The organism is Alteromonas sp. IB21, from assembly GCF_016405965.1.
Taxonomy (GTDB): Bacteria; Pseudomonadota; Gammaproteobacteria; order Enterobacterales; family Alteromonadaceae; genus Alteromonas.
Genome location: NZ_JAEFCD010000002.1, coordinates 1 through 115,343, shown reverse-complemented (window position 1 = coordinate 115,343; position 115,343 = coordinate 1). Strand labels below are relative to the sequence as shown.

Here is a 115,343-nt window from a genome sequence, read left to right as displayed (position 1 = left end):
ATGCGCTTAGGCGGAAGCCTAGTAAAAGACTCGCGTAACTACGGTGAGTTAACTTTAGAAGAAATTATTCAGCATTCATCGAATATGGGTACGTCCAAACTGGCGCTGTCTGTACCTAAGCAGTTCTTGCTAGATACCTATTACAACATGGGGCTGATGAGTGACACGGGCCTTAACATGGCCGGGGAAAGCAGCGGAATTTTCCACGAGCGTAGTCGTTGGTCTGAATTTGAACTTGCCACACTTTCATTCGGTTACGGTATTTCAGTGACAACGGCCCAGTTAGGACGCCTCTATGCCACATTGGCAAATGGTGGAATCAAAACGCCGCTTAAGATCATCAAAACACCAGAGCAACCCTCGTGGCACGCACAATCTGAGCGCGTTATAAGTGAAGAAAACGCAAACGCCATCGTCCAGATGATGGAGAGCGTTACGCTGCGCGGCGGCACTGCAACAAAGGCTGCCGTGCCCGGTTATCGAGTTGCAGGAAAAACAGGAACAAGCCGAAAGGCGGTAGCAGGCGGGTACGGTGAAGAGTACGTCAACATCTTCGCCGGTATTGCACCTGTGTCCGACCCAAGATTAGTGACTATTGTATTGATCAACGAACCCGGCGGCGATTTGTATCACGCGGGGGATACGGCTGCACCGGTCTTTTCGTCGATTATGGGGGGCGCGTTACACATGCTAAACGTTACGCCAGACGATAAGCAGGTTACTTCTAGCAGCTTATTGAAAGGAGGCCAAAGTGGTAGTTAATGCCTTTATTCAAAGCACCAAAGCGCTGCTAGCGAAATTCGGCGTAGAGGCGCCAGACATTCGTATTGAAGGTCTTACGTTAGACAGCCGAGAGGTAAACACCCGTTTGGCGTTCTTAGCTATTAAAGGGCACGAACGAGATGGTCGGGATTTTATCCCGCAGGCAATTAGTTTAGGGGCCCGTGTAATTCTGGCGCAAACTGACGACAGTGAAGCCCATGGTCAAATGGAAATGCGTGACCACAGCGTGATCATTTCGCTGTATGAATTACCGCAAATGCTTTCATCATTGGCTGCCGCATTCTATGACTATCCTGCGCAAAAAATGACGACCGTTGCAGTAACAGGAACAAATGGAAAAACCTCTACAGTTCAGTTGCTTACGCAGCTTAAAGATGTCTTAGGTACGCGCAGTGCAAGCATAGGTACCTTGGGCAGTAGCGTATTTGAAGGTGATGAAACGCAGTGGGCTAACACGCCGGCGGCAAACACAACGCCCGACGCAATACGTATGCAATATTTGTTGGCAGACTTTGTGCAAAGCGAAGTTCGCCATACGGCTTTTGAAGCAAGTTCTCACGCGTTGGTTCAAGGGCGTCTTGGTAAGGTTAAAACCGATATTGCGATTTTCACAAACCTTACGCGGGATCACCTCGATTATCACGGCACGATGGAAGAGTATGGCAAAGCCAAGCGCTTGCTGCTTCAACAGCCGGGTTTGAAAACCGTAGTGTTAAACGCGAACGATGATGAAAGTACAAAGTGGGACGGTGCCGCAGATAGCGCCATCATGCGAGTGTGGACGGGTATTGATGATAGCAAAGATGCTGCGCTGTTAAGCGCCTACAACAATCCTCAACATCGCCATTGTTTCGCCACAAATGCTTTTTATCATGCGGGTGGATGTAGCTTTGAGTTGGTGAGTTCTTGGGGCAGTGCTGCTATAGCTTTGCCACTTTTCGGTAAGTTCAACATCAGTAACGTGCTAAGTGCCATCGCGACCTTATTGGCTGAGGACGAGCGTTTTGATGAAGTGGTTAAAGCCGTGAATGCTATTACTCCTGTACCTGGCAGAATGGAAGTGTTTCCTGTCACAGGCGCCGCCAATTTAGTGGTGGACTACGCGCATACGCCAGATGCACTCGAGAAGGTACTACTTAGCGCAAAATTTCATACTTCAGGCAAAGTGTGGTGCGTATTTGGTTGCGGTGGTGACCGAGACAAAGGTAAGCGGCCTTTAATGGGGCAGGCGGCAGAGTCAGGTGCTGACGCCATCGTTATCACAACCGACAACAGTCGCAGTGAAAGTCCAGAGTCTATAGCAAAAGATATTATCGCTGGCTTGAAGAATCGCGAACTGGCCGTGTCTATTGCAGACCGCGAAGACGCTATTCGCTACTGCCTTGAGCATGCACAGGAGAGCGACATCATCATTGTGGCCGGAAAAGGCCATGAAGATTACCAAATTATCGGTGACAAGAAGACTAACTATAACGAACGTGCAGTTGTGGCGCGACTGCAACAGGAGTACAGCAAATGATAACAACAACGCTGTCGTGGATAGCCGAAAAGGTTAACGGAAAATTAGTAGGGACTGCCGCGGACACCGAAGTGTGTTCGGTAAGTACCGACACGCGCACGCTGGAAGCGGGCGCGGTATATCTAGCACTCAAAGGCCCAAATTTTAACGGTCATGACTTTGTCGAGACCGCTGAAAAAGCAGGGGCGAGTGCCGTTATTGCCAGTGAAGAGGTAGTGACATCGCTACCTGTAATTTTGGTGAAAGACACCAAAGAGGCACTGGGCGCATTAGGAGCAGCGGTGAAGGCACAGGTTGCACCAAAAACTATTGCGATCACAGGAAGTAGCGGTAAAACCACGGTGAAAGAAATGTGTGCAGCAATTTTAGCCCGTAGAGGTAATGTGCTCGCCACTAAAGGAAATTTTAATAACGATATTGGTGTACCGCTTACTTTGCTTCGCCTAGAGCCTCAGCATGAATACGCAGTAATGGAACTAGGGGCCAATCACTTAGGTGAAATTGCTTATACTACCAGCCTCGTGAAGCCCGATGTTGCAACGATAGTAAACGCCGCAGCTTCGCATTTAGAAGGTTTTGGCAGCTTGTTGGGCGTAGCACGAGCAAAAAGCGAAATATTTAAAGGGTTGGGAAGCGACGGTGTGGCCGTTGTGAACATCGACAGTCAGTTTGCAGAGTTTTGGCAAGGTAAACTTAAACAGACTAAAACGCTGACGTTTTCCCCTCAGCAAAAAAATGACGCCGACTTCAAAGCGCAAGATATCACTATCGGATTAGATGGATGCGCTGCGTTTCAACTAGTTTGTCTCCAGGGCGAAATAGCCATCCAGCTCACTATTCCCGGTATTCATAACGTGGGTAATGCGTTGGTCGCTGCGGCGTTAACGTTGCAAGTGGGTGCAACTATTGAGAACGTGCGTGATGGACTGCTAGCAATGAAGCAGGTTAGCGGCCGCTTGAACGTAAAACAGCTTACCGAACAAGTTCGATTATTAGACGATACCTACAATGCCAACGTAGCTTCTGTGAACGCAGCAATTGACACGCTCAGTAGCTTTTCGGGCATACGAGTGCTTGTGCTCGGAGACATGAAAGAATTGGGCGAACAGGCGCGCTTTTATCATGAGCAGGTAGGTGAATACGCAAAGCAAAAAGGTATTCATTATCTCTACACTATGGGTGTTTTGAGTCAGTCAGCCATTGCTGTGTTTAATGAAAATGGTGGTCATTTCAGCGATGTTGAAAGTTTGTTGGCCGCAATGGAGGATGATTTGTTAGTGCAGCAGCGCGATATTTCTATTTTAGTAAAGGGTTCACGCAGTTCTAAGATGGAACGCGTGGTAGAGGCGATCGAGGCCTCTGCGCTGGGAAAGCTCGATAGCCGTCGGGAGCGAATAGCATGTTAATTTGGCTCGCCGACTGGCTGACACAATTCGATTCAGGGTTTAACGTATTTTCATACCTTACCCTTCGCGCAATTTTAAGTACGCTGACCGCGTTACTTATTGCCATTCTTATTGGCCCTAAAATGATCCGTTATTTGCAGCGTATGCAAATAGGTCAAACCGTGCGCGACGATGGCCCGCAAAGCCATTTATCAAAATCGGGCACGCCCACAATGGGCGGGCTACTCATCCTAGCGGCAATCGTGGTAAGCGGCCTGCTGTGGGCAGACCTCACAAACCGTTACGTGTTAGTAACCCTAACCGTGGTAGTGGCCTACGGCATTATCGGGTTTGTTGACGATTATAGAAAAGTCATTCGCAAAGACTCAAAGGGGCTAATCGCGCGCTGGAAGTATTTCTGGCAATCGGTTGTGGCTTTAGGTGTAGCGTTTTATTTGTATAGCAGTGCCACGATAAGCGCTGAAACCTCGCTTTTAGTACCTTTCTTTAAAGAAGTGTTCCCGCAGTTAGGTGCCTTTTTCATCATCATTACTTACTTTGCCATTGTGGGAACCAGTAACGCGGTAAACCTTACTGATGGCCTAGATGGCCTGGCAATAGTGCCAACCATTTTGGTGGCAGGCGCGTTTGCTATTTTTGCCTATGTGACAGGTAACGCAAACTTTGCTGAGTACTTAAATATTCCGCATATCCCCCTTACCAGTGAACTGGTGATTGTGTGTACCGCTATGGTCGGCGCTGGCTTGGGCTTTTTATGGTTTAACACCTATCCAGCACAAGTCTTTATGGGTGATGTTGGCTCACTAGCGCTAGGCGGAACGTTAGGTGTACTTGCCGTGCTGGTGCGTCAAGAATTGGTTCTCATCATAATGGGCGGTGTGTTTGTCATCGAGACCTTGTCAGTGATCCTGCAAGTGGGTTCTTACAAACTACGCGGTCAGCGTATATTTCGGATGGCACCCATTCATCACCACTATGAATTAAAGGGCTGGCCAGAGCCGCGCGTAATTGTGCGTTTTTGGATCATTTCTATCATTTTGGTATTGGTGGGGCTTGCTACCCTCAAACTCAGATAAGCGCTGAAGAGATAAATAGTAATGTCGTATAACGTACGTGAGCATAGTTATGTAGTCGGTGGCCTAGGTGTGACGGGTCAGGCTTGCGTGCGCTTTTTGTTGCAGAAACAGGCAAGGGTTAAAGCGTTTGATACACGCGCTAATTTCACTGCACCTGACAATCTAGAACCAGACATGCTAGCTTTCATGGCTGAAAAGGTCACGTGTAACGCGCTTAGCGCAGATTTCTTTGATGGCGTGGACACCTTAGTGTTGAGCCCAGGTCTTGCGCTTGACATTGAACAAGTTAGCCTAGCGAAAACACGCGGCGTTGAAGTGATTGGCGACGTAGAACTATTTGCCCGCTTAAACACCTCAAACAGCAGCAACACGCCTGCTAAGCGTGTGGTGGGCATAACAGGCTCAAACGGCAAAACCACTGTCACTCTGCTGGTCAATCACTTACTCAACGCCTGTGGCGTGAAAAGCATTGAAGCGGGTAATGTAGGCCGACCTGTATTGGAAGCGTTGGAAAGCGATGCTGATGTAGTAGTAATGGAATTGTCGAGCTTTCAACTTGAAACAACGTCAAGCCTAGTGCTTGCGGCTGCCACGATACTGAATATCACCGACGATCACCTAGACCGTCACGGAACGCTAGAGGCGTATATTGATGCTAAGCATCGCATTTTTGATAATGCGAAATCAGCGATTGTCTGGCGAGACGGTGAGTTTGTAGCACCAGATGAACACCTCCTAGTTGAGTATGATGAAGGTGTAAGCGCTGTTGCGGACGTAAATTCTAGCGAAACGACACACCCAGAAACGCAAGCTTCCCAACATATCGTAGAGTATGGGTTAGGTGAGTCTTCTACCGGGTTTTCCATCGCGAACTTTGACGACGATGGCAAACTTTGTATCGCGTTTAACGGCGAAAAGCTTATTGCTTTAAGCGACATTCATTTAGCGGGCATGCATAACGTGCTAAATATTATGGCAGCACTCGGCATCTGCTTTAAACTCGGCGTGTCGCCTCAAGCGGCGGCTAAACATTTACATAGTTTTACATCTGCGCCTCATCGCTGCGTTGAAATAGCCAGTGTAAATAATGTTCGCTATATCGACGATTCAAAAGCAACGAATATTGGCGCTACTATCGCCGCACTTGAGGGAATTGGCCCAACCATAAATGGCAAGCTTATTCTCATCGCAGGAGGCGATGCCAAAGGTGCTGATATGGCAAGTCTTGCGCCCTATTTAAACCAGCATGTTTTCCATGTGTTTGCTTTGGGCAAAGATGCACATTTGTTCGAAAAGCACTTTGCGCATACTACCCGTGTAGCCACCATGAAAGATGCGGTGAAAGCGGCGATTAGACTTGCTACTCCCGGCGATACCGTGTTGCTTTCACCAGCGTGTGCAAGCTTAGATATGTATAAAAACTATATGCACCGCGGCGATACCTTCAAACAGGACGTTTACGACCTACACAATATAAGTTTGGAGGCGGCATTATGATGACGGCCCCAACGAAACTTAGTGCATTGTTTGCCGCAAAATACGATGGAAAAGCGCCAGCGCAACATCCTTATGACGTTACGCTTATTTTAATAGCGCTAGCACTGATGAGCATCGGCGTTATAATCGTCACGTCGGCATCTATGCCGGTGGCAGACAGACTGCACGATAATCCTTTCTACTTTGCTATTCGCCACGGCATTTACATTGTTGGGGCGATTGTCGCGGCCATGGTTGTGCTGAATCTTCCCATGCAGTTTTGGCGCATGACCAACCCTTATTTACTTCTCGCTGCAATCGGGCTTCTACTCGCTGTGCTAGTAGTGGGAAGAACCGTAAACGGAAGTACTCGCTGGTTGGCGATAGGCCCCATTACCATTCAAGCGGCAGAGCCGGCTAAGCTCTTCTTCTTCGCTTATCTGGCGGGCTATTTAGTGCGCCGATATGAAGAAGTGACAGAAAACTTAAAAGGGTTCATCAAACCGCTAGCTGTGTTTTTTGTTTTGGCGATGTTGTTACTGCTTCAACCGGACTTGGGCACAGTGGTGGTAATGTTCGCCACCACGATCGGCCTGTTATTTCTAGCAGGTGCACGACTATGGCAGTTTTTCGCATTAGTGTTTGCAGGCATATTGGCGGTGGTAGCACTTATCGTATTTGAAGAATACCGCCTCAAACGGGTGACCTCATTTTTAGATCCGTGGGCAGACCCCTTCGGCGCAGGTTATCAGTTAACGCAATCTTTGATGGCTTATGGCCGGGGTAACTGGTTTGGTCAAGGTCTAGGCAACAGCCTGCAAAAACTGGAATTCTTACCCGAAGCTCACACAGATTTTGTTATGGCCATCTTGGCAGAAGAGTTGGGCTTTGTTGGCGTACTGGCTGTCCTTGCGCTTATTTTATGGATGGTGTTGCGTGCGCTGAGCATTGGCAACAAGGCACTTGAAAAAGGACGGGCGTTTGATGGCTATCTGGCTTACAGCATCGGCATCTGGTTTAGTTTCCAAACGGCGGTAAATATTGGCGCAAGTGCAGGTATCCTGCCAACCAAAGGATTAACGTTACCGTTAGTTAGCTATGGCGGTTCGTCACTCATTATTATGGCTGTGGCTGTGGCTATATTACTTCGTATCGACTTCGAGTTGCGGGTTGATGGCGTACAGGCAATTGGCCGAGGCGATGGTAAAGACGGCAGGAAAAACCCGCGTAGGAAAAAGCCTATTAATTCAAGCATAGCTAAATCCCCGGTTAAACCAGAGACGAATGCTGATGATGAGGCATTTTCAACATCTAAGGTTGAAACTAAGCCAGTGGCCAAAAATTCAAGCGCGGAAGATGAAGGTAAAGCCGGCATTAAAGCCATACTCGCGCGCGTCGCGCAGGAGGCGGACAATGGCTAAACGCTGTTTAATCATGGCCGGCGGTACAGGCGGGCATGTTTTTCCGGGTCTCGCGGTAGCCAATGCGCTTCGTAGCGAGGGCTGGGATATTCATTGGCTGGGTACCGCCGAGCGAATGGAAGCGCAGGTTGTACCTAAGCACAACATTCCCATTCATTTTATTCCGGTAAAAGGGCTACGTGGTAAAGGAATATCGGCACGTTTTCAGGGCGCTATTGCCCTAGTAAAAAGTTTATTCTCAGCAAGACGAATCATCAAACGCCTAAAGCCTGATGTTGTTGTCGGGTTTGGCGGCTATGCGAGTGGTCCCGGCGGGGTTGCAGCAAAAAGCTTAGGTATTCCCGTTATTGTGCATGAGCAAAATGCCGCGGCAGGCATGACCAATAAGCTACTCAGTAAATTGGCGAGCCGAGTGCTTCTTGGCTTTGACGATGCTAAAGAACAATTCTCAGGTGTTGCTGACAAAGTGCATACTGTGGGTAACCCCGTTCGCGAAGAGATTTGGCAGGTTCAGCCCAAACCTGTAGACATTAGCGTAGATGCTCGCCAAGGCGAGCGGGGGCATAAGCAAGGCTTAAATATGCTTGTGGTAGGCGGCAGTTTAGGCGCACAAATTCTTAATGAAACTGTGCCACAGACATGCGGTGCACTTGGTGGTCTATTTATAAAACATCAGTGTGGTAAAGGTAACAGTGGATATGTGGCCGAGGCATATGAGTCGGCAGGCGCTGACATGTCGAACATTGATGTTAGCGATTTTATCGAAGACATGGCCGCAGCTTATGAATGGGCAGACTTTATTGTCTGTAGAGCCGGTGCGCTTACGGTAAGTGAAGTCGCAGCAGCCGGACGCGCGGCGATTTTCGTACCGCTACCTTTTGCGGTTGACGATCACCAAACAAAAAATGCGCAGTCGCTAGTGAGGCAAAATGCGGCACTGATGATTGCTCAATCTGTATTGAAAGAAAATTTAGGGCAGGCGGTGCGTCAGTGGGTACAACACCCTGAAGGCTGCTTAAAGATGGGTGCTGTTGCGAAAACATGTGCAAGCACTCATGCCACGGAAAATGTAGTAAGCCACGTTAAAAGCGTGGTAGGAGTAGGGGACTAATGGTTTTTAAAACCCCATTTGAAAGCCCGCAAATGCGCAGGGTGAAAAATATATTCTTTATTGGTATCGGCGGTGCCGGTATGGGTGGTATTGCCGAAGTATTACTGAACGAAGGTTATGCTATTGCTGGCTCTGACATTCAAGAAGGGCCAATGACACAGCGCTTAAGCGAGTTAGGTGCCGAAGTAAAAATTGGTCATCGCGCTGAAAATGTCGAAGGCATGGATGTTATCGTTGTGTCTAGCGCAATTAACGAGCAAAACCCAGAAATTATCGTTGCTCGTGAAAAACGCATCCCTATTATTCGTCGTGCAGAAATGCTGGCGGAGCTGATGCGATTCCGTCACGGAATTGCGATAGCGGGAACGCACGGCAAAACGACCACAACTAGTTTAATTTCTACCATATTTGCAGAAGCCGACTACGATCCTACGTTTGTGATTGGTGGCTTGTTAAACAGTGCTGGCACTAACGCCCGATTAGGAAAAAGTCGTTATCTCATTGCCGAGGCTGATGAGAGCGATGCATCTTTCCTTCACCTTCAGCCAATGGTATCGGTAGTTACGAACATTGAAGCGGACCATATGGATACCTATGGCGGCGATTTCTCAAAGGTGAAAGATACCTTCGTAGATTTTCTGTCTAACTTGCCATTTTACGGTCAGGCCATTGTCTGCGGCGACGACGCCAATATTCAAGAGATTCGCCCGCGTATTGGTCGTAGCATCATTACTTACGGTTTTGAACCGCACAACGACTATCGCGCTGAAAATATTACTTTGTCATTTGGCAAAGCAAATTTTACCGTTATTCGTCCCGATCACGAACCGCTAGACATTACGTTAAACCTAACTGGCAACCATAACGTTTTGAACGCCCTCGCTGCCATTGCGGTAGCAACTGATGAAGGGGTGGAAGACAACGCCATTATGCGTGCTTTAGCCAGTTTTGGAGGCATTGGACGTCGATTTGAACAGCTAGGTACATTTAACACGAGTAAAGGTGAAGTGTGCTTGGTGGATGATTACGGCCATCATCCTACAGAAGTAAGAGCCACTATTGCTGCAGCTCGCGCAAACTGGCCAGATAAACGTTTGGTCATGGTTTACCAGCCCCATCGGTTTACGCGAACTCGTGACCTGTACGAAGATTTTGTTGAGGTGTTGTCGAGCGTTGACGCACTATTGCTTCTGGATGTTTATGCTGCCAGTGAACAGCCTATCGAAGGTGCTGACAGTAAAGCCCTGTGCCGTTCAATTCGTCAGCGGGGACAGATAGAGCCGGTATATGTAGGCGATAAAGACGCCTTGCCTGCAATTTTGGCGAATATCATGCAAGACGGCGACATTGTGATGACCCAAGGTGCGGGTAATATCGGACAAATCGCGAAGCTGTTAGCGCGTTGTGAGTTAGAGCCTGCAACGCTTACAAAGGAAGGAGAATAAGATGTCTACACCTTTAGTAAGTATTCACTCACAAAAAACACATTTGCCAAGCGAGTACGGCAAAGTTGCTGTGCTGCTTGGGGGCGATTCCGCTGAACGGGAAGTATCGCTAAATTCAGGCAACGCGGTGTTAAATGCATTGTTAAGACAAGGTGTAGATGCTTTTGCGTTTGACCCTGCTAAGCGCCCGTTAACCGACCTTCTTGAACTAAACGTAGACCGAGCGCTCATTATGCTGCACGGTCGAGGTGGTGAAGATGGCTCTATGCAAGGTGCCCTTCAGCTTCTAAAAATACCCTACACGGGAAGTCGAGTTTTAGGCTCAGCGTTGGCAATGGACAAAATTCACACTAAGCAAGTGTGGCAAAGTTTAGGCTTACCTACAGCGAAATATGAAATTGCTGATAAAAGGCACTTTGAAGCTGGTAAGTGCAGCGCTATAATGGATAAATTGGGGAATGAAGTCATGGTAAAACCGGCCAGAGAAGGGTCGAGTATTGGCATGGCAAGAGTGACAAGCGCTAAACAGCTCGAAACTGCCGTTCAGGACGCCTTTAAATATGATAATCAAGTCCTGTTAGAGCAGTACATAGACGGTCCCGAATTCACTGTTTCTGTGTTGCAGGGACAGGCGTTGCCGTCCATTCGCATGTCTACTCCACATACATTCTATGATTATGCTGCGAAATATCAGGATAATACAACCGAATATTATTGCCCAAGCGGCTTGTCTGAAGAGCAAGAAGCACAGCTAGCAAAACTAGCATCCCGTGCGTTTGACGCTATTTCTGGCAGCGGTTGGGGCCGAATAGACGTTATGCAGGACAATCAACGGCAGTTTTATTTGCTCGAGGCAAATACAGTGCCTGGCATGACAGAAAAAAGTTTGGTGCCAAAGGCCGCCAAAGTTGCGGGCTTAACGTTTGATCAACTGGTACTGAGTATTCTTTCTACTAGTTTTGACGACGTTGCAAATAAGGCGTAGACGTGACTAACACGAATACTAGTCAAGACAAGCGCGCGACTGAAAAGGGCGACAATAGCAAAACGGCAGTGTGGGGCGGCGTCGCTTTCTTAGTGTTGGTTATTGCTGGGTTAGTATTTGGTGGGTTGAAAGCGAACCAGTATTTGCAAGACGAACAGCAAATGCCGGTACAGGTTATCGATTTTTCTGGTGATTATCAGCATATCGATATTACAAAGCTAGAGCGGTTAATACGCAAAGCGCAGCCTGGAAGTTTTTTTGCGCTTGACGTTAATGAGGTATTTGAGCTTGTTGAAGCGCAGCCTTGGGTTTATCGCGCTTCAGTAAGAAAGAAGTGGCCAAATACGTTAAAAATCTATCTGGTTGAGCAGCAGCCGGTCGCTCAATGGAATGAAGATTTGTTGTTAAACCCTTATGGGGATACGTTTAACGATGAAGGGGTAGTGCTCGATTTACCTCGTTTATATGGCCCCGGCGGTAGCGAAAAAACCGCGTTAGAGGGTTACAACGCGATGCATGCGCTCATTTCAACGACAGACATGACGTTGTCTGAGTTGTCATTAAGCGAACGGTTTGCATGGCAAGTGCAGTTGAAAAACGGCATAAAATTGAATTTAGGACGTCAGGAGTTTATCGATAGGCTGCAGCGCTTTATTGATGTATACCCACTGTTGGCGCAACAAGAGAAGGCGGTGAAATACGTCGACCTTCGCTATGACACGGGTGTTGCCGTTGGCTGGAAAGACGACAACACCACAGATGAAGAGAGTTAAGGAAACCATGTCAAAACCTGCTGAACGCAATTTGATTGTAGGACTAGATATCGGCACCAGCCAAGTAAAGGCTGTGGTGGGTGAATTGCTAGAAGACGATCAAATCAGTATCGTTGGCGTGGGCACCCATGCATCAAAGGGCATGGATAAGGGCGGCGTTAACGATTTAAATCTGGTGGTTAAATCGGTTCAGCGTGCGGTAAACGAGATGGAGTTAATGGCGGATTGCCGTGTATCTTCAGTTTTCATGTCTATCTCGGGACGCCACGTGAAGTGCCAAAATGAAAATGGCATGGTACCGATTAACAACCAAGAAGTAACACAAGAAGATGTAGACAACGTTATTCATGCAGCGCGCAGCGTACCTATTGCGGCTGAACGTCGTTTGCTTCATGTGTTGCCCCAAGAATTTACTATCGACGTGCAGGAAGGGATCAAGAACCCGATAGGCATGTCAGGCGTGCGAATGGAAGCAGATGCGCACATCATCACTTGCGCAGACGATATGGCGAAGAACATGGTGAAGTGCGTTGAGCGTTGTGAGCTGAACGCTGATCAACTTATTTTCTCAGCGTTGGCTTCAAGCTACGCGGTATTAACTGATGACGAGCGCGAGTTAGGTGTATGCGTAGTAGACATTGGTGGCGGTACTATGGATATCGTAATTTTCACCGATGGTGCCATTCGCCACACTGCCGTTATACCGGTTGCGGGTAATCAAATTACCAGTGATATTGCGAAAATTTTTAGAACACCAATCAGTAATGCAGAGGAAATAAAGGTGAATTACGCCTGTGCATTAAAAGATATGGTGAGTATGGAAGACAGTATTGAAGTACCCAGTGTGGGTGGTCGCCCAGCTAGAGTAATGTCTCGTCATACGTTAGCTGAGGTTATTGAACCTCGCTATCAGGAACTTTTTGAGCTGGTACATGATGAAATTCGTGCCAGCGGTCTGGAAGAGCAAATCGCAGCGGGTCTTGTACTTACTGGTGGTACCGCTAAGATGGAAGGTGCTGTGGAATTTGCCGAAGAACTTTTCCAGATGCCCGTGCGCGTGGGCAAGCCCATCAACGTAAAAGGTTTATCTGAATACGTTGATGATGCTGGATTTGCGACAGTCGTAGGGCTGCTGCAATATGGCAAAGTACAATCTGATAATAAGAAGTCCAGTACGCAAAAAAACGGTGAAAGTTTATTTCAGCGTGTGCAAAGCTGGTTTAAAGGTGAATTTTAAATTTTTTTTGGGGGCGCTATAGCTACGGCATTAAGGCTAGCAGGAAGCAATTAGCCTAAGGGAATGACCTGGCGTAGTGTTTAAAAGACGTACAACCGGAGAGTAAGTATGTTCGAATTAATGGATAGTCACGGCGAAGAAGCCGTAATCAAAGTCATCGGTGTCGGTGGTGGCGGTGGCAATGCAGTTGAGCACATGGTGTCTCAAAGCATTGAAGGCGTAGAATTTATTGCAGTAAATACAGATGCACAGGTGCTTCGTAGTTCAAATGCAAATGTTACGCTTCAAATTGGCTCAAGCGTAACAAAAGGCTTGGGTGCAGGTGCTGATCCGAATATCGGTCGTGAAGCAGCGCAGGAAGACAGAGAAACTATTCGTCAAGCATTAGACGGTGCGGATATGGTGTTTATCACAGCCGGTATGGGCGGTGGTACGGGTACTGGTGCAGCGCCAGAAGTGGCAAAGATTGCCCGTGAAATGGGTATTCTTACAGTAGCAGTTGTTACTAAGCCATTCCCATTTGAAGGTAAAAAGCGTACCTCTTTTGCTGAGCAAGGCATTATAGAGCTTGCGAACAATGTTGACTCGTTGATTACTATTCCTAACGAGAAACTACTGAAAGTAATGGGTCCAGGCACGCCATTGCTTCAAGCATTTAGCGCGGCGAATGACGTGCTACGCGGCGCAGTTCAAGGCATTGCTGAGCTAATCACTCGTCCTGGTTTGATCAACGTTGACTTTGCAGACGTACGAACTGTTATGTCTGAAATGGGTAAAGCCATGATGGGCAGTGGCGCAGCAAGCGGTCCTGACCGTGCTGAAGAAGCTGCGGAATCTGCCATTGCGAGCCCGCTTCTTGAAGACATCGACTTGTCAGGTGCGCGCGGCATTCTTGTGAACATAACAGCGGGCCCAGACTTCGCTATCGATGAGTTTGAGACTGTGGGTAATGCTGTAAAAGCATTCGCCTCAGAAAACGCGACTGTGGTTGTGGGTACGGTAATCGATATGGAAATGACGGATGAACTTCGCGTTACGGTTGTAGCAACCGGTATTGGCGCAGAGCGCAAGCCTGATATTTCGTTAGTAAGCTCTGAGGGCTCTCGCCTTACGGCGCCAGCAAGAGAATACGGTAATACACATTCAAGTGAACCGCGTTCGGCAGTAGGTGGTACGGAAGGTAATCAAGCGCTTAAAGCCGACGACAGTGCGCAGCCAGACAACGACTTGGAGTATTTAGATATTCCAGCGTTTCTTCGTAAACAGGCAGACTAATTTAGCTGCCTGAAAACGAAGGGAATTATTTCACGTTTGTGATGTCTCACTAATTAGGTGAAGATTCACAGCGTGAAAAATGCGCGTTGAACAGTTGATTAAATACGCAATCTGGCGGGTTAATTTCCGTCGGAAAGGGTGTTTTTTGACATGTGAGTAATAACTCACTATAATTCGCGCCCGCTTTTTTAATAGGTAAAAGCTTAAGCAGATGATTAGACAACGTACAATCAAGCAATCGGTACAAGAGACCGGAATTGGGCTTCATAAAGGGGAAAAGGTCACAATGACTCTCCGACCTGCGCCAGCAAACACGGGTATCGTGTTTAGGCGTGTTGACCTTGAACCACATGTTGACATACCTTCGCGTGCGAACGCGGTAGGTAATACCATGCTGTGTACGTGCCTAAATAACGAAGACGGTGTAACTATCCAAACGGTAGAGCATTTAGCATCTGCGCTTGCAGGATTAGGTATCGACAATATCATTGTTGAGGTAGACAGTAACGAGCTGCCAATTATGGACGGAAGTGCTAGCCCGTTCGTATTTCTACTTCAATCTGCGGGTATTGAAGAGCTAAACGCGCCTAAGCAATTTATCCGAATTAAAAAGCCTGTTCGAGTTGAAGATGGCGACAAGTGGGCAGAATTAGTGCCATATGACGGTTTTCGCGTTGATTTCCAAATCGACTTTGATCACCCAGTGATCAGTCAAACTCGTCAACATATGGTAATGGATTTTGATTCATGTTCATATGTCAATGAGGTAAGTCGAGCACGTACGTTTGGTTTTATGCGCGACCTTGAATACATGAACGCTAACAACCTAGCGTTAGGTGGCAGCATGGAAAATGCGGTTGCGTTAGACGAGTTTCGCGTACTTAACCCTGAAGGGTTGCGCTACGATGATGAGTTTTTGAAGCACAAGGTTTTGGACGCTATTGGTGATTTGTACCTTGGCGGCCACAGTTTAATCGGCGAGTTGCGTGCATACAAAACCGGTCACGGTTTAAACAATAAGCTGTTAAATGCAGTGTTAGTGCAACGCGAGTGTTGGGAGTTTGTGACTTACGAATCTCAAGAGACAGCGCCAATTCGGTACGCTCAACCTGTGTTGGCTTAAGATTTTCAAAAAGCCGCCTAATAGGCGGCTTTTTTTCATATGGCAATTACTGAAATAAATGATACAGTAGCCGAATAACTAATATAAATTTCACCCATGTGCCAGAAATCAATAATCAAAGGCGATTGTTGTTTATTTTCGTCAAAGCACAGGCGTGAAACAGCAATAATCTTCGTGGTATGAAACTAACTATTACATTAGCAGGCAAAAATAAACGTTACAGACACAGTATCAGTGTCCGCACGCTTGTTAGTGCCACCGTGCTATCGTCTATTTTTATGTTGGTATCCAGCCGCTCAACCGAATCGGTGTCCGAAGATATTGCGCGTGTGCGTTTAGCCCAAACAGAAGTCAATGAACAACGAAAAGATGTTGAGGCGCTAAAGCAACAAACCTCCGTTAAGATAAAAGCCTTACTTTCTCATGTCGCTGAACTATCAGCGCAAGCTACGTTGCTTGATGAGAAAGGTAAGCAAATAGCAACAGAATTAGGTATGTCAGCGGCTGACCTGGACGCTTTCGTACCGGTATCGATACCGGATAACCTCCAAGACGACCCCATTCTTCACGAAATAGCAAAGCTTGAGCAATCACTTGATTTGAAGTCTCAACAGTTATCTATGCTTGAAAGTTTGGTAAGGGGTCACCATATAAACGAACAGAGCCAATTATCTGGTCGTCCGATTGAGTCAGGGTGGTTGTCTTCTTATTATGGTATGCGGGCCGATCCGTTTACAGGTAAACCAACCATGCATAAAGGGTTGGATTTCGCTGGTAAAGCAGGAGAAAACGTCGTCGCCACTGCAGCAGGTATTGTAACCTGGGCGGGGGAGCGCTACGGTTATGGCCAGCTAGTAGAGATTGATCACGGTGATGGTTTTGTTACCCGATACGGGCACAACGATGAGTTAACCGTATCAATCGGCGATGTTGTCACCAAAGGTGAAGCTATCGCTAAAATGGGCAACACCGGGCGTTCAACCGGCGTTCACGTTCACTACGAAGTAATAAGAAACGGAAAACAAGTCGATCCTCTGCCTTTCGTCTACAAAAAGTAGACTAGGGCAGCAGCCAGGTATATTCCTGTTATCAGGGCTTTTTAAAAATGGCGCTGATAGCGGTGAAACACAATTTTAGAAAATCGCAAAGCACCCGAACTAACCGGTTGTGTTTTTTACGTTTAATTTAGCTGTGCACAATGTGCGGCGTCTCGACAAGTAGTGGAATAAAAAAGCTAATGTTTTCAAGCATCCTTCGAAAAGTATTCGGTAGCAGAAATGACCGACTATTAAAAAAATTACGCAAAAACGTAGATGCCGTCAATGCACTGGAAGCAGAATTTGAAAAGCTTTCCGATGAGGCGCTAAAGGCTAAAACCGACGAATTTAAAGCCCGCATCGAAAAGGGAGAAACCCTTGACGATATCCTCATTGAGGCGTTTGCGACGGTGCGTGAAGCAAGTAAACGTGTATATGGTATGCGTCACTTCGACGTTCAGATGCTAGGTGGCCAAGTACTGCACGAAGGTAAAATTTCAGAAATGCGTACCGGTGAAGGTAAAACCTTGACCGCTACTTTGCCGACGTATCTTAATGCGCTTTCAGGCAAGGGTGTACATGTCGTTACCGTGAACGACTACCTAGCGCGTCGCGATGCCGAGTGGAGTAATAAGTTATTTAACTTCCTGGGAATGCGCGTGGGCTGTAATGTACCTGGTATGTCGCCACAGCAAAAGCGTGAAGCGTATCAGGCGGACGTTACCTACGGTACCAATAACGAATTTGGCTTTGACTATCTTCGCGATAATATGGCATTCAGCCCGCAAGATCGCGTTCAGCGCCCACTCAACTATGCAGTAGTGGATGAGGTCGACTCAATCCTTATCGACGAGGCACGTACGCCCCTTATTATTTCTGGGCAGGCAGAAGACAGCTCAGAGCTATATCGCCGAATTAACATTATTATCCCTAAGCTAGTTCAGCAAGAAAAAGAAGATGAGGAAGGCCAAGAAGGTGACGGTGATTACACTATCGACCTTAAAGCTAAACAAATTCATCTGACAGAGCGCGGTCAAATTCACGTCGAAGAGATTCTTCATGAAGAAGGCCTATTGCCAGAAGGCGAGTCGTTGTTTGATGCGGGCAATATTTCTTTGCTCCACCACATAAACTCCGCACTTCGCGCGCACAAACTGTTCGCCAAAGACGTAGACTACATTGTTAAAGAAGACCAAATTGTTATTGTTGATGAGCATACTGGCCGAACTATGGAAGGCCGTCGTTGGTCTGAAGGTTTGCACCAAGCGATAGAGGCGAAAGAAGGGGTTCGTATTCAAAACGAAAACCAAACGCTAGCGTCAATTACTTTCCAGAACTATTTCCGCTTGTATAACAAGCTCGCAGGTATGACGGGTACTGCCGATACAGAAGCATTTGAGTTTAATCATATCTACGGCTTGGAAACGGTGGTCATTCCAACTAACCGCCCTATGCAGCGTAAAGATATGCCTGATCTTATCTACCTGACGGCGGAAGAGAAGTACGAAGCCATTGTTGAAGACATTAAAGAATGTGTTAAGCGCGGACAGCCGACCCTTGTAGGCACGGTCTCTATCGAGAACTCAGAGCTTATTTCTCGCATTCTTAAGAAATCGAAAATTCCTCATAAGGTACTAAACGCTAAATTCCACGAACACGAAGCCGATATTGTTGCTCAGGCAGGTAAACCGGGCGCTGTCACTATTGCGACCAACATGGCCGGCCGTGGTACCGATATTGTGTTAGGTGGTAACTGGCAGGCGGAAGTCGAGAAAATAGAAAATCCAACGGAAGCACAAATTGAAAAGATCAAAGCGGCGTGGAAAGAAAGCCACGATGCTGTACTTGCTTCAGGCGGTCTACATATTATTGGTACAGAGCGTCACGAATCTCGTCGTATTGATAACCAGCTTCGCGGTCGTTCAGGCCGTCAAGGTGATCCGGGTTCAAGCCGTTTCTACCTATCATTAGACGATGCGCTAATGCGTATCTTTGCCTCTGAAAAAATGGGCAACATGATGAAGCGCCTTGGTATGGAACGCGGCGAAGCAATTGAACACCCTTGGGTAACGCGGGCCATCGAAAATGCACAGCGCAAGGTAGAAGGGCGTAACTTCGATATTCGTAAGCAGTTACTTGAATACGACGATGTGGCCAACGACCAGCGTAAAGTCATTTACGAACAGCGTAATGAGCTTCTTGATGAAGGCGATATTAGCGAGACGATTGCTGCTATTCGTGAGGATGTTATTTCAAGCGTTGTTGACGAATACATTCCGCCACAATCGCTAGAAGAGATGTGGGACGTCAGCGGCCTAGAAGAGCGCATGCGCGCCGATTTCGCTGTGGACCTGCCAATTAAAACATGGCTAGAAAATGACGATAAGCTTTATGAAGAAAAGCTTCGCGAGCGCATTTTAAATGAAGTCGTCGATGCGTATAAACAGAAAGAAGCGGTGGTAGGTGAACAGGTGCTGCGTCAGTTCGAAAAAGCGGTAATGCTACAAAACCTGGACAGCCACTGGAAAGAGCATTTGGCGGCTATGGACCACCTACGTCAAGGTATTCACTTACGTGGCTATGCACAGAAAAACCCTAAGCAAGAATACAAGCGTGAATCGTTTGCCTTGTTTTCTCAAATGCTAGAAGCGCTTAAGGTTGAAGTGATCACCATTCTTGCTCGTGTGAAAGTACAAGCGGAAGAAGACGTGGAAAAGGTTGAAGAACAACGTCGCCAAGCTGACGATGTGCCTAAGAACTTTGAACACGAAGAAGCTAGCGCAGCGCCAGAGGCAGCTAGCGACAAAGTACGTACCCAAGTTCGCGAAGGCGCGAAAGTAGGCCGTAACGACCCGTGCCCCTGTGGTTCAGGTAAAAAGTACAAGCAGTGTCACGGTAAATTGAAGTAATGAAAGTAGTACATGTTGCTGTGGGCGTTATCGCCCGCGGCGATGAAATATTTATTACCCTTCGCCCAGATAATGTCCATCAGGGCGGGAAATGGGAGTTTCCTGGCGGTAAAGTGGAAGCAGGCGAAACCGTGCTTCAGGCATTAAAGCGAGAGCTTGCTGAAGAAGTAGGAATTAGCGTGAACCACAGTGAGCCTGTGATTGTTACTACACATGACTACGGCGACAAGCAAGTTAAGCTAGACGTTCATCGCGTTTATGACTTTACCGGTGAGCCCCATGGTAAAGAAGGTCAAGCATCTCGATGGGTAAACGTTAATGCGCTTAACCCAGAAGATTTTCCTGAGGCAAACGTGCCAATTATTAGCGTATTGCAATGACAGCGCTTAACATAATGAAAAATCAAAGCGGCTAATAGCCGCTTTTTTCTTATACCTAAGTATAATTGAATCGTTTCCAACTGTTTTTTCTTCAAAAAATTTAACTCCACAGTTTGCCCCCTTAGACTTTTGTACGTTGACAAAGTTGCGCTTTTCATCGTTGGCTAAAGTACATACATAAACTCTTGTTTTAATACAATGTACGTAAAATTGTGTTTTTTACGACATTTACGTCTTTCTGCGGCTGAAACGTGTGAAAGCGAGGGAATAGTGTTTATCGTTATATAAAAGTATATGAATTTATACTTAAATAAACCATTTTTTAAACGATATTTAATACGTGCATTAACAGCCATTTAAATGTCGAGGTTAACTATGGCGCTCAAAAAATCATCTGATCAAGCAGTCGCACCTACCGTTCGCGTAGACGCAAAAATGAGGAAAGAAGCGGAAGAGGAGCGCCGCAAAGCGAGAACACTAGCAAGGCAGCAGCAAGCAGCGGAGCGTATTGCGTCGGCAACCGCTGAGCTAGCTAGCGGTATAAACCAATCATCAAGCGCTACCGACCAGTTATCTACCGCTGTAAACGAGATTGCAGCAGGTGCAGAGGAGTCAAGCAGTGCAAGCCAAGAAAGCCTGGCGGCAGTGACACAAATATCCGGGGGGCTGGTAGCACAACTCGAGCTTGCTGGCTCCACTATGAATAAAACCAATGAATTACAAATATTCTTAGAGCGAGTGGTAGCTGATTTAGGCACTATGATGACCAGCGTAAAAACCGCGTCTGAGCATCAATCTCGTTCGGTCGTGATGATGAGCGAGCTAGAACAGCAAGCTTCAAACATTGGTGAAGCTGTCAAGCAGGTGACTCGAATAGCAGATCAAACCAATTTGCTGGCGCTTAATGCTGCAATAGAGGCTGGTCGAGCTGGCAAGCACGGTAAAGGGTTTGCAGTCGTCGCTGACACTGTCCGAGCGCTTGCCGAGGTTTCAGATAAAAGCGCAGCGGATATTGCGAAGCAAATAGAGCTAATTCAAGAGCAGTCAAATCGTGTTTCTGATGCGGTTAAATCTTCTTCTGAGGCTGCGCTAGAAGAAGTGACAAAGGGTGAGGCCGTTACCGAACAACTCACCATTATTAAAGCAGATATGCAAAGTATTGCTGATGGCGCTGAAGAATTACAGGCGCTAGTTAATTCAATGGATGCTGCTGCCAAAGAAATCCAAGCTGGCTCAGAAATTATATCATGCGCTGCCGACGAACAATCCACTGCAGCTCAAGAAGTCTCGTCAAATGTGTCGGAGCAAAGTGCAGCCTTGTCACAGGCTGAGCAGGCTGCGCAATCATTAGAAATAATCACTGAAGAGCTCAAAAATAGTACAGACATTAATAAAAGCGCTGAAGAAGTTGCATCATCAGCAGAGGAATTGTCGGCAAGTTTGGAAGAAATTAACCGTTCATCGAGCGAGATAATGACTGCACTTACCCAAGTTAATAACGGGGCGCAGCAAGCAGCAAGTTCTGTAGATCAAGCTGTGGGTAATATTGATCTGTTACGAGAGGGCGTTGAAAAAGCAGCAGCGAGCAGTGATTTAGCGCTAGAGAAAGGAAGTTCTATCGCAGCATTACTTAAAGATAGCCGCGTGGCAATTGAAGAAATGGTGGGCGGTATCAATACGGCGCTTGAAACTAGCAAGGTAAATGTAAGCGCTATAAGCGAAATGGAAGTTATGACCCGTCAGATCGATAAGGTTATTGACACTATTACAACTGTTTCGGTTAAAACCAGCATGCTCGCGGTAAACGGCGCGGTAGAAGCAGCAAGGGCCGGTGAGTATGGTAAAGGCTTTGCTGTGGTATCGGCTGATATTCAAAGCTTAGCTGATGAAGCTGCCGAAAACGTAGAGCAAATAAAAGATCTTATCAAAGCTATTCAGGATCAAACAGTTAGCGTTAAGACCGACCTCACGAACGTCGCTGAAAGCGCATATAGAGAAGTGATGAAAGCCAAGCAAACCACCCGAGATGTAGAACAAATTTCTACAGATATTAATGATGTTGTTGAATACAACAAAGCAATGAAAGTTCGGGGTGAAGAAATAGCTGCGGGAGTGACACAAGCTCAGCGTGGTTTAGAGCAAATCGCGACGGCCAATGAGGAGGCAAGCAGTAACTGCCAGCAGGCGCTGAGTGCCGCTGAGCAGCAAAGTAAAGGTATGGAGATGTTGGCCAAGTCTATTGAAGAAATTGCTTCGGTGGCAGACGAAATGCAAAACGGCTAATCCATCGCGCTAGACTGTAAAGAGGAGCTTGCCTCATGAGCAACGGCAATACATTCGATGAAACTGAAAGCAACACGGATCAAGCGACTGACGGCGAACAACAGTTCGTTTCTTTCTTGGTCAACCAAGAGCGCTTTACCTTTCCTATGCTATCGGTGGGCGAAATCATTCGCGTACCCACCATGGTCTCGGTGCCGCTTGGGCCACCGCAGATGATTGGTTTAGCTAACCTGCGCGGAAATGTACTTCCCGTTTATGACTTAAGCGCCATTTTGTTAGGTACCCATGCAGAGGCGAGCGATGTTACTCGCGTTATTGTAGTGGAATCTGAGCTTGGCAGCATAGGCTTTTTAGTCGACAGAGTGCTTCGGGTATACAGTGCGACAAACGACGTCGTTATTGAAAAAGCATCAATGACGGAATCTATCGCCTATGAGTATATGCTCGGAATAATTAAGCAAAGCGACCATCCTGTAGAGCAAATCCTTGATGTTTCTTCACTTGCCAGAGCGCAAGCTGTAACAAAGCAAGACGGCAATGCCATGCAATTATCGGGGATGAGACGCATTGACAGCGATGAAGTGGGTGACGCAAACGAAAATGATAGTCTTCAACAGTTGGTGTGTTTCTCTCTAGAAGACCAAGAATTTGCCTTTCACCTCCAAGACGTAGAAGAGATTGTTCGGGTGCCCGCAGATATATCCCAGCTACCAGACAGTGCACCAGCTGTCCTCGGTTTGGTTAACCTACGCGGCCGTATCATTCCTATTGTCGACTTATCGAACGCCATCGGCATGATGTCCACCGAGATCAATGAAGCCTCGCGCATTGTAGTTACACAAAACAGTGAGTTTGGCAGCATAGGCTTTGTCGTAGCCAAGGTCAGTAACGTGGTGTCTATATCAGAATCAGAGTTAGAAAGCGTGCCATCAGTATGTAACGACGGTGCGGAATCGGGGCTTCTAGAAGCCGTATACCGTAGCGATGGTGGCAAGCGATTGGTGTCCATTATTAACCTTTCTAACGTATACGGGCGCGCGTTGATGAGTGTACTTAGCAGTATTGAAGACGATATCAAGCAGGAGTCGCAAATGAGTGAAGGTAATGATGTGGTGATTGACGAAGATGATTGCGAGCAATACGTGATTTTCTGGATTAACGGGCAAGAGTATGGCGTGAGCATCGACGACACCCAAGAAATCACGCGAGTACCTGAGAAGCTGGAAAGTGTGCCGAGTACGCCAGACTACCTAAAAGGTATCGTAAATCTTCGGGGCACAGTTCTGCCAGTTATTGATTTGCGTAGTCGCCTGGGAATGCCCAGTAGCGAAACCTCAGAGCGCCAGCGTATTGTTGTTCTTACCAAAGATAAGCAGCGTACGGGGTTCATTGTAGATGGCGTAGCCGAAGTTAAAACAGTGGTGAGACAGACCATTGAAAATGCCCCATCACTCTCTGATATGCAGTCTGAATTTCTAAATCGATTGATAAAACTCAACGACGAAAAGCGCATCATCCAAATTATCGAACCCAATGTGTTGCTTAACGACAACGCCGTTGCAACGGCTCAAGAGCAATGCTAACTAACGTTTGAGGTTATGTATGACAGTGAAAGTACTTATCGTCGATGACTCAGCGTTAATGCGTAAGTTGTTTACGGAGCTTTTTGAGAAAGAGGGCTTTAACGTTCGGATAGCGCGTAACGGCGAAGAAGCGTTATCAAAAGCGATAGAGTTTGAGCCCGACTGCATAACGTTAGATATCAATATGCCGGTAATGGACGGCATGACATGCTTAGCCATGCTGAAAAAGCTTTATTCATGTCCCATCATCATGGTGTCTTCGTTAACACAAAAAGGCGCAACCATTACGCTAGAGGCGCTGGCGCTTGGTGCCAGTGACTTTGTTCTAAAGACTGGGGGCACTGTTTCACGGGATATCTCAGATTTAGAAGTCCCGCTTATTAATAAAATCCATGCGTTAGCGAAAACCGGTAAACCCCAGCGTCCCATCATAAAAACACCGCCTGTCGTTAATCAAAAAGTGATTCGAAGTAACAAGAGTGCACCCTTTGAAGTGGTGCTAGTAGGCGTTTCAACGGGGGGGCCTAAGAAGCTGGAACACCTAGTATCAAATCTAAGCCCGACGTTCCCGGTACCCGTTGTCATTTCTCAGCATATGCCAGCGTCTTTCACCTGTGCACTGGCGAAGCGGTTAGATGGTTTAAGTTCGCTTAATGTTGTTGAAGTCGACAGTAAGATGCCAATAAAACCAGGCACCGTCTACTTAGCGAAAGGCGATGCAGATCTCTCTTTTTCGAAAGTAGGAAGCGATGTTTTCGCGCGGCCTGTGCCGTCCAGCCCCAGCTTTCTATGGCACCCCAGCGTAGATCGGATGGTAGACAGCGCGCTTACCTGCTACAAACCGCTGTCTATGCTATGCGTTCAACTAACGGGTATGGGGTGTGATGGCGTTGCGGCAATGAGTAAAGCATTTAAAGAAGGAGCGACAACTATCGCGGAGAGCGAAGCTACCTCGGTCGTATTTGGTATGCCCAAAGAGCTTATCGAAGCAGGCTGTGCCAGTTTTGTCCTAGACAGTCCAAAAGTTGCATCGAAACTCAATGTGCTTTGTCGTTAACAGGAGAAGTCAAAATGGGTTTAAAAAAGAAAGCGGAGCCTATTGCAAACCATGGCGATGAGTTTGATGAGAAACGCCACCACCCGCGAACCACAGAACAACTTGTTAACGACCTTAGCTCAAACGACAGAGACGTGCGTCGATGGGCGATAAGAGATCTAAGTGGTCAGCAAGACGCACATGATGCGTTTATTGATCGACTGCCTCTTGAAGACGACCCTACCGTTATCGAAGCGCTATTTAGTGCACTTGAGCACGATATGTCAGACAGTCACGCATCACAAGTGCTCACCATGCTTAAAAGCGAACACGTGCAGCTTCGAAACGGCGCCATAGAACTTATGCAGCAAAACCCAGACGTGTTTGCGGCCAACGTTAACCTTCTTATGAAAGACAACGACCCAGACACGCGCATTTTCTGTGTAGATATCATTGGCGCCGTAGCACATATTGAAGCCTTAAATTGGCTGCACCAGTTTGCATTAACAGATGATAATGAAAATGTTGTCGGCACAGCGCTCGATAAACTCGCAGAGATTGCCGATACCTCGACACTCGATATTTTGCAAACAGTAGAAAGCCGCTTCCCAAATCACAGCTATATCCAATTTGTCATATCACTGATACGAAATCAGGTAAGGGGCGCTGATGAGTAGCGCAGCATTAGATAAAATAGATGCTGCCGACTTCGAACGGTTCCGCTCTATGTTTTACCGGAAAACGGGAATTCACTTTGAAGACTCGAAGCGCTACTTCGTTGATAAGCGTCTTCATGAGCGAATGAAAGCCACCGGCCATTCGAGCTTCAAAGGCTACTTTACCTATATGCGATTTCAGGCTTCTGGCGAAGAGTTCCAAAACTTAGTGAATTCGATGACGGTTAATGAAACCTATTTCTTTCGAGAAGAATATCAGTTCGAAGCCATGACTCGAGATATTATGGACGAGCTCGATAGTTACCGTCCGCCCGGGGAGGACTTGAGAATTTGGTCTGTACCTTCAAGCACGGGTGAAGAACCATATTCAATTGCTATCTACCTTATTGAGTATTGGAAAGGTTTAGCTCACAGAGATGTGGAACTGATTTCTTCCGATATCGACAGTAATGTATTAGCATCAGCGAAAAAAGGGCTCTATTCAAAACGCTCCGTGCAAAATATCCCGTTGCCGTTGGTAAAAAAATACTTCAAAGAGGCAAATGGGCAATACCAGCTAAGCGAAGATATTCGCGAGTCGGTGTCATTTACCCTCGCCAATATATTGTCGGGCACCAATATGAAACAGTTTCGGCACTTTGACCTGATTTTTTGTCGCAATCTACTCATTTACTTCGACGATGAATCACGCAAAAAGGCGGCGCATGTTCTTTACGACGCCATGAAGCCAGGCGGCTATATCTTTTTGGGGCATAGTGAGTCGATGAGTCGCATTTCTTCTATGTTTAAGGTACGCAAGTTTGGCGATGTGATTGCCTATCAGAAGCCACTTGCAGGAGAGGCATAAGATGAAAACAGTAATGATTGTTGATGATGCCACTACGGTCAGGATGTTCCACAAAAAGCTAGTGTCCACGCCGGATAGGATTATTGAAGAAGCGGAAAACGGAGTAGAAGCGCTTGAAAAAGCCATTGGTACACAGGTTGATTTGTTTTTAGTTGATGTGAATATGCCAAAAATGGATGGCTACCGACTGTGCAAAGAAATTCGTCGCAACGAGGCGTTGCGCGCGGTCCCCGTAATCATGATAAGCACCGAGTCGGCTAATCAAGATGCCGAACGTGCGTACCAATGCGGCGCAAATTACTACATGACCAAGCCTGTTGATGCAGACATGCTTAAATCGGTTGTAAGTGCAGTGATTGGAGGAGGCGCCAATGAGTGAGTTACTTGACGTATTCATCGGAGAGTCGCGAGAAAATCTAGAGTCGGCGAGCCAAGAATTACTAGAAATTCAATCGTCGGGATCATCGTCAGAACGTGTAGATAAGATATTTCGCGATTTGCACACCATAAAGGGGTCATCTGACTTATTTGATATAAAACCCTTAACTCGGTTAGCGCATGCTGCAGAAGACTTACTCGATAGTGTAAGAGCTAACGAAGTAGCTTTCAGCGACGATATCGGCGAATTGCTGCTAGAGGCTTTAGACCAAATTTCGATTTGGTTTGACGAGTTAGAAGTGGGCTCACAAGACCTTGAACAGTGGCAACCCATATCGACTAACCTAGGTGCGAAGCTCCGGTACTTTATCGATCCTGACGCATCAGATGGCGCAGGCATTAAAAATGAAGCTTCACCGACTAGCACAGTATCACTAGATGATAAATTCCTAACTGACGAGCAAATAGACCTTTTAGCAAGCTTTAGCGAAAACGCAGATATTAAACTCTTGTGTCAGGTCGAGGGACCATACTGTTATCTAGTGAGATATACACCCGATGAAGGTTGTTTCTTTCGCGGCGAGGACCCTATTAATGTTTTGCTAGCCTTACCGGGGCTCAAAGCGTTCAATATTGACATGCCCGAACTTAACCATGATGCCGATATTTATAACTGCGTGACCAGTATTGAGGCGCTCGGTTGTGCAGATGAAGATGCAATCAAGCAGCACATGGCGTATTACGAAGGACAATATACCGTTACTGTATTTTCTAGCCAGGCGTTAAGAGCAAGTTGCGTTAGCAAAATTATAGATAACGTTGCCCAAATCGCTGACCAGACATTATCAGATGCGCTAGCAGACAATAACCTTGAGCAGGTTAACGCCAGTGCAGGGCTACTACTTGCTTCTCAAGATATTGGTGATGCGCACTGTGATGATGCCAAGCGCGCTACTTTACAATTTTTATCAGCAGCAAGTGAGCTAGATTTTCTTCGTGGGCCTGAGTCAAGCAGTGTTGCGGAAACAGCAGAAAGCGCCAACGAAAGCATAGGCCAAAGCAATGACGCGGTTGTCGGTACTGATGATACTGCAAATGTCAGTGTATTGGGAAACGCAGATGAAGACGCTCCCCTTGAATCTAATGCCAAGCCATCAGACATTTCAGCGCGCCCCGAAAAAATTCTAGCTCCTCATGAAAAGGCAATTCTTACTCAGCAACTTACGCTTTTGAATTCAGATAACTATAAGTCGGAGTTTATGTTTCCCTCTATATCAGGGCTTGTAGGGAACATCTTAGGTGAAACCTTTAGCGATGAAGGTACCTTGGCGTTGGCTATTTGCAATGCGTTAGATGACGAAACAATCAATGAGCAAGCTGATGAAACACTAAAGCAGCAAAGCGCAGAAGATATGTCAGCGGTGGCTACGCAGACGACGGATACACCAGAGAAAGCAGGAAATAACACAGAGAGTAATGCCTTAAACAGTACCAACGAAAGTGCACAGCCCGTAAAAGCCGAGCGTCAGGCGGTTAAGATGCTAAAGGTCGATCAAGCCAAGATCGACTACTTAATGGACATTGTGGGCGAGCTAACGGTGGCCAAAAACTCTTTACCCTATCTTGCTAAACAAGCCGAGGAAGAGGGGGGAAGTAGAAAGCTTAGCAAGCAAATTAAAGCCCATTTTTCTATTGTTAATCGCCTCACTGAATCACTTCAAAGCGCGGTATTGCAAATACGTATGGTACCCGTTTCTCATGTATTCCAACGCTACCCTCGTTTAGTGAGGGACTTAGCTAGAAAGCTCGATAAAAAAATTGAGCTTTTTCTGCAGGGTGAAGACACTGAGTTTGATAAAAACTTAATTGAATCACTTTCAGAGCCGCTCATTCATTTATTGAGAAACAGCATTGATCACGGTATTGAATCGCCAGCAGAACGGCTTGCGGCTGGCAAGTCAGAAATGGGCCGTATTGACCTTATTGCCACGCCCCTTGATGACAGCGTAATTATTGAAATTCGCGATGATGGAAAAGGTATAGACCCCACTAAAATTAAGCTGCTGGCCTTTCAAAAAGGGGTAATTAGTGAAGCACAACTTGAGAGCTTAGACGATAACGAAGCGCTACAGCTTGTTTTTGCCGCGGGTTTTTCGACCAGTGAACAAGTGTCGGATCTTTCCGGTCGTGGCGTGGGCATGGATGCGGTTAAAACCATGGTCAGTCAAGCGGGCGGCACTATCGAAATGCACAGCGAAGTGGGCGTGGGTACGACCTTTAAGCTGCTGTTACCTCAAACCATGTCGGTTAATCGCGTGATGATGTTTGAAGTGAGCGACCAAATGTTTGGCGTGGGGATGGATGCGGTGGTTGAGACCGTTAAAGTCCCTACTTCTGATATTCAACGTATCCGCAACGAACATGTTCTTGTTATCCGAGAAAAGCTTATTCCACTGTGTAATTTGCGTGATGCACTGGGTTTCGACGAGGCCGAGGAAAAAGAAGAACACTCAATTCTGGTTGTTTCGGCACCGCAGGGAGAGTTTGGGTTAATCATCGATAAGTTTCATGAAGGCATCGATGTCATTCAAAAACCCCTCGAAGGAGTGCTTGCGGGATACGCGCAGTTTTCAGGAACAGCGCTGCTTGGCGACGGGCGTGTGCTGTTGATCATCAATGTACAAGAGGTGTTAGCCAAATGCCTATAGCGTTCAAAAAGAAAGTGGCGGTGATGACCGGACACTGCGAAATTGAAGAAGCGGAAAGCCTGTTTACCTGGCTAAATGAAGAGGCCTCTCGCCAAGTTAACTTAAAGGTCTTAACCAGTGCACACACAGCGGTGTACCAGGTGTTGCTCGCTAATAAGCCAAAAGTCAGCGTGTGGCCAGAATCTGAAAGGCTGTTTTGGTTAACGAAGATGATGAACAACCAAAGCAACGTGTGGTGCGAATGAAAGTAATCACGGTAGCTAATCGCAAAGGAGGTACGGCCAAAACGACAACTGTCGTAAACCTTGCCTATGGGTTTGCACAGGCAGGCAAGCGAGTAATGGTGATAGACCTTGATAATCAAGGCCACGTGATGCATGGCTTAAAAGCACTTGGATGTGCACCACAAAACGATATTGCCGAATTACCAATTAGCCATTTCTTCACGTCAATTGTGAAGTGTACAGAAAATATCTACGCCACGAATGTGGATACGAACAAGGCCAACACGAACGATAGCATCACGTTAGATACATTGCGCACTTGGTGTGACTCAGATTGCGTGACAACGCTTTTTGACATTGTACTTATAGATACGCCACCAACGCTAAGCCCGCAACTGATGGCCGCGCTATCAGCCGCTACCGATATTATTATTCCCGCCACACCTTTGCCGCTTGCCAGTGACGGTGTGCAGAAATTATTAACGGCCTGTAGAAACGCTATGGCGGAAAAAAAATTCAGAGCGACCAAGCTGACTATTTTGCCCGTCATGGTCGAACAAAATCTAAAGCTTCATCGTCAGGAATTAAGTGTCTGGTACGAGCGGTACGGGCGCAGCAAGGTACTGATTCCTATAAGAAAGAGCATCAAATTAGCCGAGGCATTTGCACAAAACAAACCGGTTTTTGCCTATGCGCCTAACAGTCGTGGCGCACACGACTATACTGAATTATGTAAACAATTAATCGGCTAGAAACAAGAGGTAATGCAATGAGCGCAATACACTTAGTAGATGATTCAGCAACCATGCTAATGAGTATGGAAATGCTGCTAAAACGAGCAGGGTATACTGTTACAAAATCAGAAAGTGCTGAAGCGGCTATGACAGCACTTGAATCAATATCGCCCAAGTTGATTATTACGGATTTAAACATGCCAGGTATGAATGGCATCGAGTTAATAAAAACATTAAAGCAGCAATCCAAATTTAGATTTACCCCCATGTTGATGTTAACAACGGAATCGCAGCAAAGTCGTCGACAAGAAGCGAAAGCGGCAGGCGCTACAGGATGGCTCGTCAAACCCGTTGAGCCAGAGCAATTGTTAGGTGTAGTAAAGCAGTTGGTGCCAACTGCATAAGGTAAAAAAATGAAAGTACTTGAAAAAGCAAAGCAGTATTACGAAACCATGCTCGCTGAAAAAATAAAAGTGCTTAGGGAAAAGACTAGTAGCATGAAGGACTCGCTTTTACTTTGGGTTGGGCTGTTAACCGTGGCATTAGTGGGGATCATGGTGTCGCTAAGTATACCTATAGAGATAATGGGTGTGCATGCGGGCGTCTTTGTCACTATTTTAGGAATGATCAGCTTTATGCTTTGGTATCAAAGCAGACAAAACCGCGTGTTTGCCGCCAAGCTAAGCAGCCAAGAGAATTATTTGCAGGAAACCTCGTCGCAGTTAAGTGAAACCCATTCTCAGGTTAACGATTACGTAGCCATATTAAAAGGCCAGATGGACGGCATAAGTGCGATAACTGAAGATGCCTCGATGGAACTAATGAAGGCGTTATACGAAATTGAAAGCAGTATTCAAGACAGTATAGATAACGTCGAAATAGGTCATAAAAATGCCCTTAATTGTAAAGAAAAGAGTGCCGATGAATTTGAATTGGCCGCACAGCGCTTGTCTAATATAAAAGAGATGATAAACACGCAACGCGAGCAACAAATAGAAGATAGCGAGGCAATTCAAGGGGTAATGCGTGAGGTTGAAAATCTCAAGGAACTCACCGAACTGGTTAAAAATATTGCCTCACAAACCAACTTATTAGCGCTTAATGCGGCAATTGAAGCTGCGCGTGCCGGCGAATATGGCCGCGGGTTTGCCGTAGTAGCCGAACAGGTACGAATTTTATCGTCTCAGTCTTCAGAGGCGGCAGAAAAAATTGAAAGCGGTATCAAATCAGCCCTCGATGCGGCGCACGTTCAAGGCGAAAAAATGCTCAGTTCAACAAGGGCAAATGATACGTGTGAATTACTAACCGGTTTTTCTGAATCCCTGGAAAATATAACGTCTCATTATCGCGTGCTAGAAGACCTTAACCCTAATATGCTGGCGTGCTTTTCTCAAAGTGCAACCGAGGTTGCATTTAAAGTAAGTGGTGCTATCGCGAAAATTCAATTCCAAGATATCATTCGTCAGCGCACCGAACATGTGAAACTAGAGCAAGATGCTATTGTTAGTTTGTTCGGGCAGTTCTCGTCATACATTAATAACCGAGAACATTTTGATGACTCGTTTAACTTGAGCACCAAAGAAATGTTTGAAAAGTATGTGATGGAAGACCAGCGCAAAATCCATTTCGATATTAATGAGTCATCGACAGAAGAAAAAAATGAGTTTGAAGAAGCCCGCGAGCCTAAGATAGAGCTTTTTTAACACGCTCTGGCTAAGACGCTGTTTATCTTGATTACTTTAAGGTGAGCGGGCCATAAAAGTAAGTAAGACGTGCTGGAGAGCCTGCCCTATAACAAAATATGCCAGTCAATTTTTGACTGGCGCTTGTTGATTTAATCCTTAACGCATTTTCGCTCTGTTGATGATATCGCCAGTTGGTTAATTCGTTAGCTTTTGAAAGTAGCCGGGAAATAAACCTATATGGTCTACAGGGTAATACGTTCAGACGTGGCAAACGCAACGTCCAGTTTGAAATAGGCGGCTTCATTAATGAAGTGAGGGTAGGTTTCTTTATCGCCATCCCACAGGATATCTTTGCCGTCAAAAGTTCTGAACATGGGCATGCCAGGCATGAGTGGCTCAAAGTCGTTGTCTTGCAGTGCATGGTGGATCATAGCGGTGCGCTTACCATTGTCATCCAAAGGGAAACCGACATTTTCACCTAAGCGAAATGCTTCACAGGCTGGCAAGGCGTCTGTTTTTATCTCTTGATTGTTATAAGCAACACAAAAATCTAAAATGGCTTCTGCCATGGTTTGCGTTAAAAGGTAAACATCTTCTCTTAACACGCCTTGAGGCTGCCCGCCCACTTCAATCATCACGCCTTTTTTACCCGTAGTACACAAGTAACCGTGTTCAAGGTAAGGCTTCTCGTCTTCCACCAAAATATTCGCATCTGGCATCCGCTGTTTAACGAATCTCGCTAGCTGAGTGTGAAACTCATCGGCTTCTAGAATAATCAGCGTGGCACCCATTTCGCTGGTGGTGTTGTGAATGTCGATCACAAAGTCGGTATTTGACTTGCCTTTAGGCCCAAACTTCTCATTAAGCGATTTAGCAAGCACCGCCTCTTTCGCTGGGTTTTCAGCAGCTAATCGCTCCATAGTGAATTGTCGATTTAAATCTTCTTCTACGAATCGCACGTTTGCTTCAAGTGCTGCTTCATTAGCAATTGTCAAAGAAACATTTAATGCATCAAATCGCGACGGTAAGCCGAACTGTTGCCAGTTGCGGATAAGCTGAATACCGCTGGTTTCGTTTCCGTGAGTACCACCAACAAGAGCGATAGAATTAAACATTGTGTTTCCTTGTATTGTTAATGCTTGAAGAAGTCGTCAGATTGTTGGGCCAACATGGCTTCTATCTCTTCGACATCGAACTCTGTTGGGCGCCCGTCTTCGGCGGGCTTACCCGCTATCTTTCTGTCTTCTGCAGCCCACTCGCCTAAATCGATAAGCTGACATTTCTTGCTACAAAAAGGGCGGTATTCGCTTGTTGGCGCCCAAACCACTTGCTTGGCACAAATTGGACATTTCACTTCCATAATACGCTCCAGTGAAATACGTTAAGTAAGGCTAATTGCGTTGGCACTAAAGCCTTAGAGATAACCAATAAAAAGAAATAGATTGAAGTTTAACAGGCTGCTAAACGAAACTGAATACTGTCTTCGACAGCGCCATTTTGCCCCTCTTCGGGAGCAAAGTTCATGAAGCGCAGTGCATAGCGGTATTTGTTTCCACTCAGGGTAGGGTAATACCCCCCATCTACGCTGCATTTTACCCGAATAAGCTCGTTTTTGTCTTCGGCTGCGCCCTGATAGAAGCCGTTATCAGCAATGACGTCGACAAATTGACCACGCTCGCGAATAAAAGAGAGGCTTACGGCAATGGCATCATCTAGTAAGCTTAGCGTTTCTAGCCATTGCGTAATTTCTGCTTGGCGCTGCTCTAACGGTTGCTGCAACCAAAAATGCAGGTTGGGTAAATCGAAACTACACGCACCTCCGGGAATGGCGAAGCGCTGACGAATAGCGCTCAACAGTTTGTCGTCTTTAAGGACATTGCCAAAGCGACGATCTGTTTTTAGCTTTTGCCTTAAGGTTAGTACCGTCTTTAAAGCTTGTTCTAAAGCTGTACTATCAATTTTCGGATGCTTTGACCAATACACCAAGTTCTTCTCGTGCGCGTCGAGATCTTTAGTTAAATCTGAACGCAAATCTAACCGTTCAATTAAATCAAGAAGTTCGAAAAGCTGTTCGAAAAAAACGAGCTGTAAATGGGTATGCTCAGATTTCGCCGTAATCTTAAGTTGTCCAAGCAGCTGCTCAACACGTAGATAGTTACGTACTTTTTCCTTTAGCGGAAATTCGAAAACAGCGTTACCCATGAAACCCCTTAAAACACATTGATATAGAGAATTGGCACGAGAGGCGCACCAAAATTGAAACTGAACAATAAGTTGCGTTAAGCCTAAAGCATCAATGCGTTTAAGCCAAGCATACTTGTACACCAAATCTTTTGTTTGACGTTATCTGTTCAAAAAAGTTTCAAAAACTGCCATTACACTGGAAGGGACGTTATTGTTTCTGCGGATATCGCGTCATAAGCACTTAAACAGATGATAACGTCAATAGGGTATTGTGAAGGTCTGTAATTTGTGCAGAAAGGGCAGGTAATGTTGTACTGTTATCCAAAACCACATCCGCGGCGTTAATTCGCTCGTCTCGTGTGGCTTGAGAAGCCATGATATTTCTAATGGTTTCTTCTGTACTTCCATCCCGCTTCAAAGCACGTTCAAGCTGCATTGCTTCAGGGCAGTCAATAACAACCACATAGTTACACATCTCCGTGAGCTTGTTTTCAACAAGTAGGGGCACAGATAAAATGCAGTAAGGGCTGGTCGATTCACCAAGAAGGTGTTGCATACGCGAGCGAATGAGAGGGTGAAGCAAACTATTCAGCCAGTTTTTTTCATTGATGTCGGAAAATACTTTTTCACGAAGTGCGGCGCGATTAAGACTGCCATCTTCCTGTAGAATGCTATCTCCAAAGCGATTTACTATTTCTTTTAGGCCTTCAGAGCCAGGCGCTACCACATCACGTGCTACTTCGTCTGCATCAACAATGTCGATACCGAGCTTTTCAAAGCACGCTGTGGCTGCTGATTTACCGCTGCCTATACCGCCTGTGAGGCCAACTACAAACGGTTGTTGTGCTGTTGTCATTTTCTATAAAACCTTGGGATGAATGTTCGTAGCCAGATTACTGAGTTAAGGCGTTGAGTTAAAGCACTGAGTTAAAGCACGTAGTGGAAGCACTGAATTAAAGCACATAGTCTAAATACGTGGTAATAATTTCATTTTTAAATAACAGGGTTAACCATCCTGCCACGGCCAGATAAGGGCCAAAAGGAATAGCTAACGACTTTCCTTTGTTCTGAATAATCATGATCAGAATACCTGCAATCGCGCCAACAAGAGATGAAAGCAATATAATAATGGGCAGCCCTTGCCAACCGGTAAATGCCCCAAGCGCAGCTAACAATTTAAAGTCGCCATAACCCATGCCTTCCTTGCCTGTAACCAGCTTAAACAACCAATATACCGACCATAAACTTAAATAGCCTGCCGCTGCACCAATGATAGCATCAGTAGTACCAACAAAAATGTTTTGAGTGCTTAACAGCAGCCCAAGCCAAAGCAAAGGAAGCGTAAGCTGGTCGGGCAGTAACATTTTGTCTAAATCGATAAATAGCAGCGCAACAAGCACATAGGTGAACGCGACAGCCCACAGTGCTTGAGACGTAACGCCAAACTGATAGGCCGCGAGTGTACAGGCTAGGGCAGTGAACAGTTCAACAAGTGGGTAGCGAATAGAAATCCCAGTTTTGCATTTAGCGCATTTACCTTTTAGAAACAGGTAGCTGATAACAGGAATATTTTCCCACGCGCGAATTTTATGACCGCAGCTTGGACAGGTACTGTCGGGTTTTACTAGGTTGAATGTTTTTGTGGACGAGGTTGGCTTGCTATCTGTAGATATACTGGCATTTTTATTTTCACCGTTCTTCGCACCACTATCACTAAAATAGCTTTCATATTCCTGCTGCCAGCTTCGCTCCATCATAATGGGTAAGCGGTAGATTACTACGTTTAAAAAGCTGCCCACCATTATGCTTACAAAGAAAACAAGGCAATAAAAAATAGCGGGGTAGAGCTGGCTAAGCGTTATTATGGCATCCATGAAGTGTAGTTCTTTTCGTTCTATTAGTGGTCGAAAAAAGGCTTGGCTTTAAGTTTATAACAAAGCGCCGTTTTAAGGCGCTATAGCCAAATTCAATCTATGTGCTTAAAGCCAACGATTTGGTAAGTTATACCACGTTACCCATCTCGAATATAGGTAAGTACATGGCTACAATTAGGCCACCGATAACCACACCCAGTACCACCATGATCATAGGTTCAAGCAAACTGGTTAAACCGTCTACCATGTCATCAACTTCAGCTTCATAAATGGTGGCTATTTTGCTTAGCATTTCATCAACGGCACCGGACTCCTCACCAATGGCAATCATTTGGGTGACCATGTCGGGAAATACTTGAGTAGCACGCATGGCGACGAACATGGGTATACCGCCTGCAACTTCTTTCTTAACAAATAAAATTGCATCACGGTATACGGCATTGCCAGATGCGCCTGCTGCTGAGTCCAGTGCGCCTATTAGCGGAACGCCTGCAGCAAAGGTAGTTGATAAGGTACGTGTGAAGCGGGCGATACTCGCTTTCTTAAGAATCTCACCAATCACTGGGATTTTTAAAGAAAGTTTGTCGCATTTGTCCCGCAGCGCCAAGCTTCTTGTGTACGTACGTCCAAATAAAAAGCCCGCAATTCCCATCCCCAGCGCTATAAAAACGCCATAATCTTGAACAAAGCGCGAGATGCCGAGTACAAACTGCGTGAATGCTGGTAGTTCAGCGCCGAACCCCGAAAAAATTTCTTCAAACTGCGGAACAACGAAAACTAGCAGAATGGTAGTAACGATAAACGCCACCACAAGAACAGCAACGGGGTAAAACATCGCTTTTTTAATTTTAGATTTTAGTGCTTCGGCTTTTTCTTTATAGGTGGCTATTCGTTCGTAAATAACTTCTAAAGCACCTGATTGTTCGCCTGTGTAAACCAGGTCGCAGTACAAGCTATCGAAATATTGCGGGTGTTTGCGTAGTGCGGAAGATAAAGGGTTACCTGATTTAACTTCGTTAGTTATCTCTATCAGAAGGCTACGCATGGGCGCTTTCGAGTGACCTTGCCCAATCATCTCTAAGGATTGTATAAGCGTTACACCTGCAGCAAGCATGGTGGCGATTTGTCGAGACACTACCGATATGTCGACAGGAACAATTTTTTGGCCTCGACTAAGTATCGATTTTTGCTGTTTTTTAACTTTTTGGACTGAAATACCTTGCTTACGGAGCATAGTCCTTGCTTCGGAAAGGTTCAGCGCAGAAATCTCGCCTTTTCGACTTGAGCCTCGGCTGTCTTTCCCCTGCCATTCAAAAACTGCTGCAGCTTTCACGGTATTGCTCCTTAGACTAAAAAAGGAGGTGCATAGCGCACCTCCTTTTTACTCTATTCTTTTCAGCACAAACCAGTGGTCGTGCAAGTACCGCCTTTAGTCCAAGTAATTGGCGGTGTGATACCGCTTGGTGTTAATGTGTAAGTTGCGCTGTCAACGTCTGCAGTTCCAGTAGCTGTGATTACGCCGTCTACAATTGTAACAGAGTTAACAACACCAGATGCACCGACTGCAGCAGGCAATCCGTTAGTGGCAGCATCAGCGTCACCTATCGCAGCAAATTCACCTGTTTGCGCTGCTACTTCAAACGCAGTTTTGAACGCCGTTGTCGCCATTACAACTTCGGTAAACTTAGATTTCTTTGTGTAAGTCTGGTAAGCAGGCAATGCAATTGCAGCGAGTATGCCGATAATTGCAATTACAATCATTAGTTCGATTAGGGTGAAACCCTTTTGGTTTTTAGTGTTCATTTTCATGATGGTTTTTCTCCGGGACGCGTATACACGCTAAGTTAAATCTAATTCAAATTGACGTTTATACCCGAGTCGTCCATTTCAACGCCCCTGGTACTTGATACTCAGTATAGAATTTTATTTGTTACTGACAAGTATAGGCAAATATACGTATGTCTAGCTTTTGCAGTATGACATGGTTCGGTAAACCATGGCAGGCCTGTTTGATTGAACTTTCGTATAAATCTTAATGACTTAACCAGGTATATTCATCTATACACAGAAGAGATTAATGAGAAATGACTGGAGATATCCATAAGTTGTCGTATCACAGGTGATACGACAACTTATGGTTGTATGCTGCACGACTAAACTAGATGTTGACACTTAATCACGCTAATAGCATATGGCCTTTCAATGGTTTCGCTATGACAAATTAATTCGTAGAGACAAGTCAATGGCCTGAACATGCTTAGTGAGCGCGCCAGATGAAATATAGTCTACGCCGAGCTTGGCAAGCGAGGCCAGTCGTTCATCAGTAATGTTCCCTGATACTTCCAGTTTACATTGGCCTTTGTTAAGCGCTACTGCCTGTTGGATCTGTTCGTTAGAAAAGTTATCCAACATGACAATGTCGGCACCTGCTGATAGGGCCTGTTCAAGCTCTGCCAGATTCTCCACTTCTACTTCAACAGGCTTGCCTGGCATCATTGATTTTGCACGGCTGACGGCTTTTTCGATATTGCCGCAAGAAAAAATGTGGTTTTCTTTGATTAAGAACGCGTCAAAAAGGCCTACACGATGATTTTGACCGCCGCCACAGCGTACCGCGTATTTCTGTGCATAGCGAAGGCCTGGCAGGGTTTTGCGGGTATCTAGAATTTTAGTGTTTGAGCCGGTTAAAAACTTAGCGTAAAACGCGGTTACGGTTGCAGTAGCTGATAGGGTCTGCAAAAAGTTAAGGGCCGTACGTTCAGCAGTTAATATGGCGCGAGCAGAGCCTTCTAAACTCACTAGAACGGTGTCGGCTTCAACCTTATCACCATCTTTTACATGCCAAGTTAGCGATACTGACTCATCGATAAGCGCAAACGCCTGGTTTGCCCAAGCGATCCCGCAAACAACGCAAGGCTCCCGCGTAATGATGGTGGCTTTTGCGTTAACGCTTTTATCTATCAGGTTTGCGGTTATGTCGTTTGCAGCATTTAACTCGCCGCCAAGATCTTCAACAAGCGCGTTAGATACTTGCTCTCGAATTGCTTGCATGTCTTGTGATGTCATCTTCATCGCTATGATCTGTGTTATGTTCTACTTAAAGGGTACGCAATATTAACCAATCTCCGCGCTGAGTAAACTCTAATTGGCGAAGAACGCTCATTCCAAGCAGTATATGGTCATCTTGCATACCAGGGTTTAAGTTTGCTTTTACATCGCGCACCACAATTTCACCAATGCGCAACGTATTAATGGTCGATTCGGCAACTCTCACTACGCCATTGGCTGTGCTGGCTAATCCTTCACGTCCTGCTTTGAGTTGTAGTTTATTTGCCAGGTGAGCCGGTACAGCCACGTCGGTCGCGCCGGTATCCACAAGAAATACCACTTCTTCGCCATTGATATAACCTGTGGTTACATAGTGCCCTTGGCGATTTTGCTTAAGACGGACCTCAGTTTGGGAACCAATACGCTCGGATGTTGGTTCGCTATTTGGGTTAACCTGTTTCTCTAGTAAGTCTGAGAAGACAAAAACCAGTAACCCGAAGCCGCATATCCAGGCAAGCGCCACCATCCATTTGCCCGTTGATGCGGTCGGGTCTTGTTGTTCACTCATGCTTTAACCCTTTCTATTCATGGTATGAATTGTATCTCATGCAGCCGGTTTTTCTGTACAGACCTAAGAGAAGGTCTAAGATCAGGCTTAATTATTTGCCTAGACCATTGACTAAATAAACTGGTTCAAATTACTGGGAGCTCTTATAGCCCTATACACTTATAAGCCTATACAATGTAGGCTACTACGCAGAAAATCAATTATCGAAGCAAATATCATGGTGCTCTACAACAACGCGAGCTACACATCGAGCCCGCATTTCGACGCCCGTCCTGACGGCACAGACGTAAGCCTATTAGTCATACACAATATCTCACTGCCGCCTTCACAATTTGGTACGCCTGGCATTCGACAATTGTTTACTGGCACGCTAAATCCAGATGAACATCCTTTTTATAAAGAAATTGCTGGTTTACGGGTTTCTGCCCACTGCGTGATATATCGAACCGGCGAAGTAGAACAATTTGTACCTTTCGAGAAGCGGGCATGGCATGCAGGTGTATCTTCATTTCAAGGCCGTAGCCGTTGTAATGACTATGCCATCGGTATTGAACTGGAAGGCACAGATACCTTGCCCTTTACCGATGCGCAGTATAAAGCACTCGGTGAACTCACCGAATTCATTACAAGACACTATCCTCGGATCACTTTAGGGCGTATCGTAGGTCATAATGATATTGCGCCTGGTCGAAAAACTGATCCGGGCGAGGCATTTGATTGGGCAAGGTACAGAATGCGTGTTGCTGGGCTAAAGTAATTTAATTAATCCACGCCGCTGAAAAAAGGAAACACAATACCTATGATGTTAATGAGCTTGCTATTAGTTCTCAGCTTAGAGCGGTTGATAACAAAAACACCGAATTGGCATATCGAAAAGAATGCCGTTCAATATCGTGCTTTTCTTCATGATAAAGGTTTGATCAAGCTTAAAGAAATTGGAGAGGAAAGTAGGGAGGAAGGCAATGAAGAACGAAAACCCGCTTCCTCCGCCACACTCTATTTCTACCTCTTAATTCCGGCAGTGCTGCTTGGGGCCATTGAGTATTGGCTACTAGGTGCATTTCTTACTTTTATAGAGCAGAGCATAGTGCTGTTCGTTTGCATCGGCTGCCCGGTATTAAGGGCGGTTTATAAGAACTTTCTTAATGCTGCGGATCGAGGCGACCTTCAGGCGTGTAGCATGTATACCGACCAGTTAGGTCATTGCGGCAGTCACTCTGACAGTGACGGCACTGCCAGTGCAGAAGGTAAAAGCTTTGGTCAACATCTTACCTGGCTTAATTACCAGCATTATGCCGCGGTGATGTTGTGGTTTATCGCCTTCGGAGCACCTGGAGCGTTGTTTTATAGCTTAAGTCGAAGCACGACTGAAGTTTTGTGTGATGTTAATCATCCTTTAAAAGTGGCCTCAGGCAGGCTGATGTTCGCGCTAGATTATATACCCGTGCGGATAACAGCGTTCGGTATGCTGATGATGGGACATTTTTCGCGAGCGCTACCAGAATGGCTTAAATATGCGCTTCAATTCGATGTGCCTGCATACGATGTGCTGACGAAAATTTCCTCAAAAGCAGAGGTGCTCACGCCAGACGAACAGCAGCTACAGGCTGAAAATGCAGCGGTAGAGCCCAAGGTGCTTGTAAAGTTAGCAAAACGTAATGTTATTTTTCTGCTAGTTATTACCTCGGCGCTCACGCTAGTCGGTAGCTTGGCATAACCACTATTTTTAACATTTAATAAGTACTAAACGTTTGGTCTGTTTATAAATTAGTAGATAGATCAAACCCTTCGCGTCTTATTTTACACCCCTTCTGCCTCATCAGACCAGTTTCGATTGCTGCGCTTTTCTTAACAATTTCAATAATAAAGCTTAACACGAAGCAAATCCCTATGGCTTTGCTATGCTTGGAAGTATTTACCTCGAATTCGATCTGCCTTAAACTAGATAGGTAAAATGGTATTACCAATTGTGTCTGTGATTAAATTATCTCTGATTATTGTTTACATTCACTGCTGTTATATCAGCGCTGGTTTAAATTAAAGGATACGTGCAACGCATGCGGCAGCAGCGAAAAAAACTCTCTGATGTGATTACCGAGCAACTCGAGTCAATGATACTCGACGGTACTCTGTTGGCGGGTCAAAAACTGCCGCCAGAAAGAGAGCTAGCGCTTGAATTTGATGTTTCTCGCCCCTCGTTGAGAGAGGCCATTGGCAATCTACAGGCACGCGGACTGGTAGAGCGTAAGCAAGGCGGCGGTACATTTGTAAATCGCAACCTCAATTCAGCGATGACCGACCCGCTAATGGACTTAGTCAGCCAGCGCCCTGAAACCCAGTTTGATTTGCTTGAATTTCGTCACGCCCTTGAAGGAATGGCGGCTTATTACGCGGCACTTCGTGGTCAACCAGAAGACTATGAGGCATTAAAGCAAGCATTAAATGACGTGCCTACGCCCAAAGCCCATGAAAGTAAGCGTGCTCAAGCAGAGGCACTAGGTCAGTTTTACATTATTATGGCAAGAGCATCGCACAACATGGTGCTGTTGCATGTGATGAGCACCATGCAAAGTATGCTGGTGGACAATATTGAACGAAATTTTGACATGTTGGCAGCGCACCCTGAAGCAGTGGAAGACATTGCCAAGCAGCGTCGTGAAATTGTAGAAGCTATTGCTTCTCGCGATCCTGAAGCTGCGCGTCAGGCATGTAACACGCATTTGGCGTTTATTGAAAAAACGCTTTTAACCATTAATCAACGCGATACACGTGTACAGCGCGCATTGCGACGATTAGAGATTTAGTTACCTAGCTTTGCTTTCAAAAAAGCTAGATAGCTATTCATTCGCAGAGGCCGGTCAGGTTTTTCCTGTGCCACTGCAAAAGCAGGTGAGCCAGATTGGGTCACTGTGAGTACAACGTAATTTAGTTTTCCTTCTTTTAGCGCCTTTAAGATTAGAGGCAATGCTAAAGGGGGATTTTCTATATAAGCAAAAAATAGGATGGCACCATGTCTGATATGATGCACCAAGATGTAGATCCTCAAGAAACTAAAGAGTGGATTGATGCGCTTGAGTCGGTTTTAGAAGAGGAAGGCGTAGAACGCGCTCACTATTTACTCGAAAAACTTATTGATAAAGCACGTCGCAGCGGAGCGCATTTACCGTATGACGCAACTACTGCCTACATCAATACTATCCCGGCAGCGCAAGAACCAAAAATGCCTGGTGACTTGACCATCGAAGCGCGCATCCGTGCCGCTATTCGCTGGAACGCATTGATGATCGTATTGCGTGCATCGAAAAAAGACCTGGAGCTTGGTGGCCACATTGGAAGCTTTGCATCATCCGCTATGCTTTACGATGTGGGTTTTAACCATTTCTTTAAAGCGCCTAACGAAAACCAAGGCGGCGATTTTATTTTCGCTCAAGGCCATATTTCTCCTGGTATTTATGCCCGTTCTTACATAGAAGGCAACTTAACTGAAGAGCAGTTAAACAACTTCCGTCAAGAGTGTGCAGGCGATGGTCTATCGTCTTACCCGCATCCTCACTTGATGAAAGACTACTGGCAGTTCCCAACGGTATCTATGGGCTTAGGTCCACTTCAAGCAATCTACACTGCTCGTTTCCTTAAGTACCTAACCAACCGTGGTATTAAAGACTGTTCAGGTCAGCGCGTATACTGCTACATGGGTGATGGTGAGTGTGATGAGCCAGAGAGCTTGGGAGCGATTGGTCTTGCGTCTCGCGAAGGCCTAGACAACCTAACGTTTGTTATCAACTGTAACCTTCAGCGTCTAGACGGCCCGGTACGTGGTAACGGCAAAATTATCCAAGAACTTGAAGGGACGTTCCGCGGCGCAGGCTGGGAAGTCGTGAAAGTCATTTGGGGTAGTTACTGGGATGAGCTACTAGCTCGTGATAAATCTGGCAAGCTAATCCAGCTTATGGGTGAAACGGTAGACGGTGAATACCAGAACTGTAAAGCCAAAGGCGGCAAGTACACCCGTGAAAACTTCTTCAATAAGTACCCTGAAACAGCGGCACTTGTAGCAAACATGTCTGATGATGACATCTGGCGTCTAAACCGTGGTGGTCACGATCCAGTGAAAGTATTCGCAGCTTATCAAAAAGCGATTGATACCAAAGGTCGTCCGACAGTAATTCTTGCTAAAACAGTAAAAGGTTTCGGTCTTGGTGCATCAGGTGAAGCACAAAACGTAGCGCACAACGTTAAGAAAATGGACGTAGAGTCAATCAAAGTATTCCGCGACCGTTTCAATATTCCAGTAGCAGACGACAAGATTGCTGACTTACCTTACTTCAAGTTCGACGAAGATAGCGAAGAAATGAAGTACCTTCGCGCACGTCGTGAAGCACTAGGTGGTTACCTGCCTTCTCGTCGCGAACAAGCTGAAGAGCAGTTGGAAGTTCCTGAGCTAAGTGCATTCGATGCAATCTTGAAAGGTTCAGGCGACCGTCAAGTGTCATCAACCATGACCTTTGTACGTGTACTTAACGCGCTATTGAAAGACAAGAAAATTGGTAAACGCATTGTGCCAATCATTCCTGATGAAGCCCGTACATTTGGTATGGAAGGCTTGTTCCGTCAGGTCGGCATTTACGCCAACGAAGGTCAGAAATACGTACCTCAAGATGCAGACCAAGTGGCTTACTATCGCGAAGATAAGAAAGGTCAGGTACTACAAGAAGGTATTAACGAGTTAGGTGCAATGGCATCGTGGGTTGCGTCAGGTACGTCTTACTCAACCTGTAACGCGACCACTATTCCGTTCTACATCTACTACTCAATGTTTGGTTTCCAACGTGTTGGTGACCTGGCATGGGCAGCTGGCGATAGCCAAGCGCGTGGTTTCCTATTAGGCGCAACTGCAGGTAGAACCACACTTAACGGTGAAGGTCTACAGCACCAAGACGGCCACTCACATGTTCAGGCGAACCTAATTCCAAACTGTATTACTTACGACCCAACGTATGGTTACGAAGTGGCGGTTATCATTCAAGACGGTCTGCGTCGTATGTACGGTAACAACGAAAATATCTTCTATTACCTAACGTTGATGAACGAGAACTATCAGCACCCTGCAATGCCAGAAGGTGATGACGTTGCCGAGCAAATCATTAAAGGTATCTACAAGCTAGAGCGCGTTGAAAACGACAAGTCTACGCTTAACGTTCAGCTAATGGGCTCAGGTACTATCTTGAACGAAGTGCGTAAAGCAGCGCAGATTCTGTGTGAAGACTACAACGTGTCTTCTGACGTTTACTCTGTGACTTCATTCAACGAGCTAGCCCGTGAAGGTCAAGACGTTGCGCGTTGGAACATGCTAAACCCTGAAGCCGAGCAAAAAGTACCTTACATTGGTCAGGTCATTACGAAAGACGCAGGTCCTGCGATTTCTGCCACTGATTATGTGAAGAACTACTCAGACCAAGTACGCGCGTTCATTGAAACTGAATACCGCTGCCTAGGTACAGACGGTTTCGGTCGAAGTGATAGCCGCGAAAACTTGCGTACTCACTTTGAAGTTAATGCGTCATACATTGTGGTTGCATCACTTTACGAATTGGCTCAGCGCGGCGACGTTGAGAAGAAAGTGGTAGCAGAAGCCATTAAGCGTTTTGATATCAACGCTGAAAAACTTAACCCACTTTACGCGTAAGCCAGATAAGGTATTTTACATATGTCAGATATTCAAAAGATTATCGTACCCGATGTAGGCGGTGACGAAGTTGAAGTTATCGAGCTATGTGTTGCCGTAGGCGACAACATCGAAGCCGATGAAGGCGTTGTTACTGTAGAAAGTGACAAGGCGTCAATGGACATCCCAGCACCATTTGAAGGTGAGATTGTAAGCCTGTCTGTATCAGTAGGCGATAAAATCAAAGAAGGCGATGTGATTGGTGAAATGAAAGTTGCCAATGGTGACAGTGCCGGCGATAGTGCTGCTGAAGCATCATCTTCAGACAACGCGTCACAAGAAGAAGCGCCTAAGCAAGAAGAAGCTCCAAAAGAAGAAAGCAAGTCAGATGCAGCGCCTGCTGCTTCTGGTACCAGTGAAGTGATTGAAGTTGCCGTACCGGATATCGGCTCTGATGACGAAGTTGACGTTATCGATGTATTGGTTTCAGCGGGCGACACCATTGAAAAAGAAGATGGTCTTATTACCCTTGAAACCGATAAAGCAACGATGGATGTACCTTCAACACACGCTGGTACGGTGAAAGAAGTATTCATCAGCACTGGCGATAAAGTGAAAGAAGGCACAGTTGTTATTAAGCTTGAAATTGCTGGAGAAGGTGGTTCAAGCGAGCCTGCTGAGAAGCCAGAAGAGGCTTCTAGTCAAGAGTCAAGCCAACAAGAATCACAGCAAGATGCGTCAGCTGGTTCTGCAAGCAGCGAAACCATTGAAGTGGCTGTACCTGATATCGGTGAAGACGGTGAAGTTGACGTTATCGATGTGCTTGTGTCTGTTGGCGACACCGTTGAAAAAGAAGACGGTCTAATTACGCTAGAAACGGATAAAGCCACCATGGATGTGCCTTCAACGCATGCAGGTACCATTAAAGAAGTCTTTATCAAAACGGGCGACAAAGTTAAGCAAGGCACCTTGGTTGTTAAGCTAGAGACTAGCGGTGGTTCGTCTTCAAGTGCTGCTGAAAAGCCTGCTGAAGCGCCTAAGCAAGAAGCACCTAAACAGGAAGAGCCTAAGCAAGCTTCGCAGCAAGAAGCCTCGCAAGGCCGTTCTCCTGTGCCTCCTGCTCCTGAAGCAAAAGGTAACGGCAAAGCGCACGCATCGCCTTCGGTACGCCGAATTGCGCGTGAGTTTGGTGTAGACCTAACTCAGGTTAATGGCTCTGGCCCTAAAAACCGTATTCTTAAAGAAGACGTTCAGGCTTACGTGAAAGCTGAACTAGCGAAACCGCGCTCAACAGCAGCGGCTTCTGGCAGTGCGCCAGTGGGCGATAACGTGCTTCAAATTGTGCCAGTTAAACCTGTTGATCACAGCAAGTTTGGTGAAATTGAAGAGCAGCCATTATCTCGAATTCAGAAGATCTCTGGTCCGTTCTTACACCGTAACTGGGCGACGATTCCGCACGTTACGCAGTTCGATGAAGCAGATATCACTGACGTTGAAGAATTCCGTAAAGAGCAAAACGCTTACCACGCGAAAATTAAGTCTGGTCTTAAGATCACGCCGCTCGTATTCGTAATGAAAGCGGTAGCAAAAGCCCTTGAGAAATACGAAGTATTTAACTCATCACTGTCTGACGACGGCGAAAGCTTGATCATTAAGAAGTTTATCAACATCGGTATTGCGGTTGAAACACCGGGGGGCCTTGTAGTTCCTGTTATTCGCGACGTGAATAAGAAAGGCATTGAAGAACTTTCTCGCGAGCTTATCGAAACATCGAAGAAGGCCCGTGAAGGCAAGCTTAAAGCTGCCGACATGCAGGGTGGTACGTTTACTATCTCTAGCCTAGGTGGTATTGGCGGTACGGCGTTTACGCCTATTGTAAATGCACCAGAAGTTGCCATATTAGGTGTGTCTAAGTCTGAGATGAAGCCTAAGTGGAATGGTAAAGAGTTTGAGCCGCGCTTGATGGTGCCGCTAAGCCTGTCTTATGACCACCGAGTAATCGATGGTGCGGTAGGTGCAAGATTCTCTACCGAGGTTGCTGCAAACCTAACTGACTTACGCAGAATCATACTTTAAATAAAAGGCCGAAAAAGTTTACAATATCAGTAACATTTTTGATGATTTTATCAGCCTTTTTGACGGCATTTAGGTTATGCTATTACGCAAAAGTAATAGCATGACCCTACAAGAACAGGATTGAGGTTCACAATGAGCGAAATTAAAACGCAATTGGTGGTACTGGGCGGCGGCCCTGGCGGTTATTCAGCAGCATTCCGTGCGGCTGACTTAGGTATTGAAACGGTTATCGTAGACTCTCGCGACACCCTAGGTGGCGTTTGTCTTAACGTTGGCTGTATCCCTTCAAAAGCCCTTCTTCACGTTGCTAAAGTGATGAAAGAAGCGAAGCACCTTGCAAGTCACGGTGTATCGTTTGGCGAGCCTACCATCGATCTAGATAAAATCCGCGAGTACAAAGACGGCGTTGTTAAGCAGTTAACAAACGGCCTTAGCGGTATGTCTAAAATGCGTAAAACCAAGCATGTACAAGGCTTTGGTAAGTTCACAGGTACAAACACCCTAGAAGTAAAAAATGGTGACGACGTTACTACCATTACTTTTGAAAAAGCGATTATCGCTGCGGGCTCAGAGCCAGTAAGCCTACCGTTCATCCCTGAAGATGACCGCGTAATCGACTCAACTGGCGCACTGGAAATGAAAGACATTCCAGAGAAGATGCTAGTACTAGGCGGTGGTATCATCGGTCTAGAAATGGGTACTGTATATGAAGCACTAGGCTCAAAAATTGACGTGGTTGAATTCTTAGACCAGCTTATTCCAGCTGCTGACAAAGATATCATGAAAGTATTCATGAAAGACTACAAAGAAAAATTCAACATCATGCTTGAAACCAAAGTGACTGCGGTTGAAGCGAAGGATGACGGTTTGTACGTAACGTTTGAAGGCAAGAATGCACCTTCAGAGCAAGTGCGTTACGACAAAGTATTGGTTGCTGTTGGCCGTAAGCCAAACGGTAAGCTTGTTGGCGCAGACGCCGCTGGCGTTAATGTTGACGAGCGTGGCTTTATCAACGTTGATAAGCAAATGCGTACCAACGTTGACCACATCTTCGCAATCGGTGACCTGGTAGGCCAGCCAATGCTTGCCCACAAAGCCGTTCACGAAGGTCACGTTGCTGCAGAGGTTATTGCAGGGCAGAAGCACTACTTCGACCCACGTGGAATTCCTTCAGTTGCGTATACTGAGCCAGAAGTTGCTTGGGTTGGTGTTACTGAGAAAGAAGCGAAAGAGCAAGGTTTGAGCTACGAAACAGCGGTATTCCCGTGGGCTGCCTCTGGCCGTGCCATCGCATCTGATGCGACTAACGGTATGACCAAAATGATCTTCGACAAAGAAACAGGGCGCGTTATCGGTGGTGCAATGGTAGGTACCAACGCTGGCGAAATGCTTGGCGAAATTGGCCTAGCATTAGAAATGGGTGCTGACGCAGAAGATGTTGCACTTACAATCCACGCTCACCCAACGCTTAACGAGTCTATTGGTCTTGCGTCTGAAATCTTCGAAGGAAGCATTACTGACTTGCCAAACCCTAAAGCGAAGAAAAAGAAGTAAATTCGTTTCTTTCCATGAACTATAAAAAAACCGCTCATTGAGCGGTTTTTTATTATAGATTTGAATGCTTTAGAAGTATAAAGGAAACAGATTAAGCCGTTTCTTTTTCAACCACCACCTTGTCGAGTACTTGGTCTATTTCATCGTTGCCGGGTGTTGTTAAGTGAGCGGGCGTAAACCCTTCACAATCCATATTTCGTTCTTCCATAAAGCGTTTGACTGTATCTGCACAGTACGCTTTGCGACAACACTGAGAAAGCAGCATTTCGTGACGTTGTACCCGTTCGCGAATGAATTTGACGACTAAGCCTCGAAGCCATTGTAAACCGGCATCTTGGTCTTGACGTTTATGCCACATAACCGATAGCGGCGAACTAACTATTTCAATAGGGGTTTCAAATACGGCCAGTTCACCTGAGAAAATCTCTTTTTCCATTACGAGCGATGGTGCAACACATATCAAGTTACTTTCCCTAAGTAATTGCGCGGCGTTGTGAAATTGATTCACCGACATAGCTACACGACGCTTAAGGCCTAAATTTGCTAACACTTGATCAGTTGGGCCGGTTACGTCACCTGTTACCGAAACTAATAAATGATCAGCTGCCACAAAGTCTTCTAAACTAAGTTGAGACTTAGCTAATGGATGATCGGGGCGCATTACTACCACCCAGCTCGGGTCAAGCACATGCTCAGCGCGAATAACCGAGCCCGGCTCTTGGTATTTTGAAAAGGTGAGTTCGGCTTCGGCGTCCTTTAGGATCTTGTCCGTCTCCATGTCATAGTTCGGGATAGCGTGGATATTGATACCCGGCGCTTCGTTTTCGATAACTTTACGCAGCGGGCCCCATACCATAGAGACAATGCTGTCGGTGGCGGCAATACGAAAGGTACGTTTGGCTGTCGCTGGGTTAAAGTCGGTGGGGTTTACTGCAACCTCAAGCTCGCCCAATGGTCCTTGAATTTGGCTCCACAGATTTTTAGCAAATGAAGTAGGTTGAATACCGCGCCCGTCTTTCACGAATAGTTCATCGTTCCATGCAGTGCGCATACGCGAAAGCGCATTGGAAACGGCGGGCTGCGTCATTGATAGCCTATCTGCTGCACGGGTAATTGCCCCTTCAGTCATAATGGCATCAAAAATCATTAATAAATTTAAATCATGTGGACGCATCGTCGTCTCCAAATATCGTTTGCTCATTATATATAAGCTAAACGTTGTATAACGCTTGTGAGCAAGTCTCGTACTATGTCATTGCTTTCAAACAGCATGAAAATACTTGTGATAAGTACCTTTAATACCACTCGTTATTATTTAAAGTTCTGATATATAGGGGCTTATTTATTTAAATTAATAACTAGCGCAATGCTTACGTTAATAAATAACCGAACAAATACCATCTTAAGTTTACGCCCCTGAAACCTTGTTGTAACGCTGAGTTTTCCAGTGATTATCACTTCATTAACGCTTTCTGGGCGTTTTTTCAGTCTACATCAATATATAACATCATGTGATGTGTTGCATATGAAAAGATAATTATTTTTATTGTTTTGGGGTGTGCATAATGCGCGGCATCAAACTTTAGTTTAATTTTTTAGAGAATCTTGCAATGAAAACTTTTACCCGTTTATTGGCAATAGTAAGCCTAACTGCGCTAGTCGCTGCATGCGGTGACGAGCAGGATCCAGGTCAATCGATGAGCGCTGGCGCACATGCTGGTGTGCCTGTTGATGTGGCTACGGTTATCACCCAGCGTTTAACCGAGTGGGACAATTTTACTGGCCGCTTAGAGTCCCCTCATATTGTTGCACTTCGTCCACGGGTATCGGGTTACATCGACTTTGTTGCATTTGACGAAGGTGAATACGTCGAGCAAGGCCAAACCTTATTTCTAATTGATAACCGTACGTTTAAAGCGGAAGTCGACCGTTTAACCGCGCAGCTTGAAGAAGCGAAAAGCCGCGTTCAGCTTGCTGAACAGAACTATAATCGCGCGTTCAAACTTCGCAAAACGCAAGCGGTGTCTGAAGAAGTGCTAGACGCCCGTTTAGCAGAAAAGAATCAAGCATTAGCAAGTTTAAATCAAACACAAGCTGCCCTTGAAGTAGCGCGCCTAAATCGCGGTTTCGCGCGTGTTGAAGCGCCTATTTCAGGTCGTATATCTCGCGCGAACATCACTGAAGGTAACTTTGTTACCGCAGGTCAAACAGAACTTACTCGTATTGTTTCTACCGACCGTTTATATGCGTATTTCGATATTGATGAGCAGACTTACTTAAATTATTTAAGTGATAATTCAAACGGCAATAAAAAAGCATCAACTGCCGTTAGCGATCAACCCGTAGCTATGCGCCTTGCGAATGAATCGGATTATCAGCACTGGGGCCAAATAGACTTCATTGATAACCAAGTAAACGGTAGCACGGGTACCTTGCGCGTTCGCGCGGTATTTAACAACGAAGATGGCCGTTTAATTCCTGGCCTATTTGCACACCTTAAACTTGCAGGTGATACCGATGAACAGGGCATTCTTATTAAAGAAAAAGCCATTGGTACAGACCTTAACAACAAGTATGTATTGGTGGTTAACGACGAAAGTAAGGTTGAATATCGCGCGGTTAAGCTGGGTGACAAAGTGGGCAGCATGCGCATTATCACTAGCGGCCTAAATGCCAACGACACCATTGTAGTTGACGGCTTACAGCGTGTACGCCCAGGTGCACAGGTTGCCGCTAATGAAGTGCCAATGGGCGATGAAGATGCGCTTGCAAATTTATCTGACTGGCAGCAGCGCGTTGATAACGCATCACAAGTTACCCAAAACATGGCTCAGGTCGAAGATGTTTTATCTGGTGGTTCATTTGCCCCGGGTACAGCAACGGCAGGTCTTAAGTAATGAATATTTCGCAATTTTTCATTAGCCGTCCCATTTTTGCGGGCGTGCTTTCCCTACTTATATTCATTGGTGGTGCCATTGCCGTGTGGCAGCTACCGATTACCGAGTACCCAGAAGTCGTGCCGCCTACCGTGGTTGTCACGGCAAATTACCCGGGCGCTAACCCAGAGGTTATTGCTGAAACCGTCGCAACGCCATTAGAGCAAGAAATTAATGGTGTTGAAGACATGCTGTATATGTCGTCTCAGGCAACCAGCGATGGCCGCATGACCTTAACCATCACTTTCGCCATTGGGACAGATCCAGATGATGCAACAACGCTGGTACAGAACCGCGTTAACCGTGCTACACCACGCTTGCCGCAGGAAGTGCAGCGTTTAGGGGTGGTGACAGAAAAATCATCGCCAGATTTAACCATGGTGGTGCACTTAACGTCGCCCGATAATCGTTACGACATGTTATACCTGTCTAACTATGCCGACCAGTTTGTTAAAGATGAACTGGCGCGCATTAATGGGGTAGGGCAAGTGCGTTTATTCGGTGCGGGTGAATTCAGCATGCGTGTATGGCTAGACCCTAACAAGCTAGCGGCCCTTCAGCTAAACCCGGGGGACGTGGCAGCTGCTATTGCAGACCAAAACCAGCAGGCGGCGGCAGGTAGCTTAGGCGCACAGCCAACAGGCTCAAGCGAATTTCAGCTGTTAATTAACGTTCGGGGCCGTTTAAAAGACGAAGCAGAATTTGAAAATATTATCGTTAAGTCGGGCGAAAACGGCGAAATTACGCGCTTAAAAGACATTGCACGCATTGAACTAGGTGCAGATAACTACGCCTTGCGTTCGCTGTTAAATAATAACCCGGCAGCCGCCATTCCCATTTTCCAGGCACCGGGCTCTAACGCTATCCAGATATCAGATGATGTGCGAGCGCGCATGGCTGAACTGTCGAAAATGTTTCCTGATGGTTTGGAATACAACATCGTATACGACCCCACGGTATTTGTAAGAGGCTCAATCGAGGCAGTGGTTGATACCCTGTTTGAAGCCGTATTACTTGTTGTATTGGTAGTTGTGTTGTTTCTTCAAACATGGCGTGCGTCTATCATTCCGTTAGTTGCCGTGCCTATATCATTGGTAGGTACCTTTGCTTTTATGCAGCTAATGGGGTTCTCTCTTAATGCGTTGTCATTGTTCGGTTTGGTGCTGGCAATTGGTATCGTGGTAGATGATGCCATTGTGGTAGTGGAAAACGTAGAGCGCAACATTGCTGAAGGTAAGTCGCCCTTCGATGCAACCGTTCAGGCAATGAAAGAAGTAACTGGGCCCATTATAGCCACAACGCTAGTATTAGCCGCTGTTTTCATTCCTACGGCCTTTATGAGCGGTCTTACCGGACAGTTCTATAAACAGTTTGCACTTACTATCACTATATCTACATTTATATCGGCGATTAACTCGCTGACTCTTAGTCCTGCTCTGTCTGCGCTATTGCTTAAGCCTCACGGTAAAGCTAACGACTGGCTAACCCGCGGTATGGACAAAGTGTTTGGCCGTTTCGTGTTTACCCCTTTTAACCGCGTATTCGAGCGAGGCTCAAAAAAATACACCGGCGCTGTGGGTGGGTTAATTCGTAAGAGCGGTATTGTGGTGGTGTTATATGCGGGGCTTATTGCGCTTACGTATAACCAGTTTGCAACGACGCCTACAGGCTACGTTCCCGGCCAGGATAAGCAATATTTGGTAGCATTTGCGCAGTTACCTAATGCGGCAAGCTTAGATAGAACTGAAGAGGTAATTCGCGAAATGTCACGCATTGCCATGGAGCACCCTGGTGTATCTGACGCAGTGGCTTTCCCGGGGCTTAACATTAACGGTTTCACTAATAGTCCAAGCTCAGGTATTTTGTTTACCCCGCTTAAACCTTTTGGTGAACGTCAATCCCCCGAGTTGTCGGCGGGCGCGATTGCCGCAAAACTTAATCAGCAATTTGCTTCTATTAAAGGCGCGTATGTGGCTATCTTTCCACCTCCGCCAGTAATGGGGCTAGGTACCATTGGCGGCTTCCGTTTACAGGTAGAAGACAGAGGAAACTTGGGTTTTGAAGCGCTTGAGCGTGTTACCCAAGAGGTGATTGGCAAAGCGTGGGCACATCCTGCTCTAACCGGTTCATTCACCAGCTTTACCGTTGCCGTACCCCAGCTTGATGTAGATGTGGACCGCGAAAAAGCGGTAAGTCAGGGGGTGAACATTGATACCTTATTTACCACCCTCCAAGCATATTTAGGCTCGCTGTATGTAAACGATTTCAACCTGTTTGGCAGAACATACCAAGTTAATGTGCAGGCCGATGCCCAATATCGCCAAGAGATAGGGGATATTACTCAGTTTAAGATTAGAAACAGCCAAGGAGAGATGATCCCGCTGGGTTCTTTCTTAGACGTTCAACATAGTGCAGGGCCTGACCGCGTTATGCATTACAACGGCTATGTCACCGCTGAAATTAACGGTGCCCCAGCGCCTGGTTATTCGTCTGACCAAGCTAAAGCGGCGATAGAAGAAATTTTAGCGGACACCTTGCCACTGGGAATGACCTACGAATGGACTGAGTTAACCTATCAGCAAATATTAGCCGGTAACGCATCAGCCTTTGTTTTCCCGCTGGTGGTACTGTTAGTGTTCTTGGTGTTAGCCGCGCAGTATGAAAGCTTGCGTTTGCCATTAGCAATCATACTGATTGTGCCAATGACGCTGCTAAGTGCGCTTATAGGTGTGCAGATTTACGGTGGTGATAACAATATTTTCACCCAAATTGGCTTGATAGTATTGGTAGGGCTTGCCACTAAAAACGCCATACTCATTGTCGAGTTTGCCAAAGAGCTTCAAGACAGTGGTATGGATGCACTTTCAGCCATTAAAGAAGCGAGCCGCTTGCGTTTACGCCCAATCTTAATGACATCAATTGCGTTCATTATGGGGGTGTTGCCTATGGTAATTTCAACCGGTGCTGGTGCTGAGATGCGTCAAGCAATGGGTGTCGCCGTATTCTCAGGCATGATAGGCGTAACCTTCTTTGGCTTAATCCTTACCCCTGTATTTTACTATTTGCTAAAGCGCAAAGGTTAACTGTCCCGTCTACCCAAGCGTTGCCCCCTTAAGGGGCTCTTTAGGCCACTCATTTGAGTGGCCTTTTTTTTGCCACCATTGATCAGCTTTTATCTCGTTTTACATTACATAAATGCTTATATTTCTCTTTACCCTAGACGTTAAGTCATAAAAGCAAAGCAGATAAACGGAGATTCAAATGAAAATAGGAGCTGCAATAGTAATGGCATTAGGCATGGTAATAGCGGTGTCTTTACTTGGGGTTCAGGTATCCTCGGCCATGAACGATATGCAAACGTGGGACAGGGTAGTCACTGTGAAAGGGCTATCAGAGCGAGAGTACCTCGCTGACCAAGTCATTTGGCCTATTCAGTTCGTCGATGCCGGTAACGACTTACCTCAGCTTTATGAGCATATCGAGAAAAACAGCAAAAAGGTAGCTAGCTTTCTAGAAGATAAAGGTATTCCTATAGAAAGCATCACCATTGGTAAACCTGAAATTAACGATAAACTAGCCCAACAGTATGGAAGCAGTGAAAAGGCGCCGTTTCGCTATAGCGCCATTCAAACCGTTACTGTTTTCTCTGATGAGGTGGAAAAGGTACGCGAGCTGATGCAGCAAATTGGGGAGCTTATCAAGGCTGGCATTGTGCTATCAGAGCAAAGCTATCGCGCGCAGCCAGACTACGTATTTACTCGATTAAATGACGTTAAACCCGCTATGATAGAAGAGGCGACGTTAAATGCCCGTGAAGTCGCAGAAAAGTTTGCTAAAGATTCTAAAAGTGCCTTAGGGAAAATTAAGCGTGCTAACCAAGGGCAATTCAGTATCTCAAGTCGAGATAGTCATCATCCTCATATTAAGAAGGTTCGAGTCGTTTCCACCATTGAATACACGCTAGTAGACTAATATTCATGCTATGCTTTAAATACGAGCAGGGGGCAAACCTTTTTGCCGCGAAATGTGATGCTGATGCAGACGCGAAGTGAGCACGCTCTAGCCTTAAAGGTTGGGTAATAAACACCATGCGTATTCTGAATGTATTGTTTGCTCAATTTACTGCTAATGTCTACTGGTTAGATGCACGCTGATAAGGTTTAATTCGTGGTAGCGCCGCATCAAATAAAGCCTGTTATCAAGAGGTGGAACGTCTGAAATGACAGACCCAAAATCGCACGCTCAGCAACTGGAATTTTTTGAAATTCCTAGCCCTTGCATTGGTGTCTGTGAGTCTGGTCCTCGAGGTTTTTGTAAAGGGTGTTTTCGAAGCCGAGATGAGCGTCTCTATTGGCTCAAAGTAGATGACGCTACTAAACGGAAAATAATCAGCGCATGTGTGCGGCGTAAAAAAGCAGTACTGGCTAGGAAGCGTAAGGCTCAAGTAGAGCAAGGCGAAGTGGGGGAGCAACAGTATCCCTTATTCGATTCACCGCCAGAGATAATTTAAAAACGAAAAGAGACTGAGATTCAATAGATGTCGTTAGATAAGTATGTTGCCTTTGCCGCTAAATCATTTGCCTTGCCCGATATTTGCGTGCGGCTGCGGGCTACGCTGGACGACCCGCGCTCTAGTGCGCAGGATATAGGTCAACTTATCAGTGCAGACGCGTCGCTTACCGCTAAAGTACTTCGTTTGGCGAATAGCGCTTTGTTTCGTTTTCCGTCTCAGATTGAGACAGTGTCAAAAGCCATAAGCGTAATAGGTGGAGAAGCGCTTTACAACTTAGTTATGGCTGAAACAGCCACTACGGCTTTCAAGCACTTCGACAACATCCTTATTAAGCTAGATAAACATTGGTATACATCGGTTTATTGCGGGATGATCGCTAAGAGTCTTGCAATGCGTCTTAATGTTCGCGGTGCAGAACGTTTCTTTGTTATGGGTATTCTTCAAAACTTAAGCGAATTGGTAGTGGCAAAGAAAGAGCCTCAGCGTTACTACAATTATCAGAATGCTGAAAAGGGAGAATTACCGCAAATTGACCAGTTAACACATTTCGGTTTTACGTTTGCTCAATGCAGCGGTATCATACTCGAAAATTGGCACTTACCTATTGGCTTGTATTACCCCGTGTCCTTCATGAATGATGAGGCAAAATACGCGTCTGACGTTGATGTTTGTGTGCTGGCATTGGCTAATCGAATAACGTTTAGTCAGCTAGATAAAGAAAATTACGCAAACATTGAACTTTTTACGCCAGAAATAGCCAATACGTTAAGTCTCGACATGGAAGTGATAAGTAATTCAATTGAGTACGCTGAGCAAGAAACAGCAAAAATTGCTTCACTTATTCACTGAGCTTTAAAACACTAAAACTCCGTTACTTTATTTACATACTGCAAGAACGTTGAAAGCTCTCCAGAGGATTGGAATAACAAGCGTCGTTTTAAGACGTAATCTAATAACTATAAAAGCTTAACGTAAATCAGATTATGTTCACGAAAATCCTGCCAAGCATTGCTATTGCTTTTGTCTGCCTAAGCGTGTGCGCTTCGGTAAAAGCTAGAGATCTTATCGAAACCCTTTATCACGCCGACTTCACTCCCGACACTGACGATGAAATTCCTCGCTTTACCCTTGATGGGGAGCTTGGTGTATTGGTTAACACCGGTAATACATCAGCTGCTAGTGTGAAAGCTGCGGTAAATGCTGATCATGAGACTGAAGACTGGAGCAGTATTTACCTTGCCGAATTGCTGTACAAGGAAAGCGGCACAGCGAATACGCAGCGTGACATCAGTGCTCAGCGATTTTATACCAGTGCCCAATTCGATTATAAACTTCTGAAGCCCGGTCGCCGCCTTTTCATGTATGGCGATTTTGAAGATGACAAATTTACCGGTTATGACCATCGCGCTTCACTGGCAGCGGGGTGGTCGCAGCGCGTTTGGCGCAACGAAGACAGTGAATTTCGCTACAGCGTGGGTCCGGGGTACACATTTATTGAGGCCGAAGAAGAGAACGATAGTCTTGTAAATGATGGCATTATTGTGCGCGCTTCAGCGGAATACAAATACCACTGGAGCTCGGGAGCAAAACTAAGGCAGTTTGTGAGCACTGAAGCTGGAGAAGAAAATACTAAGTCGCGCTCTGAAACATCGCTATCCGCAAACGTCTTCGGTTCATTAGCGATGAAATTGTCATTTATTTTAAGTCACGAAACTGACACACCAGAAGATGTAGCCGCGCTCAGCACGGAAACATCTGTAGCCCTCGTTTACCAGTTTTTTTAATCAATTAGTGTAAATTCCCCTAGCGAAACGGACTTTTTATCTTTTCCGCATTGACTAGGAAAGTTGAAAATGTAAACTGCGCACCACATACACAGTGGTAGCTGCTACTTTGCAATGCCCTCTAATAGACTACGTTAAGATTCGCGTTGTACCGCCTTGCAGTACCAAAGGTTTCGTGTACGACAAATGGACCGATAATCAATAGGATTGTTCAATGAAAAAGCAAGTGCTCGCATCTTTAATTGCAGTTTCTCTTTCTCCAGCCGTTTTTGCTCAAGATGATGAAGTTAAGCCTTTTACTATGGAAGGTGAATTGGGCTTCATATCAACTTCAGGTAATACTGAAACCACGTCAATCAGTGCAGGTATTCAAGCCCATCAGGAGCTTGAAAATTGGAGTAACGATTACATTCTTAAAGGTCTTTACAAGCAAGAGACAGTAGAAGGTGATGATGGAGAAGATATTGAATTCACGTCAGCACAAAAGTTCTTCGGTTCAGCACAGGGTAACTACAAGTTAGAAAACCCAGATAATCGTTTATTCGGCTTTGCATCATACGAAGACGACCGCTTCAGTAACTTTAACTACCAATCGACCATCGCAGCTGGTTGGAACCAAAAGGTACTAGAGAATAAGCGCCACACTCTTGAATATTCAATCGGTCCTGGTTACTCGTTTATTGAAACGCAAGACGGGGAAAATCTGGATAGCGTTATTGTTCGTGCATCATCAGCCTATTCGTGGAAAATTTCAGACACCGCTAAGTTCACACAAACAGTGAGCACGGAAGTGGGTTCTGATAATACTAAATCCCGTGCTGAATCGGCGCTTACCGCGACGATTAGCGGCAACCTGTCTATGCGTTTGTCTTTCAAACTTGATCACAACACTAACGTTGAAGACGATATCGAGAAGCTAGATACAGAAACAGCCGTTAGCCTAGTTTACAACTTCTTCTAAAAAAGCGTTGAAAAACATTTAGGCAGTTTGAAATAGGCGGTCTTTTTCAGTCTTTAACCTGAACAATGTGTCTATAAACAAAAACGCTGCAATCTTGCAGCGTTTTTGTTTTTAAAAGCCACCTCAACATAGATGACCTATCATGGTATTGAAGGTATCGCTTCTAGTGAAGGATACGGGTTTTGATTGTACCGTCGATTTGTTGTAATTCAGCGAGGGCTTCATAACCACGGTCTTCTTTAACGTCAACAACTACGTAGCCGATTTCTGAATTGGTTTGAAGGTACTGGGCTTCAATGTTTATGCCTTTCTCTGCAAATGCTCGGTTAATTTGAGTAAGGATACCAGGCTGATTTTTGTGAACATGAAGCAGGCGTGAACGGCCTGTATGTTCAGGTAATGACACTTCAGGGAAGTTAACCGCCGACAGCGTAGAGCCATTGTCGCTGTATTTCGCCAGTTTACCAGCAACTTCGATACCGATGTTTTCTTGCGCTTCCTGTGTGCTTCCACCTACGTGAGGGGTTAGAATGACGTTATCGAACGCACGAAGTGGCGATTCAAACTCTTCTGTATTCGATTTCGGCTCAACAGGGAATACGTCAATTGCCGCGCCGTTAAGTTGACCGCTTTCCAGTGCCTTTGCAAGCGCGTCAATATCAACCACAGTACCACGGGATGCATTAATAAGAATGCTGCCTTTTTTCATTTGTGACAGCTCTTTTTCCCCAATCATGTCTTGAGTTTGAGGGGTTTCAGGAACATGCAGCGATACAACGTCAGACGTGTTAAGTAGCTTTTCCAGTGACTTCACTTGTGCCGAGTTACCTAATACAAGTTTGTCTTCAATATCGAAGAATTGAACTCGCATGCCAAGGTGTTCAGCAAGAATACTAAGCTGTGTTCCAATGTGGCCATAACCAATGATACCTAATGTTTTACCACGCGCTTCATACGAGCCAACGGCTGTTTTTTCCCATTCTCCACGGTGTGCTTTCGCGTTTTTGCTTGGTACTTGGCGAAGTAGAAGAATAATTTGTCCAAGCACTAATTCTGCGACTGAACGTGTATTTGAGAATGGCGCATTAAATACGGGAATACCGCGGCGCTGTGTCGCTTCAAGATCAACCTGGTTTGTGCCAATACAGAAACAGCCGATAGCCACTAACTTTTGCGCTGCATCAACCACTTTCTCTGTGATTTGCGTGCGCGAGCGAATACCAACAAAGTGAGCGTCTTTGATTTTCTCGATTAACTCGTCTTCTGGAAGAGAGGTCTTGAGAAATTCAATGTTGCTATACCCATTGCTTTGAAGTGTTTCCAAAGCACTCTGGTGAACACCTTCTAACAACAAAATTCGGATCTTATCCTTCTCTAATGAAACTTTGCTCATGAACTCGCTATCTCTCACTGATGTAATTTGGTTTACTTGAATCACTAAAACACATGCTTCAGACGTGCGGTAAAGGCTTTTAACGGTATTACAGCTTAGCTATTGCTAGCTAACGTATCAAAGCTGTTTTTAGTCTGAAATGTAGCGCTACCATGCTTTTAATCCCGTCGGTTTTGTTTTTCGTCGAAGCTAAAGGCTTCGACGAACTAGAATACCTACTTTCTTTAAAAGACATCTAGACGTCTAAACGGAAATTAACAGAAAACGTATCAAGTTAAAAGCAGTTTTTGTTTAGCTTTTCACCGCAGGTGTTGCACATACGCAAAAAAAGTAATTATTTGCACCACCTGCATAGAAGTCTCTTGCTTATTTCCAATATTGATTACTTAAACGTTTCGACGCCACTTTCCGTTGCGCTAAGCACGATGTCCGCACCGCGCAGGGCAAAAATTCCGTTAGTTACTACGCCTGGAATGTTATTAATCTGCTGCTCTAGTTCTCGCGGATTAAGGATCTCAAGGTTATGCACGTCTAAAATAACGTTACCGTTATCGGTAACAACGCCTTGACGATACTCAGGGTCTCCACCAAGTTTGACCAACTCGCGCGCCACAAAAGAGCGAGCCATCGGAATAACCTCAACTGGAAGCGGAAAGGAACCCAGTACTGGTACACGCTTACTTTCATCAACAATACAGACAAACGTAGTGGCGGCACCTGCAACAATTTTTTCCCGAGTGAGTGCGGCCCCTCCGCCTTTGATCATATGCTTGTGTTCGGTAACTTCATCTGCCCCGTCGATATAAACAGATAAGTTACTTACTTCATTAAGTTCAAATACTTCAATACCAAGCGCCTTCAAACGTTCCGTTGAGGCCTCCGAGCTTGAAACTGCACCTTCAATTTTATGCTTTATCTTGCCTAGTTCTTCAATGAAGAAGTTGACGGTAGAACCTGTACCCACACCCACTATGCTGTCAGACTCAACATAGTCGATGGCTGCTTTGGCTACGGCTTGTTTCTTTGCGTTCTGATCCATGATCATTCTCCGACTTATCGTTTTTTGCAGTGTAACGTATATAGGCATACGCTCCCACATATAAGTCATCACATTTTGATATCGTGAGTATTATGCGTTGTCGAAAAGTAGTGTCCTGGTAGGCGTAACGATGGCATCTAACGGGACGTCCCAGGGCGCAATAGGTAGTGAGTTGACCTCTTGAATATCGTGAGCAATTCCGACAAGTTTCGGTTTATTAGATACAAGCTGGTCGTAAGAGTGACTTGTGGTTTGGGTAAACGCTAGTGTTCTGTCATAGTAACCGCCTCCCATGCCTAAGCGATTTCCCTTAGTATCGAATCCAACCAATGGCATGAGAATAACGTCGCATTGTGAAGTCGGAAGTACATTCTGGCAGGATAACGCAGGCTCTTCGATATTGTATTTATTCCTCACTAATCTTGTATGGCGGGAATAAAAAAGAAAGAGCAGATGGCCTTTGCGAACGGGGTGGAGCACAGGCAGCGCAAATTGTTTTGACGGGTTGTTTTGCCATTGCGAATCAATATAGGGTTTAAGGTTTACTTCTCCGTCGTTAACCAAATAGCCGGCAACGTTACGAGCTCGGTCTAATAGAGACAACGAATTTAGCTGCACCGCCATACTGCGTGCAGCCTCTTCTTGTTGAACTGCGCTTAACGCGCGACGCGCTTCTCGAAGCTCTTTTCTTAAGACGGCGCGCGAATTCATTACTTTTTCTGAAACCATGGTTTAACCGTAGCTCAATATTTAACTATGGGTTGCATACAGCAAGCATAACTATGGTAGCTGTGCTATCGACGCTGTCATTTTATTGTTCTTCTTTTGCTAGAAAGTGATTGAGTACTCGCATCAGTTCACTGCTATTAATAGGCTTGGTCAGCACATCATCCAAGCCTTTTTCCCGCAGAGAGGCGGGCTTTGTAATAATATCTGCGGTTAAGGCAACGACTGGAAGTTCAGGCTTTAATCTTTTTATTTGAGCTGTCGCTTCATCACCTTGAATACCGGGTAAATTCAAGTCCATTAGCACGAGGTCAACGTGGTACGACTTGGCATATTCAACGCCTTCCTCACCCGTATTCACAATTGAACATTGAACGCCTAATTTTTCAAAAAGCGTTTGAATTACCACTTGGTTGATATAGTGGTCCTCAACCACCAGTACGCTAGCTGCTTTATCAATATCTATTTGCGCCACGAGACTTTGTGGAGTGTATTTAGAAAACTGGCAAGCATCAAGGGAGTCAGCAGGTATTGATACACTAACGCGAGTGCCCGTATCTAACTTACTGCTAACCTTAATTGAGCCGTCCATTAACTCGATAAGGCGCTTTGATATATTAAGACCTAAACCCGTCCCGCTTATCTTGAGAGCATTTTGCATTCGCTCAAAGGGAGTGAATAGACGCTTCTGGTCGTCTTCACTCATTCCAATACCCTGATCAATCACGTTAAAAATCAATTTACCGTTTTTGTATTTCACCTGCGCTTTTACAGATTTATCCTTTGCCGTAAATTTTATTGCGTTAGACAGGATGTTCAACGCAACTTGACCAAACTTGGTATCATCAAAAAATAAAGTATCGGGAGTCGCTGTGTCTATTGAGGTGTTAAAAACGACCCCGCTTTCTTCAGCGCGAATTTTAGTCAGCGAAAACAAGTGAGTGAAAAAGTCGTTCAAGTTGACTGCCCGCGGCATTACCCGCATTTTGCCCGCTTCAATCTGATTAATATCTAAAACAGAATTTACAATTTCCAGAAGCCTTTCACCGCTTTGCGCTACGTGTGATAAAGGCGTTTGGAAGGTGCTAGGTAAATTAAGTTTGCTTGCTTCGCTTTCAAGTAACTGGCTGAATGTATTGATAGCGTTGAGCGGTGTTCTAATTTCGTGACTTATGTAGGACAAGAAATCAGACTTAAATTGGCTGGTTCGCTCGAGCTCTCTGTTTTTACGCTTAAGCTCAAGGTGTGCTACCACCGACTTACTTAAGGTTTGTAGTGAGTCTTTTTGGGCATCGGTTAGTTGGCGAGGTCTCTTGTCTATTGCACATAATGTCCCTATAGCATGTCCTGACGGCGTGATGAGCGGGGCTCCGGCATAAAAGCGTATATCTGGCGCGCCAGTAACTAAGGGGTTATCGTGAAATCTTGGATCAAGGGTGGCATTTGGAATTTCAAACACGTCTTTTTGCAAAATAGCATGGGAACAAAACGCTATTTCTCTTGACGTTTCTTCGGCATCAAGGCCCACCCTCGATTTAAACCACTGTCTATTTGGGTCGATTAAGCTGATAAGGGCGATAGGAGTTTCACATATCTGTGAGGCAAGCGCGGTTAATTCATCGAACAATATTTCGGCTTCAGTGTCGAGGACATCGTAGCTTAATAGCTCCGCTAAACGTTCATCTTCGTTTTTGGGGAGTGGCGCCACTTCCATAGAGATTTTACCTAACGCTTAAATAAAAAGGGATTGTATATAAACAATCCCTTAAAGATATCATAGAGCATAGGTATCTATGAATAATTGTTCCAATTTTTGATGGTCAACTTTAGTTGCAACTTTGATGGTATTTGCCTCATTCCACAGCGGGCTAGGCGTCGTTCCTTTTGGAGCCACAACGGTTTGCCCTCTATCTAGCGTGCCTGTACCAACGCGAACATGACCTTCTGTCAGTTCAAACAGCTCAGGGTGACGAAGATGTGCGATAGGGAATGCATCATGGAAGAAACAAACGCGGTCTTCACGGTTCTGTGAGTAGAAGTCCATGTAGAACTGTGCACTTTCTTTAACAAACCCACCAAGGGTATTGTTTTTATCTTCAAGTTTTTCTACGAACTCAGGTGAGAAAGGCGTGAAATTAGTCACATCCAAACCGAACATGGTCAGTTCCCAGTCTGCAGCAAATACGATTTCAGCAGCGTTTGCGTCGTTCCAAATATTGGCTTCAGCAACAGGGGTGACGTTGCCAGGTACAAATGCGGCGCCGCCCATGATACTGACGCCTTTCACTAACTTCGGCAGCTCAGGTTCAAGACGCAAAGCAAGGGCTAAGTTGCCAAGTGGTCCTATAGCTACAATAGTAATCTCGCCCGGATACTTACGGACCATATCCACGATGAATTGGGCTGAACTGCGAGGGTCTAGCTCAGTTTTAGGCGCTTCAGGCTTAATATGACCAAATCCGTACTCACCGTGTACGAAGTGAGCGTACGTAGATTCTGGACCTACCCATGGCATGCCAACACCTTTTGTGACAGGAATGTCCTTGCCGGCAATTTCACAGAGAGTTAGCGCGTTTTGTGCCGCCATAGTGACTGGAACGTTACCAAAAACAGTGGTTAACCCTAAAACTTCGATATCTGGTGATTGGAATGCGAAAAATATCGCCATCGCATCATCAATGCCCGGATCTGTATCTAATATGATTTTATGTGTCATCAAATTATCTCAATGCGTCTTGCTAATTGGCGTGTTTCGCTAAGAAACGATCCACTTCTTTTTGTGTTGGAATACTTTGCGCAGCACCTTCTCTCGTTACTGCAATTGCCGAAGCGGCGCAGCCACGGCGTAATGCTTGCTTTGCATCAGTGTGATTGCAATAGGCTGAAAGGAAATAACCAATAAAGGTGTCACCCGCTGCGGTAGTGTCTACAGCGTCAACAGAGAACGCTTTAACTTCAATTACGTCGCTTTTACGAAGCATCATAACGCCCGCTTTTCCTAACGTAATGATCACTTCGCAATGTGACCACTGTTCTTTGAACACTGTCACAATATCTTCAAGTTCTTCTTTACCGGTAATCGCAGCAGCTTCTGTTTCATTTACAATAAGTAAATCCACGCAGTCGAGTGGAAGTTGTTTCACTGACTCGCTCATAGGAGCAGGGTTAAAAGCCACTTTAAGTTGCTTGTCTTTAGCCTGACGAAGCACTTCTTCAATACTACTCGTTTCGTTTTGAGTCAGCACCCAGTCCGAAGGACGTGTGTCATCTAGCGCTTGCATAACCGTATTTGCAGTGATGGTTTGGTTTGCACCACCAAAAAGTACAATGGCATTCTCGCCGCTAGGGGTAACTTGAATAATTGCGTGGCCGGATGGAACTTCAGAACACTTAACGCCACGACAATCCACACCTTTTTTAATAAGTGTTTGTTTAAATGAGGCGTCGTTTTCGTGAATGCTGCCGACGTGTCGAACGTCTGCACCTGCTTGCGCTAAAGCTATAGACTGGTTTGCACCCTTTCCACCTAGTAGCGTTTGGTAGTGGGTAGAAGCCAACGTTTCGCCAGGTTGAACAAAGTGATCTACCTGATAAACGTGGTCAATATTTATAGAGCCAAAATTTATTATTGCCATTTCTTCTTCCGTCGAAAGAGGGCGCTTCCCAGAATGCCGCGTGTCCATTTTCGCCCGTGAACCGAAAAGTTCAGGGCGGAAGTATCACAATTGCCGTAGGCTTCTCGATACACGTCGAGCTTGCACAATAGCAGCTGTTTCAACTTCCTTGGTTTAAAGCATCGGCCAGGGACATGAATGAACTAGCAAACATCCCAGGAAACATTGTTGTTGTATTAACGCAACAGGGTATATCAAACGCGAGATCCAGTGAATAGGATCACCTAAAGCGCTTTATAACTATTTTGCGTGGTGATTATAAAAGCGGTAAAAAAATATTACTTTTCTTGACCAATTGGTCAGCAATTATACACGCATATTAGTTAAGCTCAATAATAACCAAACAGCTAATTCAGGAAGTAACAGACTAAAGAACAGTTTGAAATGCTGTTGCGAAAGGAAATCCTTATCCAACGAGTCTGATCTTAGATGAAATCATTCAGTGTTGCTACCCATAACGCTTTAAATTTTGATAAACAGCCATAATTCAAGCCCGTTTGAACAGAGAATGAACAGCGTTTTTTCCTGTTGTACAACGCATATACGTCGTTTTGAAAACACGGCCATCGCATGACATCAACATTGCCAAAGTTAGGCTTTATCCATTGATTTTTGCTAGTATTATCTCCACCAAGAGATATCGGCCACGTAAAAAATGGTGCGTTAATCTCAACTCATTTAAAACGAAGAGAAAGAACCGTGGAAAAACAGCTCGATTATGACAGCGTAAGTAATAAATTGACTCAGCAAGGCATTATAGTAGACGGTGCAGAAGTCCATGGCATTTTGTGCGGCATGCTTTGTGGCGGTATGTCACTTACTGACCAAAAATGGCAAGAAGCGTTGAGCGAAACCATCAATCAAGGGGAACGCTTCGACGACCAAACTGAGCATCTTTTGAATACGCTCTTTAATCAAACCTGCCAGCAGTTGCTTGAGCCAGAGTTTTCACTGAGTTTATTGCTTCCTGAAGACCAAGCGCCGATTAATGACCGTGGTGCGGCTCTTATCAATTGGGTTCAAGGTTTTATGTTAGGGTTTGGGCTTCATCAACAAGATTTGATGCAGTGTTCAGAAGACGTTAAAGAAGCCCTCGAAGATTTCTCAGATATCTCTCGCATGGAAGAGCCTATGGACGCTGATGAAGAGTCGGAAAAGGCGTTGCTTGAAGTGGAAGAGTACGTAAAGATTTCTGCTATTTTGTGCTTTAGCGAACTGGGCCAATCACTTTTAGATGATCAACAAGACACGCCGTCCGTACACTAGTAATTAATATTAGTAAAAAGTAGCGGTTTAATTAGTTACTTAGTTCAAGTTATTCAAGTCACTTACTCAGGATTTTCTCGTTTATGATTAGTGCGCAAGAGTTTATTGCCAGACAGGATAGGCTACTGGCTCAGTGTGAACCAAACAGTGTCTGTATTGTTCCGGCAGCAGGATTAGTCACACGTAGTCGAGATACCGAGTATACCTTCAGGCAAGACAGCGATTTTTGGTATTTAACCGGGTTTGAAGAGCCAAATGCATGGCTTATATTGTCTAATCATTCACGCTATGGTGAAAGCTATCGAGCGATGGTGGTGCAAGACAAAGACAAAAGCGCAGAAATTTGGCAAGGCAAGCGCCTTGGGGCTGAAGCGGCATTGTCTCGTTTTAGTTTAGATGAAGCCTTTGAACATCAAGAGCTTGAGGAGGCGTTGTTGGCGTCTATGCAAGGACAAGACAACCTTTATTTCGGGTTGGGCCACAATGAAGCCCATGATAAGTTAATCACCGAGGCGTTAAATACCCTTCGATATGCGCCTAAAGAGTCTCTTGCGCCACGAGCAATACATGACTTTCGTCCAATCTTGCACGAAATGCGCTTGTTTAAATCAGCCTGTGAAGTTGCCGTAATGAAGGCGGCGGGAGAAATTACCGCTCGTGCTCATAAGCGTGCAATGCAGTTTGCAGCGCCGGGCTGTTTTGAATACCAACTAGAAGCAGAAATCCACCATGAGTTCGCGATGGCCGGCGCACGTTCACCCGCCTATAGCACTATCGTGGGTAGCGGCGAAAACGCTTGTGTTTTACATTACATCCAAAACAATGCGCAGATAAATGATGGGGATTTGATCTTGATCGATGCTGGCGCAGAGTATCAAGGCTATGCTGCTGATATAACTCGTACTTTTCCGGCGAATGGAAAGTTTAGCCATGCTCAACGCGAAATCTACAGCCTTGTACTAAAAGCGCAAAAAAGTGTGTTGGATATGCTTGCGCCAGGCGTAACGCTTTCTGAAGCAATGTTACACAGCGCTGAGATTATTACACAGGGTTTAGTTGACCTGGGCATACTAAAAGGTAGCGTGGCAGATAACCTTGAGAACGAAAGCTGGCGACAATTTTACATGCATGGTTTGGGACATTTCCTAGGGCTCGATGTGCATGACGTGGGTAACTATAAAATTGAAGGTGAAGACCGTCCGTTGAAACCGGGTATGGTCATTACCGTTGAGCCAGGCATTTACATAAGCAAAGACAGCGATGCGCCAGATAAATATAAGGGTATTGGTATTCGCATTGAAGACGATGTGGTTATCACCGCCACGGGCGTGGATGTGCTTACCTCAGATGTGCCTAAAGAAATTGAGGATATCGAAGCTTTCATGGCAAAAAGCTGAACGCATACGCAGTAAAACAACACATACGCAAAATACAAATAACCAAAAAACTGGGCGGCAGGATAAAACACGGTGAAATCGGCAAAAGCGGTTGATGTAGTAATTATTGGTGGCGGTATCGTAGGAACCGTGTTGGCCAAAGGGCTTTCAGAAAAAGTTAGACTCTCTGTAGCTCTGATTGACGCGGTGGACCCAAAGCAAAGCTCGGAATCATCTGCTGATTTCAACCCATTTACCGACACACGGGTCATCGCACTTGCAAGGCGTACAGTAAATGAACTTTCCGATATCGGACTTAATCTTGAAGATTTAGCAAAGCAGCACAATGGTGAATTACCCCCTCAGATTAAGCATATCGAAGTGAGCGATAAAGGTCATGTGGGCTTACTCAACCTGAATAGCGATGATTATCACATTGATGCTTTCGGACAAGTAGTAAGCTTGAGTGCGCTTACCCGTTTGGCAGCGAGCGCTAGTTCGGCTTATCAATACATTGCCCCTGCAAAAGTCGTAACGGTAACGCAGCACAAAGAAAGGGTGAACGTTGGGCTTGATAATGGCGAGACGCTCACAGCAAAGCTACTGGTGTTAGCTGATGGTGGCAGATCCGGTTTAGCGCGGCAGGTGGGGATCGCTAAAACCGTAAGTGATTATAAGCAAACGGCTATTGTATTTAATGTGCATACGCAAAATCCCCACGAGAATAAGGCGTATGAGCGCTTCACACAACATGGTCCATTGGCATTTCTGCCCTTCGATAGTGAAATTGAGGGCGTTAAAGCGCGAGAAAACGGATTTTCAGTCGTGTGGACAGTAGAAACAGAAGCCGCACAAAGCTTGATGACGTTAAGTAAAACGGAATTTGTAAACGCGCTGCAAGACGCGTTCGGTTATCGCCAAGGTAAGATACTCAGAGTAAGTGAGTTAGCAAGCTACCCGCTTATGCTTGCGAAAGCCGAACCGGTGACAAGCCATCGTACTGTGGTTGTCGGAAATGCAGCGCAAGCCTTACACCCCATTGCTGGGCAAGGGTTCAACCTAGGCTTACGAGACTTAAGCGCGCTAATCGCAGTCCTCGGTGCGTCATCGAACGCGCATAATGAACAACAAAATGCCGCCAATCAGGACGAAGAAAACAGTCAGAATCAATCTGCGCATGAATATGTTACTGAACGCTTTGATGCAGGCGCATTTAATGTTTTGCAACGCTACGCAATGGAAAGAAAGCAGGACAGAAACAATACAATAACCCTTACCGATACCTTGGTAAGAACCTTTTCTAATCAGTACTTTCCAACGGTAATCGGCCGGAATGTATCGCTACTGGCGCTGAGTATGATGCCGCAAGCAAAGAAAGCCTTTGTTAAATATACAACAGGGTATGGCGAAACACCGCAGATGAAAAGAGACCGCGATGCAGCACGTTGATATAGCAATAGTGGGCGGGGGAATTGTAGGGTTAACCCTTGCTGCCGCTCTTAAAAATAGTGAATTAAGCATAGCCGTTATTGATAAGGCAGCGTGTTATCAACCGCTTACTGAAAAGCCTACGGCCAGAGTGAGCGCCATAAACCAGGCCAATATCAAGGCGCTAAAACAATTTGATGTGTGGAACTATTTACAACAAGACCGCGCGAACCCATACACCGATATGCATGTGTGGGATAAAGACAGTTTTGGCGACATCCATTTTTCGTGTGGTGAGATGGGAAGCGACGCCTTAGGAATAATAGTTGAAAACCAAGCGCTGGTGAATGCCCTAGCTAAGACTGGCGAGGCACAATCGAATGTTCAGCTTGTTACTGCCGGAATTGAAAGAGTGCTAGCGGGGCCAAATCAAACCATGCTGATGCTAGATAACGATGAGGTGCTAAGCTGCAGGTTATTAGTAGGTGCAGATGGTGCCAATTCATTTGTAAGAAAGCAGGCAGGTTTGCCCATTACTTTCAGAGATTACGAACACACTGCCATTGTAGCCAATATAAGAACAGATGAGCCCCACGATAACGTTGCCAGACAAGCATTTACACCCACAGGGCCACTCGCTTTACTGCCAATGGTAGCGCCAAACGTGTGTTCAATTGTATGGTCTCAAACGCCGGAACAGGCAAGTTCGCTGATGGCATTAAATGACGAAGCGTTTTGCAATGCATTAACGGCAGCCAGCAATAGCGTGCTCGGCACGATGGTGCTAGAAACAAAACGCTCAGCCTTTCCACTTACCATGCGCTATGCGCGGCAGTGGGCAAAGGATGGCGTTGTGCTGATTGGAGATGCAGCCCATACTATTCATCCGCTAGCGGGGCAGGGCGCCAATTTGGGTATGCAAGATGCGCTTGTTTTGGCTGAAACGCTGAGCAATCTTAACGCATCAGGTAAAGATATCGGTCTTTATAAAAACTTGCGTAGCTATGAACGTAGTCGTAAAACAGAAGCCATGAAAATGATAGCTGCAATGGACGGTTTTAAATTCTTATTTGATGGTAATGACCCGTTCAAAAGGCTTCTTCGTGGCATAGGGCTGTCTGCCACCGACAGGTTAGGCACAATTAAAAACGCTTTCGTCAGCCACGCCATGGGCCTATAAAACCCCATTCTTGGTGTTGAGATAGTCGGCTGTAAAGGATACTCTTCGGTATCCTTTTTTATTTGTACCAACGGTTTATGACTATTTCTCTTTGCAAACCTTTTCGTGCCTTGTCTTTCGCTTGCGCCTCCCTGCTTACCGCGGCTCTTTCTATTAGCTTAGCAAGTGCTGAAGCTACTACCGAAAACGCCGGTGAATCATCTTCGGCAACGCTAGCAAGCGAGAAAATGAAGCTGAATAATGCCCCTATTGATTTGGGGGTTTATCGCGAGCACGTTAAAACCCTTGCTAGCGATGAGTTCGAAGGTCGAGGTCCACTATCAAAAGGTGAGAAGAAAACAGTAAGTTATCTGGTAGCCCAATATGAGAAGTTAGGGCTGAGGCCCGCCTTCGGTGAGAGCTACACTCAAGCCGTACCGCTTGCCAAAATTACACCTAATGACATGAGCGCCCTTAATATTGGTGATTTGACGTTTAAGGCTGGCGCTGAGTTTACGGCACGTACGCAGCGTATCGTCAAAGATTATTCGTTGAATAACAGCGACGTTATCTTTGTAGGTTATGGCATTAATGCGCCTGAATATAATTGGAATGATTATGCAGACATTAACGTAAAGGGAAAAACGGTTGTCATGTTGGTGAATGATCCGGGATTTGCCTCTAAAGATCCTGCTTTATTTCAAGGTAATGCCATGACTTATTACGGTCGTTGGACATACAAATATGAAGAAGCGGCTAGACAAGGTGCAGAAGCCGTTTTCATTGTTCACGAAACTATGCCCGCAGGTTATGGATGGGGTGTTGTCGAGAACTCAAACTCCAATACTAAATTCAGTTTGGTTGACAAAGACAACAACGCTTCGCAAGTTGGCGTAATGGGCTGGCTTCATCTTAATGCGGCAAGACAACTATTTGAAAAAGCAGGCTTAGATTATGGCGAGCTAAAAGAAAAGGCATCGAAACCTGGCTTCACACCTATTGAATTAAAAGCGAAGGCATCGTTGAACTTCACCAACACTATTGAGCACGCTGAGTCTCAAAATGTGGCAGGAATTTTAGAGGGTACCACTGAGCCAGACGAGTGGGTAATGCTACATGCCCACTGGGATCACTTAGGAAAGGTTGAGAAAAACGGCCAAACTACCATTTATAACGGCGCGGTCGACAATGCGTCGGGCGTGGCTGGCGTGCTTACATTGGCTGATGTACTTACCAAAGCTGAAAAGCGCTTTTCACGTACCCTTATGTTCAGTGCATTCACTGCTGAGGAAACGGGGCTGCTTGGTGCTGATTTCTTCGCAAACAACCCGCCTATACCCACATCAAAAATGGTGGCGTTTTTAAACATCGATGGCATGAACGTAAACGACGGCGTAGATTATATTTTGCAATACGGCGAGGGTTACTTATCTATTGAAGATGACTTAGCAAACGCAGCCGCGTTACAAGGGCGAACCGTAAAAATGGACCCACGTCCTCAAAATGGTTTGTTTTTCCGCTCTGATCACTTTGCGCTCGCTAAGCAGGGAGTACCATCGATTCTATTTATGAGCTTGGGCGATACCGATCCAAGCTTTATTATCAAGCGTTACCATAAAGCAGATGACGACTACCTTCCCAGCTGGGCATTAGGTGGCGTGGAGCAAGATCTCTCGCTTATTGGCTCTATGTTAATTTATTATGCTCAAGGCGATGTATGGCCTTACTGGAAGCGCGAAAGTGACTTCAAAGCAAAGCGTTTACAGTCGATGTCTGGTCGTGAAACTAACGCTAAATAAAACACGTTAGTACGGCAAATAAAAATATGAATTTCAAGATAAAGCGACGCTGATGAGTTGGATTTTATTTACATTGGGCGCGGTTGTTATGCAAACCGCGCGCAATGCACTGCAGAGCAAGCTGAGCGGCTCAGTAAATACTTCCGGAGTGACGCTATCTCGCTTTATCTTGGCCCCGCCAATAGCCCTTGTCTATTTGCTCATTCTCTACAGCAGTAGCGCCAGTCAAGTGCCTCAGTTCTCAGGCTCTTTTATTGCAGTGGTACTGTGTGCTTCGCTACTTCAAATAGCTGCCACTTCTTTAATGGTGATTTTGTTCAAGCAGAAGAACTTTGCCATTGGAGCTGGCTTGGCTAAAAGTGAAGCTTTAGTGGCGGGTGTGGTAGGCATGCTCTTTTTTGGCAGCTACTTAACACCTCTCGGTTGGGCGGGTATTGTGATAGGGGGCGTCGCGATATTTATTTTAAGTAGTGGCAGCCGACTTTATGGTATTAGCGTTAAAACCATGGTTATAGGTCTTGCCTGCGGTACCTGCTTTGCTCTAACTTCATTGCTAGTGCGTGAAGCTAGCCACATGCTCGATATACAATACACCCATGCAGCAGCTTGGGTTCTATTATGGGTATTGTGCGTTCAGGCTGTAGCTTTAAGTGGATATATTGCATTAACTAAACCTTTCGTGTTCATCCAATTAGTGAATGCTAAAAAGCAGGTGCTAGCGATAAGTACGGTAAGCTGCTTAGGTTCTATATGTTGGTTTACTGCTATGGCATTACAGCATGTAGCACTGGTCAAAACATTGGGACAGTTAGAGGTGTTGTTAACCTTGCTCGTGTCTCACTACTGGTTAAAAAACGTTGTCACGAAACGTGAATTTGCCGGGCTTCTGTTAGTGGGTATTGCAGCCATTATGGTGATGTGGGCATAAAGTTCGATCATTAAATTTTTATTTTAGCGGTCAGTATTCGACAATGTATCAAGCTGTTATTAACTAACTTGCGGTAAGACAGCTACCTTGTTTTGCCGTCCTCTTACAATCCTCGTCCTATTAGCCTACTCGCGATATACGCTTATCAAGCTAGCCCCTAAACTGCCTACCAAAATCGCATATATAGCCAGTACACCAGCCATTTTTTTCAATATAAAGCCATCTTGATTTTTAAGCCCTAAAATTGCAGTTACTGCCACAATGTTGTTGATACACACCATATTCCCCATTGCAGCACCCACGCTTTGAAGGGCAAGTACGACCGGTAAAGGTAAAGACAGTTGTTCAGCGATAGCGTGCTGAATTCCTGCAAAGGTAAGGTTAGAAATGGTGGCCGAACCAGAAAAGAAGCTACCAAGCGCACCAAGTAGCGGTGCAAAAAGAGGCCAGTTATTACCCGCTAGGTATGCCATGTGTTTGCCAATGACTGACACGGCCGATTTTTCGCCGCCCAGCATCATTAAATTTACAAATACAAGCGCGCCCAATAGCGCAAATAGTGGCTTTGTCATACGTTCTGCGGTTTGGACCGACACGGATGTTATTCTGGAAACCCATTCCCGAGCGCCAAAACTATATACACTGGCAAACGCCACGACAATAAAAGGTATTAACGACGGAACGTAAAGCACGCTATGTTTCCATTGAATACTGGTGCCTAAAATACCTGTTATCGATATAACTAAGCTAGCGCTGACGGATAAATTGCCTAATATTCCCAGTGATGCCGTTATATTAGGGTCGCCATCTTGTAACAAGCTTCTTAGCCCAAGCTCTGGAAGTCGAGTAAGTAAAAGCATTATTACAGTGCCCCACAAGGGAAAAGATGCCTTGGCAAGCTCGCTGCCACTGGGTACGGCAGTCTTTTTCTGTGTATCAACCTTTGTTTCAGATTCGCTAGCTGCCGAGGAAAGCCCAAACCCTGATTTAGCCATCAAAACAGTAATGATAAGGCCAATGCCGCCGCCTAGCAGCGAGGTGAATTCAACACTGTAAAAACTTAATGCGAAGAAAGGCAGGGTGCATGCGCATGTCGAAGAAACGACAAAAAGCGAATGCCTGAATATGATTTTCCAAGATGGTATAACTAATCGCAATGCTATAAACACAATCGCTGGTGCAACAAGCGTGCTGATTAATGCGGCAAGGGTAGCGATATCAATAATAGTGTCTTCTTGCAGTGATAACAGCGACATACCAAACCACACCGGCGTACCCATGGCACCGAAAATGACCGGAATGGTATTGGTCACTAAGCAGAATAGGGCAACGTTTACAGGCGCAAAACCTAAACTAAAAAGTATGGGCGCCGCTATCGCAGCAGGCGTGCCAAAACCACTGGCACCTTCAATAAGAAATGCGAACGCCCAGCCTACAATCATCAACTGAGCAACCTTGTTTGAACTGATTGTATTTAAGCCACTCTTCAAGGTTGCCAGTGCACCTGTCTTTTCCATACACAGAAACAAAAATATTGCGCCGGCTATAATAGACAAAGGCGTTAACGCCAGTAAAGCGCCTTGTATAACGCTAGCATGTATGAGCGTTAAAGGTGAGTGACCGTTAAAAATCACAATTAAATAAGCAGCTAAGGCGCTTAAGGGCAAGGCTTTACTTGACGCCATACCGTTTGGTTTCACCATCAGGTAAATGAGCAAAATTAAGGGCGCATAAGCCGTGATAAGCAAGTTTGTGGCAATCATTTATTGTCTGGATTTTACTATTCTAAACGGGCGCGCGAACTCAAACTTAAGCCTAAAATACGTGGCGCTTCAACTGAAGCTTACCAAAGCTCCAGAGCGTTTGTGAAAATGCGTGACTGAGCGAAGCGCGCATGCATTCCATTGAAACCGATAGGTTATTTGCTCATAGTTATAGCACTAATTTTTAGTCTTAGAATAAAGGTTTTGCAGGAAATAAGTGCGTGTTTGACTAAGAACAATATAAATACAGATTATTGTTTGATTGCGACTTCAGTGCTTGAATTTTGTTGGATACAAAAAGCCAAAAAAAAGGGGAAATCTGGCTGTAAACAAATTACCCTCTCAACCGCACCTTAAAGAATTCCGCCAAGGTTTTGCTTATCACAGGGTGCTGGGTGTCTTGGTTAAACAGGCAAATGTTCACTTTACCAAGCTTGGGCAAGTGCGGGTGGTTTAACACCGCTAAGTTGGCAGGCAAGCTTGATTTCGCGAGCGCGGTGACGCCAAGACCTTGTTGAATAGCCGCAACAAGCCCCCCTAAATCAGCGTTGGTATAGCTAATCTTCCATGCAAAGGTTTGCTGCTTTAACTGCTCAATTACGCGGCTTCGATACATACAGCCATCTGGCGCTAACACTAACGGAATGTTATGTCCTACCAACGGATGAGCGTTGTCGCCAACCCACACTACATCGTCTTCTAATACCACTTCGCCTTCTGTCTGCTCGCCTGGGTTAACTAATGCCAAAATTAGATCGAAATGGTCGCGTTGTGTCGGATGAAGTAAATCGCGACTTAGTGCAGACGTTACCTCTAACGATACGTCCGGGTAGCGCTTCGAAAACTCTCCGATTAATCCCGGTAACAAGGTAGAGGCGAATTCGTTAGGAATGCCCAAACGCAATCGCCCGCTTAATGGAGCAGGGGTTAAGCTTCGAAAGATATTGTCGTTAAGCTCTAGCAGCTCTTTAGCTTTTGGGTAAAGCCAGTTTCCATCAGCACTAGGTACATGGCGCTGACCAACTTTGGTGAATAACTTTCTGTCTAACTGCGACTCTAGCTTTTTGATTTGCAAGCTAATGGCAGGTTGAGAGCGACCCAAAAAGTCGCCCGCTTTTGCGTAACCACCCAGTTCGATAACGCTTACGAAAGTACGTAATGTGTCTAAAGAAAGCTGTTTCATATTTATTAGCTTTATTAATACATGTGCTTGTAGTGATTATATTTGCAAATGTATTGGAGTGAAAGCCCAGGTTCTTTACTCGATTCATTTCGAACCTGCACGGCTTTGAAAATTTTACGCTTCGGGTGCCAGGCGCTTTGCTGTAACATCGCGCACTCTACCCATTAAAACGACTTACTATAATTGCGAGAACGTGTAATGAACTCTGAATTGTACTTTATCGGCATAGACGGCGGCGGCACCAATTGCAGAGTTACATTGCAAGATAAAAACGGGGCGCAGTTAGGAGAAGGCATTAGCGGCCCTGCCAATATTATGCGTGACGGAGAGCTTGCTAAAACATCCATAATGGATGGCGTAAACAAAGCTATTGCATCTGCCAATGCCTTTTTGGCTTCACAAAGCAGCGACGCCACAGTAAAACCCATCACAGCATCACAATGTATCGTTGGCGCCGGGCTTGCTGGCGCTAATATTACTTCTGCTAAAGCGCGTTTTGAAAGCTGGGAACATCCGTTTCATTCGCTGTTTGTGCTAAGTGATTTACACGCTGCCTGCGTAGGCGCGCACAACGGCAAGCCCGGTGCAGTAATTATTGTGGGTACGGGGTCGGCAGGAGCGGTATTTGCCGAGGGTAAATTCACCGATGTTGGGGGGCATGGCTTCCCTATAGGCGATGTTGCCAGTGGCGCTTGGCTGGGTTTAAAAGCCATTCAGCACACCTTATTATGTGTAGATAATATTCGAAGCCCTGATGTTCTAGCAAAGCAGGTGTGTGAAGCGCTTGGTACAACAAACGCAGATGACATTGTGGCAAAGTGCGCAGGCTTTAGCACACATCATTACGCCAGTTTAGTACCCTGCATGCTGCCACTTTTACAAGAAGCAAATGACGGGGTGGTTCGTATCTTTAAAGAGGGCGCTGAATATTTAGAAGCAATGGCCCAGCAGCTTTTAGGGGAGAATACCTATAATCTTGCCCTAATCGGTGGGCTAAGCAAAGTGTATGTACCGTACTTATCTGAAAAAATTCGCGCTCGCGTGCAAGCGTGTGAATTATTTCCTCAGCAAGGTGCTATTAAGTATGCTAAAGCCGTTTATAACGAACGCTAGTCTTGAAATAAATTAAGCACAACGCATAAGAGTTACAGACAGAGAATGTACGCAAGCTAGCGTTAACCCGCGCGTTAAACATAATGCTACAACCGCACCCAATTAGGAAAGTGAAAGCGCAATGATGAAGACTATTTTGGCCGAAAATATTTTGATAAAAGGTACATGGGAAAAAGACCAGGTACTTACCATCGAAAATGGCGTAATCGCTAACATTGAAACGCTTTCAGGGTCACAAACGCACCGCGAAGCGTTTTCTACGCGAGTGCACAACAAACTTATACCCGGGTTTGTAGACACCCAAGTAAACGGTGGCGGTGGCGTAATGTTTAATCACGCGCCCACATATCAAAGCATAAAAACAATGGCCCAGGCGCATCGCAAGTTTGGCACCACAACGTTCTTCCCCACACTTATTACCGATGATATTACAACCATTGAAAGCGCGGCCTATGCGGTAAGTGAAGCAATAGAAAGCGGTCATCCTAGTGTTGAAGGTATTCACTTCGAAGGGCCGCACTTAAGCGTTGAGAAAAAAGGTGTACATCTTTCAAAATATATTCGCCCGCTTACCGACAGAGAGCTTGCCACTTATACCCGCAAAGACCTCGGCAAGGTAATGATTACCTTAGCGCCAGAGAATACCTCTTGTGATGTTATTCGCGACTTAGTAAACCAAGGCGTTATTGTAGCGCTAGGGCACTCTAATGCACCGTTTGAAGTGGTGGAAAGGGCGATTGAGGCAGGCGCGACTGGGTTTACTCATTTATACAACGCGATGTCGCCGTTCACCTCTCGCGAACCGGGGATGGTTGGCGCAGCGCTTCTAAGCAATAACACCTGCGGCATCATTGTCGATCATCAGCACTTACACCCAAAGGCGGTTGAGCTTGCCTTTAAAACCAAAGGGCCATCCCAATTAATGCTGGTTACCGATGCCATGGCCCATGTTGGGGCTGATGAAGACGTTATCGACTTTTTCGATACGCATATTACCCGTGTGGGTAACAAACTTACTACACCTGATGGCACGCTGGCAGGAAGCTGCTTAGACATGCACGGCGCGGTTATTAACTGTGTTAACGACATAGGGATTTCGCTAGAAGAAGCGAGCCTCATGGCAAGTGCAACGCCTTCTGCGTTTATGGGCATTAACGAAAAGGTAGGCAGCATTGCTGTAGGCCAACGGGCAAACTTTGTAGAACTGAGCGAAAACAACGCGCTTGCGCACGTTTGGCAAAATGGCGAGGTGTGCGTTTAGCACACTTGCTGTCGAACAACTTACAACAGGCTACTAGTAAGTATTTAAACATTTCTTACAACGCCCTCAACAACTACGCAGCAAACACTCAGCAACGTTTCAAAAAAGCTAGGTATTAAATTGTAACTCCCTGTTCTAAACACCATCTGATATTAAGTTTTTTCAGGTTCGATAGTCGTGGCTGCGATCTTCGTTAAGCTATCTAAAAGCATCAGCAAGCGCTTACATATTTGCTTTCCTCATGTTTATCCATTAATACATTTACATTTCAAATGTATTGATAAAAATTTCCAATTTGTTGCATAAACATTAGCTCACTATACTCAATCTCGTTTTCTACCTTTCAAATTAAAAAGAGTAAGTGGAATGTCTAACACCACCGCCCTACATGCAAAGCACCTAGAAGCGGGTGCGAAAATGGTCGATTTCTTCGGCTGGGATATGCCAATTAACTACGGTTCACAAATTGAAGAACATCACGCTGTGCGTCAAGACGCGGGTATGTTTGATGTATCTCACATGACCATTGTTGACGTAAAAGGCGCACAAGCGAAAGCGTATCTTCAGTACCTGTTAGCCAACGACGTGGCGAAATTAAAAGACAAAGGCAAAGCACTATACAGCGGCATGCTTAACGAAGAAGGCGGTGTTGTAGACGACCTTATCGTTTATCACTTCGACGAAACTAACTATCGCCTAGTGGTTAACTCAGCAACGCGCGAAAAAGACATGAACTGGTTAATGAGCAAAGCAGAAGGCTTTGACGTAACCATCACCGAGCGCCCTGAATTTGCCATGATTGCCGTACAAGGCCCTAACGCAAAAGAAAAAGCAGCCACCTTGTTCAGCGCAGCGCAAAAAGAAGCGGTAGCGGGCATGAAGCCATTCTTTGGTGTACAAGCAGAAGACTTGTTCATTGCCACCACAGGTTACACCGGTGAAGCGGGCTACGAAATTATGGTCCCAGCTGAGCAAGCACAAAGCTTCTGGCAAGCACTACTAGACGCGGGCGTTAAGCCATGTGGCCTAGGTGCGCGTGACACGCTTCGCCTAGAAGCAGGCATGAATCTGTATGGCCAAGATATGGATGAAACCGTATCGCCATTAGCGGCTAACATGGGCTGGACAATTTCATGGGAACCGGCTGACCGTGACTTCGTAGGGCGTAAAGCACTAGAGGCGCAGCGCGAAGCAGGTACCGACAAGCTTGTAGGCTTGGTGATGACTGAAAAAGGCGTGCTGCGTCACGGTCTTAAAGTGAAAACAGAAAGCGGCGAAGGCGTTATTACTTCAGGTACGTTCTCTCCAACACTAGGTCACTCAATTGCTATGGCACGAGTACCACGTGATGTTGGTGAAACAGTAGAAGTGGAAATGCGCAAAAAGTGGGTTACAGTAAAAGTGGTTAAGCCCTCCTTTGTTCGCAATGGAAAAAGTGTTTTATAAAATTACTTCTTAAGTTTACAAAGATTAACAGGAACGATTATGAGCAACATCCCAACTGATTTACGCTATGCCGCTACGCACGAATGGGTTCGCCCTGATGGTGACGGTGTTTTCACTGTAGGTATTTCTGAGCACGCACAAGGCTTACTTGGTGACATGGTTTTCGTTGACTTGCCAGATGTTGGCGATGCGGTAAGCACTGGCGACGACGTATGTGTTGCTGAATCGGTAAAAGCAGCGTCTGACGTTTACGCGCCAATTTCAGGTGAAATTGTAGCAATTAACGAAGACCTAGAAGATTCTCCAGAACTAGTTAACTCAGACCCATACGGCGACGGTTGGCTATTCAAAATTAAAGCTGACGATGCGGCAGAAGTAGAAGGTCTACTAGACGCTGAAGGCTACGAAAACAGCATCGACGAAGAGTAATTCGTTACGCAGTTTTAAAAGAACCATAATTTGAAAAGGGGCATGAAGATAATTCAGCCCCTTTTTAACTTAAAGATTTAACGCGCCCTTGCGGCAACCATTACGAGTGCTAAACAACGTTATGTCGAATACTTCCCCTACATTGGCTCAACTAGAGCAAAAAGATACATTTATCCGTCGTCACATTGGCCCGGGTAAAGGCGAAATTGAAGAAATGCTGTCTGCGATTGGTGCAAGCTCACTAGACGATTTAATTGAGCAAACTGTACCGGCAGGTATTGCGCTACCAGAGCCACTAAAATGTGGTGAAGGGGCGACAGAAGTTGAAGCATTAAGTGAATTAAAAGCGGTTGCGCAAAAGAACAAAATTAACCGTTCTTTCATTGGTATGGGTTACTACGATACTCACGTACCTAACGTTATTCTTCGCAACGTGCTAGAAAATCCAGGTTGGTATACTGCGTACACGCCGTACCAGCCAGAAATTGCACAAGGCCGTTTGGAAGCCATTCTTAACTTCCAACAAGTGACTATCGACCTAACAGGCCTAGAGTTAGCGTCGGCGTCATTACTTGATGAAGGTACGGCTGCAGCAGAGGCCATGGGCCTTGCTAAGCGTGTGTCTAAGAACAAAAAAGCAAATGCGTTCTTTATCGCAAACGACGTTCACCCGCAAACGGTTGACGTGGTAGAAACCCGCGCAGAAATGTTCGGTTTTGAAATCATTAAAGGTGAAGCAGAAGAAGCAGCTGAGCACGATATTTTTGGTGCGCTACTTCAATACCCAACTTCTACAGGCGAAGTAAAGGACATCAGCGACATCATTGCAGCGGTACAAGCGAACAAAGGGATTGTGGCAGTAGCTGCTGACCTAATGAGCTTGGTAATGCTTAAGTCGCCAGGCGAGCTAGGTGCAGACGTTGCACTTGGTAGTGCACAGCGCTTTGGCGTGCCTATGGGCTACGGTGGTCCGCACGCGGCATTCTTTGCAACCCGCGATAGCTATAAGCGTTCACTACCTGGCCGTATTATTGGTGTAAGTAAAGACAGCCGTGGTCGCCCAGCGCTTCGCATGGCGCTACAAACCCGTGAACAACACATTCGTCGTGAAAAAGCGAACTCAAACATTTGTACAGCCCAGGTGCTTTTAGCCAATATGGCAAGCTTCTACGCGGTATACCACGGCCCACAAGGTCTTAAAACTATTGCTGAGCGCATTCACCGCTTCGCCGACATTCTTGCCACTGGTTTAACCCAGAAAGGCGCAGAGAAAGGTGTAGCTCTTAAGCACAGCACGTACTTCGACACGCTAACCGTAATGGTTAACAACAAAGAAGACGTACTTGCAAGCGCATACGCAAAAGGCATGAACTTACGTGCAGACCTTGAAAGTGCGGTAGGTGTGTCGCTAGACGAAACCACGACACGCGAAGACATTATTGCGCTATTCGACGTACTGCTTGGTGAAGAGCACGGCTTAACGGTAGAAGGTTTAGACGCAGAAGTAACCACGCAAGCTGTGAAGTCTATCCCTGACGATCTTGTACGTACCAGCGACTTCCTGACACACGAAGTGTTTAACAAGTATCACTCTGAAACAGAGATGCTTCGCTATATCAAGAGCCTTGAAAACAAAGACTTGGCGCTTAACCATTCAATGATTTCATTGGGTTCGTGCACAATGAAGCTAAACGCAACGGCAGAAATGATCCCAGTAACATGGGCAGAGTTCGGTCAGCTTCACCCGTTTGCGCCATTAGACCAAGCAGCAGGCTATCAAGAAATGATTGCTGAGCTAAGCGAGTGGCTAATTAACGTAACAGGTTACGACGCGCTTTCAATGCAGCCTAACTCAGGTGCGCAAGGTGAATACGCAGGCCTATTGGCTATTCAGCGCTATCATGAAAGCCGCGGCGAAGGTCACAGAAATGTGTGCCTTATTCCAAGCTCTGCCCACGGTACTAACCCAGCGTCTGCGCAAATGGTTAGCCTTAAAGTGGTAGTAGTAGCCTGTGATAGCAAAGGTAACGTAGACCTTGACGACCTTCGCAAGAAAGCAGAAGAAGTGGGCGATAACCTATCGTGCGCCATGATCACATACCCGTCTACCCACGGTGTGTATGAAGAAACCGTGCGCGAGATTTGTGACATTGTTCACCAATACGGCGGTCAGGTTTACATGGACGGCGCGAACATGAACGCGCAGGTGGGCATTACGTCACCTGGCTTCATTGGTTCAGACGTGTCGCACCTTAACCTGCACAAAACCTTCTGTATTCCACACGGTGGCGGTGGCCCAGGTATGGGACCAATTGGTGTTAAATCGCACCTTGCGCCTTTCCTACCAAACCACACGGTTGTTAACGTAGAAACGGCAGGTAAAGACTGTGGTGCGGTATCGGCAGCGCCATGGGGCAGTGCATCTATTCTGCCTATTAGCTACATGTACATCAAGATGATGGGCAGCGCTGGCCTTCGCCGTGCAACCGAAGTAGCTATTCTTAACGCTAACTATGTGGCGAAGAAGCTAGAAGGGCACTTCCCAGTGCTTTACAAAGGCAACAATGGCCGCGTAGCGCACGAATGTATTATTGACCTTCGCCCGCTTAAAGAAGCAAGCGGTGTAACCGAGCTAGACATTGCGAAGCGCTTAAACGACTACGGTTTCCACGCGCCAACCATGAGCTTCCCAGTAGCGGGTACGCTTATGATTGAGCCCACCGAGTCGGAAGCGAAGTATGAACTAGACCGTTTCATTGACGCGATGGTTAGCATTCGCCAGGAAATTGCGAAAGTAGAAAGCGGCGAGTGGGATGCCACAGACAACCCGCTACACAATGCACCGCACACACTAGCTGACATCTGTGACAGCGACTGGAACCGCAGCTACGACCGCATGCTAGCAGCGTACCCAGCACCAGAAGTACACAGAAACAAGTTCTGGCCAACGGTTAACCGTATTGATGACGTTTACGGCGACCGTAACCTGATCTGCTCATGCCCTAGCATTGAGAGCTATGTTGAGGAGTAGGGTGTAACCGGCTTTGCTCTCAAAGTGAGAAAAGTTTTAAAAGCGAGCCAATCGGCTCGCTTTCTTATGTGATTTTTTAAGGTAAACGTGCCGTAATTGTTATTAACATAAATGCCATTTAACGACACCGGCATAAAAAAGTTTTGGCGAAATTCTTTAAATTCAGTGTCTTCTATTTTTTTCATTCATGAACTAATACCCCATGACTTTACTAGAGTTAGTACAGGAATCTTCGCTAGGTGGCCTACTCTTCAGTTAGGGTAGTTGCTCTTTATTAAAATTTCCCAACAGTTTTTTGTAGAGACTCTGCTCTTTTATTGATGAAAAAAATATGTTGTATGAATTCCGTTTCGGGTTGCTCAGTGACTATTAAAGGTGTAAATAACCTTAAAGCCAATTGGTTTATCACTTCACTGGCAGGATGTCCGTATTGGTTTTGTTCTCCACATGAGACTGGACAAACAATATGTGGCCAAAAACCTTCAAATGCTTCAATAGCAAAATTGTGTCTCGAGCCATGATGAGGGACTTGTATAACACCAACACTCTCGATGTATTCTGAGTATTCGGTATTGAGGCTTATTTTGTTTAAATCAGCGTCTCCGGTGTAAATACATCCTGAATTAGTTCTATGAAACCAAAAGTCTGGCCAGCCAATTTCAACATAACAATGCAACAGCTCATCTTTGTTAAAAGAGGTATCTGGTCCAGAGTACAGTAACAGGGAATTTTCATTTACGTTGCCATCAACACGGGTGTAAATCTCTCTCAAAACTCTTCGACTTGCAGGTGTCGAAAAAGCTTTCAGGCTATAAATCGGGTCGTTTTTCAGTTGAGTAACGCAGAAGCCTTCAGATTCCAGTTCACTCTCTAATTGGATTGATCGTTTTTTATTACAGAAATTGTAAGGTACAAAAACCCAGCTTAACTCTGCTCCCAACCTCAGCTTTGAACCACTTTTTATTTCAATTTTGCCAGAGAGCGGATCTTGCATATGTCGTATTTCTTTCAGATCAAGCAGCCTTTTCTCTTCCCCTTCATTGTCATCATTTTCCTCCTGCGGCGAGGCGGGTTTCACATAAACAATATCGGTATCTTCACCGAAGAATGATTGAGGGTCTTTGAGCAGCTTTATTATGTTTTGAGACATTGCTCTATTTATATTTATCAGTAAGTTTTTATGTTCATCATGCAGTAACGGTAATACTACTTTTTTGATTTTTTTAACCTTTCGCATGAGTAAAGATATCGCTGAAACGTGGTCGTAGTCGAAATGAGAGATAAATAACACGTCGATTTTATCCGACGCTGTAAAAACAGATTGAACAAGAGATTTTGCATAAGGTGACAATGGTCTTGCACCACAATCATAAACAATGTTGAAATCATCATGGCGTTCAGAGTAAAACGCTCCTTGCCCTATTGGGTGAAATGTTCGTTGTATATGGTAGGTCATCATTTCATCATCTTTTTGTAGTGGTCGTCATACTCAGTTCGGACAAAAACCTGCCTGAAGATCTCCAAGAACCTGCCCGTATCAATGTCACCAAAATCGGTCAAGTTCACCATGTCTGAGTGCGACTCCCTGCTAATATATCTAAGCATTGGCCTGTAATTAATGTGTTCACTCCCTAAGTTACCGAGAACTTCTGACAACTTGTCTTTTTTATGGACAAAGGAAAAGAAGTGTTCCAAAACATTGCGCATTGCGTTGGGCAAAATAGGGCTACAAACACTATCTGCTTTGGCATCTCTAATGATTTGCCAATAGCCGTCATATTCGTTTCGTATATCGTTCCTTTGAATAGACACGATTTTGCTAAACTCACTTTTGTATATTCTGTATAAGCTGTATTGCTGAGTAAACTCGTCTTGCTTGAGACCTGATTGGTTCATTATCTCGTGGAAGAAGAACAGGTTGTGTGTAAACAGAAAAACTTGCTTGTATTGCTTCTTAACAATTTTTTGCTGGATAAGTGTTGCAATTTCATACACGAAGTTGTGCGACAAACTAGATACCGGGTCATCTATTACAATAATTTTATCTGCAATTCCCAAAGGAGAGTCTGGCGAAGGCAAGCCTTTACATAGCTCAAGGAAATATAAAAATGTGACGAGTGTTTTTTCACCTTCACTAAGTGTATCGTATACATTTAGTGAAGCCCCTCCTTTTCGTACAATTCTGTATCTCGCTTCAGCGTCATCAACTTTCTCAATATGAAAATCGTCAACACCAACACTAATTAGCGTATTCCTGATATTTTGAATAGCTGTTTCTATATTGGTGGTTTTTTGGCGTTGCTCGGAAATAATCGCCTGTTGCTCTGTAATCTCTATAGCCTTTGCTCGATATCGATCTCTAAGGGTCTCGAGCTCTTTATCTAAGCCTATGAGCTTTTCTTCTACTAGCTCTATTACTGCATTGTAGGTTCGTTTGTGTATCTGCCAGAACTGATTCCTTATGGTAGCTTTGATTTGGGGTTTACTGGTAATGCGACGGTTAAAGTCTACTATTTGCTCATTAATTGATTCGATGCATTTGTTTAGCTTAGCTAGCAATTCCATCGAGCTAGTTAAGTTTACTTCGATGCTTGGTTTTGCTTCTTTATCTTTCAATAAGTTTAAATTGTTGTTAAGACATGCGAGGAGCTTTGATTTGGCCGCAGCGAATACTGCGCTTTGAGTTACATATTCATCATTAAATTCTTCAGACGAAAGAGCCGATACTGTATATTTGATGGCTTCTTCATAGGCTTTTTTGTTAGATGCAATCTGCTCGCATTTCTGCTTATAGGTTTCATCAAATAGTGCTTTTAAGTTTGCCTCGAAAATCTCAATTGGTGTCTCCTGACAAAAAGGGCAAACACCATCAGATTGTTTGAAATGAGCAAGCCCGTCTCTGACCCAATCAGAGTGTCCAATCTTTTCCACTAATGTTGACAAATAGGATGATGATGAGCCAACAATCGCTTCTGAGTTAACGTGATCTAGTTCGATTGAGTCTCGCTCAAAACTAATTAAAGTCAACAGTGGCTTTTGTTTAAGATCTGGTTTCTCAAGTTCCTTTGCCTGCTCAAATAGCTGCTCCAATGTAATATCATCGCTGGCTAAATTGGCCGCTTTTACGGCGTCCAAAAACAGGTTTTTCCGCTGCTTTCGCTCAAGACAAAACTCCAATGAAGTTTTTACAAACTTGTCTTTTTCAGTCCAGACTTTGTTTTCTAGGTCAGTTTGTTCTTTAGTCTTTTGATCTTTTACTTTGTCAGCTTGAGCTTGTATATCGCGCTGCTGCTTTTTTAGCTGTTCAATTTTGGCTTCAGCGACTTCAATAGCTTTTTCTGCTTCTACATTTTCTTCGTTAACAGTAAATACACCAGGTTGCTGTGTGCTATCCCAGAAGTTGTCTTTAACGAATTTTTGATTGTAAACAATGACACCTTCTTCAATATCCGGTGTCACAGCGCATGATACAAAATCGAGTTCGGTTGGTGTCTGCAAATATTTAGCTATGGTAGATTTGCCTGAGCCGTTTAAACCATAAAAACAGTTTATTCTTAGTAAGCCTTCTATTGTTTGAGGTGTATCCGCTGAATAGCTGGCTACTCCCTGAAGCGTTATACGGCTTATCATACTTAGTTCCTTCTAATTGATAATCATTCTTCGATTATTTATAAAGCACAATCTGTAGGGAGAAGAAGCCTGAGAGAAGCATAATTCAAATATTCTTCGCTATAAGATCAGCCTTTAATAACCCACCCTTAGTAAACAACTTCGCAGAAAACTTGGGATTACGACGAGCTTCATAAGCGTCCAATATTTTCTTCAAACCTTCAGCCTCAAGCAAAGAAATATTTACTTCAGTATCCATCTCAGCACTTTCTACAAAATCTTCTGAAAACGTCGGCGCCACAATTAACACTTGAGCTACTCGTTTACCTGCATTCTCGCAGCGATTTACATATGCTTTAACTTGCCTTGAAGTCGTCGAGTATTTCGCAAAGTCACCGTTTTTACAGGTTTTAGCTTCGCCAACAATTACATCAGTTTCACTTATGGAAATAAGAATATCGGCCTTGTCTTTTGAGGTATTTATTGAGCGGCGAAGGTCTTCATCGACAATTAAGCCAAGTTGTTCAAATATAGCTTTTGTTACTTCCTCAAATTTAACGCCTATATCAGCTTCGGCAATTTCTACATTTTCAGCTTTTAAGGCTGCTAAATCACGTCTAGCAAGTGCCGCATAGTTATCGATCAATTTGTCTGTAGCATCTGCGAAACTATTTAATATGTTCAAACGCAGGTTACCGCGTTTCTTAATACCCATGCTTTCAACTACCGCTTTCACTTCATCGTTGGTAAGCATGTAAAGAATATCGTAAGGCGTAATACTTAGTGCTCTTAATTTCTCTACGTCTAATTCTTCTTGCTCTTCTAATTCAAACTCTTGTTTTAATACTGAGGAGAGGGAGGGAAAATGGTTTTGCAATGCTGAAAATAGTTCTTTGAACCCCGTGGCGCTAAGGGCGTTAAACTCATGCTCAGTGCATGTATTTAATGTATTTAGGATGATAGAAGTACGTTCTTCAAGAGTAGTACCTAATTTCTCTAAGTCTAAATCTAGGTCTTGAATTAAGGCTTTAAGTCGCTCCTTTCTATCATTGAGAGGAGTGTTATCAGCATAGAGATCTGTTTGTAAAACCTGAGAAACAGCAACGCCTAATTTCATTATATTTTGGACTTTCTCTTTGCGCTCAATTCCACGAATTTTTTTTCTATGATTCTTAAGGATATTTGAAAGCTCGGCATCACTGAAAGTGCGTAAGATTCTGAGGAAATGTTTGTCGGCTAACTCTTTTCCTTGAAGCCGATGAAGTAAGTTAACTATTTCGTCTGGAACGTATACGGTTTGGAGCTTACGGCTAACAAAAACTAATCCGATCTCTCGTAGTTCGTTCAGCGCTTCTTGAACACCATTTTTAGGCGTTTCATCTATCAAGTGCTCTATTCCTGCTTGGTCGTCTGCAGTCACATCTAATTTTTTCGCTAAAACGTTGAGAATACCTCGCTCGTCATCGGTAATTTTTGACTCACGATTACTTCTCTCATCATTTGAGTAAGCTTCATTTAAGCAAGCGTGATAAATCCCTAAGCGCTTTCCATCGTTAAAGGTCTCACCATCTTCGACTGATTCAATCTCTGACTTGAGTTCATTTGCTCTTTTATCAATTATTGCCCACTCCTTTGCATAAAGAGATTCAATCCAATTAATTCTTGCAATGCAATTGCCGTCTCGGCTCAAAATGTTAGTGAGTAAAGTGGCCTGGGCACCAAGCATGGCCAATTGCTCTCGCACTGACTTTTCGAAATACGGAAGGACAATTTTGAATAATTGTGTGATGTCGGTGCTAGATGCATCTTTAATCTGTCCATCTAGCTTGTTCAGTTGGGCGGCTATTTTCTTATCGTGTTTAACCGCATCACTGCATAGGCGATCTATCGCATTGATGAACTTAGATTTTTCGACCTGATTAACTAGAGAAAGTACGTTTGAAAGCTTCATAGATCATCCTTGATACTGTGAGTTAGTCACCCACTTTTATTATACTTAAGTTGTAACCATACACCCTGTTGTGAAATATTAAAACTAACAAATAACGCTATGGACATAGTAATGAGTGCCTCAACAAATTCGGTGAAACTGTCCAAGGTATAACAGGGGCATTATTAAGCTGCCTGCGAATTCACATAGTAAATTTAATATTTTAATTAACGTAGCGATGCCATGAACTTTGTAAAAGGCACAATATCCTGTTTGGCGCTGGCTACTTACAACGCTTACATGTATTCATCTCGCCGCGTATCCGGCACAATTGTCCAAGGGTAGCCACCAGCTGCCATCATTAGATTCATAATAAATTTTCCCATTCTCCCGTTACCATTAAGGTAAGCGACAACAGCTTTTTACCCCATTATGCAGAGATGTCTGTGCTCGCCCCGATTATCGCTTTTATCTGATATAAGCAATATTCCTCAATGATCAAATAAAGTCCCAAAATGGTTACTCAAATAGGTTAAAGGGCCCTAATGTAACCAAATCGGGACTTTATAGTGAACGGTGTGACTGCCATATTATTAGCAGAAGAGCTCGGCGAAAGGTTGAAGCAAGCCCGACTAAATCGAGACTATTCCTCTTAAAACAAGCTGAAGTTGCGGAGCTTGCTGGTGTTCACTTCTCCAAACTGAGAATGATTAAATCAAAGACGCCAAGAACTTTGTAAAGGGCACGATATCTTGGTTGACGCTGGCAGCTTCCAACGCTTGCATATATTCGTCTCGTCGTTCGACGGGTACAATTGTCCAGGGATAGCCACCCGATGCCATCATTAAATTCATAACAAATCTTCCCATTCTGCCATTGCCATCAAAGTAAGGATGGATGTAGACGAAAATGAAGTGCCCCAGTACCACTCTGACGGCTGAATTTTTCTCCTCTGCGAGCAAGTCGAAGAGTGTTGGCATCATATCGCGAACCGCTTCTCTACTTGGTGGAGTGTGCATAGATTGACGAATATAGACTGGTCCTGTCCGGTAACCAGCCAAGTCCGACTGCTTAATAATACCAGCAGCCACACTTGGGCCAAATAAAGCCAGATACCAATCGCTGTGTGTCTGTTCCAATACATCGCCAGCGTTTCTACCTTCTAACACCGCTAACACGGCTTTTTTAACTTCCTGAAATGCATTCCAGTAGCCTTTGGCGGCCATAGCATCTAAATGCCTTTTACTCTCGTCTGAACCTTCAGCTTGCCAATTACCAGAGCGAACCAGTTCAATCAATTCGTGAGTCACACGATAGCCTTCAATAGACAGTGAGTGGTATGCGTCTGTAACGTATTTGTCTTCTACTTCAGCCATGTAGGTTTCGATGTCGACGCTTTGTTGTGTTTGTTCAGGGAAGTGCGCGATAACACTTTCACGCATTTGTGCCCACATTAACCTCATTCGATTAACATAGGGTGACACATCACGACGACCAAAGTTTACCTGCACTTTTTCTGCAAATGGATCTTCTTCCTGCACTTTCAAATCGGCCGCTTGCATGCCCTTTAAGATATTATCAGCAATCAGATTCCGGCCGATATTTCTAAAGGCGCCCACTAAACGGCCAGCAATCACGCTGTGATTACCTGCAAGTAAAACGGATAGTGCGTCGGATGCATCTGTCACCATCGATAAGGCAGTACGTATTTGGATGGGCGCATTTTGAAACTGGTTCGCCGAAGCGTAAACAAGTGCAGCCGCTAAGCTATAGACATTTAGCCCTTCCAAGTTTTCAATGTATTCTGTGGCAGGCATGTTCAATCGAACATCAAAAACCGAGGTGTTGTGCAAAAAGGCAGTAGGTTTATTATTGCCTTTAGGCGAGCGCACGAGTAATTGCTGAGGTACGGTTCTATCGCCGATGTGCAGGCTAATTGATTGTTCAGGTGAGAGGCACCAGGCATTGTCGAATCGCTGTGACAAATAAGCGCCGCAAAAGCCCCAGAAAGAAGTATACCAAGATGTACTGTCACCCGGCTTTTCATCTGGCATCGCCGATATGTACCAACCCCGGATGACTTCGCGAATAAACCCGTGCTTCAATAGCCGCTCTCGATGCACTCTGCTAAGTTGCTTAGACTGGATGGCAACAGTCCCTGACTCTTGAAGTTTTTGTAATTGCTCAAGCGAATCTGCTAGTTTTTGTGATATGTCATTCATGTTCGCTCCAACTATTACTCATAATAGTGACCAGCTATCAATCATTGTTTATAGGTTTTAGTGTTATATCACTTATAGGTTTTAATGTCTTTCAACTTATAGGTTTTGGTGTTTCTTTGGCTGTAGGTTTTAATGGTTCTACGTTTACGGCGTTTAGTTAGAAAGGAGGGCTACAGAATATGGGTTAAAGCCTATGGATACTAAATCACGAACGCTCTAGTAGCCTAAGCGCGATTGCTGCGGCCGATGTTTTGTTATCAACGCCCAGCTTTTTATAAATCTGCTCAAGGTGTTTATTTGCGGTACGTGGGCTCATGTCGAGAATTTGAGATATTTCCCAACTCGTTTTACCAAAAGAAATCCAATACAGCACTTCAGACTCTCGCTTAGTAATCGGTAACTTTTCCTGCAAGCAAAGGTGGGTTTTACTGGTGGGTGGCTCTACTATTTTAAATAGATGGTGCGGTGCTTGTACACCTAGATACTTTATTTGCAGTGGCGATGAGAAACTATGTATTGTTAATATCGACGATTCTTCTAAATTTTCACTTTGAAGCCATGGAGCCAGTTCTTTCGAAATGCTTGCCCAAGGGCTAGTATCCTCACCACATATCTTTTCGATAAATTGATGAACGTTAGGCGTAGCCCAGGATAACCGGCCTTCTGAGCTTACACAAAAAGTGTTACTACCTGTGCTATCTAGTGCACTTTGGGCGCTCAAGGCTATCTTTGCAGTTTGAATATGAGTTTTAATTCGAGCGATGACCTCATCGGGGGCAATGGGCTTTGTTACGTAATCGATACCGCCAGCGTCGAAACCTTTAACCACATCATCGATTTCGGTAAGGCCTGTCATAAAAATTATAGGTGTATTGGGGAGTGCTTCTTTCAGCTTCTTGCAGGTTTCAAAGCCGTCCATCTCGGGCATAACGGCATCCAAAAGTATTACATCAGGTTTTACTTTCTCTACAATGGCTAATGCTTGTACTCCATTTAACGCTACCAGAGCAGTAAAGCCTTGGGTATTTAACGCAACATTTAGCATCCCCAAAGACTCGGGGGAGTCATCGACAACTAGCACGACATCACTGATATTATTCATGAATACACTCACCTAAATATCTGATTATTTCTGGAAAGTTACATTGGGAAATATGTTGCTTTATATTTGATTCTACATCAGGGGAAAAATAATGATGGGTTTCTATTTCCGTTAGTTTGCTATTAAACCCAGATAAATACCCAATTTCAGCTAGTGTGATCAATTCCCTGTAGTGGTCAGATGTAACGGGCGTTCGTTGCTGCTTTTCTATCTGCGTTATGCTTTCGGTTTTATCGGGAGAATATTCCCAATTAAGTGCTAACAACTGCCCAATCTGATTGAATAAATTGTCCAAATTGAACGGCTTTGAAATATACCCGTTATGCAATTTTGTGTGAGCCGTATATTGCTCTAACTCACGAGCGTTTGCCGATACCATGAGTACGGGCATTAACCAATTATCCATCCGTAGTGTGGACAGCAGATCCCATCCACTTGCCTTAGACAGTTTTACATCTAGTGTAATTAAGTCGATGTGGTGACTTTCTAATTGAGAAAACGCTTTTTTCTCATTTTCCGCTAGCAACACAATAAAACCAAGTGGAGTTAATACATCTTTAAGCAACTGCTGTTGATGAGGCTCATTGTCTATCACCAGTATAGTTTTACGCGTGCCTGAGTATGCGCAAACATGTTGGCTATGATTTTCCGGCGTGGTTTGATTTTGAGTAATGCGTGGAAGCATTAAGCGCAAAGTAAAGGTTGAACCTTTCCCTAGTAAACTTTTGAAGCTAAGTTCACCGCCCATTAATTCGGTTAAAGAGCGAGATATCGTTAATCCTAACCCAGTGCCACCAATCGCCTGTGTATGGGTGTTTCTAATTTGCTCAAAGGGCTGAAAAATAGTTTCTTTATACGCTTCGCTTATACCTGATCCTGTATCTACAACGACAAAAATCGCGACTTCATTTCTATACTGAACATCGAATTTAACATGACCGGCCTCTGTATATTTGATGGCGTTAGAGATCAAATTAATCAATATTTGCCTAAGTCTTTGCTTATCACCAACCACTACATCGGGAAGCTTTGTACTGATGTTAGTGTGAAAATTGAGACCTTTGTTACTTGCCTGCAATTCAAACATATCGATGAGTTGTTTCAATATAGCTCTAATATTAAATTCATCTCGGTGAAGTGTTAGGCGGCCAGCTTCTATTTTTGATATTTCCAACAGTCCTTCAATCAAATTGGCAAGATGCTCCCCATTTCTTCGCATGATGCCCATAGTGTCTCGTTGTTTTTCACTTAAACTAACATCTTTACCTAATAGCTGTGAATAACCTAGCATCACATTTAATGGCGTTCGCAGCTCATGGCTTAGTCCCGCTAAATATCGGCTCTTGGCTTCATTTGCAGCCTCAGCAGCATTCTTTGCTTTTTCAAGCGCAATGGACGTTACTTCGTGGGCTCCTATTTCATCGGCCAAAGCTGACGCTTGGGAACGAAGTTCTTTAAGGGCTATTTTGTTAGCGTTTCTTGCTAAAACAAATAGCCAACTTAGTATGCCAACAATGATAGAGAGCAAGAAAAATATCTTAATTAGCATATCTGCAAAAAGGACATTTGCACCTGAGGTAGAAGGTACTTGAAGGTAAACTAAATATAGAATACTGGCGCTAACACAACTTAGCGCAAATGTTAGCGCTATAAACTGTGACATAGGGGTCGTTAAGGCTTTAAGAAGGTCGATACTTAAAAAACGATGAAAAAATATCTGTGATTGTGCAAAGAGCGTAGCTTCTGGCCTACAGATATCTCCACACTTCACATCTAATGAACAGCACAGCGAGCAGATGACCCCACTATATGCTGGACAAAAAGTAATATCCTCTTGCTCAAATTCATTTTCACAAATGCAACATACACAGCTGGTTTGTGTAATAGCTACTTTATTATCAACCAAATAGTATTTACCACCGGTGAGTTTTCCAATGACAGGAACTAAGATAAAAGGTAAGAAAAAGGCAAGGTAAGAGGCAAGAGCTTGAATTGTTTCACCATACCAGCCGTAATGGCCCGTTATACCGATGAAAGAAGATATGAACATTGCGCCAATTCCCACAGGATTAATGTCGTATAAGTGAGAACGTTTAAATTCAATGTGCTTGGGGCTAATGCCTAGCGGCTTATTTATTATTAAGTCAGCTACAACAGAACTTAGCCATGACAATACCAATACAGAATAAACGGATAACATGGTCTCTATCGTTTGGTATATACCTAACTCCATTAGCAATAGTGCGATGACTACATTGAACACGGTCCATATCACTCGACCGGGATGAGTGCGAGTTACACGAGAGAAAAAGTTAGACCATGCTAACGAGCCTGCATACGCATTGGCGACGTTAATTTTTAACTGAGAAATAACCACAAAGCTACAGGCAACGATAAGGCTTATAGTTGGGTTATCAAAAACTAAGCTAAAAGCTAGGTTATACATGTGTGCCGGGTCATCTGCCAAGTCAATATCCACACCTTGAGTAAGTGCAAAGTACGCTAGAAAAGACCCTAAAAATAATTTTAATGCGCCAAAAAAAATCCATCCAGGGCCAGCAGCTATCAAAGCTAACCACCATTTAAACCTGCCAGCTTTGGGTCTTTCCGGTAAAAATCTCAGAAAGTCTACCTGCTCACCAATTTGCGCAACTAGGGAAAGCAATATAGCGGATGCACTTCCGAATAAAAGTAAGTTGAAATTGCGTGCCTCGGTTTCATTTTCGCCAATTCCAGTAAAAGCAATCCAGTCTTTGAAGTTACTGTCAGGGTGTTGAAACACGAAAAGGAGAGGCACTAATTGAAGTATTACCCAAATAGGCTGAGACCAAACCTGGAATCGGCTTATATAACTAATCCCATGCGTAACTAATGGAAGTACTAGCAATGCACTAATCACATACCCGATTGCTAAAGATATGCCAAATAGGATGTGCAAGGCCATCGCCATGATAGCGGCTTCAAGTGCGAAAAAAATGAACGTAAAAGAGGCGTAAATCAGTGAGGTTATAGTAGAGCCTATGTAACCAAATCCGGCCCCTCTGGTTAATAGGTCGATATCAACGCCGTATTTTGCCGCGTAGTAACTGATAGGCGTGCCGGTCAAAAATACAACAAGCACCACAGACAATATCGCCCATGCCACGTTAATGAACCCAAAATTAATTGTGGCGGCACCACCAATAGCTTCTAGTACGAGAAAAGAAACAATCCCGAGGGCAGTTCCTGCAACCTTATTCAAAGACCACTTTCGAGCTTTCTTCGCGGTAAAACGCAAAGCGAAATCTTCCATCATTTCATTCGCAACAAGTTTATTGTAACTGCGTCGGGTCGGAATTATTTTTTGATTAGATTGCATTTTAAAGTGCTACGTTTTTTTGAGTTATTACAAAGAAATACATTATTTATCAACGAACTTTCGTTGTTTAGATCTTCCCATCTTACATAAGTTAAACCACTTAACCATGCGTATTTATACGTAGGTGGTTGCGTGCTTTTGCGCATTCTTTTCATTGCATTCAAAACTCATAATGAACGTGTTGGAAATAAACACAATAAATAGAGCTCACTGACCATGTGCTGATTACTTTAATAAAGGAATGCAAATGAAACTAGCCCAAACATTAAAACCGGCCGCGGCCGTTGGATTTATCGCTTTGAGTCTCACAGGTACGGCGCACGCGGACGATAAATTTAAATTAACTGACAGTCTTTCGGTTACTGGCTTTATTGATATGTCGTGGTCGTCAGTTGACGTTGAAGGAGTTGGCACCGAACAGTCATCCGGTTTAGATCAATTCGAAATAGATTTTCTTTATAGTTTTGACAGTAAGTTTTCAGCGCAAGTTGACTTGGAATACCAAGACAACGGAACTGGAGAGGAAGTCGACATTGAACAAGCTTTTATTTCCTACGCAGTATCAGAAAATTTTAGTGTAAAAGCAGGACGTTTTCTTAGTTATACAGGTTGGGAAACGGAAGAACCAACGGGTCTCTATCAGTACTCAGGAACTGGCTATGCCGCATACTTTTACGGTGGTTATCAGCAGGGAGTTTCAGGTTTTTACAAGGGAAATGGCTACCAAGTTGCCTTGTCATTGGTTAACGATTTAGGGGACTTAGAAGGTGAGAACAGGGATACAGATCATCCTGCGTTTGAAGCAATGTTAGCAGTTACGCCCACTGAAGCCACAATTGCAAAAGCTTTTTATTCAAGCGACAAGCTCGACGGAACAGATGAAACTACCACACTGGTAAATTTGTGGGCCGCGTATATAGAAGGCTCTCTCACCCTTGCCGTTGAATATAACACTTCAGAAAACGCTCCAGCTTATGCCTATCGCTATGGCATCGATTCAGAAGCCTCTGGTTACTTAATCATGGGCAATTACGCAATGAACGATTTTGCTATTACTTTACGTTATCACGACTATGCAATCGATGATGCAAGTGGCGCAGAAGTAGAAGATGGCAGCGCTATCACGATTGCACCAAGCTATACCTTTACCAAAAACCTATGGGTGGTATTTGAATACCGAATGGGTGAACAAAATGGGGTAGATGTAGACCTTATGGCCCTTAAAGCACTAGTTACTTTCTAAGCTAATTCAATCACATTGATAAAAGGAATACTCAAATGAAATTTAAAAAGATCGCCCTCGCCAGCACAATTATAGTTAGTACATTTTGCTCTCAAATCGTGTTAGCGGCAGATACTATTAAAGTAGGTGTACTACATTCGCTGTCGGGCACCATGGCAATATCAGAAACAACATTGAAAGACACAGTGTTGATGATGATTGAAGAACAGAATAAAGCGGGCGGTATCCTGGGTAAAAAGCTAGAAGCTGTGGTAGTTGACCCCGCGTCAAACTGGCCGCTGTTTGCAGAAAAAACTCGGGAGTTACTGGCACAGGAAAAGGTCGATGTGATTTTCGGTTGCTGGACGTCAGTGTCAAGAAAATCCGTATTGCCCGTAATTGAAGAGCTCAACGGCTTGTTGTTCTACCCTGTGCAATACGAAGGGGAAGAGTCTTCGAAGAATGTGTTCTACACAGGCGCAGCGCCTAACCAGCAAGCTATACCAGCGGTAGATTATTTAATGAATGATATCGGTGCTACTCGTTGGGTTCTAGCAGGAACTGATTATGTATACCCACGCACGACAAACAAGATATTAAAAGAGTATCTGAATGCGAAAGGCGTTAAAGACGAAGACATTCTTATTAACTACACCCCATTTGGTCATTCTGACTGGCAAGGTATTGTTTCTGAGATCAAAAAGTTCGGCTCAACAGGCAAGAAGACTGCTGTGGTTTCTACAATTAACGGCGATGCGAACATTCCATTTTACAAAGAATTAGGCAACCAAGGCATTTCTGCAGAAGATATTCCAGTGGTGGCATTCTCTGTAGGTGAAGAAGAGCTTTCGGGCTTTGATGCAGCGCCTCTTGTTGGACATCTTGCTGCTTGGAATTACTTCCAAAGTGTTGAATCAGATGAAAATGATGAATTTATCGAAGGTTGGCAACGCTACATTGGTGATGATGAACGTGTAACGAATGACCCAATGGAAGCAACTTATATTGGCTTCAAAATGTGGGCAAAAGCGGTAGAAAAAGCAGGCACTACAGATGTAGACGAAGTAGAGCAAGCGATGATCGGTATCGCAGTGCCAAATCTCACAGGAAGCATTGCAGTTATGAATGCAAACCATCACCTATCGAAGCCCGTGCTAATTGGCGAAATTCAAGAAGATGGTCAATTTGAAGTGGTTTGGGAAACACCAGATACAGTGATTGGTGATGCGTGGTCAGACTTTCTACCGAGTTCAAAAAACCTCATGTCGGACTGGACTGCACCACTTCGTTGCGGAAATTTTGATGTGACGACAGGTAAATGCTCGGGTTAGAAGGTTTAAAGAATGGGTAAACCTGGCTACTGACATACAAGTAGCCAGCCTCCATGATGTTAAGAGCCTGAATCCCAAACGTACTTTAAATAGAGTGTATTTACCACTGTTAGTACAAGAGCATCTAGAAGCGGCTTAAACGTTGTGCATTAAGCTTTGTATAAGAGGAATATAAGATGATTCGAACGCACACCCGGTGGGTTAGTTGGTTATTCATCTGCTTAATATGCTTGTGTAAAGTACCTGTATATGCACAAACAGCAGATGTTCAGACCGTTCAACCTAGCAATGAGAATGACGCTGCACTTTATTCACTCGCAGCTAAATTGCCAAGCGCGAAGTTGAACCAAATGGAATCTTTGGTAACAGAAATTAGCCAAGTTCCTCACCCAAAAACCCGAGAAATATTGTCACTAGTGTTGAACGGTGACTTGTACTATATCAAATCAAATAGGCTGCTTGTTGCCGCTATAAAGGTAGGTAAAGAGTACGAACTAACTGATGTATTGCATGACTCAGAACTCGCATCGGTTAAAAAGTCGAAAATTAGAAAGGTAAGCACAAACAACCGACTGCGGGGTTTAATCCGAAGTGCTATCGCTGTACTAGACTTAAATTCCCCTAATAAGGATGTACGTCTACAAGCCGTAAAGCAGTTACTCGACAATCCGTCCACGATGGGGTTAGACGCTATCACGCTACGGCTTGATAAAGAAGAAGACCCAGAAGTGTCAGAATTAATGAATGTGGTGCTTTCATTAAACCAGCTAAAAACGGGTGAGCATCAAGCCAAACTAGTTGCTGTTAGTGATTTAGAAAGTAGTCTGCAGCCTGAAGTGCGAAATACCATGGTAAATATATTAAGGGAATTGCCACAAAGTCAGCGCAATGCGCAAGAAGCAGAACTAGCTGCGGCGCTCAATGAAGTCATTAAAAATATAGACGCAAAGCGCAGCCGCTACGGATTTATTGAAAATGTATTTTTTGGATTAAGTTTAGGCTCAGTATTATTGTTAGCTGCAATTGGCTTAGCAATTACTTTTGGCGTGATGGGTGTAATTAACATGGCGCACGGCGAAATGATTATGCTGGGCGCTTATACTACATATGTCATACAAATTACTTTTCCGTCCCTTATCGAATATTCGCTATTAATGGCTATTCCCGCTGCCTTTTTAGTTTCGGGGTTTGTGGGGGTATTAATTGAGCGAGGCGTAATTCGCTTCTTAAAAGGGCGCCCGTTAGAGACATTATTAGCTACGTTCGGCGTATCTTTAATACTTCAGCAATTAGTGCGTACGGTTTTTTCTCCACTTAATAGACAGGTGCAGGCGCCTGAATGGATGACGGGATCTTGGGTTATAAATCCCGTCTTTTCGTTAACCTACAATCGGCTATACATCATTATATTTTCGCTCGTTGTGTTTTTTACACTGATGTTAATCCTTAAAAAATCATCATTAGGTTTGCACGTTCGCGCTGTATCACAAAACAGGGACATGGCACGCGCGCTTAGTATAAAAAGTGACTGGGTAGATGCTGCTACCTTTGGTTTAGGTTCGGGTATTGCGGGTGTAGCGGGTGTAGTGCTTAGTCAATTGACCAACGTCGGACCAAACCTAGGTCAGGCCTACATTATCGATTCATTTTTAGTCGTTGTATTTGGTGGAGTAGGCAACTTGTGGGGAACGTTAGTTGCGGCTATGTCACTCGGTACAATTAATAAATTTCTTGAACCTATTACGGGGTCTGTGCTGGCAAATATTATCGTGCTGGTAGGCTTGGTATTGTTTATCCAAAAACGTCCGAAAGGCTTATTCCCACAAAAGGGTAGGAGCGCAGACTAATGACTATTTTATCAAACGTTTTTCAAGAGAAGTTTAAAGCGCTAAGCAACCTTCATGTAGTGGTGAGCGTCTTATTTCTATCAACGGCTTACGTAACTTTTTGTAATCTGGTTTTCGCTGACGGTGCTTTGTTACACGTTAGTGACTACACAGTAAGTCTTTTAGGAAAGTATTTGTGCTATGCACTTTTGGCCTTAGCCGTAGACCTAGTATGGGGTTACTGTGGCGTGCTTAGCTTAGGGCACGGAGCCTTTTTTACACTCGGTGGGTACGCCATGGGCATGTATCTTATGCGCCAAATTGGTGACAGAGGTGTTTATGGTAATCCCGACCTTCCAGATTTCATGGTTTTTCTAAATTGGACGGAAATTCCTTGGTTTTGGGCGGGAAGTAGCAGTGCAATTTGGATGGTTGTGATGGTGTTTCTAGGGCCTGGGTTGCTTGCCTTTATTTTTGGAACACTGGCATTTAGATCGCGAGTAAGTGGGGTGTATCTATCTATTATGACTCAAGCAATGACATACGCGTTGATGTTGGCCTTTTTTAGAAATGAAATGGGATTTGGTGGCAATAATGGACTAACCGATTTTAAAGAAATATTTAGTTTCTCTTTGCAAAACCCCAGTACCAAACTTGCGTTATTTGTTGCTACAGCTATTGCATTAGCAATTGGTTACGCCATTAGTCACTTTATAGTTTCTTCAAAAATGGGAAGAGTTATTACCGCTACGCGAGATGCAGAAAGCCGCGTTCGTTTCGTAGGATATAAGCCAGAGCATTATAAAGTATGGATATTCGTTGTATCTGCAATGCTAGCCGGTTTAGCTGGTGCCCTTTATGTTCCGCAAGTTGGCATTATAAATCCTGGTGAGTTTTCTCCGCTCAACTCAATAGAAATGGTGGTGTGGGTTGCGATTGGCGGACGCTGCACTCTTTATGGTGCGATCATCGGAGCTATTGTAGTGAGTTACGCGAAAACCCGATTCACCGCTATTATGCCAGAAGCTTGGCTTTTCGCTCTCGGAGGCCTATTTGTATTGGTCACGCTGTTACTTCCAAAGGGTATAGCCGGTTTGCTACCTAATATCTTCGACAAACTATCAATGTTTAATAGTGGGCCTACAACGTCAAAAGAAGAAGCACCCTACCATGTAGGTAGTAAAAAGGAATTAGAATGATGACTACTCAAACTACTAAGAGTCCTCAATTTGCTAATAAAGCTCCGCAGCTAGTTGGCAAGCACCCAGATACGCGCCATGGTGTAATTCTATACGTTGAAGATGTAAACCTAAGTTTTGATGGTTTTAAGGCGCTTAACAACTTGAACCTCTATATCAACAAAGGTGAATTACGATGCCTGATAGGGGCGAACGGTGCGGGCAAAACCACGTTAATGGATGTTATTACAGGGAAGACGCGGCCTGATTCGGGCAAAGTTAATTTCGGACAGAATATAGACTTACTTGGTATGGATGAGTCTGAAATCGCGTTGGCAGGTATTGGGCGTAAATTTCAAAAGCCTACCGTGTTTGAAGCCTTAAGTGTATTTGAGAATATAGAGTTGAGTTTGGCTGGTGACAAAGGTATTTGGGCATCTTTGTTTCATAAACTTTCCCCAGAGCAAAAAGACAGCATTGATAACATTCTGCGAACTATAGGGTTAGTAAATGAAGCCTATTATCCCGCAGGCCGATTGTCCCATGGGCAAAAGCAATGGCTTGAAATAGGTATGTTATTGGCTGCCGATCCCAAATTGCTATTAGTTGATGAGCCAGTAGCAGGCATGACGGGGCAAGAAACGGAACGCACCGCTGAACTTCTAACATCATTAGCGGGCGAACGCTCAGTGGTGGTAGTCGAGCATGATATGGCGTTTGTTCGCTCAATTGCTCGCCAAGTTACTGTGCTGCATCAAGGCTCTGTACTTGCGGAAGGTACCATGAATGATATCCAGTCGAACCCAGAAGTTATTCGAGTATATTTAGGCGAAGAAACTGATCATTAAGCATTATCAAACCTATGCGAAGGCATTAACATTATGATAGAACTACAGAATATTGATCAACAATATAGCGGTACTCAAATTCTTTGGGATGCGAACCTGAAAATAGAAAAGGGTTCTCGAACTGTAATTATGGGCCGAAATGGTGTTGGCAAAACTACGTTGCTAAACGTCATTATGGGGCTGTTGCCAATAAGCGGTGGCAAGCTCACGATTAACAATAAAGATATGTCTAAAGCCTCGGTAGAGTCGCGACCAGAGATAGGTGTAGGCTATGTACCCCAGGGGCGACATATTTTTCCTCAGCTAACCGTTGAAGAAAATTTGAAGATAAGTTTAAACTGCAAAAGGCAAACTAGTAAGACCATACCTGAGCATATATTTGAACTCTTCCCTGTGTTAAAGGAAATGTTGCACAGACGAGGGGGGGACTTGTCGGGCGGACAACAACAACAGTTAGCGATAGCTCGAGCGTTGGTGTTAAACCCTGATATTTTGATATTGGATGAACCTAACGAAGGTATCCAACCAAATATTGTCCAGCTCATTAGGGATGTGTTGTTAAAGCTAAATAAAGAGCAAGGGCTAACCATTGTGTTAGTAGAGCAAAAGCTTCCCTTCGCAAGAGCGGTGGGTGAAACTTTTGCATTGATGGAAAAAGGTCAGGTAATTGCTACAGGTGATATGCCGGATTTAAACGACGAACTTGTTAGTAAGTATTTAGCCGTATAGCTTATGTATTGAAATGGATGATATGAAACAAGAGTTTGCGTATGAAAAATTATCGGGTGCATCAAGTTCTGTAAATAAGGCCAGTGCATTCAAAGGTCTCAAAAATAAGTGGTTGGCTAGCTTATTCCTAGAATTTGCCATAAAAAGCAATGTGTCTCAGCTAGTTAAAACTAGCCGTCGCGGGCCTTTAAATGTGCAAAAGGCATTTTACCCTGAAGGTAAAGATTGTGCGCATGTTTACTTGCTTCACCCTCCTGCAGGCATTGTTTCGGGTGATGAACTCAACATTGAAATTTGTATTCAAGATTCAGCGCATGCGCTTATTACAACGCCAGGCGCCAATCGTTTTTACCGAGCAAGAACCAATTTAGCAATCGGCGACAGTAAGCAAACACAAATAAGCAACATTAACGTGTTGGGCAAGGGTATTTGTGAAAACTTTCCACTCGAAACTATCGTTTATGAAGGCGCAGACGCAATTAACCAGTTGGACTTAAAGTTGAGTTCACAAGCACATTATATTGGCTGGGATATAAGTTGCTTAGGGTTACCCGCTGCTGGTCAGCCATTTAAGAAAGGCCGGTTTACTCAGCTAAATCGAGTGTTTATCGACGGTAAACTTAATTTTCATGACCGAATTAATCTGACACCAAATAACAATGTTTGTGCACACGTAGCGGGGCTCAATAACCACTCCGTTTTTGCCACTATGTTGGCCCATGCGCCGAAAGTACGCATAAATGTAAATGAGAAAAGTCAGTTGGTAGATCGCTTAAGAGAACAAATTGCACATACAGATGGCATCGACAAACCTAGCCAGAAAGTGAGCGTGACTTACATAAGAGACCTATTAGTAGTGCGATACCTAGGCGACCATGCTGAAGAGTGCAAAGCCATATTCACCAGTATTTGGAAAACAATCAGGCCAATTTACATCCAAAAAGAAGCTAATGTTCCTCGTATTTGGCTTACTTAAAAATAGAATGAAAAGGTAGCTTAGAATGGATTTATTACCCAGAGAGCGAGATAAGTTATTAATCTTTACTGCGGCTTTGTTAGCTGAAAGGCGACTAAAGCGGGGCGTTAAACTTAATTACCCTGAAGCAATGGCCTATATATCGATGGAAATAATTGAGGGCGCGCGAGACGGTAAAACCGTTGCAGAAATGATGGACTATGGCCGCACTCTACTCACCAAAGAGCAAGTAATGGAAGGAGTAAGTGAGCTTATTCCAGAAGTTCAGGTAGAGGCCACATTTCCAGATGGCACAAAGCTCGTCACTATTCACAACCCTATTATTTAAAAGTCTAAATATTTAACAGGAGCATAGGTAAATGATTCCCGGAGAAATAAAAACAGACTCAGGCGATCGCGAGCTGAATGTGGGTAGACCTCGTATTAAGATTAAAGTGGCTAACGCGGGCGATCGTCCAATACAAGTAGGTTCTCATTATCATTTTTATGAAGTGAACAATGCGCTTAAGTTCGATCGGGAAGCCACCAAAGGCTACCGTTTAGACATTACCTCAAGTACTGCTATCCGATTTGAGCCGGGGCAAGAGCGCGAGGTAACTTTGATCCCTTATCAAGGCAGCCGTACGGTCATTGGATTTCAAGGTAAAGTACAAGGGGTATTGAGCTAATGGCAACTATCGATAAACATTCATATGCACATATGTTTGGGCCCACAATTGGCGATCGCGTTCGCTTAGGGGATACGGACTTATGGCTTGAAGTGGAAAAAGACTTTACCGAGTATGGTGAAGAAGTGAAATTTGGTGGTGGAAAAGTAATTCGGGACGGTATGGGGCAAAGCCAAGCAAGCTGTTTTGATACGCCAGACCTTGTAATCACGAACGTAGTTATTCTGGACCATTGGGGAATTATTAAAGCTGATATTGGTATCAAAGATGGCCGTATTGCTATTATTGGTAAAGCTGGTAACCCAGATGTTCAAGACAATATTGATATTGAAATCGGACCCGGCACAGAAATAATTGCAGGTGAAGGTCAGATAGTTACGGCCGGTGGTATAGATGCGCACATTCATTTTATATGCCCACAACAAATAGACGAAGCGCTAATGTCGGGTGTGACTACGATGATTGGTGGTGGAACGGGGCCTGCTACAGGTAGTAACGCTACCACTTGTACCCCAGGACCTTGGAATACTCATAAAATGCTTCAAGCTACTAATGATTTTCCTATGAATTTTGGCTTCTTAGGAAAGGGGAATACGAGTTTACCTATTGCGTTAGAAGAGCAAATTGAAGCAGGCGTATGTGGCTTAAAACTGCATGAAGATTGGGGGACTACCCCAGCTTCTATCGATAATTGTTTATCAGTAGCGGAGCGGTATGACGTTCAAATAGCAATTCATACTGATACACTCAATGAGTCTGGTTTTGTTGAAGATACGTTAGGTGCGTTTAAAGGGCGCACCATACATACTTATCACACGGAGGGGGCAGGTGGCGGTCATTCTCCCGATATTATCCGCGCCTGTGGCGAGTCAAACGTATTACCTTCTTCCACTAATCCTACGCGCCCTTACACAATCAATACCATAGATGAACATCTTGATATGTTAATGGTTTGCCATCACTTAGACCCGGCTATACCAGAAGATATCGCGTTTGCAGACTCTCGTATCCGAAAAGAAAGCATTGCGGCTGAAGATATCATGCATGACTTGGGTGCTATCAGTATGATTGCCTCAGATTCCCAAGCGATGGGGCGTGTTGGTGAAATGATTACTCGTACTTGGCAAACTGCACATAAAATGAAGCAGCAACGTGGCCCCCTAGCGCCGGATACTGAACGAAATGATAACTTTCGTTTAAAGCGTTATGTTGCGAAATATACAATTAATCCGGCAATTAGCCACGGCATTAGCCATGAAGTTGGTTCTATCGAAATAGGGAAGCTCGCAGATTTAGTGCTTTGGAAACCTGCATTTTTCGGTATCAAGCCCGCGATGATAATTAAGTCAGGGTTTATTGCGGCAGCCCCCATGGGCGATGCGAATGCGTCAATACCCACGCCTCAACCCGTCTACTACAGACCTATGTTTGGTGCACATGGGCAGGCGCCTGCCAATACTTCAATGACATTTATGTCTCAAGCTTCTTTAGATGCTGGGGTACCAGATAAAATTGGTTTGACACGTATGGTAAGCGCTTGCAAAAATACACGTAACATAGGCAAAGACGACATGATCCATAATAGTTGGCAACCTACTATTGAAGTGGATGCTCAAACCTATGAGGTGCGTGCGAACGGGGAGTTACTCACATGTGAACCAGTAACGACACTGCCACTGGCACAGCTGTACTGTCTGTTTTAAAGGAATAAATAAATGTTACTAGCTTACACACGTCTATCGCATATTCATGGGAATATTGATGATTCTATTACCCTTGACCATGACACCCGAAAGAAAGCGCGGATTAAAAGTACCACAGACACGGGCATAGATATTGGCGTATTTTTAGAACGAGGACACCCACTTCTTGTTGGAGAAATACTGAAAACTGAATGCGGTAAATTTATTGTTGTAAAAGGCAAAGCCGAAGATGTGGCTACCGCCATTGCAGATGATTGGCTGAGCTTCTCGAAAATTTGTTATCACTTGGGCAATCGCCATACATCATTACAAATTGGTGAGCGGTGGGTACGCTTTAAGCCCGATCATGTTTTAGAAGAGCTTGCTGAAAACTACGGGTTAAGTATCAATAAAACACCTGCTGTGTTTGAGCCTGAGAGTGGAGCTTATGGAAAATCAGGCCACAATCATGGTCATAGCCACTCTCATGAGGATTAAATGAAGCTGGCTCCTCAAACTAGTCCATTACAACTTCAGCGACTATTACAGTTATGCAGCGCTAATCTACCGGTGGGCGGTTTTTCATTTTCACAAGGCTTAGAGTTCGCCACTGAAAATGGTTGGCTTACCGACAGCGCGAGTACTGAAAGCTGGATAGAAGTGAATTTGGCAGAGTCTATCGCTCAGACCGATCTTCCTATAATCAATCGTCTGTATCAGGCGCTTAACGCCGGTGATACGAAGGCATTAATCTATTGGAATGAGCATATTGTCGCGTGTAGAGAGAGTCATGAGTTATTGCTGTCTGATTTAGCTATGGGGAAGGCGTTAATACGCCTAATGAATCAACTAGATGATTTCAATATCACTCCCTATTCTGACCTTCTTGACGGATTAGATTGTAGTTTCGTAAGCGCATATTCGTTGTGCGCTTTCACTTTCAATTTAGACCTTTTATCTGCCCAAAGTGGCTACTGCTGGACTTATATAGATAACCAAGTCGCCGCTGCGACTAAGCTAGTGCCGCTGGGGCAGACTCAAGCGCAGAACCTTTTGTTTAGGTTAAGCAATAATTGCGAAGCGCTAATTACTCGAGCAAATCATGTGAGTGACAACGATATAGGTAATAGCCTACCCCACTTAGCGATGGCAAGCGCGTGGCATGAAAGTCAATATTCACGGTTGTTCAGGTCGTAAGCCCGAAACGAAATTAAATTAAAAAGATAAACCAGAAGAGATACACAAATTATGAAAAAACAAGTTTTGCGTATAGGTGTGGGAGGACCAGTTGGTTCAGGTAAAACAGCCCTTCTTCGTCAGCTTTGTCTTTCGTTACGAGACAAGTACAACATGGCGGTTGTTACGAATGATATTTACACCAGAGAAGATGCCGAATTTTTAACGAAAAATGACGCATTGGCCGCGGATCGAATAATAGGGGTTGAGACGGGTGGCTGTCCACACACGGCTATTCGCGAAGATGCCTCAATGAATCTAGCGGCTATAGATGAGTTACAGGCACGTCATAATGATCTCGATTTTGTATTAGTAGAAAGCGGTGGAGATAACCTTAGTGCTACTTTCAGCCCTGAACTTTCTGACCTAACCATTTATGTTATTGATGTTTCTGCAGGCGATAAAATTCCACGAAAAGGTGGGCCGGGTATTACAAAATCGGATTTATTAATCATTAATAAGATAGACGTAGCCAACCTAGTCGGTGCATCGCTAGAGGTAATGGATGCAGACACCAAAAAAATGCGTGGAGACAAACCGTTTATATTTAGCAACATGAAAACTCAGCAGGGCCTTGCAGACATAATTTCGTTTATCGAAAAGGAAGGCATGCTGAGCTTGTAAGACTTAACATTAATATTGAGGAATTAAATCATGAGATTACATTGCATATTACTTAGCGCTTTTTTCTTTTTTGCGAATACTGCAAATGCGCATACTGATACGTTTTTAGGGGAAGGCGCCCATCATAATTTTTACCACATACTATTTTGGGCGTTATGCGCAGCTGTAGCGTTTACAATTTTTCGATGGGTAAGAGCAAAGCGAATGAATAAGTAGGTAAAGCTTGAATTTTAGAGAGTTAACAACCTACGAATAATATTGAAATAGTCGTAGGTTGTTTGAATAATCATAATGATAACTTACTCGTTCTGACACAAACCTGCATGCCAACTATTGCTCGTGATACTGAACAGTTAACAATCCTTATTTATAGGTTTTAGTGTCTCATCATTTATAATTTTTTAATGAATTGTTATTTTAAGTGTACTAGCTCAGACTTGATCTGACAGTTACCCGTTTTTTCAGGTGTCGCTGTCAGTTTAGATTTGAGCTAGATTCTTCTCAGCTGTTAACACCAAGCGATTCTGTCGGTCTTTAATTACCACGCGATTTTGTCGCATTCACTAATTACCAAGGGAATTTGACGGTTATCTTTTAACCGTGTTTCTTCTTTGTTTTTTGCATAGGAGAGACGCTGAGGATGATCATGTTAAATTCCAAAGCGCAATTGACTGTAGACGTTATTGCCAAGGTTGCTGAGCGCAAGATAACCATTGCTAATGCCGTCAAACTCCTGAATAAATCCAGACGTACCATTGAGCGTTACTTGAAGCGGTATCGTGAAGTCGGTATTCGTTTTGTGGTTCATGGCAATACAGGTAACGAACCAGTCAACAAAACACCAAATTCATTGAAGCAGCAAGTTCAATCACTTATCCGAGAGAAATATTACGATGTCAATCTGCTTCACTTGGGAGAGTTGTTGCAAGCCAACGAACACATTGAAGTAAAGCGTGAAACTCTGCGTAAGTGGGCGCATGATATTCATCATGTGAAACGTGCTAAACGCAGACGTGGCCGTGTACACAAGCGTAGAGAGCGTATGGAAAGCGTGGGATTAATGTTGCAAATGGATGGCAGCACACATCGGTGGTTTGGCACCCAAAAGACCTGTTTGATTGCCATGATTGACGATGCCAACAGCCAGTTGTTTGCCGAGTTTTTTCATGCCGAAACAACCGCTGGCTGTTTGAAGCTACTGCGCTCGGTGGTGGAGAAAAAAGGCGTATTTAAAACTTTGTATGTTGATCGCGCAGGAATATTCGGTGGACCTAAACGTTGCAACTTCTCTCAAGTACAGCGGGCATGTGAAGAGCTGGGTATCGAAATTATCTTCGCCAGCTCACCACAGGGTAAAGGGCGAATAGAACGGGCGTTCGATACCTTGCAAGATAGGCTCGTCCCTGAGTTTAGAATGCGCAATATCACTGATATGGCAGCGGCCAATGCGTACCTTCAGCATGTCTTTATCCCGCAGGTCTGGCATAAAAAAATGACCGTAAAGCCATCTACGACGGATTCTGAATATCAACCGATACCCAATCACGTCAACCTTGATGATATCTGTATAACCAAAGTGCACCGCAAAATCCGCAACGATCATACCTTCACTTACAAAGGGCAATTTTACTTTATTGAGTCACCCATAAAACACTCAATTGCCCATCAGAAAATCGAAATCAGAAACGTGATCGGCAAGCAGTTTGATGTCTACTTCGCAGGTAGAAAACTAACGGTATCACCAGTGATAGAGCCAACGAAAGCGCCGCTAGACAAATCCTATACGACGCACTCAGAAGACATTGATATACAGAAAAAGCTTGATGTACTGGCGTTGGCAGACAAGCTTGGCAATGTAGCAGAGGCGTCTCGACTGAGCGGCGTATCTCGCGATACTATCTACCGACACCGAAACCTTGTGAAAGAAGGTGGTGCCGACGCGTTAAAGCGCCAAGAACCTCAGAGCCTACATCATAAGAATCGTACTGACAAAGCTACCGAGCAAATCGTAATTGAGTTCTCGCTAGCCAATCCACATCTTGGTCAAGTGCAAGTGTCACGACTGCTCAAATCTGAGCGGAACGTCACGATACATGCTAGCGGAGTCCGCAATATCTGGCTAAGGGAAAAGATGAACACTATGGCGCTGAGAATAGACAAATCATCTGTAAAGTAATCAGGATGTTGAAAATCGGACTTGAAACTGTATTTATATACAGTTACTTTAGGGTTGTTAATTTTAATGATCCTGAAGGCGCACATGTTTTGAAATTTACGATGATATATGGTCCATCTGGAGTAGGTAAGGAAAGTGTTGCTAGGGAACTGGCAAAAAGAAAAAACTGGCGATTGTTTCCACAGCATTTGGCCTTTGACATTTCGTGTGCAGTGATCGGATTCGGTAATGATGGCTTTGAGGCATATCAGCGTCAGACATGCATTGAAGCCTTCCAAACGCTGATCGATAACAACACCAATGGATTGGTGTTTACGTTTTGCTATGTTCACCCCGCTAGTAACTATTTCATTAACGGCCTGCTTGAAATGTTAGAGCGAAACGACATTAGCCCTAATTTCATAAGATTATCTTGTACTTACGATGAGCACGTATGCAGAGTTATCGACGAAAGACGGAAAAACACCAACAAGATTCAGTCGAAAGAGTACCTTGACAATTATCTAGATAAATTTGATTTTTCAACTGATATACCAAAGGTAAAAACATTCCATTTAGACAATACAGGAATGTCTATTCAGGCAACTGCGGCAGAGATTGAACGCTACCTAGCCACGACTACGGAGAAAAGTCTATTGTCATAGCCTCAAACCGATGCTAATTTCAAAGCGTCAAAATCGCTTGGTAGTTAGACCGTCAAGTTCCCTTGGTAATCACACTAGATTCTTCTCAGCCCAAGTCCGTTTCCCATCGATTAATGTTTCCAGTGGCGTTCTGCCACAGCACATTTTGCCCTGATGAGTCCTTTCATTGTTGTAGTAATCCATCCACACGTCCAGATCTTTTTGAAGCTCTTCTAGCGACGCATATAGTTTCTTACGGAACGTAACTTGGTAGAACTCATTCAATATCGTTTTGTGGAAGCGCTCGCAGATTCCGTTCGTTTGCGGAGACATTGCTTTAGTTTTCGTGTGGTCGATATCGTTTATCGCAAGGTAAAGCTGGTAATCATGGTGCTCTACCTTCCCACAATATTCTGTACCGCGATCGGTAAGTATTCTGAGCATTGGTAAGTCATGCTGTTCGAAGTAAGGCAGCACCTTGTCATTGAGAGCGTCAGCAGCGGTTATCGGCGTTTTGGTGGTATACAGTTTGGCGAAGGCCACCTTGCTGTAAGTATCGATGAAGGTTTGCTGATAGATACGACCAACACCTTTCAAGTTTCCCACATAAAACGTATCTTGCGAGCCTAAGTAACCTGGGTGAAGGGTTTCTATCTCTCCGCAAGCTTCGTCATCATTCTTCTTTTTCTCTAACGCAGCAACCTGTGAATCTGTGAGGATTATGCCGTCATTAGCGACTTTATCTTCTAACGCTTTAAGCCGCTTTTTAAAGTTCTCCAAGTCATGACGAAGCCAAATGGATCTAACGCCACTACCAGACACAAAAATACTTCTCTTCCTAAGCTCGTTGCTGGTTCTGTGTTGGCCGTGAGCTGGAAACTCGATAGCGTAATCAATGACAGCTTGTTCTGTCACTTCATCAACGCGGTTTTTAAGATTTGGAGTTCTGCGACTTTTATCGATTAACGAGTCAATTCCACCGTCTTCAACAAGTTCTTGATAACGGTAAAAAGTATCGCGAGAAACGCCCATAACTTTACACGCTCTTGATACATTTCCGAGTTCTTCTGCGAGATTAAGCAAACCTGCTTTGTGTTTAATGATTGGATTGTTAGTATGCAACATGAGAGTTACCTATTTTGTTTTGATTAAAGATTCGACACCTTTATCAAAACGGGTAACTCTCATCTTTTCAAGAAGAAGTGTCAGATTAAGTCGAGACTAATTCATTTTAAGGCTTTAGCGCTTATTCTAATGCCATCGAATTCGATGATATTAGAGTGAGAAGCGGGTTAAATAGTTTTACACTTACGGTCGAGTTTAAACTCTACTTCATTGAAAGGGCTTGACTATTAAATGAAGGGTTTCAAAAATTGATCGGGAATATTCGCCGCATTCCGACCAAGTAGAATTACTCTATTTATACCAGTGCGGTAAAAAACTCACATTCTGAGAACACTTAGCTTTACCGCTTACTAGTCCCTAACACCCCGAATATTCCCATCCATCACAAGTGCCTCAACCAGCCCGTTCTTTTCATCCATCTCAAACCGAACACTACTGCCATTCTTGGCAAAAAATAGCCCTTCACCTTCATGAAAATACTCTTCATTTTCAACATAAGGTAAGGCATTAAGCACAAATCCATTGGCTGTTTTTTCTAGCACCACATCAACACTCACAGGGTTAGTTACCACGTAGGTTCCAATGTATTTACTCAGTTCCTTTGGGCTTATGGGTACTAACTTCCTAACCTCAGCTTCCGAGTAACCTACGCTTAGCGCTTCTTTTAGGCGTATTTCTAGCTCGCTTATCAACTGCCTGCCGTTATTGCCGTTCGTCATAATGGCGTAGCCGTTGCCGGTATCTAGTTCAAGGTATAGCTGCGACATAAACCCAGCATCTGCGCCACCGTGACCAAAGCCCAGAACTTCTCCATCGTCACTCATATTGATAAAAAAGCCGATACCAACATTAGGCGGCTCAATGCTTGGCGTATTGTTGGTTAACATCTCCTGCGCGCTGGCTTGCGAAATCCAGTCGGTTTTCTGCCCTAAATACGCGCTACGAACGCCGCTTGCCATTTTCAGCATGTCTGAAGGGGTACTCCACATGCCAGCAGCTGCAAGCGTAGCGTAAGTATGCGCACCACCTTTAATTGGCGCACCGTCACCGTCGTACGGGGTAGCCATATTGTTAGATAGTTTTTTCGATATGGGCTGGTCGAAGCCAGAACGCGTCATGCCTAATGGTTTAAACAAAAGCCGTTGCGACATAGTCGGCAGGGGCTCGTTAGCTTCGTCTTGCAAGGTAAGTTGAGCAAGCGTTGTGCCGCCACCTGAATAACGCATTTGCGTACCTGGTTGAATATCAACAACAACGGCATCGGTGTTGGCGGGAAATGCACCTTCTAGCACCTGCTGCAAAGTAGGCACGGGTTCGCCCGCCGCGTAACCAGGAAAGCCATGTACTGTGGTACCCGCCGTGTGGCTTAATAATCTGCGCAATGAAACAACATCTTGCCCAGTCCATTCATGTTCAGGCAACTGCCAGCTGGTGAGTAAGGTATTAACATCTGCGTCTAAATCTAGCGAGTTATCTTGGCGATATTTCATCAATACTGCGGCAAATGCGGGTTTAGAAATACTGCCTGCTTGGAACACCGTGTTTTCATCAACAGCCAATTCAGTGGTCAAATCTTTAACGCCGCTTTGCATGGTCCAAGCTAGTTGCCCATTTCTCATAAACGCGACAGACACACCAGGTACGTCATAATGCGCTTGTCTTTGCTCTAAAGATTGGTAATCAACCTCTTGCCCTTCAATTCGAATGCGTTCAGCCAGCCCCGATTTTAAAAGGTTAGCTTCTTTTGATTCTTCACCTTCCGCAATCTTCTTTCGCAAGTTAGCCAACCGCGTTTTAAAAGCACCATTTTCAACATTTTCTTTATAGCTCATTGCTAGCGCTTTTTCTCTCATTTCAAGCGCCATGCCTAATTCGCCGTTAGCTTCATAGCCGTCTGCTAGGCTGTCGTAGGCATCAGATTTGTTAGGGAAGCGAGCTATATTTTTCTTAAAAATCGCAATGGCAGAGTCAAAGTCTTGTTTGTTTAGCGCCGCATAACCCGCGTGGTTTACGGCTTTATATTCTGGCTTTGCTTCAAAAGCGTATTTTGCAGAAAGGTCTTTATAGTATTGCTCTACCGCAGGAATGCCTTCTTGTATTATCGCACCTGTTGGGCGTAACGAATTAAGCTGTTTTTGAAGCGCCAAGCTCATACCTGCAAGCGCAGTCGTGTTGTGGCTTTCAGATGTATCCAGTTCGGTATCAAAGGTAAACCCTTTTCGTTCGCTGCTATTTAGTAGTTCAACGTAACGTTCGTATGCGCTTAGCATGTTCCCATCTTCGTTACCCATATTTATATATAGATATTTGTTAAGGTCGCTATCTGACGCATAGAACGCTTTTGCCTCTGGAAATATCACTTCTTCGTGCCACCACAAACTTGGGCTGAATGCGAAGTAAGCTTGAAACAGTTCAGGCCTCTCTTGCAATGCGTACACGGTAAAAAGGGCGCTTAATGAATGCCCTGAGATAATTGCGTAGTTATTGGTGCGATAGTTTGCCTTTATATAGGGCTTTAGTTCTTTTTCTAGAAAGTCTAAAAAGTTGTCGGCACCACCAGATATCCCCCACTGGTTGTAGCTTTCATCAT

At 44.8% G+C, this 115,343-nt stretch carries 92 protein-coding genes and 1 other RNA gene (1 of these 93 running past the window's edge); 66 read left to right on the top strand and 27 right to left on the bottom strand.

Going from position 1 to position 115,343, the window contains the following annotated elements; translation table 11 throughout:
* The 27 genes from JC525_RS02300 to JC525_RS02170 all read left to right on the top strand — a co-directional run.
* Window positions 1-762 carry the end of a penicillin-binding transpeptidase domain-containing protein gene (locus tag JC525_RS02300; protein ID WP_198814087.1) on the top strand. Its footprint begins 1,011 nt before the window's first position, so the window shows 762 of its 1,773 coding nt (coding positions 1,012-1,773); its start codon lies off the left edge, out of view; its stop codon occupies window positions 760-762.
* Window positions 752-2,302 carry a UDP-N-acetylmuramoyl-L-alanyl-D-glutamate--2,6-diaminopimelate ligase gene (locus JC525_RS02295; protein WP_198814085.1) on the top strand — a complete coding sequence of 517 codons (1,551 nt, stop codon included), beginning with the start codon at window positions 752-754 and terminating at the stop codon, window positions 2,300-2,302. The genes JC525_RS02300 and JC525_RS02295 overlap by 11 nt, the downstream gene beginning before the upstream one ends.
* Window positions 2,299-3,708: a UDP-N-acetylmuramoyl-tripeptide--D-alanyl-D-alanine ligase gene (locus JC525_RS02290; RefSeq protein ID WP_198814083.1), complete on the top strand. Its 1,410-nt coding sequence runs from the start codon at window positions 2,299-2,301 to the stop codon at window positions 3,706-3,708. Before JC525_RS02295 ends, JC525_RS02290 begins: the two co-directional genes overlap by 4 nt.
* Entirely contained in the window at window positions 3,702-4,784 is a 1,083-nt protein-coding gene (mraY, locus tag JC525_RS02285; protein ID WP_105929586.1) for a phospho-N-acetylmuramoyl-pentapeptide-transferase, read from the top strand. The genes JC525_RS02290 and mraY overlap by 7 nt, the downstream gene beginning before the upstream one ends.
* A 21-nt stretch (window positions 4,785-4,805) precedes the next feature.
* Entirely contained in the window at window positions 4,806-6,281 is a 1,476-nt protein-coding gene (gene murD / locus JC525_RS02280) for a UDP-N-acetylmuramoyl-L-alanine--D-glutamate ligase (RefSeq protein WP_198814081.1), read from the top strand.
* Entirely contained in the window at window positions 6,278-7,681 is a 1,404-nt protein-coding gene (gene ftsW / locus JC525_RS02275) for a cell division protein FtsW (RefSeq protein WP_198814079.1), read from the top strand. Before murD ends, ftsW begins: the two co-directional genes overlap by 4 nt.
* Window positions 7,674-8,792 (top strand): undecaprenyldiphospho-muramoylpentapeptide beta-N-acetylglucosaminyltransferase, encoded by a 1,119-nt coding sequence (gene murG / locus JC525_RS02270; RefSeq protein ID WP_198814077.1) that lies wholly within the window; start codon window positions 7,674-7,676, stop codon window positions 8,790-8,792. Before ftsW ends, murG begins: the two co-directional genes overlap by 8 nt.
* Complete coding sequence (murC, locus tag JC525_RS02265; RefSeq protein WP_198814075.1) at window positions 8,792-10,237, top strand: UDP-N-acetylmuramate--L-alanine ligase; 1,446 nt, start codon at window positions 8,792-8,794, stop codon at window positions 10,235-10,237. The genes murG and murC overlap by 1 nt, the downstream gene beginning before the upstream one ends.
* A 1-nt stretch (window position 10,238) precedes the next feature.
* Window positions 10,239-11,222: a D-alanine--D-alanine ligase gene (locus tag JC525_RS02260; RefSeq protein ID WP_198814073.1), complete on the top strand. Its 984-nt coding sequence runs from the start codon at window positions 10,239-10,241 to the stop codon at window positions 11,220-11,222.
* 2 nt (window positions 11,223-11,224) lie between these two features.
* Window positions 11,225-11,995 (top strand): cell division protein FtsQ/DivIB, encoded by a 771-nt coding sequence (locus JC525_RS02255; protein ID WP_198814071.1) that lies wholly within the window; start codon window positions 11,225-11,227, stop codon window positions 11,993-11,995.
* A gap of 7 nt (window positions 11,996-12,002) precedes the next feature.
* On the top strand, window positions 12,003-13,232 hold the full coding sequence (gene ftsA, locus JC525_RS02250) for a cell division protein FtsA (RefSeq protein ID WP_198814062.1): 1,230 nt from the start codon (window positions 12,003-12,005) through the stop codon (window positions 13,230-13,232).
* A gap of 108 nt (window positions 13,233-13,340) precedes the next feature.
* Entirely contained in the window at window positions 13,341-14,507 is a 1,167-nt protein-coding gene (gene ftsZ / locus JC525_RS02245; protein ID WP_198814053.1) for a cell division protein FtsZ, read from the top strand.
* A gap of 211 nt (window positions 14,508-14,718) precedes the next feature.
* Window positions 14,719-15,630 (top strand): UDP-3-O-acyl-N-acetylglucosamine deacetylase, encoded by a 912-nt coding sequence (gene lpxC, locus JC525_RS02240; RefSeq protein ID WP_198814051.1) that lies wholly within the window; start codon window positions 14,719-14,721, stop codon window positions 15,628-15,630.
* Between the two features lie 179 nt (window positions 15,631-15,809).
* Complete coding sequence (locus tag JC525_RS02235) at window positions 15,810-16,688, top strand: M23 family metallopeptidase (RefSeq protein WP_198814048.1); 879 nt, start codon at window positions 15,810-15,812, stop codon at window positions 16,686-16,688.
* Between the two features lie 179 nt (window positions 16,689-16,867).
* On the top strand, window positions 16,868-19,576 hold the full coding sequence (gene secA / locus JC525_RS02230) for a preprotein translocase subunit SecA (protein ID WP_198814046.1): 2,709 nt from the start codon (window positions 16,868-16,870) through the stop codon (window positions 19,574-19,576).
* Window positions 19,576-19,956, top strand: coding sequence for an 8-oxo-dGTP diphosphatase MutT (mutT, locus tag JC525_RS02225; RefSeq protein WP_198814044.1), 381 nt, complete (start codon window positions 19,576-19,578; stop codon window positions 19,954-19,956). The genes secA and mutT overlap by 1 nt, the downstream gene beginning before the upstream one ends.
* Before the next feature lie 360 nt (window positions 19,957-20,316).
* Entirely contained in the window at window positions 20,317-22,239 is a 1,923-nt protein-coding gene (locus JC525_RS02220; RefSeq protein ID WP_233094896.1) for a methyl-accepting chemotaxis protein, read from the top strand.
* A gap of 35 nt (window positions 22,240-22,274) precedes the next feature.
* On the top strand, window positions 22,275-23,822 hold the full coding sequence (locus JC525_RS02215) for a chemotaxis protein CheW (RefSeq protein ID WP_198814040.1): 1,548 nt from the start codon (window positions 22,275-22,277) through the stop codon (window positions 23,820-23,822).
* Between the two features lie 19 nt (window positions 23,823-23,841).
* Window positions 23,842-24,879 (top strand): chemotaxis-specific protein-glutamate methyltransferase CheB, encoded by a 1,038-nt coding sequence (gene cheB, locus JC525_RS02210; protein ID WP_198814038.1) that lies wholly within the window; start codon window positions 23,842-23,844, stop codon window positions 24,877-24,879.
* A 14-nt stretch (window positions 24,880-24,893) separates the two neighbouring features.
* Window positions 24,894-25,535, top strand: coding sequence for a HEAT repeat domain-containing protein (locus JC525_RS02205; RefSeq protein WP_198814036.1), 642 nt, complete (start codon window positions 24,894-24,896; stop codon window positions 25,533-25,535).
* On the top strand, window positions 25,528-26,382 hold the full coding sequence (locus JC525_RS02200) for a CheR family methyltransferase (RefSeq protein ID WP_198814034.1): 855 nt from the start codon (window positions 25,528-25,530) through the stop codon (window positions 26,380-26,382). Before JC525_RS02205 ends, JC525_RS02200 begins: the two co-directional genes overlap by 8 nt.
* Window position 26,383: 1 nt before the next feature.
* The gene (locus tag JC525_RS02195; protein WP_198814032.1) at window positions 26,384-26,761 is read left to right on the top strand and encodes a response regulator; all 378 of its coding nucleotides are present in this window, start codon (window positions 26,384-26,386) and stop codon (window positions 26,759-26,761) included.
* Complete coding sequence (locus JC525_RS02190; protein ID WP_198814030.1) at window positions 26,754-29,468, top strand: chemotaxis protein CheA; 2,715 nt, start codon at window positions 26,754-26,756, stop codon at window positions 29,466-29,468. Before JC525_RS02195 ends, JC525_RS02190 begins: the two co-directional genes overlap by 8 nt.
* Window positions 29,459-29,713: a hypothetical protein gene (locus JC525_RS02185; RefSeq protein ID WP_198814028.1), complete on the top strand. Its 255-nt coding sequence runs from the start codon at window positions 29,459-29,461 to the stop codon at window positions 29,711-29,713. Before JC525_RS02190 ends, JC525_RS02185 begins: the two co-directional genes overlap by 10 nt.
* A complete protein-coding gene (locus JC525_RS02180; RefSeq protein ID WP_198814026.1) occupies window positions 29,710-30,444 on the top strand; it encodes a ParA family protein in 735 nt (244 codons plus the stop codon). The genes JC525_RS02185 and JC525_RS02180 overlap by 4 nt, the downstream gene beginning before the upstream one ends.
* A 17-nt stretch (window positions 30,445-30,461) precedes the next feature.
* Complete coding sequence (locus tag JC525_RS02175; protein ID WP_105929607.1) at window positions 30,462-30,830, top strand: response regulator; 369 nt, start codon at window positions 30,462-30,464, stop codon at window positions 30,828-30,830.
* A gap of 9 nt (window positions 30,831-30,839) precedes the next feature.
* Complete coding sequence (locus JC525_RS02170; protein ID WP_198814024.1) at window positions 30,840-32,129, top strand: methyl-accepting chemotaxis protein; 1,290 nt, start codon at window positions 30,840-30,842, stop codon at window positions 32,127-32,129.
* Window positions 32,130-32,353: 224 nt separating this feature from the next.
* On the opposite strand, the gene JC525_RS02165 is transcribed toward JC525_RS02170, so the two are convergent.
* The 9 genes from JC525_RS02165 to JC525_RS02125 all read right to left on the bottom strand — a co-directional run bounded on the left by JC525_RS02165 (window position 32,354) and on the right by JC525_RS02125 (window position 39,785).
* The gene (locus tag JC525_RS02165; protein WP_198814016.1) at window positions 32,354-33,226 is read right to left on the bottom strand and encodes an aspartoacylase; all 873 of its coding nucleotides are present in this window, start codon (window positions 33,224-33,226) and stop codon (window positions 32,354-32,356) included.
* A 17-nt stretch (window positions 33,227-33,243) separates the two neighbouring features.
* On the bottom strand, window positions 33,244-33,471 hold the full coding sequence (gene yacG / locus JC525_RS02160) for a DNA gyrase inhibitor YacG (protein ID WP_198814001.1): 228 nt from the start codon (window positions 33,469-33,471) through the stop codon (window positions 33,244-33,246).
* Between the two features lie 89 nt (window positions 33,472-33,560).
* Window positions 33,561-34,313: a cell division protein ZapD gene (gene zapD / locus JC525_RS02155; protein WP_198813999.1), complete on the bottom strand. Its 753-nt coding sequence runs from the start codon at window positions 34,311-34,313 to the stop codon at window positions 33,561-33,563.
* 223 nt (window positions 34,314-34,536) lie between these two features.
* Window positions 34,537-35,151, bottom strand: coding sequence for a dephospho-CoA kinase (gene coaE, locus JC525_RS02150; RefSeq protein ID WP_198813997.1), 615 nt, complete (start codon window positions 35,149-35,151; stop codon window positions 34,537-34,539).
* A gap of 97 nt (window positions 35,152-35,248) precedes the next feature.
* The gene (locus JC525_RS02145) at window positions 35,249-36,169 is read right to left on the bottom strand and encodes a prepilin peptidase (RefSeq protein ID WP_198813995.1); all 921 of its coding nucleotides are present in this window, start codon (window positions 36,167-36,169) and stop codon (window positions 35,249-35,251) included.
* A 127-nt stretch (window positions 36,170-36,296) separates the two neighbouring features.
* Complete coding sequence (locus JC525_RS02140) at window positions 36,297-37,502, bottom strand: type II secretion system F family protein (RefSeq protein WP_198813993.1); 1,206 nt, start codon at window positions 37,500-37,502, stop codon at window positions 36,297-36,299.
* 62 nt (window positions 37,503-37,564) lie between these two features.
* Entirely contained in the window at window positions 37,565-37,972 is a 408-nt protein-coding gene (locus JC525_RS02135; RefSeq protein ID WP_198814460.1) for a prepilin-type N-terminal cleavage/methylation domain-containing protein, read from the bottom strand.
* A 408-nt stretch (window positions 37,973-38,380) separates the two neighbouring features.
* A complete protein-coding gene (gene nadC, locus JC525_RS02130; protein WP_198813991.1) occupies window positions 38,381-39,235 on the bottom strand; it encodes a carboxylating nicotinate-nucleotide diphosphorylase in 855 nt (284 codons plus the stop codon).
* A gap of 31 nt (window positions 39,236-39,266) precedes the next feature.
* Window positions 39,267-39,785, bottom strand: coding sequence for a retropepsin-like aspartic protease family protein (locus JC525_RS02125; RefSeq protein ID WP_198813989.1), 519 nt, complete (start codon window positions 39,783-39,785; stop codon window positions 39,267-39,269).
* 217 nt (window positions 39,786-40,002) lie between these two features.
* Here JC525_RS02125 and ampD point away from each other — a divergent pair, with 217 nt between their 5' ends.
* From ampD to lpdA, 6 genes are all read left to right on the top strand, one after another.
* Window positions 40,003-40,542 (top strand): 1,6-anhydro-N-acetylmuramyl-L-alanine amidase AmpD, encoded by a 540-nt coding sequence (ampD, locus tag JC525_RS02120; RefSeq protein WP_198813988.1) that lies wholly within the window; start codon window positions 40,003-40,005, stop codon window positions 40,540-40,542.
* A gap of 42 nt (window positions 40,543-40,584) precedes the next feature.
* Window positions 40,585-41,502 carry a beta-lactamase regulator AmpE gene (gene ampE, locus JC525_RS02115; RefSeq protein ID WP_198813987.1) on the top strand — a complete coding sequence of 306 codons (918 nt, stop codon included), beginning with the start codon at window positions 40,585-40,587 and terminating at the stop codon, window positions 41,500-41,502.
* A gap of 340 nt (window positions 41,503-41,842) precedes the next feature.
* Complete coding sequence (pdhR, locus tag JC525_RS02110) at window positions 41,843-42,589, top strand: pyruvate dehydrogenase complex transcriptional repressor PdhR (protein ID WP_024016767.1); 747 nt, start codon at window positions 41,843-41,845, stop codon at window positions 42,587-42,589.
* A gap of 206 nt (window positions 42,590-42,795) precedes the next feature.
* Window positions 42,796-45,471 carry a pyruvate dehydrogenase (acetyl-transferring), homodimeric type gene (gene aceE, locus JC525_RS02105; protein WP_198813986.1) on the top strand — a complete coding sequence of 892 codons (2,676 nt, stop codon included), beginning with the start codon at window positions 42,796-42,798 and terminating at the stop codon, window positions 45,469-45,471.
* 21 nt (window positions 45,472-45,492) lie between these two features.
* Window positions 45,493-47,526, top strand: coding sequence for a pyruvate dehydrogenase complex dihydrolipoyllysine-residue acetyltransferase (aceF, locus tag JC525_RS02100; protein WP_198813985.1), 2,034 nt, complete (start codon window positions 45,493-45,495; stop codon window positions 47,524-47,526).
* Window positions 47,527-47,658: 132 nt separating this feature from the next.
* On the top strand, window positions 47,659-49,080 hold the full coding sequence (lpdA, locus tag JC525_RS02095; RefSeq protein WP_198813984.1) for a dihydrolipoyl dehydrogenase: 1,422 nt from the start codon (window positions 47,659-47,661) through the stop codon (window positions 49,078-49,080).
* A 91-nt stretch (window positions 49,081-49,171) separates the two neighbouring features.
* On the opposite strand, the gene JC525_RS02090 is transcribed toward lpdA, so the two are convergent.
* Window positions 49,172-50,254 (bottom strand): LysR family transcriptional regulator, encoded by a 1,083-nt coding sequence (locus JC525_RS02090; protein ID WP_198813983.1) that lies wholly within the window; start codon window positions 50,252-50,254, stop codon window positions 49,172-49,174.
* A 436-nt stretch (window positions 50,255-50,690) separates the two neighbouring features.
* Here JC525_RS02090 and JC525_RS02085 point away from each other — a divergent pair, with 436 nt between their 5' ends.
* From JC525_RS02085 to JC525_RS02055, 7 genes are all read left to right on the top strand, one after another.
* A complete protein-coding gene (locus JC525_RS02085; protein WP_198813981.1) occupies window positions 50,691-51,977 on the top strand; it encodes an efflux RND transporter periplasmic adaptor subunit in 1,287 nt (428 codons plus the stop codon).
* The gene (locus JC525_RS02080; RefSeq protein ID WP_198813979.1) at window positions 51,977-55,099 is read left to right on the top strand and encodes an efflux RND transporter permease subunit; all 3,123 of its coding nucleotides are present in this window, start codon (window positions 51,977-51,979) and stop codon (window positions 55,097-55,099) included. The genes JC525_RS02085 and JC525_RS02080 overlap by 1 nt, the downstream gene beginning before the upstream one ends.
* A 178-nt stretch (window positions 55,100-55,277) precedes the next feature.
* Window positions 55,278-55,988, top strand: a complete 711-nt coding sequence (locus JC525_RS02075) for an SIMPL domain-containing protein (protein WP_198813977.1) — start codon at window positions 55,278-55,280, stop codon at window positions 55,986-55,988.
* Window positions 55,989-56,235: 247 nt separating this feature from the next.
* A complete protein-coding gene (locus tag JC525_RS02070) occupies window positions 56,236-56,526 on the top strand; it encodes a DUF1289 domain-containing protein (RefSeq protein WP_198813975.1) in 291 nt (96 codons plus the stop codon).
* A gap of 27 nt (window positions 56,527-56,553) precedes the next feature.
* Window positions 56,554-57,378: an HDOD domain-containing protein gene (locus JC525_RS02065; protein ID WP_198813973.1), complete on the top strand. Its 825-nt coding sequence runs from the start codon at window positions 56,554-56,556 to the stop codon at window positions 57,376-57,378.
* A gap of 134 nt (window positions 57,379-57,512) precedes the next feature.
* On the top strand, window positions 57,513-58,313 hold the full coding sequence (locus JC525_RS02060; RefSeq protein WP_198813971.1) for a DUF481 domain-containing protein: 801 nt from the start codon (window positions 57,513-57,515) through the stop codon (window positions 58,311-58,313).
* Window positions 58,314-58,527: 214 nt separating this feature from the next.
* The gene (locus tag JC525_RS02055) at window positions 58,528-59,274 is read left to right on the top strand and encodes a DUF481 domain-containing protein (RefSeq protein ID WP_198813969.1); all 747 of its coding nucleotides are present in this window, start codon (window positions 58,528-58,530) and stop codon (window positions 59,272-59,274) included.
* A 163-nt stretch (window positions 59,275-59,437) separates the two neighbouring features.
* Here the strand turns inward: JC525_RS02055 and serA are convergent, their stop codons facing one another.
* The 7 genes from serA to ssrS form a co-directional block, all read right to left on the bottom strand.
* Window positions 59,438-60,667 (bottom strand): phosphoglycerate dehydrogenase, encoded by a 1,230-nt coding sequence (gene serA, locus JC525_RS02050; protein WP_198813967.1) that lies wholly within the window; start codon window positions 60,665-60,667, stop codon window positions 59,438-59,440.
* A gap of 382 nt (window positions 60,668-61,049) precedes the next feature.
* Window positions 61,050-61,706 carry a ribose-5-phosphate isomerase RpiA gene (rpiA, locus tag JC525_RS02045; RefSeq protein ID WP_198813965.1) on the bottom strand — a complete coding sequence of 219 codons (657 nt, stop codon included), beginning with the start codon at window positions 61,704-61,706 and terminating at the stop codon, window positions 61,050-61,052.
* A gap of 90 nt (window positions 61,707-61,796) precedes the next feature.
* The gene (locus tag JC525_RS02040; protein ID WP_233094895.1) at window positions 61,797-62,435 is read right to left on the bottom strand and encodes a 5-formyltetrahydrofolate cyclo-ligase; all 639 of its coding nucleotides are present in this window, start codon (window positions 62,433-62,435) and stop codon (window positions 61,797-61,799) included.
* 82 nt (window positions 62,436-62,517) lie between these two features.
* Window positions 62,518-64,146, bottom strand: coding sequence for a hybrid sensor histidine kinase/response regulator (locus JC525_RS02035; protein ID WP_198813957.1), 1,629 nt, complete (start codon window positions 64,144-64,146; stop codon window positions 62,518-62,520).
* A gap of 60 nt (window positions 64,147-64,206) precedes the next feature.
* Window positions 64,207-65,148, bottom strand: coding sequence for a nucleoside hydrolase (locus JC525_RS02030; RefSeq protein WP_198813955.1), 942 nt, complete (start codon window positions 65,146-65,148; stop codon window positions 64,207-64,209).
* Between the two features lie 22 nt (window positions 65,149-65,170).
* Window positions 65,171-66,067 carry a ribokinase gene (locus tag JC525_RS02025; protein WP_198813953.1) on the bottom strand — a complete coding sequence of 299 codons (897 nt, stop codon included), beginning with the start codon at window positions 66,065-66,067 and terminating at the stop codon, window positions 65,171-65,173.
* Window positions 66,068-66,088: 21 nt separating this feature from the next.
* Window positions 66,089-66,271, bottom strand: a non-coding RNA gene (gene ssrS / locus JC525_RS02020) — 6S RNA.
* A gap of 534 nt (window positions 66,272-66,805) precedes the next feature.
* On the opposite strand from ssrS, the gene JC525_RS02015 reads away from it, so the two are divergent.
* From JC525_RS02015 to JC525_RS01990, 6 genes are all read left to right on the top strand, one after another.
* Complete coding sequence (locus tag JC525_RS02015; RefSeq protein ID WP_198813951.1) at window positions 66,806-67,372, top strand: UPF0149 family protein; 567 nt, start codon at window positions 66,806-66,808, stop codon at window positions 67,370-67,372.
* A gap of 83 nt (window positions 67,373-67,455) precedes the next feature.
* A complete protein-coding gene (pepP, locus tag JC525_RS02010; protein WP_198813949.1) occupies window positions 67,456-68,769 on the top strand; it encodes a Xaa-Pro aminopeptidase in 1,314 nt (437 codons plus the stop codon).
* Between the two features lie 72 nt (window positions 68,770-68,841).
* Entirely contained in the window at window positions 68,842-70,197 is a 1,356-nt protein-coding gene (locus JC525_RS02005; protein ID WP_198813947.1) for an FAD-dependent monooxygenase, read from the top strand.
* Window positions 70,184-71,356: an FAD-dependent monooxygenase gene (locus tag JC525_RS02000; RefSeq protein WP_198813945.1), complete on the top strand. Its 1,173-nt coding sequence runs from the start codon at window positions 70,184-70,186 to the stop codon at window positions 71,354-71,356. Before JC525_RS02005 ends, JC525_RS02000 begins: the two co-directional genes overlap by 14 nt.
* A 227-nt stretch (window positions 71,357-71,583) precedes the next feature.
* Window positions 71,584-73,134 (top strand): M28 family metallopeptidase, encoded by a 1,551-nt coding sequence (locus JC525_RS01995; RefSeq protein ID WP_198814456.1) that lies wholly within the window; start codon window positions 71,584-71,586, stop codon window positions 73,132-73,134.
* A gap of 52 nt (window positions 73,135-73,186) precedes the next feature.
* Window positions 73,187-74,062, top strand: a complete 876-nt coding sequence (locus tag JC525_RS01990) for a multidrug transporter (RefSeq protein WP_198813943.1) — start codon at window positions 73,187-73,189, stop codon at window positions 74,060-74,062.
* Between the two features lie 125 nt (window positions 74,063-74,187).
* On the opposite strand, the gene JC525_RS01985 is transcribed toward JC525_RS01990, so the two are convergent.
* On the bottom strand, window positions 74,188-75,825 hold the full coding sequence (locus JC525_RS01985; RefSeq protein ID WP_198813941.1) for an L-lactate permease: 1,638 nt from the start codon (window positions 75,823-75,825) through the stop codon (window positions 74,188-74,190).
* A gap of 334 nt (window positions 75,826-76,159) precedes the next feature.
* On the bottom strand, window positions 76,160-77,008 hold the full coding sequence (locus tag JC525_RS01980) for a LysR family transcriptional regulator (RefSeq protein WP_198813939.1): 849 nt from the start codon (window positions 77,006-77,008) through the stop codon (window positions 76,160-76,162).
* Window positions 77,009-77,206: 198 nt separating this feature from the next.
* Here JC525_RS01980 and JC525_RS01975 point away from each other — a divergent pair, with 198 nt between their 5' ends.
* The 5 genes from JC525_RS01975 to gcvP all read left to right on the top strand — a co-directional run bounded on the left by JC525_RS01975 (window position 77,207) and on the right by gcvP (window position 84,288).
* Window positions 77,207-78,121, top strand: a complete 915-nt coding sequence (locus tag JC525_RS01975) for a BadF/BadG/BcrA/BcrD ATPase family protein (protein ID WP_198813937.1) — start codon at window positions 77,207-77,209, stop codon at window positions 78,119-78,121.
* Window positions 78,122-78,242: 121 nt separating this feature from the next.
* Window positions 78,243-79,382: an N-acetylglucosamine-6-phosphate deacetylase gene (nagA, locus tag JC525_RS01970; RefSeq protein WP_198813935.1), complete on the top strand. Its 1,140-nt coding sequence runs from the start codon at window positions 78,243-78,245 to the stop codon at window positions 79,380-79,382.
* A 366-nt stretch (window positions 79,383-79,748) separates the two neighbouring features.
* Window positions 79,749-80,828: a glycine cleavage system aminomethyltransferase GcvT gene (gene gcvT / locus JC525_RS01965; protein ID WP_198813930.1), complete on the top strand. Its 1,080-nt coding sequence runs from the start codon at window positions 79,749-79,751 to the stop codon at window positions 80,826-80,828.
* A 39-nt stretch (window positions 80,829-80,867) separates the two neighbouring features.
* Window positions 80,868-81,257, top strand: coding sequence for a glycine cleavage system protein GcvH (gene gcvH, locus JC525_RS01960; protein WP_014979989.1), 390 nt, complete (start codon window positions 80,868-80,870; stop codon window positions 81,255-81,257).
* Window positions 81,258-81,378: 121 nt separating this feature from the next.
* Window positions 81,379-84,288, top strand: a complete 2,910-nt coding sequence (gene gcvP, locus JC525_RS01955) for an aminomethyl-transferring glycine dehydrogenase (protein WP_198813929.1) — start codon at window positions 81,379-81,381, stop codon at window positions 84,286-84,288.
* A gap of 274 nt (window positions 84,289-84,562) precedes the next feature.
* On the opposite strand, the gene JC525_RS01950 is transcribed toward gcvP, so the two are convergent.
* The 6 genes from JC525_RS01950 to JC525_RS01925 form a co-directional block, all read right to left on the bottom strand.
* Window positions 84,563-85,747 carry an MBL fold metallo-hydrolase gene (locus tag JC525_RS01950; RefSeq protein WP_198813928.1) on the bottom strand — a complete coding sequence of 395 codons (1,185 nt, stop codon included), beginning with the start codon at window positions 85,745-85,747 and terminating at the stop codon, window positions 84,563-84,565.
* Window positions 85,744-87,918, bottom strand: a complete 2,175-nt coding sequence (locus JC525_RS01945; RefSeq protein ID WP_061095665.1) for an AAA family ATPase — start codon at window positions 87,916-87,918, stop codon at window positions 85,744-85,746. The genes JC525_RS01950 and JC525_RS01945 overlap by 4 nt, the downstream gene beginning before the upstream one ends.
* Window positions 87,919-88,003: 85 nt before the next feature.
* On the bottom strand, window positions 88,004-89,848 hold the full coding sequence (locus JC525_RS01940) for a hypothetical protein (protein ID WP_061095824.1): 1,845 nt from the start codon (window positions 89,846-89,848) through the stop codon (window positions 88,004-88,006).
* A 689-nt stretch (window positions 89,849-90,537) separates the two neighbouring features.
* Window positions 90,538-92,049, bottom strand: coding sequence for a Fic family protein (locus tag JC525_RS01935; protein WP_198813919.1), 1,512 nt, complete (start codon window positions 92,047-92,049; stop codon window positions 90,538-90,540).
* 205 nt (window positions 92,050-92,254) lie between these two features.
* Window positions 92,255-93,151 (bottom strand): response regulator transcription factor, encoded by an 897-nt coding sequence (locus JC525_RS01930; RefSeq protein ID WP_012519293.1) that lies wholly within the window; start codon window positions 93,149-93,151, stop codon window positions 92,255-92,257.
* Complete coding sequence (locus JC525_RS01925; RefSeq protein WP_061095670.1) at window positions 93,144-96,509, bottom strand: hybrid sensor histidine kinase/response regulator; 3,366 nt, start codon at window positions 96,507-96,509, stop codon at window positions 93,144-93,146. The genes JC525_RS01930 and JC525_RS01925 overlap by 8 nt, the downstream gene beginning before the upstream one ends.
* Before the next feature lie 247 nt (window positions 96,510-96,756).
* Between JC525_RS01925 and JC525_RS01920 the strand changes: the two genes are divergently transcribed.
* The 15 genes from JC525_RS01920 (at window position 96,757) to JC525_RS01850 (ending at window position 111,649) form a co-directional block, all read left to right on the top strand.
* Entirely contained in the window at window positions 96,757-97,752 is a 996-nt protein-coding gene (locus JC525_RS01920) for an outer membrane beta-barrel protein (protein ID WP_198813918.1), read from the top strand.
* Between the two features lie 35 nt (window positions 97,753-97,787).
* Window positions 97,788-99,062: an urea ABC transporter substrate-binding protein gene (gene urtA, locus JC525_RS01915; protein ID WP_020744081.1), complete on the top strand. Its 1,275-nt coding sequence runs from the start codon at window positions 97,788-97,790 to the stop codon at window positions 99,060-99,062.
* A 176-nt stretch (window positions 99,063-99,238) separates the two neighbouring features.
* Window positions 99,239-100,909 (top strand): urea ABC transporter permease subunit UrtB, encoded by a 1,671-nt coding sequence (gene urtB / locus JC525_RS01910; protein ID WP_198813917.1) that lies wholly within the window; start codon window positions 99,239-99,241, stop codon window positions 100,907-100,909.
* Window positions 100,909-102,087 carry an urea ABC transporter permease subunit UrtC gene (urtC, locus tag JC525_RS01905; protein ID WP_020744080.1) on the top strand — a complete coding sequence of 393 codons (1,179 nt, stop codon included), beginning with the start codon at window positions 100,909-100,911 and terminating at the stop codon, window positions 102,085-102,087. Before urtB ends, urtC begins: the two co-directional genes overlap by 1 nt.
* Complete coding sequence (gene urtD / locus JC525_RS01900) at window positions 102,087-102,914, top strand: urea ABC transporter ATP-binding protein UrtD (RefSeq protein ID WP_012519287.1); 828 nt, start codon at window positions 102,087-102,089, stop codon at window positions 102,912-102,914. Before urtC ends, urtD begins: the two co-directional genes overlap by 1 nt.
* A 33-nt stretch (window positions 102,915-102,947) precedes the next feature.
* Complete coding sequence (gene urtE / locus JC525_RS01895) at window positions 102,948-103,643, top strand: urea ABC transporter ATP-binding subunit UrtE (RefSeq protein WP_012519286.1); 696 nt, start codon at window positions 102,948-102,950, stop codon at window positions 103,641-103,643.
* A 13-nt stretch (window positions 103,644-103,656) separates the two neighbouring features.
* Entirely contained in the window at window positions 103,657-104,619 is a 963-nt protein-coding gene (locus JC525_RS01890; protein ID WP_020744079.1) for an urease accessory protein UreD, read from the top strand.
* Window positions 104,620-104,644: 25 nt separating this feature from the next.
* Window positions 104,645-104,947: an urease subunit gamma gene (locus JC525_RS01885; RefSeq protein WP_012519284.1), complete on the top strand. Its 303-nt coding sequence runs from the start codon at window positions 104,645-104,647 to the stop codon at window positions 104,945-104,947.
* Between the two features lie 31 nt (window positions 104,948-104,978).
* On the top strand, window positions 104,979-105,287 hold the full coding sequence (locus tag JC525_RS01880) for an urease subunit beta (protein ID WP_012519283.1): 309 nt from the start codon (window positions 104,979-104,981) through the stop codon (window positions 105,285-105,287).
* Window positions 105,287-106,990: an urease subunit alpha gene (ureC, locus tag JC525_RS01875; RefSeq protein ID WP_012519282.1), complete on the top strand. Its 1,704-nt coding sequence runs from the start codon at window positions 105,287-105,289 to the stop codon at window positions 106,988-106,990. The genes JC525_RS01880 and ureC overlap by 1 nt, the downstream gene beginning before the upstream one ends.
* A 12-nt stretch (window positions 106,991-107,002) precedes the next feature.
* Entirely contained in the window at window positions 107,003-107,467 is a 465-nt protein-coding gene (gene ureE / locus JC525_RS01870; protein ID WP_012519281.1) for an urease accessory protein UreE, read from the top strand.
* A complete protein-coding gene (locus JC525_RS01865) occupies window positions 107,468-108,166 on the top strand; it encodes an urease accessory protein UreF (RefSeq protein ID WP_198813916.1) in 699 nt (232 codons plus the stop codon).
* Between the two features lie 51 nt (window positions 108,167-108,217).
* Complete coding sequence (gene ureG / locus JC525_RS01860) at window positions 108,218-108,829, top strand: urease accessory protein UreG (protein WP_012519279.1); 612 nt, start codon at window positions 108,218-108,220, stop codon at window positions 108,827-108,829.
* Between the two features lie 640 nt (window positions 108,830-109,469).
* A complete protein-coding gene (locus JC525_RS01855) occupies window positions 109,470-111,005 on the top strand; it encodes an ISNCY family transposase (protein ID WP_198813915.1) in 1,536 nt (511 codons plus the stop codon).
* Between the two features lie 89 nt (window positions 111,006-111,094).
* On the top strand, window positions 111,095-111,649 hold the full coding sequence (locus JC525_RS01850; RefSeq protein WP_233094894.1) for an AAA family ATPase: 555 nt from the start codon (window positions 111,095-111,097) through the stop codon (window positions 111,647-111,649).
* A gap of 69 nt (window positions 111,650-111,718) precedes the next feature.
* On the opposite strand, the gene JC525_RS01845 is transcribed toward JC525_RS01850, so the two are convergent.
* Window positions 111,719-112,753, bottom strand: coding sequence for an IS481 family transposase (locus tag JC525_RS01845; RefSeq protein WP_198813914.1), 1,035 nt, complete (start codon window positions 112,751-112,753; stop codon window positions 111,719-111,721).
* A gap of 350 nt (window positions 112,754-113,103) precedes the next feature.
* On the bottom strand, window positions 113,104-115,343 hold a 2,240-nt coding region (locus JC525_RS19805), incomplete at its 5' end, for a serine hydrolase (RefSeq protein ID WP_233094891.1).

Coding starts and splice junctions, on each gene's coding strand:
- JC525_RS02290 (WP_198814083.1), top strand. CDS start 2,299: ATGATAACAACAACGCTGTCGTGGATAGCCGAAAAGGTTAACGGAAAA.
- mraY (WP_105929586.1), top strand. CDS start 3,702: ATGTTAATTTGGCTCGCCGACTGGCTGACACAATTCGATTCAGGGTTT.
- murD (WP_198814081.1), top strand. CDS start 4,806: ATGTCGTATAACGTACGTGAGCATAGTTATGTAGTCGGTGGCCTAGGT.
- ftsW (WP_198814079.1), top strand. CDS start 6,278: ATGATGACGGCCCCAACGAAACTTAGTGCATTGTTTGCCGCAAAATAC.
- murG (WP_198814077.1), top strand. CDS start 7,674: ATGGCTAAACGCTGTTTAATCATGGCCGGCGGTACAGGCGGGCATGTT.
- murC (WP_198814075.1), top strand. CDS start 8,792: ATGGTTTTTAAAACCCCATTTGAAAGCCCGCAAATGCGCAGGGTGAAA.
- JC525_RS02260 (WP_198814073.1), top strand. CDS start 10,239: ATGTCTACACCTTTAGTAAGTATTCACTCACAAAAAACACATTTGCCA.
- ftsA (WP_198814062.1), top strand. CDS start 12,003: ATGTCAAAACCTGCTGAACGCAATTTGATTGTAGGACTAGATATCGGC.
- ftsZ (WP_198814053.1), top strand. CDS start 13,341: ATGTTCGAATTAATGGATAGTCACGGCGAAGAAGCCGTAATCAAAGTC.
- lpxC (WP_198814051.1), top strand. CDS start 14,719: ATGATTAGACAACGTACAATCAAGCAATCGGTACAAGAGACCGGAATT.
- JC525_RS02235 (WP_198814048.1), top strand. CDS start 15,810: ATGAAACTAACTATTACATTAGCAGGCAAAAATAAACGTTACAGACAC.
- secA (WP_198814046.1), top strand. CDS start 16,868: ATGTTTTCAAGCATCCTTCGAAAAGTATTCGGTAGCAGAAATGACCGA.
- mutT (WP_198814044.1), top strand. CDS start 19,576: ATGAAAGTAGTACATGTTGCTGTGGGCGTTATCGCCCGCGGCGATGAA.
- JC525_RS02220 (WP_233094896.1), top strand. CDS start 20,317: ATGTCGAGGTTAACTATGGCGCTCAAAAAATCATCTGATCAAGCAGTC.
- JC525_RS02215 (WP_198814040.1), top strand. CDS start 22,275: ATGAGCAACGGCAATACATTCGATGAAACTGAAAGCAACACGGATCAA.
- cheB (WP_198814038.1), top strand. CDS start 23,842: ATGACAGTGAAAGTACTTATCGTCGATGACTCAGCGTTAATGCGTAAG.
- JC525_RS02205 (WP_198814036.1), top strand. CDS start 24,894: ATGGGTTTAAAAAAGAAAGCGGAGCCTATTGCAAACCATGGCGATGAG.
- JC525_RS02200 (WP_198814034.1), top strand. CDS start 25,528: ATGAGTAGCGCAGCATTAGATAAAATAGATGCTGCCGACTTCGAACGG.
- JC525_RS02195 (WP_198814032.1), top strand. CDS start 26,384: ATGAAAACAGTAATGATTGTTGATGATGCCACTACGGTCAGGATGTTC.
- JC525_RS02190 (WP_198814030.1), top strand. CDS start 26,754: ATGAGTGAGTTACTTGACGTATTCATCGGAGAGTCGCGAGAAAATCTA.
- JC525_RS02185 (WP_198814028.1), top strand. CDS start 29,459: ATGCCTATAGCGTTCAAAAAGAAAGTGGCGGTGATGACCGGACACTGC.
- JC525_RS02180 (WP_198814026.1), top strand. CDS start 29,710: ATGAAAGTAATCACGGTAGCTAATCGCAAAGGAGGTACGGCCAAAACG.
- JC525_RS02175 (WP_105929607.1), top strand. CDS start 30,462: ATGAGCGCAATACACTTAGTAGATGATTCAGCAACCATGCTAATGAGT.
- JC525_RS02170 (WP_198814024.1), top strand. CDS start 30,840: ATGAAAGTACTTGAAAAAGCAAAGCAGTATTACGAAACCATGCTCGCT.
- JC525_RS02165 (WP_198814016.1), bottom strand. CDS start 33,226: ATGTTTAATTCTATCGCTCTTGTTGGTGGTACTCACGGAAACGAAACC.
- yacG (WP_198814001.1), bottom strand. CDS start 33,471: ATGGAAGTGAAATGTCCAATTTGTGCCAAGCAAGTGGTTTGGGCGCCA.
- zapD (WP_198813999.1), bottom strand. CDS start 34,313: ATGGGTAACGCTGTTTTCGAATTTCCGCTAAAGGAAAAAGTACGTAAC.
- coaE (WP_198813997.1), bottom strand. CDS start 35,151: ATGACAACAGCACAACAACCGTTTGTAGTTGGCCTCACAGGCGGTATA.
- JC525_RS02145 (WP_198813995.1), bottom strand. CDS start 36,169: ATGGATGCCATAATAACGCTTAGCCAGCTCTACCCCGCTATTTTTTAT.
- JC525_RS02135 (WP_198814460.1), bottom strand. CDS start 37,972: ATGAACACTAAAAACCAAAAGGGTTTCACCCTAATCGAACTAATGATT.
- nadC (WP_198813991.1), bottom strand. CDS start 39,235: ATGACATCACAAGACATGCAAGCAATTCGAGAGCAAGTATCTAACGCG.
- JC525_RS02125 (WP_198813989.1), bottom strand. CDS start 39,785: ATGAGTGAACAACAAGACCCGACCGCATCAACGGGCAAATGGATGGTG.
- ampD (WP_198813988.1), top strand. CDS start 40,003: ATGGTGCTCTACAACAACGCGAGCTACACATCGAGCCCGCATTTCGAC.
- ampE (WP_198813987.1), top strand. CDS start 40,585: ATGATGTTAATGAGCTTGCTATTAGTTCTCAGCTTAGAGCGGTTGATA.
- pdhR (WP_024016767.1), top strand. CDS start 41,843: ATGCGGCAGCAGCGAAAAAAACTCTCTGATGTGATTACCGAGCAACTC.
- aceE (WP_198813986.1), top strand. CDS start 42,796: ATGTCTGATATGATGCACCAAGATGTAGATCCTCAAGAAACTAAAGAG.
- aceF (WP_198813985.1), top strand. CDS start 45,493: ATGTCAGATATTCAAAAGATTATCGTACCCGATGTAGGCGGTGACGAA.
- lpdA (WP_198813984.1), top strand. CDS start 47,659: ATGAGCGAAATTAAAACGCAATTGGTGGTACTGGGCGGCGGCCCTGGC.
- JC525_RS02090 (WP_198813983.1), bottom strand. CDS start 50,254: ATGCGTCCACATGATTTAAATTTATTAATGATTTTTGATGCCATTATG.
- JC525_RS02085 (WP_198813981.1), top strand. CDS start 50,691: ATGAAAACTTTTACCCGTTTATTGGCAATAGTAAGCCTAACTGCGCTA.
- JC525_RS02080 (WP_198813979.1), top strand. CDS start 51,977: ATGAATATTTCGCAATTTTTCATTAGCCGTCCCATTTTTGCGGGCGTG.
- JC525_RS02075 (WP_198813977.1), top strand. CDS start 55,278: ATGAAAATAGGAGCTGCAATAGTAATGGCATTAGGCATGGTAATAGCG.
- JC525_RS02070 (WP_198813975.1), top strand. CDS start 56,236: ATGACAGACCCAAAATCGCACGCTCAGCAACTGGAATTTTTTGAAATT.
- JC525_RS02065 (WP_198813973.1), top strand. CDS start 56,554: ATGTCGTTAGATAAGTATGTTGCCTTTGCCGCTAAATCATTTGCCTTG.
- JC525_RS02060 (WP_198813971.1), top strand. CDS start 57,513: ATGTTCACGAAAATCCTGCCAAGCATTGCTATTGCTTTTGTCTGCCTA.
- JC525_RS02055 (WP_198813969.1), top strand. CDS start 58,528: ATGAAAAAGCAAGTGCTCGCATCTTTAATTGCAGTTTCTCTTTCTCCA.
- serA (WP_198813967.1), bottom strand. CDS start 60,667: ATGAGCAAAGTTTCATTAGAGAAGGATAAGATCCGAATTTTGTTGTTA.
- rpiA (WP_198813965.1), bottom strand. CDS start 61,706: ATGGATCAGAACGCAAAGAAACAAGCCGTAGCCAAAGCAGCCATCGAC.
- JC525_RS02040 (WP_233094895.1), bottom strand. CDS start 62,435: ATGGTTTCAGAAAAAGTAATGAATTCGCGCGCCGTCTTAAGAAAAGAG.
- JC525_RS02035 (WP_198813957.1), bottom strand. CDS start 64,146: ATGGAAGTGGCGCCACTCCCCAAAAACGAAGATGAACGTTTAGCGGAG.
- JC525_RS02030 (WP_198813955.1), bottom strand. CDS start 65,148: ATGACACATAAAATCATATTAGATACAGATCCGGGCATTGATGATGCG.
- JC525_RS02025 (WP_198813953.1), bottom strand. CDS start 66,067: ATGGCAATAATAAATTTTGGCTCTATAAATATTGACCACGTTTATCAG.
- pepP (WP_198813949.1), top strand. CDS start 67,456: ATGATTAGTGCGCAAGAGTTTATTGCCAGACAGGATAGGCTACTGGCT.
- JC525_RS02000 (WP_198813945.1), top strand. CDS start 70,184: ATGCAGCACGTTGATATAGCAATAGTGGGCGGGGGAATTGTAGGGTTA.
- JC525_RS01995 (WP_198814456.1), top strand. CDS start 71,584: ATGAAGCTGAATAATGCCCCTATTGATTTGGGGGTTTATCGCGAGCAC.
- JC525_RS01990 (WP_198813943.1), top strand. CDS start 73,187: ATGAGTTGGATTTTATTTACATTGGGCGCGGTTGTTATGCAAACCGCG.
- JC525_RS01985 (WP_198813941.1), bottom strand. CDS start 75,825: ATGATTGCCACAAACTTGCTTATCACGGCTTATGCGCCCTTAATTTTG.
- JC525_RS01980 (WP_198813939.1), bottom strand. CDS start 77,008: ATGAAACAGCTTTCTTTAGACACATTACGTACTTTCGTAAGCGTTATC.
- JC525_RS01975 (WP_198813937.1), top strand. CDS start 77,207: ATGAACTCTGAATTGTACTTTATCGGCATAGACGGCGGCGGCACCAAT.
- nagA (WP_198813935.1), top strand. CDS start 78,243: ATGATGAAGACTATTTTGGCCGAAAATATTTTGATAAAAGGTACATGG.
- gcvT (WP_198813930.1), top strand. CDS start 79,749: ATGTCTAACACCACCGCCCTACATGCAAAGCACCTAGAAGCGGGTGCG.
- gcvH (WP_014979989.1), top strand. CDS start 80,868: ATGAGCAACATCCCAACTGATTTACGCTATGCCGCTACGCACGAATGG.
- gcvP (WP_198813929.1), top strand. CDS start 81,379: ATGTCGAATACTTCCCCTACATTGGCTCAACTAGAGCAAAAAGATACA.
- JC525_RS01950 (WP_198813928.1), bottom strand. CDS start 85,747: ATGATGACCTACCATATACAACGAACATTTCACCCAATAGGGCAAGGA.
- JC525_RS01945 (WP_061095665.1), bottom strand. CDS start 87,918: ATGATAAGCCGTATAACGCTTCAGGGAGTAGCCAGCTATTCAGCGGAT.
- JC525_RS01940 (WP_061095824.1), bottom strand. CDS start 89,848: ATGAAGCTTTCAAACGTACTTTCTCTAGTTAATCAGGTCGAAAAATCT.
- JC525_RS01935 (WP_198813919.1), bottom strand. CDS start 92,049: ATGAATGACATATCACAAAAACTAGCAGATTCGCTTGAGCAATTACAA.
- JC525_RS01930 (WP_012519293.1), bottom strand. CDS start 93,151: ATGAATAATATCAGTGATGTCGTGCTAGTTGTCGATGACTCCCCCGAG.
- JC525_RS01925 (WP_061095670.1), bottom strand. CDS start 96,509: ATGCAATCTAATCAAAAAATAATTCCGACCCGACGCAGTTACAATAAA.
- JC525_RS01920 (WP_198813918.1), top strand. CDS start 96,757: ATGAAACTAGCCCAAACATTAAAACCGGCCGCGGCCGTTGGATTTATC.
- urtA (WP_020744081.1), top strand. CDS start 97,788: ATGAAATTTAAAAAGATCGCCCTCGCCAGCACAATTATAGTTAGTACA.
- urtB (WP_198813917.1), top strand. CDS start 99,239: ATGATTCGAACGCACACCCGGTGGGTTAGTTGGTTATTCATCTGCTTA.
- urtC (WP_020744080.1), top strand. CDS start 100,909: ATGACTATTTTATCAAACGTTTTTCAAGAGAAGTTTAAAGCGCTAAGC.
- urtD (WP_012519287.1), top strand. CDS start 102,087: ATGACTACTCAAACTACTAAGAGTCCTCAATTTGCTAATAAAGCTCCG.
- urtE (WP_012519286.1), top strand. CDS start 102,948: ATGATAGAACTACAGAATATTGATCAACAATATAGCGGTACTCAAATT.
- JC525_RS01890 (WP_020744079.1), top strand. CDS start 103,657: ATGGATGATATGAAACAAGAGTTTGCGTATGAAAAATTATCGGGTGCA.
- JC525_RS01885 (WP_012519284.1), top strand. CDS start 104,645: ATGGATTTATTACCCAGAGAGCGAGATAAGTTATTAATCTTTACTGCG.
- JC525_RS01880 (WP_012519283.1), top strand. CDS start 104,979: ATGATTCCCGGAGAAATAAAAACAGACTCAGGCGATCGCGAGCTGAAT.
- ureC (WP_012519282.1), top strand. CDS start 105,287: ATGGCAACTATCGATAAACATTCATATGCACATATGTTTGGGCCCACA.
- ureE (WP_012519281.1), top strand. CDS start 107,003: ATGTTACTAGCTTACACACGTCTATCGCATATTCATGGGAATATTGAT.
- JC525_RS01865 (WP_198813916.1), top strand. CDS start 107,468: ATGAAGCTGGCTCCTCAAACTAGTCCATTACAACTTCAGCGACTATTA.
- ureG (WP_012519279.1), top strand. CDS start 108,218: ATGAAAAAACAAGTTTTGCGTATAGGTGTGGGAGGACCAGTTGGTTCA.
- JC525_RS01855 (WP_198813915.1), top strand. CDS start 109,470: ATGATCATGTTAAATTCCAAAGCGCAATTGACTGTAGACGTTATTGCC.
- JC525_RS01845 (WP_198813914.1), bottom strand. CDS start 112,753: ATGTTGCATACTAACAATCCAATCATTAAACACAAAGCAGGTTTGCTT.